Annotated in this window: 91 protein-coding genes and 1 tRNA gene (1 of these 92 running past the window's edge); 48 read left to right on the top strand and 44 right to left on the bottom strand. The window is 65.5% G+C overall.

Going from position 1 to position 91843, the window contains the following annotated elements; translation table 11 throughout:
• Together purE and gpmA are read right to left on the bottom strand one after the other, a co-directional pair.
• Nucleotides 1-469: 5-(carboxyamino)imidazole ribonucleotide mutase (gene purE, locus M529_RS34410; RefSeq protein ID WP_021317786.1), on the bottom strand; the 469-nt coding region annotated here is incomplete at its 3' end.
• A gap of 108 nt (nucleotides 470-577) precedes the next feature.
• Nucleotides 578-1264 (bottom strand): 2,3-diphosphoglycerate-dependent phosphoglycerate mutase, encoded by a 687-nt coding sequence (gene gpmA, locus M529_RS34405; protein WP_021317785.1) that lies wholly within the window; start codon nucleotides 1262-1264, stop codon nucleotides 578-580.
• 155 nt (nucleotides 1265-1419) lie between these two features.
• Here gpmA and sppA point away from each other — a divergent pair, with 155 nt between their 5' ends.
• Nucleotides 1420-3303, top strand: a complete 1884-nt coding sequence (sppA, locus tag M529_RS34400; protein WP_021317784.1) for a signal peptide peptidase SppA — start codon at nucleotides 1420-1422, stop codon at nucleotides 3301-3303.
• A 15-nt stretch (nucleotides 3304-3318) separates the two neighbouring features.
• Here the strand turns inward: sppA and M529_RS34395 are convergent, their stop codons facing one another.
• The 5 genes from M529_RS34395 to recR all read right to left on the bottom strand — a co-directional run bounded on the left by M529_RS34395 (nucleotide 3319) and on the right by recR (nucleotide 6803).
• The gene (locus M529_RS34395) at nucleotides 3319-4455 is read right to left on the bottom strand and encodes a TolB-like translocation protein (RefSeq protein WP_021317783.1); all 1137 of its coding nucleotides are present in this window, start codon (nucleotides 4453-4455) and stop codon (nucleotides 3319-3321) included.
• A gap of 61 nt (nucleotides 4456-4516) precedes the next feature.
• Entirely contained in the window at nucleotides 4517-5155 is a 639-nt protein-coding gene (locus M529_RS34390) for a trimeric intracellular cation channel family protein (RefSeq protein ID WP_021317782.1), read from the bottom strand.
• A gap of 81 nt (nucleotides 5156-5236) precedes the next feature.
• A complete protein-coding gene (locus M529_RS34385) occupies nucleotides 5237-5599 on the bottom strand; it encodes a DUF4214 domain-containing protein (RefSeq protein ID WP_021317781.1) in 363 nt (120 codons plus the stop codon).
• 45 nt (nucleotides 5600-5644) lie between these two features.
• Nucleotides 5645-6175 (bottom strand): peptide deformylase, encoded by a 531-nt coding sequence (def, locus tag M529_RS34380; protein WP_021317780.1) that lies wholly within the window; start codon nucleotides 6173-6175, stop codon nucleotides 5645-5647.
• Between the two features lie 31 nt (nucleotides 6176-6206).
• Nucleotides 6207-6803, bottom strand: coding sequence for a recombination mediator RecR (gene recR, locus M529_RS34375; protein WP_021317779.1), 597 nt, complete (start codon nucleotides 6801-6803; stop codon nucleotides 6207-6209).
• 54 nt (nucleotides 6804-6857) lie between these two features.
• Here recR and fmt point away from each other — a divergent pair, with 54 nt between their 5' ends.
• Both fmt and truA read left to right on the top strand, forming a co-directional pair.
• Nucleotides 6858-7775, top strand: a complete 918-nt coding sequence (gene fmt, locus M529_RS34370) for a methionyl-tRNA formyltransferase (RefSeq protein ID WP_021317778.1) — start codon at nucleotides 6858-6860, stop codon at nucleotides 7773-7775.
• Nucleotides 7772-8521 carry a tRNA pseudouridine(38-40) synthase TruA gene (gene truA / locus M529_RS34365; RefSeq protein ID WP_021317777.1) on the top strand — a complete coding sequence of 250 codons (750 nt, stop codon included), beginning with the start codon at nucleotides 7772-7774 and terminating at the stop codon, nucleotides 8519-8521. Before fmt ends, truA begins: the two co-directional genes overlap by 4 nt.
• Here truA and M529_RS34360 read toward each other — a convergent pair.
• Nucleotides 8516-9235: a queuosine precursor transporter gene (locus M529_RS34360; protein WP_021317776.1), complete on the bottom strand. Its 720-nt coding sequence runs from the start codon at nucleotides 9233-9235 to the stop codon at nucleotides 8516-8518. The genes truA and M529_RS34360 overlap by 6 nt on opposite strands.
• Nucleotides 9236-9320: 85 nt before the next feature.
• On the opposite strand from M529_RS34360, the gene M529_RS34355 reads away from it, so the two are divergent.
• Together M529_RS34355 and M529_RS50560 are read left to right on the top strand one after the other, a co-directional pair.
• Nucleotides 9321-9397: transfer RNA gene (locus M529_RS34355), tRNA-Arg, on the top strand.
• A gap of 84 nt (nucleotides 9398-9481) precedes the next feature.
• Nucleotides 9482-9613 (top strand): hypothetical protein, encoded by a 132-nt coding sequence (locus M529_RS50560; RefSeq protein ID WP_021317775.1) that lies wholly within the window; start codon nucleotides 9482-9484, stop codon nucleotides 9611-9613.
• A gap of 100 nt (nucleotides 9614-9713) precedes the next feature.
• On the opposite strand, the gene M529_RS34350 is transcribed toward M529_RS50560, so the two are convergent.
• Together M529_RS34350 and fsa are read right to left on the bottom strand one after the other, a co-directional pair.
• Nucleotides 9714-10055, bottom strand: a complete 342-nt coding sequence (locus tag M529_RS34350; protein ID WP_021317773.1) for an antibiotic biosynthesis monooxygenase family protein — start codon at nucleotides 10053-10055, stop codon at nucleotides 9714-9716.
• Between the two features lie 85 nt (nucleotides 10056-10140).
• The gene (gene fsa, locus M529_RS34345) at nucleotides 10141-10794 is read right to left on the bottom strand and encodes a fructose-6-phosphate aldolase (protein ID WP_021317772.1); all 654 of its coding nucleotides are present in this window, start codon (nucleotides 10792-10794) and stop codon (nucleotides 10141-10143) included.
• 71 nt (nucleotides 10795-10865) lie between these two features.
• Here fsa and M529_RS34340 point away from each other — a divergent pair, with 71 nt between their 5' ends.
• Nucleotides 10866-13034 carry a primosomal protein N' gene (locus M529_RS34340; RefSeq protein WP_021317771.1) on the top strand — a complete coding sequence of 723 codons (2169 nt, stop codon included), beginning with the start codon at nucleotides 10866-10868 and terminating at the stop codon, nucleotides 13032-13034.
• Complete coding sequence (locus tag M529_RS48355) at nucleotides 13034-13213, top strand: DUF1289 domain-containing protein (RefSeq protein WP_084491022.1); 180 nt, start codon at nucleotides 13034-13036, stop codon at nucleotides 13211-13213. Before M529_RS34340 ends, M529_RS48355 begins: the two co-directional genes overlap by 1 nt.
• Here M529_RS48355 and M529_RS34335 read toward each other — a convergent pair.
• Together M529_RS34335 and ada are read right to left on the bottom strand one after the other, a co-directional pair.
• On the bottom strand, nucleotides 13155-14636 hold the full coding sequence (locus tag M529_RS34335) for a type 1 periplasmic-binding domain-containing protein (RefSeq protein ID WP_040600660.1): 1482 nt from the start codon (nucleotides 14634-14636) through the stop codon (nucleotides 13155-13157). The two genes, M529_RS48355 and M529_RS34335, sit on opposite strands and share 59 nt — an antisense overlap.
• Nucleotides 14637-14707: 71 nt before the next feature.
• Nucleotides 14708-15763: a bifunctional DNA-binding transcriptional regulator/O6-methylguanine-DNA methyltransferase Ada gene (gene ada, locus M529_RS34330; protein WP_021317769.1), complete on the bottom strand. Its 1056-nt coding sequence runs from the start codon at nucleotides 15761-15763 to the stop codon at nucleotides 14708-14710.
• Nucleotides 15764-15906: 143 nt separating this feature from the next.
• Between ada and M529_RS34325 the strand changes: the two genes are divergently transcribed.
• The 8 genes from M529_RS34325 to M529_RS34290 all read left to right on the top strand — a co-directional run bounded on the left by M529_RS34325 (nucleotide 15907) and on the right by M529_RS34290 (nucleotide 24783).
• Nucleotides 15907-17457, top strand: coding sequence for a S1C family serine protease (locus tag M529_RS34325; RefSeq protein WP_031294914.1), 1551 nt, complete (start codon nucleotides 15907-15909; stop codon nucleotides 17455-17457).
• A gap of 199 nt (nucleotides 17458-17656) precedes the next feature.
• Nucleotides 17657-18211, top strand: coding sequence for a F0F1 ATP synthase subunit delta (locus tag M529_RS34320; protein WP_021317767.1), 555 nt, complete (start codon nucleotides 17657-17659; stop codon nucleotides 18209-18211).
• A gap of 40 nt (nucleotides 18212-18251) precedes the next feature.
• Nucleotides 18252-19781, top strand: coding sequence for a F0F1 ATP synthase subunit alpha (gene atpA, locus M529_RS34315; RefSeq protein WP_021317766.1), 1530 nt, complete (start codon nucleotides 18252-18254; stop codon nucleotides 19779-19781).
• A gap of 68 nt (nucleotides 19782-19849) precedes the next feature.
• Complete coding sequence (locus M529_RS34310; RefSeq protein WP_021317765.1) at nucleotides 19850-20476, top strand: LysE family translocator; 627 nt, start codon at nucleotides 19850-19852, stop codon at nucleotides 20474-20476.
• A gap of 3 nt (nucleotides 20477-20479) precedes the next feature.
• The gene (locus M529_RS34305) at nucleotides 20480-21364 is read left to right on the top strand and encodes a F0F1 ATP synthase subunit gamma (RefSeq protein ID WP_021317764.1); all 885 of its coding nucleotides are present in this window, start codon (nucleotides 20480-20482) and stop codon (nucleotides 21362-21364) included.
• A gap of 21 nt (nucleotides 21365-21385) precedes the next feature.
• Nucleotides 21386-22831, top strand: a complete 1446-nt coding sequence (gene atpD, locus M529_RS34300; RefSeq protein ID WP_021317763.1) for a F0F1 ATP synthase subunit beta — start codon at nucleotides 21386-21388, stop codon at nucleotides 22829-22831.
• A gap of 50 nt (nucleotides 22832-22881) precedes the next feature.
• Nucleotides 22882-23136, top strand: coding sequence for an ATP synthase F1 subunit epsilon (locus M529_RS34295; RefSeq protein ID WP_021317762.1), 255 nt, complete (start codon nucleotides 22882-22884; stop codon nucleotides 23134-23136).
• 105 nt (nucleotides 23137-23241) lie between these two features.
• Nucleotides 23242-24783: a hypothetical protein gene (locus tag M529_RS34290; protein ID WP_236617677.1), complete on the top strand. Its 1542-nt coding sequence runs from the start codon at nucleotides 23242-23244 to the stop codon at nucleotides 24781-24783.
• Here M529_RS34290 and M529_RS34285 read toward each other — a convergent pair.
• Complete coding sequence (locus M529_RS34285; RefSeq protein WP_021317760.1) at nucleotides 24780-25757, bottom strand: glycosyltransferase family 2 protein; 978 nt, start codon at nucleotides 25755-25757, stop codon at nucleotides 24780-24782. The genes M529_RS34290 and M529_RS34285 overlap by 4 nt on opposite strands.
• A 116-nt stretch (nucleotides 25758-25873) precedes the next feature.
• On the opposite strand from M529_RS34285, the gene M529_RS34280 reads away from it, so the two are divergent.
• From M529_RS34280 to M529_RS34265, 4 genes are all read left to right on the top strand, one after another.
• The gene (locus M529_RS34280; protein WP_021317759.1) at nucleotides 25874-27430 is read left to right on the top strand and encodes a glycosyltransferase family protein; all 1557 of its coding nucleotides are present in this window, start codon (nucleotides 25874-25876) and stop codon (nucleotides 27428-27430) included.
• Nucleotides 27427-28956, top strand: coding sequence for a CpaF family protein (locus tag M529_RS34275; RefSeq protein ID WP_021317758.1), 1530 nt, complete (start codon nucleotides 27427-27429; stop codon nucleotides 28954-28956). Before M529_RS34280 ends, M529_RS34275 begins: the two co-directional genes overlap by 4 nt.
• A gap of 115 nt (nucleotides 28957-29071) precedes the next feature.
• Nucleotides 29072-29881 (top strand): class I SAM-dependent methyltransferase, encoded by an 810-nt coding sequence (locus M529_RS34270; RefSeq protein ID WP_021317757.1) that lies wholly within the window; start codon nucleotides 29072-29074, stop codon nucleotides 29879-29881.
• Nucleotides 29882-30035: 154 nt separating this feature from the next.
• Complete coding sequence (locus M529_RS34265) at nucleotides 30036-30920, top strand: DMT family transporter (RefSeq protein ID WP_021317756.1); 885 nt, start codon at nucleotides 30036-30038, stop codon at nucleotides 30918-30920.
• Here M529_RS34265 and M529_RS34260 read toward each other — a convergent pair.
• Entirely contained in the window at nucleotides 30892-31323 is a 432-nt protein-coding gene (locus M529_RS34260; protein WP_021317755.1) for an OsmC family protein, read from the bottom strand. The genes M529_RS34265 and M529_RS34260 overlap by 29 nt on opposite strands.
• An 84-nt stretch (nucleotides 31324-31407) precedes the next feature.
• Here M529_RS34260 and M529_RS34255 point away from each other — a divergent pair, with 84 nt between their 5' ends.
• The 11 genes from M529_RS34255 to M529_RS34210 all read left to right on the top strand — a co-directional run bounded on the left by M529_RS34255 (nucleotide 31408) and on the right by M529_RS34210 (nucleotide 41857).
• A complete protein-coding gene (locus tag M529_RS34255) occupies nucleotides 31408-31785 on the top strand; it encodes a PRC-barrel domain-containing protein (protein ID WP_021317754.1) in 378 nt (125 codons plus the stop codon).
• A 166-nt stretch (nucleotides 31786-31951) separates the two neighbouring features.
• Nucleotides 31952-32620: an RBBP9/YdeN family alpha/beta hydrolase gene (locus M529_RS34250; protein WP_021317753.1), complete on the top strand. Its 669-nt coding sequence runs from the start codon at nucleotides 31952-31954 to the stop codon at nucleotides 32618-32620.
• Between the two features lie 97 nt (nucleotides 32621-32717).
• A complete protein-coding gene (locus tag M529_RS48350) occupies nucleotides 32718-32894 on the top strand; it encodes a YezD family protein (protein WP_021317752.1) in 177 nt (58 codons plus the stop codon).
• A gap of 122 nt (nucleotides 32895-33016) precedes the next feature.
• Nucleotides 33017-35473 carry a TonB-dependent receptor gene (locus tag M529_RS34245; protein ID WP_021317751.1) on the top strand — a complete coding sequence of 819 codons (2457 nt, stop codon included), beginning with the start codon at nucleotides 33017-33019 and terminating at the stop codon, nucleotides 35471-35473.
• Between the two features lie 124 nt (nucleotides 35474-35597).
• Nucleotides 35598-36470 carry a 3-methyl-2-oxobutanoate hydroxymethyltransferase gene (panB, locus tag M529_RS34240; RefSeq protein ID WP_021317750.1) on the top strand — a complete coding sequence of 291 codons (873 nt, stop codon included), beginning with the start codon at nucleotides 35598-35600 and terminating at the stop codon, nucleotides 36468-36470.
• A gap of 74 nt (nucleotides 36471-36544) precedes the next feature.
• Entirely contained in the window at nucleotides 36545-37243 is a 699-nt protein-coding gene (locus M529_RS34235; protein ID WP_021317749.1) for a tetratricopeptide repeat protein, read from the top strand.
• 10 nt (nucleotides 37244-37253) lie between these two features.
• Complete coding sequence (locus tag M529_RS34230; protein WP_031294910.1) at nucleotides 37254-38603, top strand: outer membrane protein assembly factor BamB family protein; 1350 nt, start codon at nucleotides 37254-37256, stop codon at nucleotides 38601-38603.
• 118 nt (nucleotides 38604-38721) lie between these two features.
• The gene (gene der, locus M529_RS34225) at nucleotides 38722-40086 is read left to right on the top strand and encodes a ribosome biogenesis GTPase Der (RefSeq protein WP_021317747.1); all 1365 of its coding nucleotides are present in this window, start codon (nucleotides 38722-38724) and stop codon (nucleotides 40084-40086) included.
• Nucleotides 40073-40297: a sulfurtransferase TusA family protein gene (locus M529_RS34220; RefSeq protein ID WP_031294908.1), complete on the top strand. Its 225-nt coding sequence runs from the start codon at nucleotides 40073-40075 to the stop codon at nucleotides 40295-40297. Before der ends, M529_RS34220 begins: the two co-directional genes overlap by 14 nt.
• A 62-nt stretch (nucleotides 40298-40359) precedes the next feature.
• Complete coding sequence (locus M529_RS34215) at nucleotides 40360-40800, top strand: Hpt domain-containing protein (RefSeq protein ID WP_031294906.1); 441 nt, start codon at nucleotides 40360-40362, stop codon at nucleotides 40798-40800.
• Between the two features lie 52 nt (nucleotides 40801-40852).
• A complete protein-coding gene (locus tag M529_RS34210; protein WP_021317744.1) occupies nucleotides 40853-41857 on the top strand; it encodes an LLM class flavin-dependent oxidoreductase in 1005 nt (334 codons plus the stop codon).
• On the opposite strand, the gene M529_RS34205 is transcribed toward M529_RS34210, so the two are convergent.
• Nucleotides 41838-42941 (bottom strand): acyltransferase family protein, encoded by a 1104-nt coding sequence (locus tag M529_RS34205; protein WP_021317743.1) that lies wholly within the window; start codon nucleotides 42939-42941, stop codon nucleotides 41838-41840. The two genes, M529_RS34210 and M529_RS34205, sit on opposite strands and share 20 nt — an antisense overlap.
• A gap of 200 nt (nucleotides 42942-43141) precedes the next feature.
• On the opposite strand from M529_RS34205, the gene M529_RS34200 reads away from it, so the two are divergent.
• Nucleotides 43142-44800 (top strand): ATP-binding protein, encoded by a 1659-nt coding sequence (locus M529_RS34200; protein ID WP_021317742.1) that lies wholly within the window; start codon nucleotides 43142-43144, stop codon nucleotides 44798-44800.
• Here the strand turns inward: M529_RS34200 and M529_RS34195 are convergent.
• The 13 genes from M529_RS34195 to M529_RS34135 all read right to left on the bottom strand — a co-directional run bounded on the left by M529_RS34195 (nucleotide 44797) and on the right by M529_RS34135 (nucleotide 63009).
• The gene (locus M529_RS34195; RefSeq protein WP_021317741.1) at nucleotides 44797-46248 is read right to left on the bottom strand and encodes an MATE family efflux transporter; all 1452 of its coding nucleotides are present in this window, start codon (nucleotides 46246-46248) and stop codon (nucleotides 44797-44799) included. The two genes, M529_RS34200 and M529_RS34195, sit on opposite strands and share 4 nt — an antisense overlap.
• 34 nt (nucleotides 46249-46282) lie before the next feature.
• Nucleotides 46283-49144: a valine--tRNA ligase gene (locus M529_RS34190; RefSeq protein WP_021317740.1), complete on the bottom strand. Its 2862-nt coding sequence runs from the start codon at nucleotides 49142-49144 to the stop codon at nucleotides 46283-46285.
• Between the two features lie 347 nt (nucleotides 49145-49491).
• Nucleotides 49492-51531 carry an alpha/beta hydrolase family protein gene (locus tag M529_RS34185; RefSeq protein WP_021317739.1) on the bottom strand — a complete coding sequence of 680 codons (2040 nt, stop codon included), beginning with the start codon at nucleotides 51529-51531 and terminating at the stop codon, nucleotides 49492-49494.
• A gap of 172 nt (nucleotides 51532-51703) precedes the next feature.
• Nucleotides 51704-52168, bottom strand: a complete 465-nt coding sequence (locus tag M529_RS34180) for a GNAT family N-acetyltransferase (protein ID WP_021317738.1) — start codon at nucleotides 52166-52168, stop codon at nucleotides 51704-51706.
• Between the two features lie 302 nt (nucleotides 52169-52470).
• A complete protein-coding gene (lpdA, locus tag M529_RS34175) occupies nucleotides 52471-53871 on the bottom strand; it encodes a dihydrolipoyl dehydrogenase (protein WP_021317737.1) in 1401 nt (466 codons plus the stop codon).
• 26 nt (nucleotides 53872-53897) lie between these two features.
• Nucleotides 53898-55172 (bottom strand): 2-oxoglutarate dehydrogenase complex dihydrolipoyllysine-residue succinyltransferase, encoded by a 1275-nt coding sequence (gene odhB, locus M529_RS34170; protein ID WP_021317736.1) that lies wholly within the window; start codon nucleotides 55170-55172, stop codon nucleotides 53898-53900.
• Nucleotides 55173-55180: 8 nt separating this feature from the next.
• A complete protein-coding gene (locus tag M529_RS34165; RefSeq protein WP_021317735.1) occupies nucleotides 55181-57976 on the bottom strand; it encodes a 2-oxoglutarate dehydrogenase E1 component in 2796 nt (931 codons plus the stop codon).
• An 89-nt stretch (nucleotides 57977-58065) separates the two neighbouring features.
• Complete coding sequence (sucD, locus tag M529_RS34160) at nucleotides 58066-58950, bottom strand: succinate--CoA ligase subunit alpha (RefSeq protein WP_021317734.1); 885 nt, start codon at nucleotides 58948-58950, stop codon at nucleotides 58066-58068.
• Nucleotides 58951-59010: 60 nt separating this feature from the next.
• Nucleotides 59011-59316, bottom strand: a complete 306-nt coding sequence (locus M529_RS34155; protein ID WP_021317733.1) for a GIY-YIG nuclease family protein — start codon at nucleotides 59314-59316, stop codon at nucleotides 59011-59013.
• Between the two features lie 40 nt (nucleotides 59317-59356).
• Nucleotides 59357-60322: a malate dehydrogenase gene (gene mdh, locus M529_RS34150; protein ID WP_021317732.1), complete on the bottom strand. Its 966-nt coding sequence runs from the start codon at nucleotides 60320-60322 to the stop codon at nucleotides 59357-59359.
• A gap of 325 nt (nucleotides 60323-60647) precedes the next feature.
• Nucleotides 60648-61751, bottom strand: coding sequence for a cell division protein ZapE (gene zapE / locus M529_RS34145; protein WP_408021276.1), 1104 nt, complete (start codon nucleotides 61749-61751; stop codon nucleotides 60648-60650).
• Nucleotides 61752-61756: 5 nt separating this feature from the next.
• The gene (locus M529_RS34140) at nucleotides 61757-62215 is read right to left on the bottom strand and encodes a PaaI family thioesterase (protein WP_236617676.1); all 459 of its coding nucleotides are present in this window, start codon (nucleotides 62213-62215) and stop codon (nucleotides 61757-61759) included.
• A 5-nt stretch (nucleotides 62216-62220) separates the two neighbouring features.
• Nucleotides 62221-63009 (bottom strand): succinate dehydrogenase iron-sulfur subunit, encoded by a 789-nt coding sequence (locus M529_RS34135; RefSeq protein ID WP_021317729.1) that lies wholly within the window; start codon nucleotides 63007-63009, stop codon nucleotides 62221-62223.
• 174 nt (nucleotides 63010-63183) lie between these two features.
• Between M529_RS34135 and M529_RS34130 the strand changes: the two genes are divergently transcribed.
• Both M529_RS34130 and M529_RS34125 read left to right on the top strand, forming a co-directional pair.
• Nucleotides 63184-64260: a hypothetical protein gene (locus tag M529_RS34130; RefSeq protein ID WP_021317728.1), complete on the top strand. Its 1077-nt coding sequence runs from the start codon at nucleotides 63184-63186 to the stop codon at nucleotides 64258-64260.
• A complete protein-coding gene (locus tag M529_RS34125; RefSeq protein WP_021317727.1) occupies nucleotides 64257-65354 on the top strand; it encodes a CDP-alcohol phosphatidyltransferase family protein in 1098 nt (365 codons plus the stop codon). Before M529_RS34130 ends, M529_RS34125 begins: the two co-directional genes overlap by 4 nt.
• Nucleotides 65355-65362: 8 nt before the next feature.
• Here M529_RS34125 and M529_RS34120 read toward each other — a convergent pair whose 3' ends face one another.
• Nucleotides 65363-65842 (bottom strand): DUF1465 family protein, encoded by a 480-nt coding sequence (locus M529_RS34120; RefSeq protein ID WP_021317726.1) that lies wholly within the window; start codon nucleotides 65840-65842, stop codon nucleotides 65363-65365.
• 91 nt (nucleotides 65843-65933) lie between these two features.
• Entirely contained in the window at nucleotides 65934-66113 is a 180-nt protein-coding gene (locus tag M529_RS34115) for a YdcH family protein (protein WP_021317725.1), read from the bottom strand.
• Between the two features lie 188 nt (nucleotides 66114-66301).
• Between M529_RS34115 and M529_RS48345 the strand changes: the two genes are divergently transcribed.
• Complete coding sequence (locus M529_RS48345; RefSeq protein WP_021317724.1) at nucleotides 66302-66460, top strand: YdcH family protein; 159 nt, start codon at nucleotides 66302-66304, stop codon at nucleotides 66458-66460.
• A 186-nt stretch (nucleotides 66461-66646) separates the two neighbouring features.
• On the opposite strand, the gene M529_RS34110 is transcribed toward M529_RS48345, so the two are convergent.
• The 5 genes from M529_RS34110 to M529_RS34090 form a co-directional block, all read right to left on the bottom strand.
• A complete protein-coding gene (locus M529_RS34110; protein WP_021317723.1) occupies nucleotides 66647-67012 on the bottom strand; it encodes a PilZ domain-containing protein in 366 nt (121 codons plus the stop codon).
• Between the two features lie 63 nt (nucleotides 67013-67075).
• Nucleotides 67076-67540, bottom strand: coding sequence for an RNA polymerase-binding protein DksA (dksA, locus tag M529_RS34105; protein ID WP_021317722.1), 465 nt, complete (start codon nucleotides 67538-67540; stop codon nucleotides 67076-67078).
• 581 nt (nucleotides 67541-68121) lie between these two features.
• Nucleotides 68122-68604 (bottom strand): hypothetical protein, encoded by a 483-nt coding sequence (locus M529_RS34100; protein WP_236617675.1) that lies wholly within the window; start codon nucleotides 68602-68604, stop codon nucleotides 68122-68124.
• Between the two features lie 15 nt (nucleotides 68605-68619).
• Nucleotides 68620-68934 carry a hypothetical protein gene (locus M529_RS34095; RefSeq protein ID WP_031294905.1) on the bottom strand — a complete coding sequence of 105 codons (315 nt, stop codon included), beginning with the start codon at nucleotides 68932-68934 and terminating at the stop codon, nucleotides 68620-68622.
• 87 nt (nucleotides 68935-69021) lie between these two features.
• Nucleotides 69022-69462, bottom strand: coding sequence for a host attachment family protein (locus tag M529_RS34090; protein WP_021317719.1), 441 nt, complete (start codon nucleotides 69460-69462; stop codon nucleotides 69022-69024).
• Nucleotides 69463-69549: 87 nt separating this feature from the next.
• Between M529_RS34090 and serS the strand changes: the two genes are divergently transcribed.
• The 7 genes from serS to rimO all read left to right on the top strand — a co-directional run bounded on the left by serS (nucleotide 69550) and on the right by rimO (nucleotide 78903).
• A complete protein-coding gene (gene serS / locus M529_RS34085; protein WP_021317718.1) occupies nucleotides 69550-70866 on the top strand; it encodes a serine--tRNA ligase in 1317 nt (438 codons plus the stop codon).
• Nucleotides 70866-71630: a 5'/3'-nucleotidase SurE gene (gene surE / locus M529_RS34080; RefSeq protein ID WP_021317717.1), complete on the top strand. Its 765-nt coding sequence runs from the start codon at nucleotides 70866-70868 to the stop codon at nucleotides 71628-71630. The genes serS and surE overlap by 1 nt, the downstream gene beginning before the upstream one ends.
• A 52-nt stretch (nucleotides 71631-71682) precedes the next feature.
• Nucleotides 71683-72732, top strand: coding sequence for a M23 family metallopeptidase (locus M529_RS34075; protein ID WP_021317716.1), 1050 nt, complete (start codon nucleotides 71683-71685; stop codon nucleotides 72730-72732).
• A complete protein-coding gene (locus M529_RS34070) occupies nucleotides 72729-73784 on the top strand; it encodes a potassium channel family protein (RefSeq protein WP_031294903.1) in 1056 nt (351 codons plus the stop codon). The genes M529_RS34075 and M529_RS34070 overlap by 4 nt, the downstream gene beginning before the upstream one ends.
• A gap of 190 nt (nucleotides 73785-73974) precedes the next feature.
• The gene (locus M529_RS34065; RefSeq protein ID WP_408021275.1) at nucleotides 73975-76749 is read left to right on the top strand and encodes a TonB-dependent receptor domain-containing protein; all 2775 of its coding nucleotides are present in this window, start codon (nucleotides 73975-73977) and stop codon (nucleotides 76747-76749) included.
• Between the two features lie 17 nt (nucleotides 76750-76766).
• Nucleotides 76767-77378, top strand: a complete 612-nt coding sequence (locus M529_RS49235) for a hypothetical protein (protein ID WP_161626339.1) — start codon at nucleotides 76767-76769, stop codon at nucleotides 77376-77378.
• 160 nt (nucleotides 77379-77538) lie between these two features.
• Entirely contained in the window at nucleotides 77539-78903 is a 1365-nt protein-coding gene (rimO, locus tag M529_RS34060) for a 30S ribosomal protein S12 methylthiotransferase RimO (RefSeq protein WP_031294902.1), read from the top strand.
• Nucleotides 78904-78906: 3 nt separating this feature from the next.
• Here rimO and M529_RS34055 read toward each other — a convergent pair whose 3' ends face one another.
• Entirely contained in the window at nucleotides 78907-79752 is an 846-nt protein-coding gene (locus tag M529_RS34055) for a DUF4163 domain-containing protein (RefSeq protein ID WP_021317712.1), read from the bottom strand.
• Nucleotides 79752-79952 (bottom strand): hypothetical protein, encoded by a 201-nt coding sequence (locus M529_RS34050; protein WP_021317711.1) that lies wholly within the window; start codon nucleotides 79950-79952, stop codon nucleotides 79752-79754. Before M529_RS34050 ends, M529_RS34055 begins: the two co-directional genes overlap by 1 nt.
• Before the next feature lie 142 nt (nucleotides 79953-80094).
• Between M529_RS34050 and M529_RS34045 the strand changes: the two genes are divergently transcribed.
• The 4 genes from M529_RS34045 (at nucleotide 80095) to argC (ending at nucleotide 83787) form a co-directional block, all read left to right on the top strand.
• On the top strand, nucleotides 80095-81504 hold the full coding sequence (locus M529_RS34045) for a leucyl aminopeptidase family protein (RefSeq protein WP_021317710.1): 1410 nt from the start codon (nucleotides 80095-80097) through the stop codon (nucleotides 81502-81504).
• A 66-nt stretch (nucleotides 81505-81570) separates the two neighbouring features.
• A complete protein-coding gene (locus tag M529_RS34040) occupies nucleotides 81571-81978 on the top strand; it encodes a MarR family transcriptional regulator (RefSeq protein WP_021317709.1) in 408 nt (135 codons plus the stop codon).
• Nucleotides 81938-82846, top strand: a complete 909-nt coding sequence (locus M529_RS34035) for a C40 family peptidase (RefSeq protein WP_021317708.1) — start codon at nucleotides 81938-81940, stop codon at nucleotides 82844-82846. The genes M529_RS34040 and M529_RS34035 overlap by 41 nt, the downstream gene beginning before the upstream one ends.
• Nucleotides 82843-83787, top strand: a complete 945-nt coding sequence (gene argC / locus M529_RS34030) for an N-acetyl-gamma-glutamyl-phosphate reductase (protein WP_021317707.1) — start codon at nucleotides 82843-82845, stop codon at nucleotides 83785-83787. The genes M529_RS34035 and argC overlap by 4 nt, the downstream gene beginning before the upstream one ends.
• Before the next feature lie 16 nt (nucleotides 83788-83803).
• Here the strand turns inward: argC and M529_RS34025 are convergent, their stop codons facing one another.
• Nucleotides 83804-84013 carry a hypothetical protein gene (locus M529_RS34025; RefSeq protein ID WP_021317706.1) on the bottom strand — a complete coding sequence of 70 codons (210 nt, stop codon included), beginning with the start codon at nucleotides 84011-84013 and terminating at the stop codon, nucleotides 83804-83806.
• A 235-nt stretch (nucleotides 84014-84248) separates the two neighbouring features.
• Between M529_RS34025 and M529_RS49990 the strand changes: the two genes are divergently transcribed.
• Nucleotides 84249-84419 (top strand): hypothetical protein, encoded by a 171-nt coding sequence (locus M529_RS49990; RefSeq protein ID WP_021317705.1) that lies wholly within the window; start codon nucleotides 84249-84251, stop codon nucleotides 84417-84419.
• A 48-nt stretch (nucleotides 84420-84467) separates the two neighbouring features.
• Complete coding sequence (locus tag M529_RS34020; protein ID WP_021317704.1) at nucleotides 84468-85796, top strand: PQQ-dependent sugar dehydrogenase; 1329 nt, start codon at nucleotides 84468-84470, stop codon at nucleotides 85794-85796.
• Here M529_RS34020 and M529_RS34015 read toward each other — a convergent pair.
• Nucleotides 85793-86608, bottom strand: a complete 816-nt coding sequence (locus tag M529_RS34015; protein ID WP_021317703.1) for an ATP-binding protein — start codon at nucleotides 86606-86608, stop codon at nucleotides 85793-85795. The genes M529_RS34020 and M529_RS34015 overlap by 4 nt on opposite strands.
• Before the next feature lie 111 nt (nucleotides 86609-86719).
• On the opposite strand from M529_RS34015, the gene M529_RS34010 reads away from it, so the two are divergent.
• Entirely contained in the window at nucleotides 86720-87676 is a 957-nt protein-coding gene (locus M529_RS34010) for an L-threonylcarbamoyladenylate synthase (protein ID WP_021317702.1), read from the top strand.
• 20 nt (nucleotides 87677-87696) lie between these two features.
• On the opposite strand, the gene M529_RS34005 is transcribed toward M529_RS34010, so the two are convergent.
• The 5 genes from M529_RS34005 to M529_RS33985 form a co-directional block, all read right to left on the bottom strand.
• A complete protein-coding gene (locus tag M529_RS34005; protein ID WP_021317701.1) occupies nucleotides 87697-87963 on the bottom strand; it encodes a hypothetical protein in 267 nt (88 codons plus the stop codon).
• A 93-nt stretch (nucleotides 87964-88056) separates the two neighbouring features.
• Nucleotides 88057-88590, bottom strand: a complete 534-nt coding sequence (gene msrA / locus M529_RS34000) for a peptide-methionine (S)-S-oxide reductase MsrA (RefSeq protein ID WP_021317700.1) — start codon at nucleotides 88588-88590, stop codon at nucleotides 88057-88059.
• Between the two features lie 42 nt (nucleotides 88591-88632).
• Complete coding sequence (locus tag M529_RS33995) at nucleotides 88633-90342, bottom strand: long-chain-fatty-acid--CoA ligase (RefSeq protein WP_031294901.1); 1710 nt, start codon at nucleotides 90340-90342, stop codon at nucleotides 88633-88635.
• Nucleotides 90343-90477: 135 nt separating this feature from the next.
• Nucleotides 90478-91152 (bottom strand): DUF1013 domain-containing protein, encoded by a 675-nt coding sequence (locus tag M529_RS33990; protein WP_021317698.1) that lies wholly within the window; start codon nucleotides 91150-91152, stop codon nucleotides 90478-90480.
• 190 nt (nucleotides 91153-91342) lie between these two features.
• Nucleotides 91343-91843, bottom strand: the 3' portion of a protein-coding gene (locus M529_RS33985) for a glycosyltransferase family 4 protein (protein WP_021317697.1). It continues 528 nt past the right edge of the window; 501 of the gene's 1029 nt are visible here — the last part of the coding sequence; the start codon falls outside the window, past its right edge — the gene reads right to left on this strand; it ends in the stop codon at nucleotides 91343-91345.

Genomic DNA, 91843 nt, shown 5'->3' with positions numbered 1-91843 from the left:
CCGCGTCGGTCTGGCGCGCGCGCCAGGCGTCGAGCCGGGCGGCCAGCGCATCGTCGGCGGTGGCGAGGATCGCGGCGGCGAGCAGCGCGGCGTTGATCGCGCCGGGCTTGCCGATCGCCAGCGTGCCGACGGGAATGCCGCCGGGCATCTGGACGATGGAGAGGAGCGAATCCATGCCCTTGAGCGATTTCGATTCCACGGGAACGCCCAGGACGGGCAGGCGAGTCATGGAGGCGGCCATGCCGGGCAGGTGCGCGGCGCCCCCTGCCCCGGCGACGATCACCTTGAGGCCGCGGCTGGCCGCGCCCGTCGCATAGTCATACAGCCGCTGGGGCGTGCGGTGGGCGGACACCACCTTGCATTCATGGGCGACGCCCAGCGCCTCGAGCGTTTCGGATGCGTGACGCATCGTCTCCCAGTCGGAGCGCGAGCCCATGATGATGCCGACCTGCGCGCCGTCCCCGCTCATCCTTCAGCTTCCCCTCGTGGAGCGGCGCCCGCCGCCCGGAAAGCACAGCCCCTTAGCGGGCGGGCAGCGGCGGAGCAAGAATGTGTCACGCAGAAAACCCAGGCGGGTTCAGCGCTCGGAGAGATAGTAGCGATCGGTCGCCGTGAGCGCGTCGTCCAGTTCGTAGACGATCGGCTGGCCGGTCGGGATCTCCAGGCTGGCGATCTCGGCGTCGGAAATGCCCGACAGGTGCTTGACCAGCGCGCGCAGCGAATTGCCATGGGCGGAGATGACGACCCGCTTGCCGGCCTTCAGCTCCGGCGCGATGCGGCTTTCCCAATAGGGAAGGACGCGGGCGATGGTGTCCTTCAGGGACTCGGTCGACGGGATCGCGATGCCGGCATAGCGGCGGTCCTTCGACAGGTCGAATGCGCTGCCCGGCTCCATCGGCGGCGGCGGAATGTCGAAGCTGCGGCGCCAGATCTTCACCTGATCGTCGCCATGCTTCGCCGCGGTCTCCGCCTTGTCGAGGCCCGTGAGGCCGCCATAATGGCGCTCGTTGAGGTGCCAGTCCTTCTCGACCGGCAGCCAGAGGCGGCCCATTTCCTCCAGCACCAGGTTCAGCGTCTTGATCGCGCGCGTCTGGAGCGAGGTGAAGCACAGGTCGAAGTCGAGGCCCTTTTCCGCCAGCAGGCGGCCTGCCGCCCGCGCTTCCTCCGCGCCCTTTTCCGTCACGTCCACGTCCCACCAGCCGGTGAAGCGGTTTTCCAGGTTCCAGGCCGACTGGCCGTGGCGGATGAGGACGAGGGTAGGCATGGGCACGCATCTCCTGCACAAGAGCGGACGGATGGGGCTTCCCATAACGACCAAAATCTCCCGCGCAAGCTTGCCGCGGCGCGCGTCGCACCCACATTGAGGTCCAGCGGGCGATCGGATAGCCCGATGGGACGATTTGTTGGGAGCTGAACCGCGTGGCATTTGTGAAGGGCGCCTGGCGCATACTGGTGGCGATCAAGGACGGGCTGGTCCTGTTGTTCCTGCTGCTGTTCTTCGGCCTGCTCTATGCCGCCCTGTCCTTCTCCCCGCGCCCGGTGCAGGGCGTGAGCAGCGGTGCGCTGCTGCTCGACCTGGACGGCACGATCGTCGAGCAGCCCGAGGAGGTCGGCACCATGGCGCTGCTGACCGGCTCGGGCGACCGGACGAAGGAATATCGCCTGGCCGACATCGTCGCCGCGCTGGAGGCGGCGAAGGGCGACGCGAAGGTGAAGGCGGTGGTCCTGAACCTCGACGGCTTCCTGGGTGGCGGACAGGTCGCGCTGTCGCGAGTCGGCCGCGCGCTGGACGAGGTTCGCGCCGCGAAGAAGCCCGTCCTTGCCTATGCGACGCTCTACAGCGACGACAGCTACCAGCTTGCCGCCCACGCGAGCGAAGCGTGGGTCGACCCGCTGGGCGGCGTCGCCATTATGGGCCGGGGCGGGTCCAACCTCTATTACAAGGGGCTGATCGACAAGCTGGGCGTCAACACCCATGTCTACCGGGTCGGCACCTACAAGAGCTTCGTCGAGCCCTTCATCCGCGCGGACCAGTCCCCCGCCGCCAAGGAAGCCAACCAGGCGCTGGCCGATGCGCTGTGGCAGGACTGGCAGCAGGACGTGGCCAAGGCCCGGCCCAAGGCGAAACTGGCCGCCTATGTGCAGGACCCGGTGGCGGCGGCGCGTTCGACCGGCGGCGACATGGCGAAGGCAGCGCTGGCAGCGGGCCTCGTCGACAAGCTGGGGGATGAAAGCGCCTTCGGCGACCATGTCGCAAAGATCGCGGGCAATCCGGCGGATGACCGCGCCGGCGGCTTCGCGGCGATCGAGCTCAACGGCTACATGCGGGCGCACCGCCCTGCCGACAACGGCCAGATCGGGGTGCTGACGGTCGCCGGCGACATCGTCGACGGCGAGGCCGGGCCGGGGACGGCCGCGGGCGACACCATATCCTCGCTGCTGCTCAAGGCATTGGCGGAGAAAGACCTCGAGGCGCTGGTCGTACGGGTCGATTCGCCGGGCGGATCGGTCATGGCAGCGGAAAAGATCCGCAGCGCCATCATGCAGGCCAAATCCGAAGGGCTGCCGGTCGTCGTTTCGATGGGCAATGTCGCGGCCAGCGGCGGTTATTGGGTATCCACCCCGGCCAGCGTGATCTTCGCGGAGCCCGACACGATCACCGGCTCCATCGGCGTGTTCGGCATCCTGCCGAGCTTCGAGGGAACGCTGGCGAAGATGGGCATCACCACCGACGGCGTGCGCACCACGCCGCTGTCGGGGCAGCCGGACCTGTTCGGCGGCACCACGCCCGCCTTCGACCAGGTGATGCAGATGGGGGTCGAGGACATCTACCGGCGCTTCGTCGGCGTCGTCGCGCAGTCGCGCCGCAAGAGTCCGCAGGCGATCGACGCGATCGCGCAGGGCCGCGTGTGGGACGGCGGAACCGCGCGGCAGATCGGCCTGGTCGACCGCTTCGGCGGGCTGGAAGACGCGATCGCCGAGGCGGCGAAGCTGGCGAAGATCGACCCCGCCAAGGCGCGACCCTATTGGATCGAGAAGGAGCCCGACCAATGGGCCGACTGGATCCAGGCGCTTACCGAGCGCGAATCCGACGATGCCGGCGCGCCCCGCGACATGCTGGCGCGGCAGGCGCTGTTGCAGCGGCGTTGGGCCTGGCAGGCCGTCGCCGACGCGCGGGCCATGGTGACGGGCGCCGGTGTACGGGCGGATTGCCTGGAATGCCGCGGCTTCGGCGCGCCACGAACAGTGGGCGCGTCGGAGCAACGGGGTGTCCTGGGGATGCTGGCAGCGCTGTTACGCTGATCCGCGCCGACTGGCTTAATCCAGCGAAATGAACGCGATCGTCTTGCCGTCCGGCGACCAGGCGCTGCGCGGCAAGGATGCGGCGTTACCCCACAGCTTGACCAGTTCGACGGCCTTGTCGGTTGCCGGCTTGCCATCCACGACGGGGGCCAACCGCAAAACGACGTCCTGCGCCATCGATGGGGTCTTGCCCGGCGTGCCAGTCAGATAGGCGATCGAGCGACCGTCGGGCGACACCTGCCGCGCGATGCCCAGCGCCACTGCCGGGGCCACGAGGCGCGCGGCTTGTTGCGGCGGCTGTGCCGTTTCGACCACGTCGCTGTCCCAAGCCTTGGCGCGGCGCGCCTTACCCTCGCTGCTGAAGTGCACCCACTCGCTGCTGGCCGACCAGCCGGTCATGCTGACTGGCCCGCTGCTGTGATGGATCACCGTCTGTTCGGGCGGGGTGCCGATGTTGATCGTCTGTAGCGTGGTGCCGCCGGGTTTGCGTGTTCCAGCAGGCGCGGCAGCGATCCTGACGTCGCTGAATGCCATCGTCTCGCGCGCTTTCGGGTCGTGGGGGCAGACGCCCAGGCCGATATAATAGGGTCCCGTGATGCGGATCTTGAACGATCCGCCCGCGTGATGCAGCTTGCCGTCCGCGCCGAGCACCGAGAGATAGGCATAGTCCCCGATCTTGGTCAGCCCGACCGTTCCCTGCCGGGGCGTGTTGATCCAGATGAGCCGCGTCTGGCCGCCCTTCACCTCCCGATACTGCAGCGACATCTGCTGATTGCCCATGCGCAGGACATCAACATAGGCGGAATCGGGATCCAGATCCTGCCGCAGCACGATCCCGCCCTTGCGGTGCAGATAGCCGCCGTCGCCGGGCCTGGGCGCTGGCGAAACGAAATCGAGCCGGGTGGTTGCCACCACGTCGCCGGACATGCGCTTCCAGGCGAAATGGAAATCATCGCGATCAGCCCACATATTCTGCCCTGCGGCCGTGATGCGGTAGCGCTGGCGCTGGGGATCATAGCTCGCCTCGCCTGGCGATGCGGGCTGACCTATGTCACGATGATCGATGAATTGGCCGATCGCATTGCCCTGCGCGGCGATGCCCGCTGCCGCGACCGGCAGCGTCGCCGCAATCGCCCACATCATCACCTTCATGCCACTTCCTCCCCATTATTTTGAGGAAGGCTATCACCCGGAGCGCAACCTGTCGTGCCTGTTATTCGTCGCGATATCCGGGCAAGCCCAAGCCCTGGCGGATTGCCACCGCGCGCAAGGCGAAGCCAAGGATCGCAGCGATGACGCCGGCGGTCGGCACGTCGAGGCTCGCCCAGCGCAGGACAACGAATAATCCGGAGGCGAAGGCGGCAGCCGTCACATAGAGTTCCGGCCGCAGCAGGATCGACGGTTCGCCTGCGAGCAGGTCCCGCATGATGCCGCCGACGCAACCGGTGACGACGCCCATCATCGCCGCGACGAAGGGCGGGACGCCGTAGCTCATCGCCTTGGCCGCACCGAACACCGCGAAGGCGGCGAGGCCCACGGCATCCAGCCAATCCAGCGCCCGCTCGCTCCAGAAGGCGCGCGGCGTAAACCATACCACCACCGCGCCGGCCATGCAGGCAATGGCAGGGACGGCGTCATGAACCCAGAAGACAGGCGCACCGATCAGCAGGTCACGCACCGTGCCCCCACCCACTCCGGTCAGCAGCGCGAAAAAGGCGAAAGTGACGAGCGTCTGCCCCAGTCGCGCGGCCGCCAGCGCGCCGGACGTAGCGAAGACGAAGGTGCCGACGATGCTGAGCGTCTCCAGCACCGGGCCGATACTCTGGACGAAGGCGGGAGACTGGGGAAGCATGGCCCGATCTAACGCCGTGTCGCCGTCCGTGTCGAGCGTGCACCTGCCGCACTGGCGCTGGCTGGCTTTTCGAGAGGACCTTCAGCGTGGCGGCGGGAGGCGCTTCACGCTGCCGTCCGCCAGCAACCAACGATAGACCGGCCCGATTACCGGAGCCCGCTTCATCATCGCCCGGCGGACTGCCGCCTGAAGGCCGGGCAGATGCCGCCGGTGCGCTCGCCCCTCTGGCGAACGGCTGATCTGCTTCAGCACGCTGACCTTGGTCTTTCCTGCTTCCATGCGCTGCAGGTAGAATGCGAGTCCTTGGGGATCGGCCTGCCGTTCAAGCAGGGTGATATAGGCCCAGCGCACGAATAGCGCCCCGTCCGCGCGCATCAACTCCTGCGCCGACCGTGCCGGACGCGCTGCCAGGAAAATGTCGAATTCCGAGTGCCGACTCGCCATGGGCTCCGCCCCCCTGCGCGAAGCCTATATCGTTGCACAACCGACTCAAGCGGCCTTGCGGGCCTTGCTCAGCTTCTTGAGCAGCATGTCGCGCTTCAGGCGCGAGAGATGGTCGATGAAGAGGATGCCCTCCAGATGGTCCATCTCATGCTGGAGGCAGGTCGCCAGCAGCCCATCGAGTTGCTCCTCGTGGATCCGGCCTTCGCGGTCCATCCAGCTCGCACGGATGCTCGCGGGGCGCTCGACCTCGGCGAACTGGTCCGGGACCGACAGGCAACCTTCGTTATACACCGAAAGTTCGGCGGAACCCTTGAGAATCTGGGGGTTGATGAAGACCATCGGCTTCTTCACCGGCGGTGCGCCCTCCTCGTCCGATTCCGGCTCCTGCAGGTCGATCACCAGCACCCGCTTGGGCACGCCGACCTGGATCGCGGCAAGGCCGATGCCCGGCGCGTCGTACATCGTGTCGAACATATCGTCGATCAGGCGCTGCAGATCGTCGTCGATCGCCTCCACGGGCGTCGAAATGGTGCGCAGGCGCGGGTCCGGCGCCTCTAGGATCGGAAGGATGGCCATGCGTCGAACATAGGCGGAACGCAGAGATTCTTCAACCCACCGGGCGCCGGGCGCGGAGGGCCTGGGCGAGCGTGCCTTCGTCGAGATAGTCCAGCTCTCCGCCGACGGGAACGCCGTGGGCGAGCTGGGTCAGGCGGACCGGGAATCGCTCCAGCCGCTCGGCGAGATAATGGGCGGTGGTCTGCCCTTCCAGCGTGGCGTTCATCGCCAGCACCACTTCATCGATGCCGCCCTGTTCGACCCGGGCGATCAGGGAGTCGATGCCCAGATCCTCCGGCCTTATGCCTTCCAGCGCCGAAAGCCGCCCGCCAAGCACATGAAAACGACCGGGAAAGAGGCGCGACTTGTCGAGCGCCCAGAGGTCGGCGACATCCTCCACCACGCACAGGGCGCGCGCATCGCGGCGCGGATCGACGCATATGCCGCAGGGATCGACCGTGTCGACATTGCCGCAGACGGCGCATGTCACCAGCCGATCGTTGACCGCCTCCAGCGCGCGCAGCAGCGGCTCCATCGCGCTCTCGCGCTTCTTCAGCAGGTGCAGCACCGCGCGCCGCGCCGAGCGCGGACCAAGCCCAGGCAGGCGGGACAGCGCCTGGGTGAGCGCATCGATCTCGGGAGAAGCCATGGAACCGAGATAAGGGCTTGCAAGTCGTGCATACAAGGGGTTTGAGAGGCCGCCATGCGCATCGTCTATATGGGAACCCCGGACTTCGCCGTCCCGGCGCTCGACGCCTTGGCCCGGGCGGGCCATGAGATCGTCGCGGTCTACAGCCAGCCGCCCCGTCCCGCCGGCCGGGGCAAGGTGCTGCGCCCATCCCCGGTGCACCAGCGGGCGGAAGCGATGGGGATCGCGGTGCGCACGCCGCTGACGCTGCGGGACGCGGAAGTGCAGGCGGCGTTCGCGGCACTGCACGCCGATGTCGCGGTGGTTGCGGCCTATGGGCTGATCCTGCCCGGCGCGATCCTGCAGGCGCCACGTTTAGGCTGCCTCAACATCCACGCGTCGCTGCTGCCGCGCTGGCGCGGAGCGGCGCCGATCCAGCGCGCCATCCTGGCGGGCGACAACCTGACCGGCGTCACCATCATGGACATGGAGGCCGGGCTCGACACAGGGCCGATGCGCGCCAAACATGTGACGCCGATCGAGGACAAGACCGCTGGCGCACTGACGCAGGAGCTGGCGCAGGCCGGCGCGAAGCTGATGGTCGAGGTGCTGGACGATCTGGCGCTTCATCCCCCCATGGCCCAGCCGGAGGACGGCGTCACCTACGCCGCGAAGATCGAGAAGGCCGAGGCGCGGATCGACTTTTCCCGCGACGCGCACCAGATCGAACGGCAGGTGCGGGCCTTCAACCCCTTTCCCGGCGCCTTCTTCGAATATCGGGGCGAGCGGTTCCGCGTCCTCGCCGCCCATGTCGAGGAGCATCAGGGGCCGGCCGGCGAACTGCTCGACCACAGCCTGCTCATCGGCTGCGGCCATGGCGCGATCCGCCCGACGCTGATCCAGCGGGCGGGCAAGGGGGCGATGTCGGCCGGCGAGCTGCTGCGAGGCTATGACATGCCGGCGGGCAGCCGGGTGGACGACGGAGCCGCATGACGCGCTTCGCCTTCACCGTCGAATTTGACGGGCGCCCCTTCATGGGCTGGCAGCGGCAGGCGCACGGGCCCAGCGTGCAGCAGGCGATCGAAGATGCGATCGCTTCCGTCACGAGCGAGGCGGTCGCGGTCCATGCCGCGGGGCGCACCGATGCCGGCGTGCACGGGATCGCGATGCGCGCCCATGCCGACATCGCCAAGGAGATCGCGCCGTTCCGCCTGATGGAGGCGCTCAACGCGCGGCTGCGGCCGGACCCCGTCGCGATCCTTGCCTGCGAGGCGGTGGCGGACGACTGGCATGCGCGCTTTTCCTGCACCGGCCGTTCCTATGTCTATCGCATCGTCAACCGGCGCGCGCCGCTGACCTGGGAGAACGGCCTTGCCTGGCGGGTGATCCAGCCGCTCGACGCGGCGGCGATGCACGGTGCGGCCCAAGTCCTTGTCGGATTGCACGACTTCACCACCTTCCGGTCGGTCCATTGCCAGTCGGCGAGCCCGGTCAAGACACTCGACCGACTCTCCGTCGAGCGGGAGGGGGACCGGGTGAGCATCCACGCCGCCGCGCGATCCTTCCTGCATCATCAGGTGCGCTCGATGGTGGGATGCCTTGCCATGGTCGGCATGGGGCGCTGGAGCGCGGACGACCTGCGCGCGGCGCTGGAGGCGCGGGATCGCGCCGCGCTGGCGCTCAACGCGCCGCCCGACGGCCTCTATTTCGTGCGGGCGACCTATCCCGGCGAATCATAGCCGGGTGCGGAACGGGGTGAAGTCGGTGCCGGCGTCGTAGACGTCGAGGCCCTCGCGGCGCTTGATCGTGTTCACGATCACATAGGTGACGGGGGTCAAGACGACTTCCCAGCCGACCTTCAGCATCCAGTTGGTGACCATCACGGTCAGCACCTGCGCGGTCGTCCAGTGGCCATAGAAGGCGAGCGGGTAGAAGATCAGGCTGTCGACCCCTTCCCCCACGATCGTCGAACCGATCGTGCGCGCCCACAGATGCCGGCCCCCGGTCATCAGCTTCATCTTCGCGAGCACGAAGCTGTTGGTGAACTCGCCCGCCCAGAAGGCGGTGACCGAGGCGAAGACAATCCGCCAGGTGCTGCCGAACACCGCCTCATAGGCGCCCTGGTCGGGCCAGCCCGCCGCGGGCGGCAGCGAGACGACCACCCAGCTCATCACCGCCATGAACAGCATCGCGGCGAATCCCGCCCAGACGCAGCGCCGCGCCCTGGCATAGCCGTAGACTTCCGTCAGCACATCCCCCAGCACATAGCCCAGCGGGAAGAAGAGGATGCCCGCGCCGAAGGTGAAGCCACCCAGCGTCGAAAGCTTCGCCGCGCCGATCAGGTTGGACAAAAGCAATATGGCGACGAAGGCCGCCATGAAGAAATCATAATAGCGCAACGGACGCGCACCCAGCGCAACCGCCTTGACCTTCTGGATGCCCGCCTCGCTCATGACCGCCATGCTTATCGGTGTGACCGGCGATTGCAACGCCGCGATGATTGCGCCCGGCGCCAAGCCCCGCTATCGGCCGGACGACGGCCCCGTAGCTCAGCCGGATAGAGCATTCGCCTTCTAAGCGAATGGTCGCAGGTTCGAATCCTGCCGGGGTCGCCATCTGGTGGAGTGAACGAAGCGGTTCATCAGTCAGAGCGGAAAATTGCGTGAGCGCTGGTCGCCTCCCCATGCCATATTCGCGGCATGAGAAAGATCGAGAAAGCCATCGCCGTGCCGATCGCGCACATGGTCCATCCCGCAGAACTCGCGCTGGGCGGCGCGATCGCTCTGGCGGGTGTCGCGCTGATGCTGGGGCAGATCGCCGCGTCGCTGTAAACTGCTCAGCCGCCCCAGTTGATCGCCATCATCACAAGGCCGATGATCATCACCATGAAGGCGAAGGGCAGGAAGCTGTAGTCCGGCTTGTTGGGATCGCTCATGCCTTGCCTTCCTCTTGTCCTGTTCGCCGCAGCAGGTCGTCTGTGACCGTCATGGTAAAGATCGGGTCCGCGTCCGACGGCACCTCGGCTATGGCGTCGACGAAGGCCGCGCGCGTTTCCGGATCGTCATAGACCATCTTCCGGTCGAACGCAGCGCGCCAGGTCATTTCGTCCGGCCATTCCGCATAGCCAACGAAGCGGCCGTCCGCGTCACGGTGAAGCCGCGACCCATAGCTGCCATAGCGCGCCCGGATCAGGTCCGTGCCCCGTCTCCAGGCCCGGCGGAACTGATCTTCCTTACCGGGATGGACCCGCCACCAGTAAACCGCGACGAACATCGGCTCGCTCCTTTCCCGGGGAAGAATGTCCCGGGGAAGAATGAGCCGGATCGGGCGCGGGTTCCAGTCCCGCGCCCTTTTACCATCACAGGATGGTCTGACCAGTCTTGGCCCAGTCGGCCGCGAAGGCTTCCAGCCCCTTGTCGGTCAGCACATGCTTGGAGAGCATGCGGATGACGGCCGGGGGCGCCGTGATGACATCGGCACCGATCTTCGCGCATTCCAGCACATGGATGGGATGGCGCAGCGAGGCGGCGAGGATTTCCGTGTCGAACTGATAATTGTCGTAGATCAGGCGGATGTCCTCGATCAGCTTGATGCCGTCGAAGCTGTTGTCGTCATGCCGCCCGACGAAGGGCGAGATGAAGGTCGCGCCAGCCTTCGCGGCGAGCAACGCCTGATTGGCGGAGAAGCACAGGGTGACGTTGACCATCACGCCCTCGCCCGTCAGCGCCTTGCAGGTCTTCAGGCCATCGATGGTGAGCGGCACCTTGATGCAGACATTGTCGGCGATCTTCCTGAGGATGGCCGCTTCCTTCATCATCGTCTCATGGTCGAGCGCCACGACCTCAGCCGAGACGGGACCATCGACGATGCCGCAAATCTCCTCGACCACTTCCAGGAACTGCCGGCCCGATTTGTGGATCAAGGTGGGATTGGTGGTGACGCCGTCGAGCAGGCCGGTCGCGGCCAGATCGCGGATGTCCGCGGTGTCCGCGGTGTCGACGAAGAATTTCATGACGATGCTGCCTCTGCTGATTCGTTGACGGCGCTATAGCGTCTCCGGCCAAGTCTGTCCTACAGGGACGCATGGCCCGTGCCCGTGTCCTCCTGCTGAACGCCCCCCTGGGTCCGCTCGACTATCGCGTACCGCACGGGATGAGCGCGCCGCCGGGCAGCATCGTCGTCGCGCCGCTGGGGCCGCGACAGCTGATCGGCGTCGTCTGGGAGGAGGATGCCTTTCCGGATGTGGAGAGCGTCTGCGACAATCGCCTGCGCAACCTGCTGGAGGTGGTCGATGCGCCGCCGCTGCCCGAGCCGCTGCGCCGGCTGATCGAATGGACGGCGGACTATTATCTGGCGCCGCCCGCGGCCGTGCTGCGCATGGCGCTGGCATCGATGTCGGCGCTGGAGGGCGCGCGCACGGTCATCGAATATCGCGCCACCGGCACCCTGCCCGACCGCATGACCGAGCAGCGCACGCAGGCGATGGAGCGGATCGGCGAACGGCAGGGGCTGATCCGCGAACTGGCGATGATCGGCGGGGTGAGCGATGCTGTGATCCGGGGTCTCGTCAAGGCGGGTGCCTTCGAGGCGGTCGAGGTGAGCATCGACACGCCCTTCCCCGAGCCGGATCCCGACCATGCCCCCCCAGCCTTGTCCACGGAGCAGCAGGCGGCGGCCTCGCGCTTCGTGACCGCAGTTCATGATCGCGACTTCGCGCCCTTCCTGCTCGACGGGGTGACGGGGTCGGGCAAGACGGAGGTCTATTTCGAGGCGATCGCGGCGGCGATCCGGGAAGGGCGGCAGGTTCTGGTGCTGTTGCCGGAGATCGCGCTGACCGAGCCTTTCCTCGAGCGATTCGAAAAGCGTTTCGGTACGGTGCCGGTCAACTGGCACAGCGGCCTGCGGCAAAGCGAGCGGCGCCGGGCCTGGCGCGCCATCGCGGCGGGTGAGGCCCGGGTCGTGGTCGGTGCCCGTTCCGCGCTGTTCCTGCCCTATCCCAATCTCGGCCTCATCATCGTGGACGAGGCGCATGAGGCGAGCTTCAAGCAGGAGGATGGGGTCCATTACCACGCACGCGACGTGGCGGTGATGCGCGGGCTGATCGAGAAATTCCCGGTCGTGCTGGCGTCCGCCACGCCCGCGATCGAGACCCGCCATCAGGTCGAACTGGGCCGCTATGAGGAGATCAGGCTGCCCGCGCGCTATGGCGGCGCCGAGATGCCGCGGATCGAAGGCATCAACCTGCTCACCGACCCGCCCGAACGGGGCCGCTGGATCGCGCCGCCGCTGGTGCGCGCGATCGACGAGACGCTGGAGGAGGGGGAGCAGAGCCTGCTCTTCCTCAACCGTCGCGGTTATGCGCCGCTGACGCTGTGCCGCCATTGCGGCTATCGCTTCCAGTGCCCCAACTGCACCGCATGGATGGTCGAGCATCGACTGACCCGGCGCCTCGCCTGCCATCATTGCGGTCATGTGATCCCCTCCCCCCGCTTCTGCCCGGAATGCAAGGAGGAGGATTCGCTGGTTGCCTGCGGCCCCGGCGTCGAGCGCATCGCCGACGAGGTCAAGGCGCTCTGGCCGCAGGCGCGCACGGCCATCGTCACGTCGGACACGCTCTGGTCGCCGGCCAAGGTCGCCGAGTTCGTGAAGTCGGTGGAGGCCGGCGCGGTCGATATCATCGTCGGCACGCAGCTCGTGACGAAGGGCTATCATTTCCCCAACCTCACGCTCGTCGGGGTGATCGACGCCGACCTCGGGCTGGAAGGCGGCGACCTGCGCGCGTCGGAGCGGACCTTCCAGCAGATCGTCCAGGTGGCGGGGCGCGCCGGGCGCGGGCAGAAACCGGGCCGCGTGTTCATCCAGACGCGCATGCCTGAAAGCGAGGTGATCCAGGCGCTGATCGCGGGGGATGCCGAGCGCTTCTATGCGGTGGAGACCGAAAATCGCCGTCGCGCCAACGCCCCGCCCTTCGGCCGCTTCGCCGCGATCATCGTGTCGAGCGAGGATGCCGACGAGGCCGCGCAGGTTGCCCGCCTGATCGGCAAGTCGGCGCCCACGATCGATGGCATGCGGGTCTATGGCCCTGCCCCCGCCCCGCTGGCGGTGCTGCGCGGGCGGCACCGGCACCGCCTGTTGGTCCACGCGACGCGGCAGGTCGACGTGCAGGGTGCGATCCGCGAATGGCTGTCCGACATCGTCTGGAAATCGGGCACGCGCGTCGCGGTGGACGTCGATCCCTATAGCTTTATGTGATGGAAAGCCCCTGCCGCAATCTGTGCAGCCTGAACGCGGAGCGGGTCTGCACCGGCTGCGGCCGGACCATCGACGAGATCGTTTATTGGCGGAGCATGACAGACGAGGAGCGCCGGGCCGTCATGGTGCGGCTGGCTTCGTTTTCGCCGCCTGTGCGTCGAGCTCCGCCTTCAGCTTAAGGGCGGCGTCTCGCATCTCCGACCCGTGCGGGGAATAGGCGATGGGATCGAGCAACTGCGAGGCCCGCGCATAATTGCCCCGCGCGGCCTCGGCATGGGCATAGGTGAAGCGATAGTCGGGATTCTGCGGCAGCAGCGTGAAGGCCTTGTAAAGCCCGTCATAGCCGATCGCCGGCATCGGTCCGCCCTTCATCACGTTGTAGCGATAGAAAAGCTCGAGCGGCACGGGGTCTTCGGTGTCGGCGCGGTTCGCCCTGACGATGGCGGACAGTGCCGCCTTCCAGTCTCCCGGCGTGTTACTGTCGTGCGCGCGGTCCAGCAGCGCCTCGGCCCGCACGGCATGGGCGCGCGAAAGGCCCGGGTTGAGCGCGACCGCGCGATCGGCATCAGCGAGCGCTCTAGCCTTGTCCTCCGCCTTCCATTCCGCTTCCGCAAGGAGGGCCGCGGCATAGGCGCTGTCCGGGAATTTGACCGCGATGGCGCGAATTGCGTTCACCAGCCCGGGCAGGTCCTCGGTCTTCGGATGGTTCATGAGCCGCAGCTCATCTTCGGTCAGCGCGCCCTGCGCCGGATCGACGGGGCTGACCGTGATCGTACCGATGGTCATGGTCTTGGTTTTGAGCGACGAGGCTGAAAGCCGGTGCCGCATGTATATTTTGAGATCCTTCTCCAGCCCCTCCAGGCCCCCGGCGAAATAGGCGTCGGGCTGAAGATCGGGAACGCCGTTGGCCAGGTCGGTGAGGTAGCGCTTCATCTCGGCGCGTCGCGTATTCTCATACTGAAAATAATGAGTCAGCAGCCAGGCGGTGCCGTAATAGCGATCGCCGTCCCGCAGGCTGAGGCCGTCAGTGTCCCGCGCGAAGAGATTCTTCACGGGATAGGGCGAGTTGAGGACCAGGCCGGGAACCCGGGCCATCGGTATATGGCCGAACTCGATCGAGCCGTCCTTCGGAAACTTCACCACGGAGAAGAATTCGGCGAAGCCCTCCACATACCAGGCGGGATAGGCGGCCGGGAAATGATGCAGCATGAAGTGATGCGTATATTCGTGGAAGAGGATTTCTTCCGCGCCGAAATCGAACTTGCTGGCCTTGCCACCGCGCGACAGCACCGCAAAGGCAGTGCGATCGGAGGTGGTGTAAAAACCTGCAATGTTCGGGTTGTGCGCAAGGGCCTGCACCTTGTCGTCCCTCGACAGCAGGTAGACCGTGACCGGACTGCCCTGCTCGGGATCCGCAATGCCTGTCACCGTGCGCAACAGATAGTCGAATTTCTCCAGCCGCTCGGCAAAGCCGCGCAACCTTTCGTCATTGCCCTCGCTATAGACGGTAAAGTGACGGCTTTGCGCCTTCCACCAGGCCGCCTGCGCGCTGCCAGGCGCCAGTGCCGCAAGACCCGCCAGCAGCAGCCATATCCGAATCATCCGCATGCCCCGCGGCTCTCCCACATCCCATTCCCTTGTTGGAACGCCGCAGCGAGGAAAGAAAGGCGGATTCAGCGTTCGCGTTCGAGCAGCGCTTTTTTCCTTGCTGTCCCATATGCATAGCCGCCGAGACTGCCATCGCCGCGCAGGACGCGATGGCAGGGGATGAGCACGGCGAGGTTGTTCCCGCCGCACGCGGTTCCGGCCGCGCGCACCGCGGCGGGATTGCCCGCCATTGCTGCGATCTCGCCATAGCTGCGCGTCTCGCCCGGCGGGATCGAGCGGAGCGCGGCCCAGACCGCCTGCTGGAAATGCGTGCCCTGCACATCCATCGGTAGATCGGCCGGCCTGCGTGGGTTGTCGACCAGCGCCCGCACCTGATCGGCGAGCGCCGTGAAGGCGGGATCGGGCGGCTGAAGGTCGGCGTGGGGGAAGCGGCTGCGCAGATCCTCCACGCCCTCGTCGAAGCTGATGCGGCAAAGCCCCTTTGCGGTCGCGGCGACAAGCATCGGCCCGAGGCTGGTGTCGAGCACGGCATGGCGGATCACCGCACCGCGCCCGCCGTCCCGCCAGGCACTGGGGCTCATGCCCAGATGACGATCGGCATCGGCATAGGCGCGGCTGGGGGCGTTGTAGCCGGCTTCGTAGATCGCGTCGGTCACGGTGCCCTCGCCCGCCAGCGCCGCCTTCAGACGGTCCGCGCGGATGGCCCGCGCATAGGCGGCGGGGGTCAGGCCGGTTTCGCGCTTGAACAGGCGATGGAAATGGTGCGGCGCATAGCCGACGTGCGACGCGATCTCGTCAAGGCGGGGCGGTTCCTCCGCCTGCGCCATCATCCGCATCGCCTTCTCCACCGCCAGCCGGTCGCGTCCCACCTCGTCGGGATGGCAGCGCAGGCAGGCGCGAAAGCCCGCCGCGCGCGCGGCCGCCGGGTCGGGATAGAAGGCCATGTTCTCACGCCGGGGGTGGCGCGCGGCGCAGCTTGGCTTGCAATAGATGCCGGTCGTCCGCACGGCGCCCACGAAGCGCCCGTCCTGCGCGCGGTCTCGGCGCAGGAAGGCATCCCAGCAGGCTTCGGGATCAAGGGCTGCGAAAGCCGGGGGGTCGATGGCGGTCATCTGGTTCATGCATATGGTATAGGCCGAGCGCCTTGGCCATGCTTCCCGTCTCTTGCTGTCAAAACCGGGCCTATGCCTTGCCGGGACCAGCCGCGACATAGGTTGTTTTCCCGGTTGCCTAACGCTGCCCTTAGCATATGTATGCGCGCGCCATGGTCGCCCTGTTCCGCCGTCTCAGCCTGCTCCTCCTCCTGCTCGCTCCGGCCGGCGCCGCACATGCGGAACAGCAGGATATCGCCGCCGCTGCGCGGGGCGTCGTCCGCGTCGTGCTGGTGGCGACCGATGGATCGGAGGCGTATTTCGTCGGCCACGGGAGCGGCTTCGCGGTCGCGCCGGACAAGGTGCTGACCAACGCCCATGTCGTGGAGCTGACCCGCGAGGAAAAGAATCTCGTCATCGGCGTCATCCCGTCGGAAGGCACCAAGACCTATGGCGGCCATGTGATCGCCTATTCGCCCGGCAACGACCTGGCCCTGATCCAGCTGGACGAAGGGCGCCTGCCGGTCAGCACCTTCTACGCCGGGGCGGTGAGCGACGGCCAGCACGTGACGGCGATCGGCTATCCGGGCACGGTGGACCGCGCGCAAGGCCTGGGGCTCAAGCAGCTGGTCGAGCCGATGGGGACGGTCAAGACCAGCGGCAACGTCTCTTCCGGTCGGTCGACGCAGAATTTCGACACCGTTCTCCACACCGCGCCGCTCGCGGCGGGCAACAGCGGCGGGCCGCTGGTCGACGATTGCGGCAGGGTTCTGGGCGTCAACAGCTTCGGCTCCGTGTCGGACGGCAATGATGCGGAGTTCGGGTTCGCGGTGTCCTGGCGCGAGGTCGCCTCCTTCCTGCGGCAGGCGGGAGTATCCTCGCTGCACACCATCGTGCCGTGCCGTTCCATGGCGGAGGCGGATGCCGCAGCCGCTGCTATCGATCAGCGTGAGGCGCAGGCCAACGAGGAATCGAGCCGGTCACGGGAGGAAAAGCGGGACGCGGAGATCGCCCAGGCGCGCGATGTCGCCGAGCATGAGGTTCTTTCCGCACGCGAGAATGCGATGGCGGGCGCTGCCGTCCTCCTCGCCTTTGCTGTCCTGGGACTGGGTGCGGGTGGCCTGTTCTACAGCCAGGGGCGGGAGAAACGGGCGACCTGGTTCCTGGCGGGCGGCGGCGTGCTGCTGTTCGGGGCGCTGGGCCTCTTCTTCCTGAAGCCCAGCTTCTCGTCCATCGACGAACGGATGAAGCTGCCCGACGACGGCACGGCCGTCACCAACGGCGCCTTCGCCTGGGCAGGAGACAATATCTGCCGGCTGGACCTGAGCCGCAGTCGCCTGACGGTATCTCCGCCCAATGACGCGCCTCTGAACTGGGCGGAAGGCGGCTGCGTCAACGGCGATACGCAATATATCGAGAGCGGCACGCGATGGGAGCGCGCCGTCGTCCCCGCGGAAGGCAATTTCGTCAGCCGATCAAGCTTCGACCCGGCGACCGGCACGTTGCGGGTCGAGCGCTGGCTGCCCGACATCGACACGATGGAGAAGGCCCGGGCGCTGCTGGCCGACGGTCCCGCCAAGGGGTGCAGCGCCAACCCGGAGCAGCGGGCCCGCATCGCGACGCTGCGCAACGACCTTTCCGCACTGTTGCCGGCGCAGCCGAACGAGCGGCTGGTCTACCATTGCCAGAAGGGTCGGCTGACGCCGTCCGACCCTGCCCCCTGACCCTTTGGGTTGCGCGACAAAACTCAGTCAAAATCGGTGCGTTTCCCGCCTGCGACGGAATCGTGTCACATGGCTTGCATAGTCATAATGGCGCTGCTAACCGGCCCGACGACAGGGGCTCGGGACGGGATCAGACCGCGCCCTCTTTTTGCATGACCGGCGTCACAGGCGCCGCAAGTCAACGGAGGACCATAAGCGCGTGGAGACTAGCGGCGGTATTCAGGCCAGCCTCAGCGGCCGCTATGCGGTGGCGCTGTTCGATCTGGCTCGCGACACACAGTCGCTCGACACCGTGGTGGAGAGCCTGCGCGCGCTGAAAGCCGCGCTGGCCGAATCGCCCGATTTCAAAGGCCTGATTAACAGCCCGGTGCTCAGCAGGGACGCAGCGGGCAAGACGATCGCCGCCGTCGCATCCGCCATGGGCATCGACGCGCTCACCACCAAATTCCTGGGTGTGCTGGCGCAGAACCGCCGCCTGTCCCAGCTGCCGGCGGTCGTCCGCGCCTATGAAACATTGCTGTCGAATCACAAGGGCGAGGCACGCGCCGAAGTGACCAGCGCCCACCCGCTCGACGATACGCAGGTCGCCGCCTTGGCCAAAAGTCTAAGGGCGCGTGTCGGCCGCGACGTGGCAGTCGATGCAAAGGTCGATCCCGCGATCCTCGGCGGACTGGTCGTGAAGATCGGCAGCCAGATGATCGACAGCTCCATTCGTACCCGACTGAACTCCCTCGCCCATGCTATGAAGGGCTGAAAGCCCCACAAGGCTTCATGAAAGGCTGAAAGCTAGACACATGGACATCAACGCCGCAGAAATTTCCAAGGTCATCAAGGACCAGATCGCCAATTTCGGCACCGAAGCGCAGGTGAGCGAAGTCGGCACCGTGCTGACCGTGGGTGACGGCATCGCCCGCGTCCATGGCCTCGACAATGTCCAGGCAGGCGAAATGGTCGAGTTCGCCAACGGCGTGCAAGGCATGGCCCTCAACCTCGAAGCCGATAATGTCGGCGTCGTCATCTTCGGCTCCGACGCCGAGATCAAGGAAGGCGACACCGTCAAGCGTACCGGCACGATCGTGGACGTTCCGGTCGGCAAGGGCCTGCTCGGCCGCGTGGTCGATGGCCTTGGCAACCCGATCGATGGCAAGGGCCCGATCGCCTACACCGAACGCAAGCGCGTTGAAGTCAAGGCGCCGGGCATCATCCCCCGCAAGTCGGTGCACGAACCCGTGCAGACCGGCCTCAAGGCGATCGACGCCCTCGTTCCCGTCGGCCGCGGCCAGCGCGAGCTGATCATCGGTGACCGCCAGACCGGCAAGACCGCCGTCGCGATCGACACCTTCATCAACCAGAAGGGCATCAACGCGGGCGACGACGAGAGCAAGAAGCTCTACTGCATTTACGTCGCGATCGGCCAGAAGCGCTCGACCGTTGCGCAGATCGTGAAGCAGCTCGAAGAAAATGGCGCGATGGAATATTCCATCGTCGTCGCCGCGACCGCTTCGGAGCCCGCGCCCCTCCAGTATCTGGCGCCCTATACCGGCGTCACCATGGGTGAGTTCTTCCGCGACAACGGCATGCATGCGGTGATCGTCTATGACGACCTGTCCAAGCAGGCCGTCGCCTATCGCCAGATGTCGCTGCTGCTGCGCCGCCCTCCGGGCCGCGAAGCCTATCCCGGCGACGTTTTCTACCTGCACAGCCGCCTGCTGGAGCGCGCTGCGAAGATGAACGACGCCAACGGTGCGGGGTCGCTGACGGCGCTGCCGATCATCGAGACGCAGGCGGGCGACGTGTCGGCCTACATCCCGACCAACGTGATCTCGATCACCGACGGCCAGATCTTCCTCGAAACCAACCTCTTCTACCAGGGCATCCGTCCGGCCATCAACGTCGGCCTGTCGGTGTCGCGCGTCGGCTCCGCCGCGCAGACCAAGGCGATGAAGAAGGTTTCGGGCTCGATCAAGCTGGAGCTGGCCCAGTATCGCGAAATGGCGGCCTTCGCCCAGTTCGGTTCGGACCTCGACGCCTCGACCCAGAAGCTGCTGAACCGCGGCGCGCGCCTGACGGAGCTGCTGAAGCAGGCCCAGTTCTCGCCCCTGCCTTTCGAGGAGCAGACCGCGTCGATCTTCGCGGGCACCAACGGCTATCTGGATGGCATCCCGGTCAAGGACGTGACGCGCTATGAAGAGCTGATGCTCGCCTATCTGCGCCACGACCATCCCGAGGTGCTCGCTGCCATCCGCGACAGCAAGGACCTGGGCGACGACGCCAAGGGCAAGCTGAAGGCCGCGCTCGACGCGTTCGGCAAGACCTTCGCCTAAGCACGCAACATCCGTCACCCCTGCGGAAGCCGGGGTGACGGCTAAAGGAAGAGACCCGCAAGGTCACGATGCTCACCGCTGAATCCCTCCTGGCCTGGACGATCATGTCGATCGGCCTGGTGCTGCTGCCGGGACCGGACACCCTGCTGGTGGCCGGCCACGCGGCGCGCCGTGGGCTGAGGGCGGGGATGGCGGCGATCGGCGGCATCCAGCTGGGCGGCCTGTTCTACATGGCGTTGTGCGGCTTCGGCTTCCTTTCGGTGTTGAACGCGGTGCCCGGTCTGTTCATGGCGGTGAAGATCGCCGGCGCGATCTACCTCGCCTGGCTCGGCCTGCAGATGATCCGGGGTGCGATCAAGCCCGCCCCCGCTTCGGAAGCGCCGAAGATGCGGCTGGGCGGATCGCCATTCGCCCAGGGTTTCGTCAGCACCGTGCTGAACCCGAAGGTCGCGATCTTCTTCCTCGCCGCGCTGCCGCAGTTCGTCGGCACCGGCCCGGATGCGCCCTGGCAGGGCATGCTGCTGATCGCGATCGTCTATGGCCTCGGCTTCCTGTGGTGCACCCTGCTCGCGCTGCTCGCCACCAAGGCGGGCCGCCGGGTCGGGCAAAGCAGCGCGATGCGCTGGTTCGAAGGCGCCATGGGCGTCGGTTTCTTTGGTCTCGCGGGCCGTCTGGCCCTTGCTCGGAACGTATAATCTATGCCTAGCCTCAAGGAACTGAAGCTCCGCATCGGGTCAGTCAAGTCGACCCAGAAGATCACCAAGGCGAAGCAGATGGTCGCCGCTGCAAAGCTGCGCAAGGCGCAGGCCGCTGCGGAAGCCGCCCGCCCCTATTCGAGCCGCCTGGAGGCGGTCGTCGCTTCGCTCGCATCAAAGATCGCGGGCGGATCGGGTGAAGGCGCCTCCCCGCTGCTGGCCGGCACGGGCAAGGATGACGTCCACCTGCTGGTCGTCGCCAACTCCGATCGCGGCCTTGCCGGCGCGTTCAACGCGAATATCGTCAAGGCTGCCATCGCCAAGGCGCGCGCGCTGGAGGATGACGGCAAGAAGGTGCGTTTCTATCTGATCGGCCGCAAGGGCCGGCCGGTCATCAACCGCACCTTCCCCGGCCAGATCGTCGGCAATTACGACACGGCGGGCGTCAAGGAACCGGGTTTCGCCCAGGCTCAGGCGATCGCGCAGGAGCTGAGCACCATGTTCCTGGGGGGCAAGTTCGACGTCGCGCACCTCTTCTACTCGCGTTTCAAGTCGGCGCTCGCGCAGATTCCGACCGAGCAGCAGATCATCCCGGTCAAGATCCCGGCGGACGCCGACCGCAACGCCCTCGGCGCGACGGTGGAATATGAGCCGAGCGAGGAAGCGATCCTGGACGACCTGCTGCCGCGCAACGTGACGGTGCAGATCTTCAAGGCATTGCTGGAGAATAACGCGTCCGAACAGGGCGCGTCGATGACCGCGATGGACAATGCGACCCGCAATGCGGGTGACCTCATCAACAAGCTGACCATCCAGTACAACCGCAGCCGCCAGGCCGCGATTACCACTGAACTCGTCGAAATCATCTCGGGCGCCGAAGCCCTTTAAGTGCAGGCAAGGACAACAGTCATGGCAACCACCAACAATGTAGGCCGCATTTCGCAGGTCATCGGCGCCGTCGTCGACGTGACCTTCCCCGATGCGCTCCCGGCGATCCTTTCGGCGCTGGAAACCAGCAACAACGGCCAGCGCCTGGTGCTGGAAGTCGCCCAGCATCTGGGCGAGAACACCGTCCGCACCATCGCGATGGACTCGACCGACGGTCTGACCCGCGGGCAGGAAGTGACCGACACCGGCGCGCAGATCAGCGTCCCCGTCGGCCCGGCGACTCTCGGCCGCATCCTCAATGTCGTCGGCGAGCCGATCGACGAGCGCGGCCCGGTCGCGACCGAGCTCAAGTCGCCGATCCACGCCAAAGCCCCTGAGTTCGTCGACCAGTCGACGGACGCCTCGATCCTCGTCACCGGCATCAAGGTCATCGACCTGCTCGCCCCTTATGCGAAGGGCGGCAAGATCGGCCTGTTCGGCGGCGCGGGCGTCGGCAAGACCGTGCTCATCCAGGAACTCATCAACAACATCGCGAAGGGCCATGGCGGCACCTCGGTCTTTGCGGGCGTGGGTGAGCGGACCCGCGAGGGCAACGACCTTTATCACGAATTTCTCGACGCGGGCGTCATCGCCAAGGACGCGGACGGCAACGCGATCAGCGAAGGATCGAAGGTCGCGCTGGTCTATGGCCAGATGAACGAGCCCCCCGGCGCCCGCGCCCGCGTCGCCCTGTCGGGCCTGACCATCGCCGAATATTTCCGCGACGTCGAAAATCAGGACGTGCTGTTCTTCGTCGACAACATCTTCCGCTTCACCCAGGCGGGCGCGGAAGTGTCGGCGCTGCTCGGCCGCATCCCTTCGGCCGTGGGCTATCAGCCGACCCTGTCGACCGACATGGGCGCGCTGCAGGAGCGCATCACCTCGACCAACAAGGGGTCGATCACCTCGGTGCAGGCCGTGTACGTCCCCGCGGACGACCTGACCGACCCGGCGCCGGCCACCAGCTTCGCGCACCTTGACGCCACGACCGTGCTTAACCGCGCGATTTCGGAACTGGGCATCTACCCGGCGGTCGATCCGCTCGACTCCACCAGCCGCGTGCTGGAGCCGCGCACCGTGGGCCAGGAGCACTACGACACGGCCCGCGCAGTCCAGTCGATCCTGCAGAAGTACAAGTCGCTTCAGGACATCATCGCCATTCTGGGCATGGACGAGCTGTCCGAAGAGGACAAGCTGACCGTCGCCCGCGCGCGCAAGATCCAGAAGTTCCTGTCGCAGCCCTTCCACGTCGCCGAAGTCTTCACGGGCATCAGCGGCAAGTTCGTCCAAATCGAAGACACCGTCCGCTCGTTCAAGGCAGTGGTCGAGGGCGAATATGACCATCTGCCCGAGAATGCCTTCTACATGGTCGGCGGCATCGACGAAGCCATCGAGAAGGCGAAGAAGCTGGCCGCTGAAGCCGCATAAGACGACACTCTCCCCTCCCCGCCCGAGCGGGGAGGGACAAGGAAGCGAACATGGCACTGCATTTCGAACTCGTGACCCCGGAAAAACTCGTCCGCTCGGAAGAGGTGTGGCAGGTCGTGGTGCCCGGCACCGACGGCGATTTCGGCGTGCTGGAAGGCCATGCGCCCTTCATGTCGACGGTGCGGGACGGCACGATCCAAATTTTTGCCAGCGCGGGTGCGTCGCCTGAATCCATCCCGGTACAGGGCGGCTTTGCCGAGGTGAACGAGAAGGGCCTGACGGTTCTCGCCGAAAAGGCGGGATAAGGCCGTGATGCCCGTCCGCGCGGCAACCGACGGCGGGGCACAAATTCTGATTACGATGGGGGGCGCTCCTTGCGCCCCCTTTTCATATCGGGCCATCCTCTCGTGATGCTGAGCCCCTCCCATACCCCAGCCGACACAGGCATGCTGCGTGGCGGCGAGCGTTCCCCGTCGGCCGGGCCGCTCTCGCTCACCATGCCGGCGGGCTGGCTCATAGCGGCTCTGGTTGCCTGGCTGAGCCTCGACCAGCTTTTGCTGTGGCGTTTCCTCGACGTCATGCCGCTTTGGGCCTATGCGCTGGGCGGCCTGGTGGTCGGGGGACTTTGCGCGGGTATCGTCCTGAGCATGCGGGGCGTGCAAGGCCCGTCGGCGGGTGCGCTGCTGCTGTGCCTTGGCCTGGCCCTGCTGCTGCTGGTGCTGGGGGGCGAGGGACGTTTCTTCTACGCCAATGTCGACTGGCAGGTGCGCTATGCCGTGATGCGCGACATCAGCGTGCAACCCTGGCCGTTCGTCTATACGGCGCGCGGCGCTCCCGACGTGTTGCGCGCGCCGATCGGCATGTTCCTGCTGCCTGGAGCCGCCGCAAAGGCCTGGGGCTTGCGGGCCGCGGATATCGCCCTGCTGCTCCAAAACAGCCTGATGCTTACGGCGCTGCTCGGCCTGGGCTCGACATTGTTCGAAACCCGCAGAGCGAAGCTCGTCGCGCTGGCCATCGTCATCGGCTTCAGCGGCTTGGATGCGCTGGGCCGCATCCTGTTTCGCGGAGGCCTCTCAGATCATATCGAGAACTGGGCCTATCTCCAGTATAGTTCCACCATCACCCTTGCCTTCTGGGTTCCGCAGCATGCCATGGCGGGGTGGATCGGCGCGCTCGGCTATCTGCTGTGGCGCAGCGGCAAGATGCCGATCGGGGCGTGGCTCGCGCTGCTACCGCTGACCGCGCTCTGGTCGCCCCTTGGCCTGATGGGCGCCATGCCGTTCGCCGCGCTCGCGGGCGTGCGGGTCATCGTCACGCGGGCGATGCGCCTGCCAGACATCGCCCTGCCCGCAGCCGCGACGCTGCTCTCCATTCCGGGATTGCTCTACCTCGGCGCGGCGCCGGAGGCGGTAGGCGCCCGCTTCAAGCCGCTGCTGCCGCTGCAATGGGGCGCATTCGAGTTGCTGGAAGTGCTGGTCTATGTCGTACCGGTGGCGTTCGTTGCGCGGCGGGGTCGCTTCGGCCGCGACACGCTTGCGCTGCTGACGACCTGGCTGTTGCTGATCCCCTTCGTGCAAGTGGGCTGGTCGACCGATTTCATGATGCGCGGATCAGTCACGGCCCTGACCATTCTGGCTGTCATGGTGGCGGACTCCGTACTTCGCGAGCAGCGCCTCCGCCTGTTCCTCTTCTCCGTCCTGTTGATCGGATCGGTCACGGGTATCCAGGAGGTACGTCGCGCCCTTTCCCATCCACCCGCGCCGCAGGTACAGTGCAGCTTCTTCAAGGCATGGGATCAGAGCTTCTGGTTCACGCCCAAGGGATCCTATCTGGCGCCATTGGCGGAGATGCCCGCGCTGGTGCGTCCCCAGAACCCCTATCGCGCCAACGCGAAGGAACCCGCCCGCTGCTGGGACGGGCATTGGTATCATCCCAACGAGATCGTGACCTAGGCGCGGAGCCGTTCCACCGCCGGTGCGGGTTCGGCTCCCGGCGTTTCGGCCACGATATAGAGCGGCCTCTGCCGCACCTCGCGCGCCACGCGGCCGAGATATTCGCCGATGATGCCGAGGCTGAGCAGGTTGAGGCCGCCGAGCATCAACACCGCGACCATGATCGAGGCATAGCCCGGCACATCGATTCCGGTGACCAGCGTGCGCACCACCAGAAATCCGGCATAGGCCATCGCAACAAGTGCGACCACGCCGCCGACATAGGACCAGATGCGCAGCGGCATGGTGGTCGATGCGGTGATGCCGTCGATCGCGAGCGACCAGAGCTTGCCCCAAGGCCATTTGCTCGCGCCCGCGCCGCGTGCAGCGCGGACATAGTCCACCGTAGCGACCCGGAAGCCGATCCACGAGAACAGCCCCTTGTTGAAGCGGGCCTGTTCCCCCAGTTGACGGAGCACATCGACGGCCTGCCGGTCGAGCAGGCGGAAGTCGCCGACATTCTCGGGAATCGGATAGTCCGAGAGGCGATTGAGGATGCGGTAGAAGCCGCGCGCGCTCCAGCGCTTGAACCAGCCATCGCTCGATCGGTCGGCGCGGCGGGCATTCACCACCTGCGCGCCGGCGAGCCAGTGCCGCACCATCTCCACGATCACCTCGGGCGGATCCTGAAGGTCGACGTCGATCGGGATCACGGCATCCCCGGCAGCATGGTCGATCCCGGCGGCGAGCGCCGCTTCCTTGCCGAAATTGCGCGACAGCCGGATATGGCGCACGTCGCCGTTGAGCCGCGACAGGATGCCGAGGATATCGGGCGTGCGGTCGCTGCTGCCGTCGTCGACGAACAGATATTCCACCGTGGCGCCATTTCCCATCAACGCAAGGGCGCGCGCCACGGCGGGACGGGCGGCTTCCAGGAACGGCGATATGCTGTCCTGCTCGTTATAGACGGGAATGACGATGGACAGTGTCCGCATGCGGCCCCGCATCCTTGCGATAAGTCTTTGTCCGCTATCGTCCGAAATGGTTAATGCCGGGTAAGCGCCCGTGCCTCGCTCATGCTTCATTTACCATCTTCGTGCATGCGGGGCGCATGGTCCGGCGCGCATTTCCCATCCTCATTCTGGTGCTGGTCGGCGTTGCTGCGCTGTTCCCAAGTTTCCTGTGGGGGCCGGGCGCAACGCATTCCCATCAGTACAACTATATGTGGACGGCGCATTTCGGCGAACAGATGGCAGCAGGGCATCTGTACGAGCGCTGGCTGCCACGCAGCTTCGAGGGGCTGGGAAGCCCGACATTCTATTTCTATCCGCCTCTCGCCTACTGGATCACCGGCGGGATCCATGCGCTAGGGGTCTCCATATTTCAGTCCATCAATCTTGGCGGATTGCTGCTGGTTCTGGGATCGGGGCTCAGCATGCACGCATGGCTCGCGGAACGCGGCACCCGCCCTTTGACGGGCGCCATCCTCTACATGCTCGCGCCCTATCACCTCTATGATTTCTATGTACGGGGGGCGCTCGCGGAAATGACCGCGTTCCTGTGGTTGCCGCTCATCGCTCTTGCCATTTCGTGGCTTCCACGGCGACGCGGGATGCTGCTGCTCGCCGCCAGCTACGCAGGACTGCTGATCGGGCATCTGCCGCTCGCGCTGCTGACCGGCCTGTTCCTCATGGCCCCGCTGGTCGTGGCCAAGATATGGAGAGATCGCTCCTCGCTGCCGCCCGCCATATTGGGGAGCGCGCTCGCTGTCCTCCTCGCCGCCTTCTACCTGCTGCCGGCAATGACGCTGCAGGACGAGGTATCGACCGCGATGCTCTGGGGAACGGATTATCGTGCGAGCGAGTGGTCGATCTGGACGAGCAGCTTCGAGCTGTTTCCCTGCCTCGCGCTCGCGCTGATCCTGCTGGCCTGGCCGGCCCAGTCAATCTGGACCGGAATTGCCGTCGTCACGGCGCTAGCGTCGGTAGGGCTCATCCCTTTCCTGTGGCACATATCTGTGCTGGACAAGGTGCAGTTTCCCTGGCGCGCCTTCTGCATCGTCGAGTTCGCGGCGGTGACGGCGCTGATGCAATACCGGCCTCGCCCGCTGATACTTGCAGCGACGGGCGTGCTTCTGCTCTTTCCCTATGCCTTCGGTGGGCTTCTCGGCGCCGCCTTTCTCCGCAAGCCCGTCGACTATGCGCTGATCGAACGGATCGAACCGGATGCTCCCGAATATCTGCCTGCAGGATTCGATCTATCGCGGATTCGCGAGAACGACCACTGGACTGACGTTTCGCGCTGGCGAGACCTGCCGCGTGGGGATCACGTTCGCGTCCAGCGGGACGGCCCGGTCGTGCTGGGCCGGTCGGCCTTTCCGATCTGGCGGGTTATGCGCGACGGCGAGCCCGTGCCTTCGGACGGCCCGCTGATGCATTTCGACGCGCGGCCGGGCGTATATCATATCGAGCGCGTCACGATCTGGCAGGAGCGCTGGGGCGCCGCGATCAGCCTGGCCGGCTTGATGTTCCTGATGCTGTCGCTCGTCCTTCCCCGCGCCATTAGCCTTTTGTCAAAGTTTCCAGCCTATTCACCTTTACCAGCCTTATCTGACCGGCCCTATTCGGGTGGGCTGGGCCGGTCGCGAGCTTCTGGCGGAGAGTTATGAGCGCATTTGGACGGAAGAATGGACCCGCTGGCATCAAGCCCGGTTTCGGGGTTGCCCGGCCGATGCATGGTGGCGGCACCCCGCGTGAGGAAGCGCGCGGCGGCGACCAGTTCCCTCCGCTCGACATCGCCGCCTTGCCGGGCGAGACGCCGTTCGACCCGCTTGCCGCGCCGACCGGCCAGATGCAGCGCAACGCCGACGCGATGCAGCGCCTGTCCGAGCGCGCCAACCAGGAACATCTTCCCGATGCCGGCCCGCAGGGCTTCGAAGCGTCGGTGCACAAGATCAAGGAGCAGGTGCTGCCCCGCCTGCTGGAGCGTGTCGATCCGGAAGCGGCTGCTACACTGACCAAGGATGAGTTGGCCGAGGAGTTCCGCCCTATCATCATGGAGGTGCTCGCCGAGCTCAAGCTGACGCTGAACCGCCGCGAACAGTTCGCGCTGGAGAAGGTGCTGGTAGACGAGTTGCTTGGTCTCGGGCCGCTCGAGGAACTGCTGTCGGACCCGGACGTCAGCGACATCATGGTGAACGGGCCGGAGCAGACCTATATCGAAAAGAAGGGCAAGCTCCAGATCGCGCCGATCAAGTTCCGTGACGAGGAGCATCTGTTCCAGATTGCACAGCGCATCGTGAACAAGGTCGGTCGCCGCGTCGACCAGACAACGCCGCTGGCCGACGCCCGCCTGCCCGACGGTTCCCGCGTCAACGTGATCGTGCCGCCGCTCTCGCTGCGCGGCACGGCCATCTCGATCCGTAAATTCTCCGCCAAGCCGATCACCATAGACATGCTGGCCCAGTGGGGGGCGATGTCGCCGAAGATGGCGACCGCGCTGAAAATCGCGGGCGCCTGCCGCTTCAATATCGTCATTTCGGGCGGCACCGGCTCGGGCAAGACGACGATGCTCAATGCTCTGTCCAAGATGATCGACCCTGGCGAGCGCGTACTGACGATCGAGGACGCGGCGGAACTTCGTTTGCAGCAGCCCCACTGGCTGCCGCTGGAAACCCGGCCGCCCAATCTGGAAGGCCAGGGCGCGATCACCATCGGCGATCTCGTCAAGAACGCCCTGCGTATGCGTCCCGACCGCATTATCCTGGGTGAAATTCGCGGCGCGGAGTGCTTTGACCTGCTCGCCGCGATGAACACAGGCCATGACGGGTCGATGTGCACGCTCCACAGCAACTCGCCCCGCGAGTGCCTGGGCCGTATGGAAAACATGATCCTGATGGGCGACATCAAGATCCCGAAGGAAGCGATTTCCAAGCAGATCGCCGATTCGGTCGATCTGATCGTCCAGGTGAAGCGCCTGCGCGATGGGTCCCGCCGCGTCACCAACATCACCGAGGTCATCGGCATGGAGGGCGAGGTCATCGTCACCCAGGAACTGTTCAAGTTCGAATATCACGACGAAGACGACAGCGGCAGGATCGTCGGCGAATACCGTTCCATGGGTTTGCGCCCGTATACGCTGGATAAGGCCCGCCAGTTCGGCTTCGACCAGCCTTTCCTGGAGGCTTGCCTCTAGGACGCCTCGAGCATTGTGACGAAATATTGCTGGCGGTTCCGCACCGCCAGCCCCCTTGCCTCACGCGCGCAGGAACGGCACATCTGGCATTCTCACAAAAGAGAGGATTCCCCCGATGAACCGCCTCGTCCTCCCCGCGCTCGCGCTTTCCGTCCTGGCCCTTCCCATCCTGCCGCTTGCCGCCCAGCATGCGGGCCATGCTGGGCATCAGGCAGGCGACCCCCTCGCCGCCGCGGTCGCCGCCCCGACGCGGACGCCGGCCAATGTCGCGCGGGACAAATATCGCCATCCTGTCGAGACGCTCAAATTCTTCGGCGTGGCGCCCGGCCAGACGGTGGTGGAATATAGCCCCGCCGGCGGCTGGTACACCGAGATCCTGGCGCCGCTGCTGAAGGGTAACGGCACTTTCTATGCCGCGCAGGCCCCCGGGCGGGGCTTCGACGGCCTGAAGGCAAAGCTGGACAGCGACCCGGCCACTTACGGCGACGTCAAGCTGGTGCCGTGGACCCTGCGCCTGACCTCGATCCCCGCCGGCAGCGTTGATACCCTCGTCACCTTCCGTAACGTCCACAATATGGTGATGGGCGGGACCGAGGCAGCGACCTTCAAGGCTTTCTTCGACGTGCTGAAGCCAGGCGGCACGCTGGGCGTGGTCGACCATCGCCTGCCGGAGGGCCGCGACAGCGCGCTTGAGAAGTCGAGTGGCTATCTGAAAGTCTCGACCATCCGCCGCATCGCCGAGACTGCCGGCTTCCAATATGTCGGCGCGTCGGAGGTGAATGCCAATCCCAAAGATACGGCAGACTGGGAAAAGGGCGTCTGGACGCTTCCGCCTACGCTGCGCAACGGCGAAGTGGACAAGGACAAGTATCTCGCCATTGGCGAGAGCGACCGCATGACGCTGAAGTTCCGCAAGCCGAACTGAGCGGACGCGCCGCGCAAAACGGGCCATTTTCGGCAATCCGGCCGGTTGCCAAGCGCGGCGCACCGGGTAAAGCGGGGGCGTGCAACCGCCCTCGCCCACCAGCCCGCCCGAGGACATACAGGCGCCTCCCGCCCAACGTGAGGAACGGCCGCTGATGGCCATTGGTCTGCGGCTGCTGACAATGCTGTTCCTGTCGACGATGTTCATGTTGGGCAAGGTCATGGCCGGGCGCGGCGTAACTCTGGTCGAAACCCTGTTCTATCGCCAGTTGCTGGCGCTGCCGCTGGTCATGCTCTGGGTCGGGCTGACCGATGGGCTCGGGTCGCTGCGCACGCGACGGATCGGCAAGCATGCCAGCCGGACCGCGATGGGTCTTACCGGCATGATGCTCAACTTCGGCTCCTACATCCTGCTGCCGTTGACGGAGGCGACGACCATCGGCTTTTCGATGCCGATCTTCGCAACCCTGTTGTCCGCCCTGCTGCTGCGGGAAGCCACGGGACCGCATCGCTGGGCCGCGATCCTGATCGGCTTCGTTGGCATTCTCATCATGGCGCGGCCGGACGCTACTCATTTCTCGCCGCTGGGCGTTGGGGTTGCCGTGGCCGCCGCCGTCATGACCGCATGCATCAGCCTGTTGCTGCGCGACCTCGGTCGTACCGAAAATGCCGGCGTCATCGTCTTCTGGTTTACCGCGCTGTCGATGCCGCCGCTCGCCATATTGATGCTGTTCTTCGGCAAGGCGCATGACCTGTTCACCTGGGGCCTGCTGATCCTGCTCGGCTTGACCGGCGGCGCGGCACAGCTCTGCATGACGGGTGCGCTGCGCTGGGCGCCGGTATCGATCGTGCTGCCGATGGATTACAGCGCCATCCTCTGGGCGACTATATTCGGCTTCCTGATCTGGAACGAATGGCCGCTCGCCAGCACCTGGGCGGGCGCCGCACTGATCATCGCCAGCGGGCTGTATATCGCCTGGCGCGAGCATGTCCGCGCCAGGCGAGCCCGGATCAGCCGATCAGTTCCGCTTCCAGGCTGATCTCTGCCTTCAGCAGCTTGGACACGGGACAATTGGCCTTGGCCTTTGCCGCCAGTTCCTGGAAGGCTGCTTCGTCGGCACCGGGAATGCTTGCCCTGAGGCTGAGCCTGCTGGCCGTGATCGCGAAGCCGCCTTCCTGCTGCTCCAGCGTGACCACGGCGTTGGTCTCCATCCTCTCGGCGGTCAAGCCCGCCTCGCCCAGTATCAGCGACAGCGCCATGGTGAAACAGGAAGCATGGGCGGCGGCGATCAGTTCTTCGGGATTGGATCCGGGCATGCCCTCGAACCGCGTAGCGAAGCCGTAAGGATAGGCATTGAGCGCTCCGCTCTGCGTCGAGATCGCACCCTTGCCGTTCTTGAGTCCGCCGCTCCACACTGCTGATCCGCTGCGATTGATCTTCATGGGACACCTCCTTGCCGGAACCGGGGAACCCCCACGGGCCCCCGCGGTTGCATAGCATGGGGCGCAATTCCTCGGGAGAGTGACATGGCTTATTCGGACAACGACACCACGTTCGAGAACCGCGGCGACCTCATCGCATCGGATCGTGTGGAAGGTACGACGGTCTACAACCGCCAGGGCGAGCGGCTGGGCCACATATCCAACTTCATGGTGGAAAAGCGCAGCGGCCAGGTACGCTATGCGGTGCTGTCCTTCGGCGGCTTCCTTGGCCTGGGACAGGATCACTATCCCCTGCCCTGGTCGGTGCTGACCTATGACACCGAAAAGGGCGGCTACGTGATCGACCTCGCCAAAGAGGTACTGGAAGCCGCGCCCCATTATGGCGTCGGTGAGCGCCCGTTCGAGGACGAAGCCTACGGCCAGAGCGTCTATCGCTATTATGGCGTGACTTATCCCTGGTAACTGCGGGAAATTGGCGAAAGCAGGGCGCGTGCTCCAAAGGGCTGCGCCCTGTGCGTTTTGACGCTCTCCGACCGCCCAGTTTTCGACACAGTTTATCGCTTGGCCATTCTCTACCAATTAAATAGATTATATCTGTTCCCTCGAAACATAGGACGAGGATCAGACCATGGACCGATTCGGATACAGGAGCGAGGCCCGCCAGCCGGTTGTGCTGACCATTCCCGGCCTCAACAACAGCGCCAAGGATCATTGGCAAACCATCTGGGAAGAGCGGCGCGGCGATTGCGAACGCGTTGATCTGGGTAGCTGGGCCAGTCCCAACCGAAACGCATGGGTTTCGCGGCTGGACCAGGCGATCCGCCGCGCCGACGGCCCGGTCGTGCTGGCCGCGCACAGCCTGGGCTGCCTGGCGGTCGCCTGGTGGGGCTCTCTTCAAAGCCAGGCCTATGGCTGGCCCGTCACTGGTGCGCTGCTTGTCGCACCACCCGACTGCGACAGGATGGAAACGCCCGAGGCGATCGGCGCCTTCGGCCCTACGCCCCACGCGCAATTGCCGTTCCCGTCAATCGTGGTGGGCAGCCGGGACGACCCCTATATTTTCTTCGAACGATGCCACAGCATTGCCAAGAACTGGGGTAGCGAATTCGTCGATGCCGGCCATGCGGGGCATATCAACGCCACATCCGGCCTGGGCGAGTGGCGGTTCGGCCAAGCCTTGCTGGATCGCCTGCTGGACGGCGCGACCGATCAAGCCGCAGCATTGCGGCAGCAGCGTCCTTCCCTCCTCCCGCGCACCGGGTTCCAGCGCGGACCACGCATGACCGCGAATCCCTGAATTATCCGTGGGCACGACAAGAGAAACTTGAGTGCCCCTTATTTTTGCTTTTTTGTCTATAAATTTAGTTGAGATAAATGACTCTCAAGAGGTGCCCATGACCGAACACAGACCCATCAACATTCCCCGAGCCCAGCGCGCCGATATCGTCGCCAGCATCGAAAAGCTGAGCGATATGCTGGAAACGCTCCGCTTCGGCTCCATCACGCTGACCATCCATGATGCCAAGGTCGTCCAGATCGACCTGACGGAAAAAACACGTCTTTCCAGCTGAAGATCGGCGAAGGGGCCTGCGGCCAAGGGGACCGCCGGCATTGCACTAGCCTCAACGGCCTTCACCGGACCACCGGCAAGGCTGCGTTGATCTACCGGACATCCGGAAAGAGGGGGACATCCATGATTGCGCGTACCTATCTGTTCGCCGGCGTTGCGGGCCTCAGCCTGCTGTCATCCATGGCTTTCGCACAGGACGCCGCGCCTCCGCCCGAAGCGGATCAGACCACGCAGCAACCCCGCGGCGACGTCATCATCGTCACGGCCCGCCGCCGCCAGGAAACGGCGCAGGAAGTGCCGCTCGCGATTTCCGTGATCCGCGGGGACAGTATCGAGGCGACGGGCAATTTCAACGTCGTCAAGTTGCAGCAGCTCGCGCCGACGCTCCAGGTATACACCTCCAACCCACGCAACACCTCGGTCAATATCCGCGGCCTGGGCGTGCCCTTTGGTCTGACCAGCGACGGTTTCGAGCAGGGCGTCGGCATCTATGTCGACGACGTCTATAATTCGCGCGTTGCCGCCGCGACATTCGACTTCCTCGACGTCGCTCAGGTGGAAGTGCTGCGCGGGCCGCAGGGCACGCTATATGGCAAGAACACCACCGCTGGAGCGATCAACATCACCACCAACCAGCCGACCTTCGATTTCGAAGGCCGGGCCGAGCTGAGCGTGGGCAACCTGGGCTACAAACAGGCGAAGGCCGCCATTTCGGGGCCGCTGTCCGATACCGTCGCTGCTCGGATAGCCGTCGCTGCAACGGGCCGCCGGGGCACGCTCTTCAACACGATCACCGACCGGTGGATCAACGAACAGGACAATCTCGGTCTCCGCGGCCAGCTGCTGTTCCGGCCGAATGACGATCTGAATATCACCCTGTCGGGTGACTACAGCCGGCAGAATCCGGAATGCTGTGGCACCGTGTTCGTGCGCGTGGGACGTACCCAGCGGGCGCTCAATCGCCAGTATGATGCTCTGGTCGCCGCCGTCAGCGCCGCCAATCCGGGCCGCAGTTACGCGGAGCCCAGCCGCAATCCCTATGACCGGCTGAGTGACCTCGACTCCAGCCTGAATGCGGGCAACAAGATCGGCGGGGCGTCGCTGCGGGTGAAGTGGGATCTCGGTTCCGGCACGCTGACCTCGGTCACCGCCTGGCGCTTTTGGGACTGGAGGCCAGAGAATGACCGCGACTTCACGGGCCTGTCGATCGTGTCGAGATCGCAGAACCCGTCGCAGCAGGACCAGTACAGCCAGGAATTCCGCTATAATTATGCAGGCGAGAAGATCGATTTCGTGCTCGGCCTGTTCGGCTTCAAGCAGCGAATCGACACCCAGGGCACCGAGCAGCAGGGCGCCGACGCCAGCCGCTGGAGCCTCTCCGGTGCCCAGGCTACCGATCCCTCCATCCTCAAAGGACTGACCGCCACCAACACCCAATGGCTCAAGAGCACCAGCGCCGCATTGTTCGGACAGCTGAGCTGGCACGTCAACGACGCGCTGACGATCCAGCCGGGCGCGCGCCTGAACTATGACAAGAAGTCGGGCTTTTATCAGCGCATCGTGACCAACGGCCAAGGCCAGCAGATCAGCTGCACCCCTGCACCCGCTGCGGGAAGCGTGTTGGCAGCGCAGTGCGGCGTGTATCAGCCACAGGTCAGTGCGCCGTCCGACAGCGCGTGGAACCTCACCTATGACTTCAACGTCAACTACAAGATCGCGCCCGACATCCTGGCCTATGCGACCTATGCGAAGAGCTTCAAGACGCTGGGGATCAACCAGAACGGCCTGCCGCTGAACGCGGACAACACGGTCAACTACGATGCCGGCACGGTGAAGCCGGAATCGGTCAACCATTTCGAGACGGGCCTGAAGACCCAGTTCTGGAACCGGCGGGCGACCTTCAACCTCAGCGCCTTCCGCACGGAGATCAAGGATTTCCAGGCGACGGTGAACGGTGGCCAGTTCGGCACGGTACGCGGCTATCTGGCCAATGCAGGGAAGGTCCGTTCCCAAGGCATAGAGGCGGACTTCAAGGTCGTCGCCAGCGATCGCTTCACCGCCTATGCCAATGGCGCCTATACCGACGCCAAATACAAGAAATTCGTCGATGCGCCCTGCCCGCCCGAGCTGTCTGGCGGCACGTTCCAGCCGGCCAACGCCACGCCCGACTATTCGCAGCCGGGTGTTCCGGGAGCGCTCAGCCCGCGCCAGTGCGACATTTCGGGCCAGCGCCTGCCCGGCGTTTCCAAATGGGCTTTCTCCTATGGCGCCGAGTACAACATACCGGTGACGCTGCTGGACAAGGACGGGCAAGTCTATCTCGGCGTGGACGGCAACTATCGCTCCCACTGGAACTCGAACGCCTCGCCTTCGATCTACACCGAAGTGAAGGGCTATGCGCTGACCAATTTCCGCGCTGGCTTCCGGGGAGAGGACTTCGACATCTTCGGCTGGATCCGCAACGCGTTCGACGTGAACTATATCGATCTGCTGCAGGTCGCGCCGGGCAATACCGGCCTGATCGCCGGCCAGCCCGGCGACCCGCAGACCTGGGGCGGGACGATCAAGTTCTCGTTCTGACCGGTCACCCCGGGGCGCGCCCTCCCCCCCTCTGCGCCCCACCATCGAGCGGGAGCTGTCCTTCGGGGCCGCTCCCGCTCCTCCGGCATTTGCTACCTGGCTTGCGCTGGGTTAGAGGCCATCCATGTCCACGACCTTCACGCTCGACACGTCGACCAGCCGTGCCAACCCCACTCCGGCGCCGATGAAGCGCCTGACCGTCCCCGCCATCCAGCGCCGCAAGTTCGAGGGAAAGACCGAGGAACCGCTGGTGATGCTGACCGCCTATACGGCGCGACAGGCGCAGATCCTGGACCCGCATTGCGACATGCTGCTGGTGGGCGATTCGCTGGGGCAGGTCATTTACGGACTTCCCTCCACCCTTGCTGTCACCTTGGACATGATGATCGCGCACGGCGCCGCAGTGGTGCGCGGCAGCTATCACAGCCTGGTTCTCGTCGACATGCCCTTCGGCAGCTACGAAGCCTCGCCCCAGGTCGCTTTCGCCAGCGCCAGCCGGGTGATGGCGGAAACCGGTTGCGCGGGCGTCAAGCTGGAGGGCGGACAGGCGATGGCGGAAACCATCGCCTTCCTCGCCGCCCGCGGTATTCCGGTCATGGCGCATGTCGGCCTGACGCCGCAGGCGGTGAATGCGCTGGGCGGCTATGGCGCGCGCGGCAAAAGCCAGCAGGAACATGCCAAGATCCTGGGCGATGCGCGTGCCGTCGCCGAAGCGGGCGCCTTCGCCCTCGTGCTGGAAGGCGTGATGGAGGAACTGGCCGTGGCGGTTACCGAAAGTGTCGACATACCGGTCATCGGCATCGGCGCCTCGGCCCGATGCGACGGACAGGTGCTCGTCACCGAAGATATGCTGGGCATGTTCGACCGCGTGCCCCGCTTCGTGAAGCGCTATGAAAATATTGCGGAAACCATCGATGGAGCGGCCGCCCGATACGCCGCCGAGGTGCGCGACCGCAGCTTTCCGACCGAAGATCAGGTCTACCGCCCCAAAAAGTGATTTGCGCGGACCAACAGCGCCGCTAATGATCGCGCCTTCCGCGTGCCGTTGCTGATGTATTTCTGGAGATTCCCGTGGCCCTGACGCCGCAAAACAGCGAAGCCTTCATGCGCGAGGTCGACGAGGCCGTCCGCCAGGACCGGATGCTGACCTTCTGGCAGCGCTATGGCCGCTGGCTGGTGGTCGCCGTGGTCCTCGGCCTGATCCTTTTTGCCGGCTGGCTTTACTGGCAGCAGCACAGCCGCACCCAGTCGGAAGCCGTGTCCGAACAGATGGACGCGCTGCTGTCGACCGCAACCCGAGGCGGCACGCCGGACGCCAAGCAGCTCGACGCGCTTACCCAGGCAAGCCAGCCCGGCTATCGCGCCGGCGCGCTGATGCTGAAGGCGGGCATCGCCGCGCGCAAGGGCGACAGCAAGGCCGCCATCGCCGCCTATCAGGCGATCGCGGCGGACAATTCGCTGGACCAGCCCTATCGCGACCTGGCGCTGATCCGCCAGACAGCGCTGGAGTTCGAAAGCCTGAAGCCCCAGCAGATCGTTGACCGGCTGAAGCCGCTGGCGGTGGAAGGGGCACCGTGGTTCGGCAGCGCCGGGGAGTTGGTGGCGATCGCCTATATGAAGATGGGCAAGCCCGATCTTGCGGGTCCGATGTTTGCCGCCATGGCCAAGGACAAGACCGTACCCGACTCGATCCGTTCACGCGCGCGACAGATGGCCGGGCTATTGGGGATCGACGCCGTCGAAACGCCGGCCGAGCCTGGACAGGGATGAAGTGAAGCGCATGGCATTGCACAGCATGAAGATGAGGATGCCGATCCGCCGTACCATGGCGGCCGTGGCGATGGTGGCTCTGCTGGCCGGCTGCGGCATTGTGGGCGGGAAGAAGGGTGGACCCAAGACGCCGGTTGTCGGCAAGCGCGTCTCGATCCTCTCGAACGAGCAGGGGATCGAAGTCGATCCAACCCTTGCCGACGTACCGGTCAGCTTGCCTGAGGCCTATGTGAACGACCAATGGTCGCAGCCGGGAGGAGATCCTTCCAAGGCGATGGGGCATCTGGCGTTCGGTGCGTCGCCCAAGACTGTTTGGACCAGCTCGATCGAAGGCAGCAAGCCGCAGGCCCGCCTCGCTTCGGCTCCCGTAATCGCGGGGGGCAAGCTGTACGTGATCGATGCCGGCGCCCATGTCATTGCGTTCGACGCCAATAGCGGGTCCAAGCTGTGGCAGACCTCCCTTCCGGCGGAGGGGAATGGCCGGGCGCTGTTCGGCGGCGGCGTCAGTATCCTGGACGGCAAGCTGTTCGCGAGCACCGGCATCGGCGACGTCGCCGCGATCGATGCGAGCAGCGGCAATATCCTGTGGAAGAAGCGCCCCGGCGGCCCGCTGCGTGGTGCGCCGACATTGGCGAACGGCCATGTTTACGTGATGGGCCAGGACAATCAGATCTTCGCGCTCAACCAGACGGATGGCGAAGTGCTCTGGACCGACAGCGGCACTTTGCAGACCACGGGCATTTTCGGCGTGGCGGCCCCCGCCGCCGCCCAGGGCACGGTGATCGCGGGCTACAGTTCGGGCGAGCTGACGGCTTATCGCTATGAGAATGGCCGTACCCTGTGGGGCGACGCGCTGTCGCGCACCAGCATCTCCACCGCCGTCGCCACGCTGACCGATATTGATGCCGATCCGGTGATCGACCGCGGCCGCGTCTTCGCGATCGGCCAGGGCGGCCGCATGGCATCCTATGAGCTGACCAGCGGCCAGCGCCTGTGGGAAATCAACATCGCCGGCATTTCCACCCCTTGGGTTGCGGGCGAATGGGTGTTCGCCGTCACCAGCGACGCCAAGCTGCTCTGCGTCGCCCGCGCCACCGGACGCATCCGCTGGATCAGTCAGCTGCGCCGCTGGGAGAAGGAAAAGAAGAAAACCAACGCCATCCGCTGGACCGGTCCAGTACTGGCGGGTGGACGCCTGATCCTGGTTTCGACCCATGGCGACCTCAATTATGTCGATCCGGGGACGGGGGCGATCCAGGCGCAGGTCGATATGGACAAGTCCATGTCGCTTTCCCCGGTGGTCGCGAACAATACGCTTTACATCCTGGCCGATGACGGCCGGTTGACCGCGCTGCGGTAAAAGCGGATCAAGCAAGCGGATGCTCCTGCGAAGGCGGGAGCCTGGTTCCGGCCGCCGGACTGGGCTCCCGCCTTCGCAGGAGCGCGCATTTCGTTTTTCAAGAAGGATATGGGCCACCATGCTGCCCACTGTTGCCATTGTCGGGCGGCCCAATGTCGGCAAGTCCACCCTCTTCAACCGCCTGGTCGGCAAGAAGCTGGCCCTCGTCGACGACCAACCAGGAGTCACGCGCGATCGGCGCGAGGGGGAGGCTCATTTGCTTGGGCTCGACTTCACGATCATCGATACGGCGGGCTATGAAGATGAGGATGCCCAGTCCCTCCCCGGCCGTATGCGGCTCCAGACCGAAGCGGCAGTGGATTCGGCCGATGTCGCTCTCTTCGTGATCGACTCCCGTGCCGGCATCACGCCGCTGGACGAGGAAATCGCCCGTTGGCTGCGCAGCGGCGACATTCCGGTTGTACTGCTAGCCAACAAGGCGGAAGGCAGGGCGGGCGACGACGGCGTCATGGAAGCGTTCAGCCTAGGCCTGGGAGAACCCGTCCCCTTCTCCGCGGAACATGGTCAAGGCCTTGCCGATCTGTTCCAGGCGCTCCTCCCCCATATCGACCGCGAGGAGGAAGAAGAGGAGCCCGAGACGGAGGAGGACAGCGAAAGCGCGCCGCTCAAGCTCGCCATCGTCGGCCGCCCCAATGCAGGCAAGTCGACCCTCATCAATCGCCTGCTGGGCGAGAACCGCCTGCTGACCGGACCGGAAGCCGGCATCACGCGGGACAGCATCGCGGTTGACTGGACCTGGACCGATCCCGACGGCAACGACCGTCCCGTCCGCCTGATCGACACCGCCGGCATGCGCAAGCGGGCCAAGGTGCAGGACAAGCTGGAAAAGCTGGCGGTTTCGGACGGCCTGAACGCCGTGAACTTTGCCGAGGTGGTCGTGCTGCTGCTCGATGCCACGCGCGGGCTGGAGGCGCAGGATCTGCGCATTGCCGACAAGGTGCTGGAGGAAGGTCGCGCGCTCGTCATCGGCCTCAACAAATGGGACACCGTGGAAAACGGCTCGGCGCTCTATCAGGGGATCAAGCAGGCGCTGTCGGACGGGCTGGCGCAGGTGCGCGGCGTGCCGATCATGACCGTCTCCGGCGCCACCGGGAAGGGTCTGGACGACCTGATCCGCGTCGCTTTCGAAACCCGGACCGCCTGGTCGCAGCGCGTTTCCACCGGTATCCTCAATCGCTGGTTCGAGCGCGCGTTGGAGGCCAATCCCCCCCCAGCGCCCGGTGGCAAGCGGATCAAGCTGCGCTATATCACCCAGAACAAGACCCGCCCGCCGACCTTCGTGCTGTTCGGTACCCGGCTGGACGAACTTCCTGAAAGCTATCGCCGCTATCTGGTGAACGGCATCCGCAGGGAACTGGGTTTCGGGGCCGTGCCTGTACGCCTCACCCTGCGCAGCGCCAAAAATCCCTATGCCAACAAATGAACCGGTTCATATCGATGCGCGCGGGATGAAATGCCCCTGGCCTGCGTTGCGTGCGGCGCGGACCATGCGTGAGGCGGCAGTAATGACCATAGAAGCCGACGACCCGATCGCAGGTCGCGAACTGCAGGCGCTTGCCCGGCAGCGAGGGTGGTCGTTCGAGGCGCTCGGCACACAACATTTCCAACTTCGCAGGCACGACTTGGCCGAGTAGGCATTTACGCTCTATTTACGCGCGGCGCTTATCCTGCTCGAGCAAGGCAGGGAGTGTCGCAGGTGTCTCATCAAGATACCGAACTGGTGAACTGGAATGATTTTGCTCGCACCCGCACCGAATTGGGCGCGTCGTTCCTGCGCATTCTGGGCTATTTTCGCGAGGATGGAGCCAAGGCCATCGCGGCGGTGGAGGACGCCTTTCGCGCCCGCAACGCCGTGGCGCTCGTCACGCCTGCGCATACGCTGAAGGGCGAGTCGGCTCAGTTCGGCGCCTATCGCCTGAGCGGGATGGCGGAAGAAATCGAGTTGGTTGCGCGCCGCTGCATCGAATTTCGGGAAAGCCCCGAGGAACTGATCGAGACCGTGGTCGCATTACGCCCCTGCTTTACTGAAACCATGGCAATGCTGGATCGCGACGCCAACCCGCTGGTGGCCCGCCGCCCCGGGACGTTCGGCAGGCGTACCGAAAGCCCGGCGGGCGATTTTGGCCGGGCAGTCTAAGCTGCGGCATTCCGTCTTGAAATAAAACCGATCATACCCCCATATGCGGGATATGGTTCAGCTCTCCGTCCTCGATCTCGTGCCCGTTGCCGAAGGCAGCGACGCACGCAAAGCCCTCGCCAATGCGGCCGATCTGGCTGCTCACGCGGAATCGCTCGGCTATCGCCGCTTCTGGGTTGCGGAGCATCATGGCATGCCCGGCATTGCATCGGCCGCCACGTCGGTCGTGCTGGCCCATATCGGCCATGCGACTTCCACCATTCGGATCGGCGCTGGCGGCATCATGCTGCCCAACCATGCCCCGCTCGCCATCGCTGAACAGTTTGGTACGCTCGCTGCGCTTTTCCCTGGCCGCGTCGACCTGGGGCTTGGCCGGGCGCCCGGTTCGGATCAGCGGGTCGCACAGGCGATGCGCCGGACACTGGATGGCGGCGTCGACCAGTTTCCCAGGGATATCATGGAGCTGCAGGCCTATTTTGCCGGCGACACACGCCTTGGCTTCGAAGCGACGCCCGCTGCCGGCGCTGATATCCCGCTCTGGATCCTGGGTTCCAGCCTTTATGGCGCGCAACTGGCGGCTGCGCTCGGCCTGCCCTATGCCTTCGCGTCCCATTTCGCGCCGGCTGCACTCGATGATGCGATTGCCGTCTATCGCCGAGACTTCCGTCCCTCTGCGCAACTGCGCGAACCCTATGTGATGGCCGGATATAACGTCTTTGCCGCCGATACGGCGGAGGAAGCTGCGCTCCTGGCCTCTTCGATGCAGCAAGCCTTCATCCGCCTGCGAACCGGGCAACCGGGCAAGCTGCAGCCACCCGTTCCCGGCTATCTCGACAGCCTGCCGCCTCAGGGGCGTACCATGCTGGCCGACGTCCTGAGTTGCTCCAGCATCGGCACCGAGGCGGATGTCGAGCGCGATCTTTCCGTCTTCCTCCGCCGTACCCAAGTGGACGAGATCATCGTCACCGGCCAGATCTACGACCCGGAAGCGCGCAAGCGCAGCTTTGCCATCGCCATTGCTGCCGCGCGCAATGTCCTCACGCCGGCAGCGGCTTGATCTTTGGGCTGGGGCTGAGACGCCCGCCGCTCAGCAACCGCGCCAACGGGGGCGCGGCTCGTCCGAGCCCCGTGCCGATCAGCACCACGGCAATCAGCACCAGCACCGGCTGTACGATCAGGTAGAGCGGATAAAGCGGCGATCCCAAGACCCCAAACATAGCGCCCAGCACTGGCCCGCCGAGCCAGATCAGGATGAGGTGCGCACAGAAGAGGAAGAAGGCGAAGGGCTCTATCCGCAGCAGCGTCCCTCGTGCCGGGCTATGCGCCAAGGCCCAAGATACACGCCAGAAGCACAGTGCGGCGGCGACGCGCACCGTCATGTCGAGCAGCCCCGCACCGGCGCTTGAGGGCGCGCCCGCGTGAAGCGACCAGGAAAGCTGGATCGGCATCAGCAGCGCGAAGGGAATCACGGCTACAGGGAATGGCAGCGCTGCCGTTCGCTCCGCCAGCCCGACCCGCCGCGCGAGGATGCCGAGAGTGAAGAAGAAGACGATCGATGCGCGCATGATCACCGGCGGCCCGATCCCCATGACCTGCGCGACCAGCGCCGCCGCCATGATCAGCAACAGCGTCCAGTTGGGCAAGCGCACCAGCAGCGGTGCGGCGACCATGCACAGGAACAGGTCGCGCAGAAACGGCATCTGCACGTTGATGTCGGGATTACGCGAGACGATGAACAGCTCTTGGAACAGCCATCCGAGCGACTGCGGTGTGGGCGCGGCGAGGTGGGCGAGCCGAGCGGCGCCGGAAACGAGCAGGATCGCAAGCGCATTCCACAGGATCATCGGCAGCAGGATTGTGCGCGCCTTGCGCGCGACATGACGGCCCCAATCAAGAGTGCGGGACGACTCGCTTACGAGCCATCCGGAGATGAGGCCCAGCAGCGGGACGGCGCTACGTCCGAAAATCTCCATCAGGACCCAGCGCAGGCTTTCCTGCGGCGTGCCGCGCAGGGTCTCGAGTTGCGCGCCGTTAATGCCTGTCCAGGCATGGACATAGACCACCCCAAGGATGCAGATGACGCGGGCGATGGCTATGGCGTCAGAGCGGCGGGCTCGGTCAGCCGGGATCAGGTTGGACAAGCAGGCATCCCTGGTCTGTGTGGGAGATGAATGCCTGAACTTGATCCATGTTCCTGCCAGCGTTTCGTTCCGACGGAATAAGTCAACAGTTCATGGACTTCCGAAGCCGACGAACCGGGTGACTAAGCCTATCTTTACGATTGGCACCTATCACCGGCTGGCATGCCGACTTGCGTTCGGCACAGGGGACGAAGAGGCTCATGACCCATATGCCGGGGGCGCATCAATTCTCGACCGGTGAGACGGTCCATGTCCTTCCGGCGTCCGCGGCCATCGGCATGGTGTTCCAGATCGCTGGTTCCAGTTCCAAGGTGATGATCGATGCCGCGCGCCTGCATGTGCTGGCGCAGGACAGCGACCCCTGCATCGCGATGGCAGGACAGGTCGGCAGCCAGGTCAAGATGCGCGTCGGTGGCAGCTGGCTGATCGCGTCGATCCGCGCCATGACAATGGATGCGCAGAACCCCGCGGGCATCATCGCCGACATCGATTTCCTGGGCGAAGGCGACGAGGAGAAGCTCACCGGTCGCATCTTCCGCTTTCGCCGCGGCGTTACCCGCTATCCGACTCCGGGCACGGAGATCCATCCGGTCTCCAGCCACGACATGAACCAGATTTACGCCGCCGACGATCGCGCACATGTGCAGATCGGCACGGTCTATCCCACCGCCGACACACGCGCTGCCCTCTATGTGGATTCGATGCTGGGCAAGCACTTCGCGCTGCTGGGATCGACCGGCACCGGCAAGTCCACCAGCGCCGCGCTGATCCTCCATCGCATCTGCGACCTGTCGCCGCAGGGCCACATCGTCATGATCGACCCGCATGGCGAATATGGCGCCGCCTTCGCCCAGAACGGTGCGGTCTATGACATCAACAATCTTGCCCTGCCCTACTGGTTGATGAACTTCGAGGAGCATTGCGAGGTCTTCGTGACATCCGAAGGATCGGAGCGCACGGTCGATTGCGACATCCTCGCCAAATGCCTGCTCGCCGCCCGTTCGAAGAACCGGCTCGCGGAAAGCATCGGGCGGCTGACGGTGGATTCGCCCATTCCCTATCTGCTGTCCGACCTCACCAACATCCTGCAGAACGAGATGGGGAAGCTCGACAAGGGCACCAACTCGCTGCCCTATATGCGCCTGAAGACCAAGATCGACGAGATCAAGGCGGACCCGCGCTATTCCTTCATGTTCTCCGGCATGCTGGTGGCGGATTCGATGCAGCAGTTCATCGCCAAGATCTTCCGCCTGCCCGCGGGTGGGAAGCCGATCTCGATCATCGACGTGTCGGCCATGCCTTCGGAAATCACCTCGACCGTGGTGTCGGTGCTGTCGCGGCTGGTGTTCGACTATGCGATCTGGGCACGGGACGAGCCGCAGCGGCCCATCTTGCTGGTCTGCGAGGAGGCGCATCGCTACATCCCCAGCACCACCAGCGGCGCGGGCCAGGCGGTGCGCAAGATCCTGGAACGGATCGCCAAGGAAGGCCGCAAATATGGCGTTTCGCTGGGCCTGATTACCCAGCGGCCGTCGGACCTGGCCGAAGGCGTGCTGTCGCAGTGCGGCACCATCATCTCGATGCGCCTCAACAACGACCGCGACCAGGCCTTCGTCAAGGCGGCGATGCCAGAGGGCGCGCGCGGGTTCCTGGATTCGATCCCGGCGCTGCGCAACCGGGAGGCGATCATCTGCGGCGAGGGCGTCGCGGTGCCGATCCGCGTTTCGCTCGACAATCTGGAGGAGAGCCGGCGCCCCGCATCCAGCGATCCGAGCTTCACCGAACTGTGGCGCCAGTCCGGCGGGGAGAACGACATCCTCGACCGCACCATCACCCGCTGGCGCAACCAGGGGCGCTAACCGGCAGGAGCAATGCGTCCGGCGGGCTCCGCCTCGCTGTTCACCGCCTCGCGGCATTCCTCCTCATGCACCGGCACCAGCAGCCGGGCCTTGCGCCAGCCGCCCTGCGCATAGACCAGCCACGCCAGCAATACGGCCGTCAGCGAACTCACCGGAAAGCTGAACCAGAGCGCATTGGCGCCCAGCGCCGGATAGGCGACGTAGTAGAAACCGATCCGCACGACGAAAAGGGTGAAGGTCAAAATGACGAGCGGCGGCACCACGACGCCGTTGGCGCGCATCACCCCGAAGAAGATCATGGTGCAGCCGAACATCAGGAAGCTCCAGCTGACGGTCAGCTGCATATGCCATGCCGCGTCGATCGCGGCCTGGTTGGCGCCCAGGAACAGCGACAGCAGGGGAGCATGGAACAGCAGGATGACGACGATCATCGATCCCGTGATCGCCAGCTGATAGCCCAGGCCATAGCGGGTGATCCGCCCGATCCGGTCCCAGCGCCCAGCGCCTACATTCTGCGCCGCCATGGCGCTGACCGCCGCGCCCATCGCCATCGCCGGCATCTGGAGATAGGTCCATATCTGCTGCGCCGCGCCATAGGCGGCCGTGACCAGCAGCCCTTCGCGATTGACCAGCCCGATCATCACCAGGCCGGAACCCGACATGACGATCATCTGCAGCCCCATCGGCAGTCCCTTGCCGAACAGCACGCGCATCTGGTCGGCCGCCGGCCACAGCCAGCGCAGCTCGGGGCCGCGAAGCCTGAGGGGTAGATCCTTGGCATAGGTGAAGGCGACCAGCCCGATCAGGCTGACGAAGCCCGCCATGGCGGTCGCCGCCGCGGATCCGGCGATGCCGAAGGCCGGGATCGGCCCCAGGCCGAGGATCAGCACCGGATTGAGCACCAAGTCGATGGTGACGCTGACGATCATGAAGATCAGCGGCGTGCGCGCGTCCCCCGCGCCGCGCAGCCCCATCATGATCATGACGGCGAGCAGGGTCGCCGGCATCGCCACGAAGATGACGCGCAGATAGACGAGGGCGAGGCCGAACGCCTCCGCCGGGGTTGCCAGCAGGCGGAGCAGCGCCGGGGCGCCGATCCAGCCCGCCACCGCCACGCCCAGCCCCATCATAGAACAGAAGCCGACCGCCGACCCGAAGGCCCGGCGCGCCGCCGTCACGTCGCGAGCCCCCATCGCCTGCCCGATCATCACCGTCGCCGCCATGCCGAAGCCGAAGACGACCGAGAACATCAGGAACATGATGATGTTGGCATTGGCGGTCGCCGCCAGCGCCTGCGGCCCCAGGAAGCGGCCGACCCAGATCGCGTTGATCGACCCGTTCAGCGACTGGAGCACGTTGGCGACCAGCGTCGGGATGGCGAACAGCAGGAGCGCCGATGCGATCGGCCCCTGTGTCAGGTCTCTTGTGCCCTTGCCTTCGCCGCTCATGCTTGCCCCTTCCCTCCGGCGCTGCGCCGGACGATTACCCCAGCCGGTCCAGCGCCGCCTTCAGCCTTTCCGCCTCCGCCGACTTCTCGGCATGATCCTCGCGGGCCTTCGCCACCGCCTCGGGCTTGGCCTTCTCGACGAAGCTGGGGTTCGACAGGCGGCCGCCCAGCGAATCCCGCTCCTTTTCCGCCGCGGCCAGCGCCCTGGCGAGGCGGACCTTCTCCGCCGCGATGTCGATCACGCCTTCCAGCGGCAGGATGAAGGTCGCTTCGTCGATGACGATCTGCGCCGCGCCGCCCGCCGGCACGTCGCCGAAGCTGAGGCTCTCCACCCGTCCCAGGCGCGCCAGCGCGGTGCCCTGCCGATCGAGCCGCCGGTGCGTTTCCTCCGTCGCGTCGCGGACGACCATCGGCAGGCGGGCACCCGGTGGCACGTTCAGTTCCGTGCGGGCGGTGCGGATCGCGCTCACCAGCCGGATCAGCCAGTCGATCTCCGCCTGCGCATCACTGTCCACCGCCGCCAGTGCCTGCGGCCAGCGAGCGACGATCAGCGCGCTTTCCCGCGTGCCGGTGAGGCTCCAGAGCTCCTCGGTGATGAAGGGCATGAAGGGATGGAGCATGACCAGGATCTGGTCGAACGCCCAGCCCGCAACGGCCCGCGTCTCATCGTCCATCGCGCCCTTCGTCAGCTCGATATACCAGTCGCAGAACTGGTCCCAGACGAAGTGGTAGATGGCGTTCGCCGCAGCGTCGAAGCGCAGGTCGGCCATCGCCAGGTCGATCGCCTGCACCGTCGCCACCGTTTCGGCGATGATCCAGCGGTTGACCGGCAGCTCCGCATGCGGTGCTTCATGGCTGGTCGACGCCGTGACGCCATTGGACTGGAGGAAGCGCGCCGCGTTCCACAGCTTGGTCGCGAAGTTGCGATAGCCCTCGACCCGCTTCTCGTCCATCTTGACGTCGCGGCCCTGGCTTTCCATCGCCGCCATGAAGAAGCGCAGCGCGTCCGCGCCGAACCGGTCGATGAGGCCGAGCGGATCGACGACATTGCCCTTCGACTTCGACATCTTCTGCCCGTCCGCGGCGCGGACCAGACCGTGCAGGTAGAGCTTGCGCCACGGGACATCCCCCATGAATTCAAGCCCCTGCATCGCCATCCTCGCATCCCAGAAGAACAGGATGTCGAAGCCGGAGATCAGCAGGTCGTTGGGGTAATGGCGCTGGAGCAGCTCGGTCTGCTCGGGCCAGCCCAGCGTGCCGAAGGGCCAGAGCGCTGAGGAGAACCAGGTGTCGAGGACGTCGGGGTCGCGCCAGATAGGCATCTTTCCCGCCAGCTTGGGTAATTCTTGAGTACCCTCTTTTGCTGGGAACAGCGAACCGACTATAGCGGCGTCACGGCTCTCAACGACCACGATCCTTTCGGGAGCAACATTATAGAGGTTTGCCGCAGCATTGATGGCCTCTTCTTCGTTCTCTTCAACAAATGTGTGGCCATAGAATTCACGAACCTTGCCATGGCCGCTTTCTTTGAAAAGAGGCTGGCCATTTCCGTTATGATCTGGCCCAAACCAAGCCGGAATCTGGTGTCCCCACCAGAGCTGGCGCGACACGCACCAGGGCTGGATATTCTCCATCCAGTTGAAGAAGGTCTTTTCCCAGCTCTTCGGGACGATCTCGATCCGCCCGTCGCGCACCGCCTGCATCGGCGCGACCGCCAGCTTTTCGGCGTCGACATACCATTGGTCGGTCAGCCACGGCTCGATCACCACGCCGGAGCGGTCGCCATAGGGCGTCTGGATGGTGCGGGGCTCGAAGTCGGCGGCGACCTCCTCGCCTTCCTTGGTCCTGGTGACGTGCGGCACGAGGAAGCCGAGCGCCTTCATATCCTCAACCACCGCCTTGCGGGCGTCGAAGCGGTCGAGGCCGAGATACTTGTCCGGCACCAGTCCGTCGGCGGTCTGGACGACCTTCGCGTCGGCGTCGAACATGTTGAGCATCTGCGAGGCGGCGATGCCCGCGCGCCGGCCGACGTCGAAATCGTTGAAGTCATGGCCCGGCGTGATCTTGACCGCGCCCGACCCCAGTTCCGGGTCGGCATGTTCGTCCGCTACGACCTTGAAACGGCGGCCGGTGATCGGCTGGAGAATGTCCTTGCCGATGACGTCGCGATAGCGCGGATCGTCGGGATGCACCGCGACCGCCATATCGGCGAGCATGGTTTCGGGCCGGGTGGTGGCGACGACGATATGGTCGCTGCCGTCGGCCAGCGTCACGCCGTCCGCCAGCGGATAGCGGAAGCGCCAGAAGCCGCCCTGCGTCTCCTTCGTCTCCACCTCCAGGTCGGAAATGGCCGAGCGGAAATGCGGGTCCCAGTTCACCAGCCGCTTGTCGCGATACAGGAGTCCGCGCTTGTGCAGTTCCACGAACACCTTGACCACGGCCTTCGAGAAGCCCTCGTCCATGGTGAAGCGCTCGTTCGCCCAGTCCATCGAGCAACCGAGGCGCCGCAACTGGCGGGTGATTGCGCCGCCGCTCTCCGCCTTCCATTCCCAGACCTTCGCGATGAAATCCTCGCGGCTGTAGTCGGTGCGCTTTTCTCCGCGCGCGTTCAGCTGCCGCTCGACCACCATCTGCGTCGCGATGCCGGCATGGTCGGTGCCGACGACCCACAGCGCATCCTTGCCGCGCAGGCGCTCGTAGCGGACGACGATGTCCTGCAGCGTGTTGTCCAGCGCATGGCCGATGTGGAGGCTGCCCGTCACATTGGGCGGCGGGTTGACGATGGTGAAGGGCTCCGCGTCGGGGCGGGCGGGCCGGAACAGGCCGTTCGCCTCCCAATGGGCGTACCAGCGGGATTCGATGTCGGCGGGATCGAAGGTCTTGGGCAGTTCGGTCATGGCTGGGGCTTTAGCCGCTTCCGGGCGGCGTGCAAGGCATCGCCAGCGCGACAGCGGCGAAGTTCACACCGTTGTCGGGCAAAAGAGCGCCCTTTGGGGGCAAAAGTCACGCCAAAGTCACAGCGACGCGACACTGACGCGACAGTCGGGTCACAGCGACGCCACAGTGACGCGACAGCGACGCGCCAGCGAGGCGACAGGTGCGGGATGGCGGTGCGGGGTTGGGCGGGACGCGTCCATCGTGAAGGATAGAACAGAGAAAATCCCATTTTGAAACGGCTCATCAAAAGGCAGCGGGACCCCGGCTCAAGGCCGGGGTGACGGTCGTGACGGTTCCCGACGAGCCCTCATTTCGCTGTCCATTTATCTATCCAAGCCAAGGCCTCGTCATACCATTGCAGCGAGTTGCGGGGTTTCAGCACCCAGTGATTCTCGTCGGGGAAGACCAGCAGCTTCGAGGGGATGCCGCGGCGCTGGAGGGCGGTGAAGGCGGCGATACCCTGGGTATAGGGGATGCGGAAATCGCGTTCGCTGGTGACGACCAGCATCGGCGTCTTCCAGGCGCTCACATGGGCGACGGGGTTCCATTTCTCATATTCGGCCGCCTGATCATAATAGGGGGCGCCATGTTCCCATTCGTCGAACCATAGCTCCTCGGTCTCATAGGCCATGGCGCGGGCGTCGAACACGCCGTCATGCTGGACCAGGCATTTGAAGCCGTCGGGCCACTGGCCCGCGATCCAGTTCATCATATAGCCGCCATAGCTGGCGCCGAGCGCGCAGGCGTTGCCGGCGTCGAGCTGCGCGTCCTTCGCCGCGGCGGCCGCGAGGCCGAGCTTCAGATCCTCCAGCGGCTTGCCGCCCCAGTCCCTGTTGATGCTGTCGACGAAGGCCTGGCCATAGCCGGTCGAGCCATGGAAATCGACGGTGACGGCGGCATAGCCATGGGCAGCGAAGGCCTTGGGATTCCAGCGATAGGACCAGCTGTCGTTGAAGCTGCCCTGCGGCCCGCCATGGACGAGATAGGCGACCGGCAGCTTGCCCGTGACGCCCTTGGGCTTGACGATCTGGCCCCAGACGGTGTCGCCGCCCGCGCCGCGGAAGCTGAAGCGCTGCACCGACACGTCATCCACGCCCGCCAGCTTGGCGGCATTGACGCTGGTGAGGCGGACGGGCTTTGCGGCCTTCCGCCCGGCGGCGGGCATCAGCCAGAGGTCGGCGGGCGACTGGATGCTGTCGAGCGCATAGACGAAGCCGCCATCGGGCAGCGGGATCACGCTGCCAACATGGCCGGCCTGGGTCAGCCGCGTCACCTTGCCGCTCGCCACGTCGACGCGGAAGGCGGGGTGGTCGAGCACGTCGTCGGCGGTGACGAGGATGCCCTTCCCGTCCGCATCCCAGGCGATCGAGCCGACCGAGCGGTCCCACCCCTCGGTCAGCGCGCGCGTTTCGCCCGTGGCGATGTTCCGCAGCATCAGCACCAGCCGGTCGCTCTCATAGCCGGGGCGCTTCATCGCCGCATAGGCGAGCCAGCGGCCGTCGGGCGACACGGCGGGCATGGTGTCAGTGGCGTCATTGGCGTCGGTGAGGTTGACGGGCCTGCCGCTGCCGTCGGCGGGCGCGGCGAAGATGTCGAGATTGGTCGAGAGCGGCTCGATCCGGCCTGCTTCGCGCAGGGCGAAGAACAGCGTCCGGCCATCGGCGCTCCAGGCGATTTCCTCCGCGCCGCCGAAGGGCCTGGAGGGGCTGTCGCCGACGAGGCCGCCCATGACGGAGACGGCAGGGCCGCCCTCCACCGGCATGACGAAGATCTGCGAGCGCTGCCCATCTGCCCATGTGTCCCAATGGCGCACGAAGAGCTGGTCGTAGACGCGGCCGGTCCCGGCGCTCGGCGGATCGGCGGGTTTGACCGCATCGAGCGTCTTCGCGCCCACCGGACGGTCGGCCCAGAGCGCGACTCTGTCGCCCTTCGGGCTCAGCAGGAAGCCGGAGATGCCGCCGGGCGCGCGGCTGATCTGCACCGGCTGGCCGCCTGCGAGCGGCACGCGCCAGAGCTGGTCGTCGCCGCTGGCGTTGGAGAGGAAGTAAAGGGCGCTTCCATCGGGCGAGAAGGCCGGAGCGCTTTCGTTCCTGTCGGGCGTGGAGGCGATGAGGCGCGGCGGCTGGCCGGGCTTGTCGATCGGCAGCAGGTAGATGTCGGTGCGGCCGCGATTGCCGGCCAGGTCGGTGGTGCGCAGCTGATAGGCCAGCCACTTGCCGTCGGGCGAAGCCACCGGCGCGGAGATGCGGTCGAGGCCGACCATGTCGCTAGGCGTGAAGGGGCGCGCCAATGCGGGTGCCTGCGAGAGGGCGAATGCGCCGAGGCCGGCGAGCAGGAGATGTTTCATGGTCGAACCTCTGGATCGGATGCCGCCCGGAAACGCGAGGACCGCGCCGCGGACGGAGGTCTATGCAGCGGGTGTATGCCGGTGGACGGGCGGCAACAAGGGGTGGTGGTGGCGGATCGGCAGCGTGTCGGCCTCTCTGCCGACCACCGAGGCCCCTCCCCCTTCGAGTGTTCTAAAGGTGGAGACCCAGGAAAGAGGCGCCGGGGACCGGATTGAACGAAACCGGCTCCGCCGCGACGAACCCAAGCGCCTCGTACAACTTGATCGCGGGGACGAACTTCGCCTGCACGTCCAGCCTCATTTCGCGGTAGCCCACCCGGCGCGCTTCCTCGATGAGGCGCTCCGCCAGGGCACGACCGAGATGCCGCCCCTGGGCGTGGGGGCGAACATAGAGTCGCTTCATCTCGCAGATTTCCGGCGTGACCCGGCGCATCGCCACGCAGCCCTGGATATCGCCCTCCCGATCCGCGAGCAGCACGCAGCCGGCAGGCGACGCATATTTGCCCGGCAGGCTGGCGAACTCCGCTTCATTGTTCTGATAGTCGAGATTGACCGGGGAACTGGCGATGAATTCGCGCCAGATGCCAAGCACCGCCGCGGTATCATCGGGAAAGATGGCAGGCCGTATGATCGTCATGGCACGCACATTTCTTCACGATCATGGCCGCAATGGGACGGCGTTTCGGCGCATTGTGGCGATGGGGGCGTTGCAGGCGTCCTTGGGGTGCATGTCAGCGCATTGAGTGCAGTGGTTTGCAAAGAGAGGGTCGCTCTTTCTTCTCGATCACCATCAAAGGGGAGCGGGACCCTGGCTCAAGGCCGGAATACGTCTGATCTTGTGACCGCAAACGGCCGGATACAGCGATCGCAAATCACCCAACCGCCAAAGAAAAAGGCTCCCGCGCGGGGAGCCTCTTCCTTCTGTTCTGTGCGGGCCGGTCAGATGTGGATCGGCTTGCCGGTCACGGCCATGGCCGCTTCCTTGATCGCCTCGCTGTGCGTCGGGTGCGCGTGGCAGGTATAGGCGATGTCCTCGCTCGACGCGCCGAATTCCATCGCCTGCGCAGCCTGGGCGATCATCGTGCCGGCGACGGTGGCGATGATCCACACGCCGAGCACCTTGTCGGTCTCCGCGTCGGCGATGACCTTCACGAAACCCTCGGGCTCGTGATTGGTCTTGGCGCGGCTGTTGGCGAGCATCGGGAACTTGCCGACCTTGACCGCGCCCTTTTCCTTGGCAGCTTCCTCGGTCAGGCCCACGCCCGCGATCTCGGGCCGGGTGTAGACCACGCTCGGGATGACGTCATGGTTCACGATGCCGGTGAGGCCCGCGATATTCTCCGCGACGGCAATGCCTTCGTCCTCGGCCTTGTGGGCCAGCATCGGGCCGGGGATCACGTCGCCGATCGCCCAAACGCCGGGAACCTTGGTCGCGAAATCGTGATCGGTCTCGATCTGGCCGCGCGCGTTGAGTTCCAGCCCGATCTTGTCGAGGCCCAGACCCTCCGTGTTCGGGCGACGGCCGATCGACACCAGCACGACATCGGCCTCGATCGTCTCGGCCTCGCCGCCGGCGGCGGGCTCCAGCGTCAGCGTAACGCCGCTCTCCGTCGCCCGCGCGCCGGTCACCTTGGTGCCGAGCCTGTATTCGAAGCCCTGCTTCTTGAAGATCTTGTTGGCTTCCTTGCGAACTTCGCCGTCCATGCCGGGCAGGATTTGGTCGAGATATTCGACGACCGTTACCTTGGAACCCAGGCGGCGCCAGACGCTGCCCAGTTCCAGGCCGATCACGCCGCCGCCGATGACGACCAGATGGCCAGGCACCTTGTCCAGCTCCAGCGCGCCGGTCGAATCGACGATCTTTCCGCCGGCATTGTCCACCGCCACGCCGGGTAGCTGCGCGACCGAGGAGCCGGTGGCGATGACGATGTTCTTCGCCGTCACACTCTTGCCCGCAACCTCGACCGTGTTGGCGCCGGTGAAGGAGGCCATGCCCTTCAGCCAGTCGATCTTGTTCTTCTTGAACAGGAATTCGATGCCGCCGGTCAGGCCCTTCACCGCGTCGATGCGCTGGCCCTGCATAGTAGGCAGGTCCAGGCTCATGGCATCGATCTTGACGCCCAGCTTGGCGAGGGCGCCGTTCGCGGCTTCCTCATAGAGTTCCGACGCGTGCAGCAGCGCCTTGGACGGAATGCAGCCCACATTGAGGCAGGTACCGCCCAGCGTCTCGCGGCTTTCGGCGCAGGCGGTCCTGAACCCCAGCTGCGCCGCCCGGATCGCCGCGACATAACCGCCGGGGCCGGCACCGATCACAAGGACGTCATAGTCGAATTCAGCCATGGTATATCTTCCTCTGGCTCTTGAACTTACAGGTCGATCAACAGCCGGGTCGGATCCTCGATCGCGTTCTTGACCGCGACCAGGAAGGTCACGGCTTCGCGGCCGTCGATCAGGCGGTGGTCGTAGCTGAGCGCCAGATACATCATCGGGCGCACGACGACCTGGCCGTTGCGGACGACCGGGCGGTCCTCGATGCGGTGGAGGCCCAGCACCGCCGACTGGGGCGGGTTGATGATCGGGGTCGACATGAGCGAGCCGAACACGCCGCCGTTGGAGATGGTGAAGGTGCCGCCCTTCATGTCCTCCATGGTGAGCGTGCCTTCCTTGGCGCGCTTGCCGAAGTCGCCGATGGTCTTCTCGATCTGTGCGACGCTCATGCTCTCCGCATTGCGGATGACCGGAACGACCAGGCCGTTCGGGGCCGAGACGGCGACCGAGATGTCGGCGAAGTCGTTATAGACGATCTCGTCGCCCTCGATCTGGCCGTTGACGCCGGGGATGTCCTTCAGCGCCATGCACACGGCCTTGGTGAAGAAGCCCATGAAGCCGAGGCGGACGCCGTGCTTCTTCTCGAACAGGTCCTTGTACTTCGCGCGCGCTTCGATGACGGCGGACATGTCGACATCATTGAAGGTGGTGAGCAGCGCGGCGTTGTTCTGCGCTTCCTTGAGCCGCTTGGCGACCGTCTGGCGCAGGCGGGTCATCTTGACCCGCTCCTGCTTGCGGCTGGGGCCGGCGGCGGGCGCGTCGGATGCGGGCGCGGCGGCAGCGACGGGCGCCGCAGCGGCAGCCTTCGCAGTGCCCGCGGCAACGGCGGCCAGCACGTCGTCCTTGGTCAGGCGACCGTCCTTGCCGGTGCCCTTGATCTTGCTCGGGTCAAGCCCATGCTCCAGCACCAGCCGACGGACGGCGGGCGACAGCGTCAGGCCGCCGGCATCGCCTTCCTCTTCGACGGGGGCGGGGGCGGCAGCGGCGGGCGCAGGCGTGGCGGCCTCCGCCTTGGCGGCAGGAGCAGGAGCAGGAGCGGGCGCGGCCGCAGGAGCGGGCGAAGCGCCGGCCGAGGCGCCTTCGTTCACATAGGCCAGCAGCGCGCCGACCTCGACCGTGTCGCCTTCCTTGGCGACGATGTCGCCCAGCGTGCCGGCGACGGGCGCGGGCACGTCCACCGCGACCTTGTCGGTTTCCAGGGACACGATCGGCTCATCGGCCTTCACCGCCTCGCCGGGCTTCTTGAGCCACTGACCGACGGTTGCTTCGGTAACGGATTCGCCCAGCGTGGGGACTTTGACTTCGGTGGCCATGAGCTTTCTCAGCCTTTCTTCTGGCGGCGGATTTCTTCACGGACGCTGTGACCCAGCGCATCGGCGACGAGCGCGCCCTGTTCGGCGACGTGGCGCTTGGCGAGGCCGGTGGCCGGCGAGGCCGACGCCTTGCGGCCCGCGTAACGGGCACGCATCGGCGCCTTGCCGGCAAGGCCCAGCGCTTCCTCGATATAGGGCTCGACGAAGAACCAGCCGCCATTGTTGCGGGGCTCTTCCTGGCACCAGATCACTTCCTCCAGATTCGGCATCTTCTTCAGCCGTTCGGCCAGCGCCTCGGTGGGGAAGGGATAGAGCTGCTCGATCCGGACGATCTGGGTGTTCTTGTCCCCGGCGGCGTCGCGCGCCTCGATCAGGTCGTAGGCGACCTTGCCCGAGCAGAGCACCAGCCGCTTCGTTTCCGCGTCGGGTGCCGGGTTGGTGTCCGACAGGATGCGGTGGAACTGGCTGCTGCCCAGGAAGTCCTCGGTCCGGCTGACCGCCAACTTGTGCCGCAGCAGCGACTTGGGCGTCATGATGATCAGCGGCTTGCGGAACGAACGCAGCATCTGCCGGCGCAGCACGTGGAAGTAATTGGCCGGCGTCGTGATGTTGGCGACCTGGATGTTCCCTTCCGCACAAAGCTGAAGGAAGCGTTCCAGGCGGGCGGAGCTATGCTCCGGCCCCTGCCCTTCATAGCCGTGCGGCAGCAGGCAGACGAGGCCGTTGGAGCGCAGCCACTTCGTTTCCGAAGAAGCGATATACTGGTCGAAGATGATCTGCGCGCCGTTGGCGAAATCGCCGAACTGCGCTTCCCACAGCACCAGCGACTTGGGATCGGCCAGCGCAAAGCCATATTCGAAACCAAGCACGCCATATTCGGAGAGCGGGCTGTCCAGCACCTCGAACCGGCCATGCGGCACGGTCGACAGCGGAATATATTTCTTCTCCGTATCTTGGTCGACCCAGACCGAGTGACGCTGGCTGAAGGTGCCGCGACCCGAATCCTGGCCCGACAGGCGCACGCCATAGCCTTCCGACAGCAGCGATCCGAAGGCCAGCGCCTCGCCGGTCGCCCAGTCGAAATTCTCGCCGGACCGGAACATCTCCGCCTTGGCATCGAGCACGCGCTTCAGCGTCTTGTGGACGTTCACGCCCTCGGGCACCGTCGTCAGCGTCTTGCCCAGGCTGTCGAACAGCTTCTGGCTGATCGCGCTCTCGACATTCTGGCGGGTGGTCTCCGCATCGGCGGGCCGATGCAGGCCCGACCAGCGGCCGGCGAACCAGTCGGCGGTGTTGGCCTTGTAGCTCTTCGCCGCCTCGAACTCTTCCTCCAGATGGTTGACGAAATCGCCCGTGACCTGACTGACGAAATCGTCATCGACCACGCCCTCCGCCTTCAGCCGCGCCGAATAGACGTCGCTGACCGGCGGATGCTGACGGATCTTCGCGTACATCAGCGGCTGGGTAAAGCTGGGCTCGTCGCCTTCATTGTGGCCGAAGCGGCGATAGCACCACATGTCGATCACGATGTCGCGGTGGAAGGTCTGGCGATATTCGATCGCCAGCTTGCACGCGAAGGTCACGGCCTCCGGATCGTCGCCGTTGACGTGCAGGATCGGCGCCTGGACGCCCTTCGCCACGTCGCTGGGATAGGGCGAGGAGCGCGCGAACTGCGGCGAGGTGGTGAAGCCCACCTGGTTGTTGACGACGAAGTGGATGCAGCCGCCGGTATTGTAGCCGCGAATGCCCGAGAAACCGAAGCATTCCCAGACGATGCCCTGGCCGGCGAAGGCCGCATCGCCGTGGATCAGCACGGGAAGCACGGCTTCGTGCTTTTCCAGGTCGCCGCGGAAGGTCTGCTGCGCGCGGACCTTCCCCAGCACGACCGGATCGACCGTTTCCAGGTGCGACGGGTTGGGCACGAGCGACATGTGCACCTTGATCCCGTCGAACTCACGGTCGGTCGAGGTGCCGAGATGGTATTTGACGTCGCCCGATCCGCCCACATCCTCCGGATTGGCGGTGCCGCCCGAGAATTCGTGGAAGATGACGCGATAGCCCTTGGCCATGACGTTGGCGAGCACGTTCAGGCGGCCGCGATGCGCCATGCCGTACACGATCTCGCGCACGCCCAGCGCGCCGCCATATTTGATGACCGCTTCCAGAGCCGGGATCATCGATTCGCCGCCGTCCAGGCCGAAGCGCTTGGTGCCGACATATTTGCGGCCCAGGAACTTCTCATATTGCTCGGCCTGGATGACCTTGGACAGGATCGCCTTCTTGCCCTCGGGCGTGAAGTGGATCTCCTTGTCCTTGCCTTCCATGCGGTCCTGCAGGAAGCGGCGCTCCTCCACATCGGCGATGTGCATATATTCCAGGCCGACATTGCCGCAGTAGTTCGCCCGCAGGATCGCGACGATCTCTTCCACGGTGGCGTAGTCGAGGCCCAGCGTACCGCCCAGGAAGACCTTCTTCTTGAGGTCGGTCAGGCCGTGATATTCGGGGGTCAGGTCGGCCGGCAGCTTGCGTTCCGACAGGCCGAGCGGGTCGAGATTGGCGGCAAGGTGCCCGCGCACGCGATAGGTGCGGATCAGCATCTGTGCGCGGATCGCATCCTCCGCGGCCTGCGCGATGTCGGCGTCCGACACCTGCTTGCCCGCGGATTTGGCGGCGGCCTTCACCGCCACCTGCATCTGCGTGGGATCCAATGCGCCGGTCAGATCATCCGTATCCGACAGCGGCCAGTTGTCGCGCGCCCAGCTCGGCCCGCGCTCGATCTCGAAATCCTGATTCTCGTAACCCATTGCCTGGTCCCATCCCAGCCGCGTGCAGTCGCGGAAAGGGGAATAGCGGCCGGGGTGCAGCCCGACCGCTTATATATGTAGGAGTTATCTTACCCCTTCAAGACCTCAACCAGCGTCGAGCCAAGCTCCGACGGGCTGGACGCGACCTTGATGCCGGCCGCTTCCATCGCCGCGATCTTGCTTTCCGCGTCGCCCTTGCCGCCCGACACGATCGCGCCGGCATGGCCCATGCGGCGACCCGGAGGCGCGGTGCGGCCCGCGATGAAGCCGGCCATCGGCTTCTTGCGGCCCTTCTTCGCCTCGTCGATCAGGAACTGGGCGGCCTGCTCTTCCGCATCGCCGCCGATCTCGCCGATCATGATGATGGACTCGGTCGCGTCGTCGGCCAGGAACAGCTCCAGCACGTCGATGAAGTTGGTGCCGTTGACCGGATCGCCGCCGATGCCGACCGCGGTGGTCTGGCCGAGACCCGCGTTCGAGGTCTGGAACACCGCCTCATAGGTCAGCGTGCCCGAGCGCGAGACGACGCCGACGCTGCCCTTCTTGAAGATGGAGCCGGGCATGATGCCGATCTTGCACTCGTCGGGGGTCAGCACGCCGGGGCAGTTGGGGCCGATCAGGCGCGACTTGCTGCCCGACAGCGCCCGCTTCACCTTGACCATGTCGAGCACCGGGATGCCTTCGGTGATGCAGACGATCAGGGGAATTTCGGCGTCGATCGCCTCCAGGATGGAGTCGGCGGCGAACGGTGGCGGGACGTAGATCACCGAAGCATCCGCACCGGTCTTGCTCTTGGCTTCGGCGACGGTGTCGAACATCGGCAGGCCGATATGGGTCGTGCCGCCCTTGCCGGGGGTGACGCCGGCGACCATCTGCGTGCCATAGGCCAGCGCCTGTTCGGTGTGGAAAGTGCCGGTGGCGCCGGTCATACCCTGGGTGATGACCTTGGTGTTCTTGTTAACGAGGATGCTCATTGACCGCCTCTATCCTTCTAGTTCCACCCCGGCGAAAGCCGGGGTCCAGTGTCCCATCGCTCAAGGTCGCGCGATCCGATCGTAAAGGTCCGCCCATTCCGGGTCTGCCTCTTCAATTTCCCGCAACTTCCAGGCGCGCTTCCATTCCTTCATCTGCCGCTCCCGAAGACGGGCGGCTTCCCAGCCGTCGCGCACCTCGTACCAGACGAGCAGCCGGCAGCCATAACGCTTCGTGAACCCAGGAACGACGCTGTTGCGATGCTCCCACGCCCGCTTGGGAAGATCGACGGTGGAACCGATATAAATCGTTCCATTCCGTCGACAGGCCATGATGTAGACGAAGGCAAACCTTCCATCACAGGCCATCCCGGCTGGACCCCGGCCTTCGCCGGGGTGGTTCAATTCCTCAGGCCAGGCTCTCGTCGATGCCCTTGCAGGCGACCAGCAGTTCCTTGACCGCGTCGACCGAGACCTGGAGATTGGCCTTCGCCTCGTCGTCCAGCTTGATCTCGACGATCTGCTCGACGCCGTCCTTGCCGATGATGACCGGCACGCCGACATAAAGCCCTTCGTCCAGGCCGTACTTGCCCTCGACGAACGCCGCGCAGGGCAACAGGCGCTTCTGGTCGTAGAGATAGGCTTCGGCCATCGCGATGCCGCTGGTGGCGGGCGCGTAATAGGCGGAGCCGGTCTTGAGCAAGCCGACGATCTCGCCGCCGCCCGAACGGGTGCGCTGCACGATGGCGTCGATCCGCTCCTTGGTCGAGCGGCCCTGCTCGATCAGGTCGGGAACGGGAATGCCCGAGACGGTCGAATACTGGACCACCGGAACCATCGTGTCGCCATGGCCGCCCAGCACGAAGGTGTTCACATCCTTCACCGAGACGTCGAATTCCTCGGCGATGAAGTGGCTGAAGCGCGCCGAGTCCAGCACGCCGGCCATGCCGACGACCTTGTTGTGGGGGAGGCCGGAAAATTCGCGCAGCGCCCACACCATCGCGTCGAGCGGGTTGGTGATGCAGATGACGAAGGCGTCGGGGGCGTTCGCCTTGATGCCCTCACCCACGGCCTTCATGACCTTGAGATTGATGCCCAGCAGGTCGTCGCGGCTCATGCCCGGCTTGCGGGCGACGCCGGCGGTGACGATGATGACGTCCGCGCCCGCAATGTCGGCATAGTCGTTGGAGCCGGTGATCTTCGCGTCGAAGCCCTCGACCGGGCCGCACTGCGACAGATCCAGCGCCTTGCCCTGGGGAACGCCCTCGACCACGTCGAAGAGGACGATGTCGCCCAGACCCTTCAGCGCGGCGAGATGCGCGAGCGTGCCGCCGATGTTGCCAGCGCCGATGAGCGCGATCTTCTTACGGGCCATATGCGTGTCATCCTCCAAGTCGTGACTATTGGAATTGCGCTGAGCGCTTAGGCCCATATGGAACGGGATTCAACCGGCGAAACCGCCTTGGGTCGATTTATCTTTGCAATTCGTTCGCAATTGCATTAGTGAGGGTCTGGCCCTGTTGCGATGCGCTCCTACCCTGGCGCAACGCCTCCCGTCCCACAGCGGCTTCCTGCCGGACGCCTTCCCGAGGGAAGGCGTCCGGATCCTTTTCGTTGCGATGCAGAAACGATCGGCCCGCAAGGGCGATCCCCTGGCCTGTGGAGCAGCTGAAGCAGGAACGGCGGCGGTCCCCGACGCGCTATTTCGACCCGTGGCCCAGCGCCAGATAATCGTCCGACTGCATTTCCATCAGGCGGGACACGGTCCGCTCGAACTCGAACGATCCGTCGCCTGTCGGATAGAGGCGGGCGGGTGACGCATCGGCGGCGGCCAGTAGCTTCACCTTATATTCGTAGAGCGAGTCGATCAGTGTGACGAAGCGCGCCGCCTCGTTGCGTTTCTCCGGCCCCAGCACGGGAATGCCGACGATGATGACCGTGTGATATTTCCGCGCGATCGCCAGATAGTCGGGCGCGCCACGCGCCTCCTCGCACAGCCGCCTAAAGGAGAAGACCGAGACGCCCTTGAGGCTCTTAGGCACATGGAGCGTCCGCCCGCCCTGAACGGGGATGTCCTCCGCCGGCACCTTGGCGCGATCCTCCACCGAAAAATCGGTAAGGCGGAAGAAGGCGTCGGACAGCGCCTTCGTCGCTTCGGGTCCATTGGGACAATGCCATAGAGTCGCGTCGCCGAGCCGGTCGCGCCGATAATCCGTCGGCCCATTGAGGCTTAGCACATCGAGCTTCATCTTGATGAGGTCTATGAAGGGCAGGAACAGCTGCCGGTTGAGCCCGTCCTTGTAGAGGTCATCGGGCGGCCGGTTGGAGGTGGTGACGATCGTCACCCGCTTTTCCAGCAGTCCGGTGAACAGCCGCGACATGATCGCCGCATCGGCCATGTTGTTGACGACCATCTCGTCAAAGCAGAGCAGCCGCCCCTCTTCCGCAAGCGATTCCACGACCGGGGGGATGGGGTCGCCACTTTCGGACTGGCGCGCCTCTGCCAGGCGGGAGTGCACATCCAGCATGAATTCGTGGAAATGGACCCGCTTCTTGCGCTGGACCTTCACCGTGTCGAAGAACAGGTCCATCAGCATCGACTTGCCGCGCCCTACCCCGCCCCACATGTAGAGCCCGCGCGGCGGCTCCGGCGGCTTGCGCAGCAGCCGCCACAGCGTCGACCCGCGTGGAGGAGCGGACTCCAGTTCCTCCTGAAGGCGATCGAGTCGCGCGGCCGCGGCATCCTGATCGGAATCGGGCCGCAATTCGCCGGCCGCCACCAGGGCGTGATAGCGATCCAGAATGCGGGTCACCGTTCCTCCGGCGCCTTCCGCAGGGTCGCGGTGGATGCGGCGACAGGCTGGCCGTGCTGGCTGAGCACCAGCCGCAGGAACAGGAGTCGCCCGGTCTCGCCCAGCAGGTCGACCTCGGCCCGAAGGGGTGCATCGGCGCTGCCGGCCGCCAGATATTGCATCGACAGGTCGACGGTCACCGCGCCCGCCTGGGCAGGGCGGCCCATCGCTACCATGGCGGAAAAATAGGCGTGGTCGGCGAAAGCGGCGAGCAGGCCGCCATGCAGCGACCCCAGCCGGTTGCGATGTTCGGGGCGCGGTTCCAGCTCGACGATCGCGCGCCTGTCACCCTCGCGCCGGGAATAGAGCGGGCCGAGAATGGTGAGAAAGGTTCCTTCCGCCGGCTCCACCCATTCGAGCCAGCCGGCGCGCGGCCCATCCGCGATCGGCCGCGCCATCCCCTGCCGTACGGTCACGCCGGTCAGAGCTGCCGTTCCACCAGCATCTTCTTGGTCTCCGCGATCGCCTTGGCGGGCGAAAGGCCCTTGGGGCAGACATTGGCGCAGTTCATGATGGTGTGGCAGCGGTAGAGGCGGAAGGGATCCTCCAGCTCGTCCAGGCGCTCGCCGGTATATTCGTCGCGGCTGTCGGCCAGCCAGCGATAGGCCTGGAGCAGGATGGCCGGTCCCAGGAACTTGTCCGAGTTCCACCAGTAGCTGGGGCAGCTGGTCGAGCAGCAGGCGCACAGGATGCACTCGTAGAGGCCGTCCAGCTTCTCACGATCGGCCGGCGACTGCAGCCGTTCCTTGCCGCTCGGCGCCGGGCTGACGGTTTGCAGCCAGGGCTTGATGCTGTTGTACTGCGCGTAGAAGTGGGTGAAGTCCGGCACCAGATCCTTGATCACGTCCATGTGCGGCAGCGGGGTGATGCGCACTTCCTTGCCGGCGCACTCGTCGATCGCGGTGGTGCAGGCGAGGCCGTTCTTGCCGTTCATGTTCATCGAGCAGGAACCGCAGATGCCTTCGCGGCAGGAGCGGCGGAAGGTCAGCGTCGGATCATATTCGTTCTTGATCTTGAGCAAGGCGTCGAGGACCATCGGCCCGCACTGGTCGAGGTCGATCTCGAACGTGTCATAGCGCGGGTTCGCGCCCGAATCGGGATCGTAGCGATAGACCTTGAAGCTTCTGACATTGGTCGCCCCATCGGGCGCCGGGTGGGTCACGCCCTTGCCACTGATCTTGCTGTTCTTGGGCAACGCAAATTCGGCCATCGCTCTTCGAGCCTCTTTGGAAAATGTCTCGCAGTGGGGCCCGCATAACAAATAATCTGCAAAGGTCCAGCATCTAGCGCGCCCATCTCCGCCCTCTTCGGTCCCAGGGGAAGGGAGCGCGCGCCCTCTTGCATCGCTGGGCGCAATCGTTACGGCAGGCGTCCGGGGATCATCGTGCCGACAGAAATAGCATTCCTAGCCATAGCCGAAGCCCAGCAAATCTATCACTGGCTTCCGGCTGCGCTGGAGCTCGCGCGACGGCCCGACGTCTCCGTCACGATCCTGTCTCCTTCCCCCGTGCTGCTTGACCTGGTCGCGCATTACGATCCGACGGGGACGCTGAAGATGGAACATCTGCGTCGCCCCTTCTTCGGTGCCGACACATTGTTCCGCCAGCCGTCGCGGCTTGCCACCCTGTTGCTCAACGCGCAGCGGCTGTCGCATTTCCCCTTGCTGGTGACGACCGAGATATCGAGTGCCGCGCTGCGCTTCGTCCCCGGTTTCCGGTCGCGACTGATCCTCATCAAGCATGGCGCAGGCGACCGGGAGGGCGGTTACAAGGCCCGCCATTCCGCATTCGACCTGACCCTGGTGGCCGGCGAGAAGGACCGCCGGCGGATGATCGAGCGCGGCCTGTGCCCACCCGAGGCCGTCGCGGTCGGCGGCTATGCCAAGTTCGAGCTGAGCGCGCCGCCGCAGCGTTTCTTCTCCGACGACCGGCCAGTGCTGCTCTACAATCCCCATTTCGACCCGCGGCTTTCCTCCTGGGTGCGGCACGGCCCGGCGGTAATGCGCGCCCTTGAAACGCTGCAAGGCTGGAACGTCATCGTCGCACCTCACACCAAGCTCGCCGGCCGCGTGGCTCCGATCGAGACGACAGCCCCGCATATACGTGTCGACATGGGCAGCCGCCATTCGATCGACATGAGCTATACGATGAGTGCCGACGCCTATCTGGGCGACGTGTCCAGCCAGGTGTACGAGTTCCTGCTGCAGCCCCGCCCCTGCCTGTTCCTGAACCTGGATCGGCGGGACTGGCGAAACGATGAAGCCTTTGCCCATTGGCGGCTGGGACAGGTGCTGGAGCGGGTCGAGGACCTTCCTGAAGCGTTGACACGCGCGCCGGACTTGCAACCGGGCTTCGTTGCTGCGCAGAAGGCGGCCATGCACGATTCCATCGACCAATGCGCCATCCCGGCCTCGGTGCGGCAGGCCGATCTGATCCTCGCCTTCATGCAGGGGAAGGCATGAGCGCGCTGATCGAGACCGCCGCAGGACCGGTCCGCCTGCTGGGTGAAAATGCCACCCGCATATGGGGCATGTCCAATGCCGAGCGCTGCCGCCGCATGGCGGAAAGCGCCGGGAAGGGAGGCAAGCGGCTGGCGGAAGGCCATGAGCTGCTGTTCAACCTGGCCTACGCCTTCGACCCGCTGCTCCTTACCCTGGCGCTGGCGCAGCCGGGCACGCTCTTCGCCTGGGACGGCGTGCCGATCGTCGGGCAGGTGCCGGCCGGCAGCGATCCGATGCGGGCGCCATCGGTGATAGACCTGTCCGACGGACGCAAGCTGTACAACCACCAGCTCCGCAAGCTGGAGCAGCCCTTCGTCCGCGAGCTGACGCCGCAGACCCGAAGCGCGATCGAGCGGCGGAGCTATTTCGGCGCCTACAAGGGCGTGACCGACGTCCTCACCAAATATCTCTGGCCCGAGCTGGCGCTGGTGCTGACCCGCGTCGCGGCGCAGTTGCGCATGACGCCCAATATGGTGTCGATGATCGGCATCACGCTGTGCATCGTCGCCACCTTCCTCTTCGCCAGGGGCATGTACTGGACCGGGTTCCTTGCGGGCTTCATCTTCATGGTGCTCGACACCGTCGATGGAAAGCTCGCCCGCTGCACCATCACCTCCTCCAAATGGGGCAATGTGATCGACCATGGCGTGGACCTGGTCCACCCGCCCTTCTGGTGGTATTTCTGGGGGACGGGCCTGGCCACTTGGGGCCTGGCGCTGTCGGGCGGCACCTTCACCTTCATCATGACGGCGGTGATCGCCGGTTATGTGCTCCAGCGCCTGATCGAAGGGATGTTCCTCAAGGACTTCAAGATGGACATCCATGTCTGGCGCCCGTTCGACAGCCGGTTCCGCCTCATCACCGCACGGCGCAACCCGAACATGGTTATCCTGTTCTTCGCGTTACTCGCGGGGCGGCCCGACATCGGCCTGATCGCCCTTGCGTGGTGGACACTGATATCGCTGGTCGTCCACGCTGTCCGGCTGGCGCAGGCCTATCGGGTGAAAGCATCGGGCCGGCCGATCGTCAGCTGGCTGGAGGAAGCGCAGGCGTAGCGCCGCCCTTAGAAAGCGCTGCTCAGCCGGTTCATCAGCGCATGGGCGGGATTGTCTTCGCCCGGGGCCGGAAGCCGCATCATCCGGTCCAGCCGATCCTGCAGCCGGGCCACGCGGTCGTAGAGCTCCTGGCTCCCCTCGACCAGGGCACGGATCGAGAAGGGGAAGCCCTCCGAAACCGCCGCGTCCGTCGGCGCCGCATGGCCCAGGCGATGCTTCTCATCCGCCAGTTCCGCATCCGCGATCTCCCCGCGCTGCCACGCCCGCTGGCTGAGCAGCCACGCGATGACGTGCATCAGCCGCGTCGTGACCTTCAGCGATTCGCAGGCGAAGGCGACGCGGCGCAACGGATCGTCGGCACCGAAATCCTGGGTTTCGGGCGCGTCGAAATAGGAGCGCGCCTCATCGGCCATGACCATGGCCTCGATATAGAGACCATCCACGAGCCGCCGGTGAAGGCTGCGATCAAGAGAAACTGACGACTTCATGCGCCACTTAGCTGACATATTATCGCGGTCTTGTCAGGCCTGCAGAAAGGCGATTCGCCGCACTGTCCCAATCAGGGCCGGTTAGCGCAGCTCAGGCGATGATGTCCGGCACCAGCGCATCTTCCAGCAGCGTGATTTCGTCGCGCAGCCGCAGCTTGCGCTTCTTGAGCCGGGCGACCTGCATCTGGTCGCCCGAGCCGGTGTCGATCAGAGCGGCGATGGCGCCGTCCAGATCCCGATGTTCGACGCGCAGCAATTCCAGCCGCCTCATGATGTCTTCCCGGCTCACGGCGCACCCGCCCCATTGCGAACTCTACCCAGCCCATCTGATAGCCGGGCCGGAGGGCGCGGACCATCGCAAATTTACGGTCCGCCCGCCGCAAAGGCCCAATAGCAGCGAGACTCGGCGGCCGATTCGTGATCTACTTCGTCTTCCATCACCCTCGTAAGGAGAATGTCATGGAAAACAGCCACATTTCAGCTCTTTCAGCCAAGCATGCCGGGCTTGAGGCACGAATCAAGGCAGAGACGAGTCGGCCGATGCCCGACGCGATCCTGGTTGCCTCGCTCAAGAAGCAGAAGCTGCGTTTGAAGGAAGAAATGTCCGGCCGCCACTGACCGGCTCTGCGTGCCGGGGCGCCTGCCCCGCGCCGCGGCTGGCCAGCCTTGTTTCGGCAGACAAAACCCCGGCGCCCTCAGGGCCCGGGGTTTTTGTTTGGCCGGGGATGGAGAGCCCTTTCCCGCTGGCGGAAAAAGCGGACGGGCGCCGTCCCCGGATTTGGCACGAGGGAGTGGAGCCGCCGATCAGCGGCGGGGGGCCGGCTGCATGCGCAGATAGTCGGGCAAGTTGGGGCGGGTGCCGGACGAAACCGGGCGGCGCGCCAGCTGCGGGTCGATGGGTTCGTCGAACGCCACGCCAATCCGGTCCTCCTTGGACCATGCAACGATCCCGCTGACGGTGCCGACGCCGCGCAGTTCCAGCATCACCTTGACGCCAGCGGGGACCGCCCGTTCACAATCGGCCATCAGGCCAGTGGCAGAGAGGTTCCGTACCCGCGCCTTGCCGAGCGGAGCGCCCTCCGGGGTCACGAGGCTGGTGAGGAGAAACAGGCTGTCGCGCGGCGCCGAACGCGCCGGTCCACGACCCTGATTGTCCTGCTCTTTGTCCATCGATCGATCCGTGCCAAATCACCTCTATGGGCAGCACCATGGCATGGGGTGATGGAGAAAGCGTTAATCGTCCCGCGAAACCTTTTCCTGCCGCTCGTGGCGTTCCTGCGCCTCGACGGTCATGGTGGCGATCGGGCGGGCTTCCAGCCGGCCGAGCGAGATCGGCTCACCGGTGACCTCGCAATAGCCATATTCGCCCTCGTCGATGCGGCGGAGCGCGGCATCGATCTTCGAAATGAGCTTGCGCTGGCGATCGCGGGTCCGCAACTCGATCGACCAGTCCGTCTCGCTGGATGCACGGTCGTTGAGGTCGGGTTCGCGAAGCGGCTCGTTCTGAAGGACGGCGAGCGTGCCTTCCGCTTCGGCCAGGATCTGCTTCTTCCAATCCCAGAGGCGCTGCCGGAAATATTCGAGCTGCAGCGGATTCATGAACTCCTCGTCGGACGAGGGCCGGTAATCGGGGGGGAGTATAACGGCCGATTTGGGCGGCTTCTCGCCGTTTTTATCGGAATTCAGGACCGATGCCATCTGGCTCTCCGACTCGAAGAGGCTCCCGGCGCTGAAAGTCCCGGGTGCCCGTGACGTTGTTTGAGCGCGCCTAATAGCCATGGGCGGGGGGCTGCACAAGCGCGCAATAATGATGCGGAACGATAGAGATAGAGACTGGCTCCGGCCGATGGCCCGCCGTGCGGCCTGCATGGGGAAGCGCCGTTGGCCGAACGGGCCCGAACGGGTGCCCCTATTCATCACAGGGGCGCGGGCCGTTCCATAGTGGGACGTTAACCATATCGCTTCATCAGCGCGCCGGATTTCCCTCGACTTGGGTCCGAGATTCAGGGTTAACGGCGTTGCAGTTAACGCTTTCTTTTGTGTTTCTGCCTCTAGGGAAAGCTGTTCGTCCGTCACTGGAAAATCCGGTTTCGGGTCGGCGCTGACAGGACAAGAGTGGATACTATGTCGGTACGGATGGCGTTGGCGAAACTATGTGCCTGCACTTGCGGCGGGGCGATCATCGGCGGCGGCGCCGTGCATGTCGCCGAGAACGCCCGGCCGGCGCATGTGCAGAGCACGAAGAGCACCAAGATGGTGAAGGCCGCGCCGCGCAAGCGCTATGCCGTCCGCACCGTCAAGCGCCGCGTCGTGAAGACGGTAAAGACCGTCACGCCGCAGACCGTGACCGTGGTGACGCAAGCGGCCCCCGTTCCCCTTCCCGCACCCCTGCCAGCGCCAGAGATGCCGGTGATGTCCGGCGGCGGCGGCGCAGTGCCGGTGGTGATGGGCGGCGGCGGCGGATTCGGCGGCGGCGGCTTCTTCGGGGGCTTTTTCGGCGGCGGCGGCGGTGGCGGCGGCGGGACGGTCGTCATCTCGTCGACCAGCAGTTCCACCGGCGGCATCAGCAGCTCGACCAGCTCCACGACAGGTGGCGTGAGCACCTCCACCGGGGGCGTGAGCACCTCCACCGGGGGCGTCAGCACGTCGACCGGAGGTGTGTCGACGTCCAGCGGCGTTTCGAGCAGCTCAAGCTCCAGTTCGTCCTCGTCATCCTCCTCTTCGTCGTCGAGCTCGTCGTCCAGCAGTTCGAGCGGCGGCAAGCCGGGCAAGCCCGGTCATGGCCATGGATCGAGCGGGAGCAGCGGCTCCAGCGGAAGCAGCGGGTCGTCGAGCTCTTCGTCGTCCAGTTCCTCCTCGTCGAGCAGCTCTTCCTCCTCGGGCGGGTCGTCGAGCTTCGGCAGCACGACCAGCGGGTCGAGCGGCAGCTCGTCGTCCTCGTCGAGCAGTTCCTCCTCCAGTTCCTCTTCGTCGAGCAGCTCGGGCGGCAGCACCAGCACCGGCGGTACGGATGTCCCGGCTCCGCCTATGGTGCTGCTGTTCGGCGCCGCGGCCGTGGCCCTCGTCGCCCGCCGGCGCTTTGCAGAACGCAAGGCGCTGGCCTGATCGTTTTTTGCCGGGGGGCAAAAGGAAAGGCGGACCCGGATCGGGCCCGCCTTTTTCATGTCGAGTGAAGGCTCTCAGGCGCCGGCGATGATCTTCTCGATCTCCAGCACCGGATGGTTGGCCAGGTCCTTGGCGAGCTCTCCGACCAGACGGTCCTGCACCTCCTTGTGATAATGTTTGCGCAGCTCGCCCAGCGTGCTCGGCGGTGCGACGATGATCAGCTTCTCATACTCGTTGGCGAGCGCGCGGCGCTTCAGGATGTCGGCCGCCTCCGCCGCGAAGCGCTGTTCCTCCAGGTCGTGGAAATCCACCTGCTCCATGGCGCTGCGGTGTGATCCGACCGAATTAAACGCGCGGCCCGGCGCGTCGGTCGCCTGATCGCGATCCGGCGGATTGTCCTGCTGCCTTACCGTCTCCGCCTCCAGCTGCGGATAGACCCCGTCTCCCTTGTTGCGGAAGAAGAGGAGCTTGCGGCCGTCGGCCACCAGCACCATCGCGTCATGATCGATCTGCATCATTTTCTCCTGTCATTGCCGGCTTATTCAACGGTCGATGGAACGCAGGGTTGCACCGCGTTTCGCGCAGCGGCATAGGGCTGGCCCATGCACGACATCCGTTCCATCCGTGAAAATCCGGAGGCGTTCGACGCCGCCCTGGCGCGCCGGGGCCTGGCGCCGCTTTCGGCCGATATCCTGGCGCTCGACGAGAAGAGCCGCGCGCTCAAGACCGCGCTGCAGCAGGGGCAGGCACGCCGCAACGAGGCAAGCAAGGCGATCGGACAGGCGATGGCCGCCAAGGACATGGCGACGGCCGAAGCGCTGAAGGCCGAGGTCGCGGCGCTCAAGGAAGGCGTGCCGGCACTGGAGGCGGAGGATCGCGAGGTGAGCGACGCCCTGACCGCGATGCTGGCGGCCATCCCCAACCTGCCCGCCGACGACGTGCCGCAGGGCGCGGACGAAACCGACAATGTGGAACTGAGCCGCTGGGGCACGCCGCGCGATTTCGACTTCGTGGCCCAGGACCATGCCGATTTCGGCCCGGCGCTGGGGCTGGACTTCGAAGGCGGGGCAGCGCTGTCCGGCGCGCGTTTCACGGCATTGCGTGGGCAGATGGCGCGGCTGCACCGGGCCTTGGCGCAGTTCATGCTCGACACCCAGACCGCCGTGAATGGCTATGAGGAGACGATCGTCCCGCTGCTGGTGCGCGACGAGGCGTTGTTCGGCACGGGGCAGCTTCCTAAATTCGCCGAGGACCTGTTCCGGACGACCGACGGCCGCTGGCTGATCCCCACCGCCGAGGTCTCGCTGACCAACCTGGTGCGGGAAAAACTACTGCATGAATCCGACCTACAAGTGCCAATCCGGCTGACAGCGCTCACGCCCTGTTTTCGTTCGGAAGCAGGATCGGCTGGACGAGACACGCGCGGTTTCATTCGCCAACACCAGTTCGAGAAGGTTGAACTGGTCGCGATCTGCCGGCCCGAGGATTCCGAGGCCGAGCATGAACGCATGTGCGCTGCGGCGGAGAGCATATTGCGGGCATTGAAACTACCGTATCGCAAGGTGCTGCTCTGCACCGGCGACATGGGCTTCTCAGCGCGAAAAACATATGATCTGGAGGTCTGGCTGCCAAGCCAGCAGACCTATCGAGAGATTAGCTCCGTCTCCAATTGTGGCGATTTCCAAGCGCGGCGGATGAACGCGCGCTATAAACCGGAGGGCGGTAAAAACACGCGCTTCCTCCACACGTTGAATGGGTCGGGCCTGGCAGTCGGGCGTACGCTGGTTGCAGTGCTTGAGAACTATCAGCAGCAGGACGGCAGCGTTGCAGTTCCGGAGGCGCTTGTTCCATTGATGAGTGGTCAAAGGGAGTTGAGCATTCCCTATGAGAACATGCTGGGAACTTGGTCGAGATATTGATGCGCATCCTGCTGACCAATGACGACGGCGTCCATGCCCCGGGCCTCAAGGTGCTGGAGGAGATCGCGCGCACCCTGTCGGAGGACATCTGGATCGTCGCGCCGCATGAGGAGCAGTCGGGCGCGGGCCACAGCCTGACGCTCACCCGCCCGCTGCGCATCCGCAAGCATGGCGAGCGGCATTACAGCGTCACCGGCACGCCGACCGACGCGGTGATGATGGCGGTCGGCCATCTGATGAAGGATTGCCCGCCGGACCTCGTCCTTTCCGGCGTCAACCGGGGCGCCAACCTGGCCGAGGACGTGACCTATTCCGGCACCGTCTCCGCCGCGATGGAAGGCGCCATCTCCGGCATCAAGTCGATCGCGCTGAGCCAGGTCTATGCGCGCGAGGGGCTGGGCGACAATGTGCCCTTCGCCGCGGCACGGGCCTGGGGCGAAAAGGTGCTGCGCCCGCTGATCGCGCTTCCCGCCAGCCCGCGCATGCTGTTCAACGTCAACTTCCCCGCGATCGATCCCGAAACGGTCAAGGGCATCCGCGTCGTGCGGCAGGGCTTCCACGACGTGGATCGCACCCGCATCGTGGAAGGGACGGATCCGCGCGGCTATCGCTATTACTGGTTCGGCCTGGGCAGCAGCGATGCGGTGCCGGAGGGCAGCGACCTCGCCGCGATCGCGGAAGGCTATGTCACGGTGACGCCGCTGCACTACGACCTGACCCAGGACAGCGCGCTGGCGGCGACGGCGGCGGCCTTCGCCGACTGATCCCCTTCGCGGCTTCTGTTGCAAGCGGGACGCAATGGGCTAGACACGGCGGATGCCGCGCACGCCGCCGATCCTAGCCCTGCTCCTGCTGCTGCCGCTCGCCGCCTGCATTCCCAACCATTCCGGCGAGCCCGATACCCCGGCCCCGCCGCCGCCCCGGCTCGATATGGACACGTCCTCCGTCAGCGCGATCGAGAGCGAGCCGGTGTGGACGGCGCAGCAGGTGGTGGCGCGAGCACAGACGGTGGCCCCATCCACCTATGTGGTGCAGCCGGGCGATACGCTGCGCGGCATCGGCAACCGCACCGGCGCGGGGGCCGAGGCCATCGCGCGCGCCAACGGCCTGGCGCCGCCCTATGGGATCCGGGCCGGACAGAGGCTGTCGATACCGGGCGGCCGCTATCACCCGGTGTCGGAGGGCGAGACGGGCATCGCCATCGCGGCGGCCTATGGCGTGCCATGGCGGCACATCGTGGAGGTCAACGGCCTGACCGAGCCCTTCGTGCTGCGGCGGGGCCAGCGGCTGCTGCTGCCCGGCGACACCCCGCGCCGGCCGCCCAGCATGGAGGAGCGTGCCGCCGCGTTCCGCATCGACATCGACGACGTGCTGACCGGCGGCCAGCCCGCCGCCGCCGATGATGCGCCGCCGGTCGCGGCGCCGACGCGGCCACGCCCCCTGCCCTCCAACGTCCCGATCGCGACGCCCGGCGCCTTCGTCGGCGGCTTCGCCTGGCCGGTGCAAGGAGCGATCCTTTCGCGCTTCGGCCCTGGTGAGAGCGGCGCGAAGAACAACGGCATCGACATCGCCGTCCCGGTCGGCACGCCCATCCGCGCCAGTGCCGACGGCGTCGTCGCCTATGCGGGGGACAAGGTGGCCGTGTTCGGCGGCCTGATCCTGGTGACGCACGGCAGCGGCTGGGTCAGCGCCTATGGCCATGCCTCCCGCGTCGACGTGGTGCGCGGACAGAAGGTGAAGCAGGGGCAGGTCATCGGCCTGTCCGGCGACAGCGGCTATGCCAGCCAGCCCAAGCTGCATTTCGAGCTGCGCAAGGACCGCGTGCCGGTCAACCCGGTCGGCCAGCTGCCGGCGGCGGGCCGATGAGGATCGCTCCCTCCTCCGCTTCCCCCACGGCCGGCTTCCTCCGCCGCCGCTCGTCGATGCCAGTCTGGCTGGACCTTGCCTGGCGGGTCGGGCTGGTCCTGGGCCTGATCGGGCTGGTGCTGCTGCTCCACTGGGTCGGCCGTGACGGGCTGAGGGACAATCTCGACAACCACATCAGCTTCATCGACGTGCTCTACTTCACGACGGTCACGGTGACCACGGTGGGCTATGGCGACATCGTGCCCGTCAGCCCGGAGGCGAGGCTGTTCGAGGCGCTGCTGGTGACTCCGATCCGCCTGTTCGTCTGGCTGATCTTCCTCGGCACGGCCTATAACCTCTTTTTCCGCAACATCGTCTACAGGTGGCGCATGGCACGTATTCAGGCCGATCTGCACAACCATATCGTCGTCACGGGTTTCGGCACGAGCGGGAACGAGGCGGTGCTGGAGTTGATCGCCCGCGGCACCGACCCGCGAGAGATCGTGGTGATAGACCCCAGCGAGAAAGCACTGGGCGACGCGGAGGCGCTGGGTTGCAACGTGCTGTGCGGCGATTCGACGCGCGATCGGACGCTGAAGGATGTCGCCATCCACCGTGCCCGAACGCTGATCGTATCGGCGGGGCGCGACGACACCTCCATCCTCATCACGCTGACCGCCCGTCACCTTGCCCCGCGGCTGCCGATCAGCATCGTCGTGCGCAACGAGGACAATGAACTGCCCGCGCGGCAGGCGGGGGCTACGACGGTCATCAACCCGGTGAGCTTCGCCGGCCTGTTGCTGGCGGGCAGCACCAGCGGGCGGCACCTGGCCGACTATATGGCCGACCTGGCGGCATCAAGCGGGCAGGTGCGGCTCAACCAGCGGCCAGTGATGCCCCAGGAGATCGGCGGGCCGCTGTCGGGGATCACGACAGGGCTGGGCGTGCGCATCTATCGCGGCGAACGGCCGATCGGCTTCTGGGAAGCGGAGTCGCGCTCGCTCCAGACCGGCGACGTCATCATCGAGATCGTGGAGCAGGCGCCGCCCCCGTCGACCAACGACCCTATTTGAACGACGAACTGCAAAGATTTGTTGCGACGCAGCAACATATCCGAAAATTCGTGTCAACGCCGCCGCGATGATGCAAATCTCATTTGTGCTGACCGCGCAGACACGGAACATTTGCCCCACAACAATATCAAAGGGGTAAGCCATGCGCTTCAGAAGTGCCTTGCTGTGCGGCGTCGTGCTGTGCGGATCGATGCTGACCGATACCGCCTTCGCTCAGGCCGATGCCGCTGCGGACGAGGGAACTGCGATCATCGTCACCGGATCGCGCATCCGCCGCGACCCGCTGGACCAGGACAAGCCGATCGTCACCGTCGATAGCGAAGCCATAGCCAAGACCGGCCTCACCTCCATCGCCGACGTGCTGCAACGCCTTCCGAGCGCAGCCGGCGGCCTGAACACCAAGACCAACAATGCCGGCAATATCGGCGGCCCGCCGGACGGCACCGGCGTCAGCTCCGGCTCGGCGGAGATCGACCTGCGCTATCTGGGTGCCAAGCGCACCCTCGTGCTGGTCGACGGCATGCGCTACGTAAACGGTTCGGCGGCGGGCGGCATCCCCGCCTCGGTCGATCTCAACACCATTCCGCAGAGCATGATCGAACGGGTCGAGGTGCTCCAGTCCGGCGCCTCCCCGCTCTACGGGTCAGACGCGGTCGCGGGCGTGGTCAACATCATCACCAAGCAGTCGCAGAAGGGCCTCAATGCCTCGGCCCAGTTCGGCACCTACCGCCAAGGCGACGGCCACACCTATGACATCAACGCCAGTTACGGCATTCAGGCCGACCGGGTGTCGATCGTCTTCGGCGGCAACTATGTGAAGCAGGAGGGGGTTCGCACCTCCGACCGCAGGATTTCGCAGTGGCCGGCGGCGGGCGGATCGAGCTGCGCCGACGGCGGCTGCTCCAGCGCCACCCCCAACGGACGCTATGACGTGCTGGGCCAGAGCCTGACGCTGGGCAGCCCGGTGATCGGCCGCGCGCCGGTGCGGTCCGATTATCGCAACTATAATTCCTCGACCGACTCCTTCAATTTCGCGCCATACAACTATCTGCTGACGCCTTCGGAGCGTTATGGCGCCTTCCTGAATGCGAAGTTCGAGTTCTCCGACGCGGTCTCGATGCGCACGCGCCTCGTCTACCAGCACCGCAACTCCACGACCCAGGCGGCCTTCCTGCCGCTGTTCATCGGTCCGGACGCGGGCAACGGCAACCTGCTGGACACGATCTCGGTCGACGCCACCAATCCATACAATCCCTTCGGCGTGACGCTTTCCTCCGGCGCGGACGGCAGCGCCGCCAATTATTCGACGATCCGCCGCCGCTTCGTCGAAGGCGGACCACGCATCTTCTCGCAGAGCGTCGATACGCTCAGCCTGGAAAGCACGCTGGAAGGCTCGTTCGACGTCGGCGACCACAAATGGTATTGGGACGTCAACGGCACCTACGGCACCAACAATGCCCATCAGGTGTTCACCGGCAACCTCAACGCCGCGAAGCTGGCGCAGGCGCTGGGACCGGTCAGCCAGTGCACCGGCGCGTGTGTTCCGTTCAACATCTTTGGCGGCGCCGGGTCGATCACCCAGGCAATGCTCGACTTCGTGACCTTCGACGAGCGCGACCGCAGCGAGCAGGAGCTTTGGGACGCCACGGCAAACCTGTCGGGCGACCTGTTCGATCTTCCGGCTGGCCCGGTCGGTTTCGCGATCGGTTACGAGCATCGCAACCAGGAAGCGTCCTATACGCCCGACCCGATCATCACCGCAGGCCTGGGCGCGGACGTGCCGACCAGCCCGGCGCGCGGCGGCTTCAACGTGGATGAATTCTACGGCGAGCTGCGTATCCCGATCCTGTCGGATACGCCCTTCTTCCAGAAGCTGGAACTGGACGGCGCGGCCCGCCATTCCAACTATTCCAGCTTCGGCAGCAACACGACCTACACCGTGTCGGGGCTGTGGAAGCCGGTCAACGACCTGCTGCTGCGCGGCGGCTATGCGGAAAGCCTGCGGGCGCCCAGCATCGGCGAGCTCTACGCCGGCCGCTCGCGCACCGACGCGACGATCGACGACCCCTGCACCAGCGCGCCGGGCGGCTTCTTCCAGACCAATGCCACCGTCCGCGCGAACTGCATCGCCAACGGCGTGCCGGCGAGCGGCAGCTATGCCGAACCCGTGGGTGGCCAGCTCGGCGTCTTCTCGCAGGGCTATACTGGCCTGAAGCCGGAAACGTCGAAGACCTGGACCGCGGGCATGGTCTACAGCCCGGCCTGGGCGCGCGAGAGCTTCGGCAGCGCCTTCAGCGTGGAAGTCAATTACTACAATATCCGCCTGAAGAACGCGATCGACTCGGTCCCGGCGACACTGACCCTGCGCCGCTGCGCCTTCGACGGCGATCCGATCAGCTGCGCCGCGATCAGCCGCACCGGCAGCGGCGCCGTGGCGGGCATCGACGGCGTTCTGCAGAACCTCAACGCCATCAACACCGACGGCATCGACGGCACCCTGCTCTACCGTTCGAAGCCGATCGGCACGGGGACGGTCGGCCTGACGGTGAATGCCGCCTATCTGCTGAAATATGACATCAAACCGCCGGCAGACCTGAACGCTCCCACCATCGAGTGCGCTGGCACCGAGCGCTGCGGCGCGAGCGACCAGGCCTATCCGCGCTTCAAGGCAACCGCGACGCTCGACTGGTCGACCGAGAATTGGGGCGTGTCGCTGACCGGCCGCTACATCGACAAGGTCACCGAAAGCGACGGCCACAGGATGGGCACCACCATCTATGGCGACATCCAGGCCTATTTCTCCCCGGCCTGGCTGGACCACCGCACCCGCTTCACGATCGGCGTCAACAACCTGTTCGACAAGGACCCGCCGCTCTGTAACACCTGCGATGGCGCGAATTTCGACACGACGACCTACGATGTGCCGGGCCAGTTCGGTTATCTGCGCTTGTCCTACCGGATGTAAGCGAAGGCCGGTTTGTGATGGAGGAAGGGCGCGCCGCGAGGCGCGCCTTTTCTTATTCGAAGCGGTGTTTCGAAGGGCGGGTTTGGGTGGGAAGCGGACAGGCAGCTTTTGGAGGGATGACCGGCAATAGCGGACGCTGTGCGGCGAAAGAATCATTCGGCAACACTCGCCCAATTGTGAACATGGAGAATTGCTGCCAGCCTCCCTCTATGATCAAGCACATTACACTCGGCCTATGCCTAATTGTAGTACCCACAGCTTCGCCCGCTGCCGGTCAAGATTCCGATGGCACCGAAAGTTTGCAGACTGTTCGTGGATATTTGGATGCGCATTGGGAATATCCAAACTTCGTTCCTGACAAAAACTCAGGTCTGAAAGTCATGGATTTTCAGATAAGAGATGAAAAATGGCTGAAAATATACTTTTCACCTGTGAGCCAGGCAATGATGTTCCGTCCTGATGAAACGGTTTGCTTTCGAGTTATTGGACAGGGATTTCTTGCGCCCCGGCGGCCGTCATTCATGCAGCCATGGGAAGGAAGCCAGTTCATTTTTGTGAAGATCAAGAAACTGAAACGCCTCAAATCTAACGAAAAATGTGCTGCTCCACAGAAGGCGAACCTGCGCTAAGGCCAGATTTGCTTGTCCAGCCTTCCACTTTCCGCCTGAATGAGTGTCCGGTCTCAGGGGTGTTGATGGCATTGCTCCAACGACTAAAATTGGTCGAAACCCGCCATTTCCCGTCCCCCCGTGACATTTGCTGCGTAAATCCCTATGTGGCGCGGCAATCATGGCAACGAAAATACCCCCCGCGCCGAAGGTCGGCATGGTTTCGCTCGGCTGTCCCAAGGCCCTGGTTGACAGCGAGCGCATCCTTACCAAGCTGCGTTCCGACGGCTATCAGATGTCGCCCGACTATGCCGGCGCCGACGTCGTGCTGGTCAACACCTGCGGCTTCCTCGATTCCGCCAAGGAGGAATCCCTGGAGGCGATCGGCGAAGCGATCGCGGAGAACGGCCGCGTCATCGTCACCGGCTGCATGGGCAATGAGGCGGACCTGATCCGCGCGAAATTCCCGCAAGTGCTGGCCGTGACCGGCGCCCACCAATATGAAGCGGTCGTCAGCGCGGTGCACGAGGCATCCCCGCCGGTGCCCAACGCCTTTGTCGACCTGGTGCCCGAAGGCGGCCTGAAACTGACGCCGCGGCACTATAGCTATCTGAAGATCAGCGAAGGGTGCAACCATCGCTGTTCCTTCTGCATCATCCCGTCGCTGCGGGGCGACCTGGCGTCGCGCCGTATCGACGCGGTGCTCCGCGAGGCGGAGAAGCTGGTGGCGGCCGGGACGAAGGAACTGCTGATCATCAGCCAGGACACGTCCGCCTATGGCGTGGACACCCGGCACGAACCGCGCCTGTGGAAGGGCCGCGAGGTGCGCGCGCACATGACCGACCTTGCCCGCGAGCTCGGCCAGCTCCGCACGGCCGAAGGCGCACCGCCCTGGGTGCGGCTGCACTATGTCTATCCCTATCCGCATGTCGACCAGGTCATCCCGCTGATGGCCGAGGGGCTGCTGACGCCCTATCTGGACATCCCATTCCAGCATGCGTCCCCCAGCGTGCTCAAGGCGATGAAGCGGCCCGCCAACGAAGCCAAGGTGCTGGACCGTATCCGCAACTGGCGCGCGATCTGCCCAGACATCGCGATCCGATCGAGCTTCGTGGTCGGCTTCCCGGGCGAGACGGAGGCGGATTTCCAGTATCTGCTCGACTGGCTGGACGAGGCGCAGCTGGACCGGGTCGGCGCCTTCCGCTTCGAGCCGGTGGAAGGCGCGGCCGCCAACGCCCTGCCCGGCGCCGTCCCCAACGAGGTGAAGGAGGAGCGTTACCAGCGGATCATGGAACGCACCGCTGCAATCAGCGCGGCCAAGCTGGCGGCCAAGGTCGGCCGTACTCTTCCCGTCATCCTGGACGAGCTGGGCGAACCCGACGAGGACGGATCCGTCGGCGCGACCGCGCGCAGCCAAGCCGACGCGCCGGAGATCGACGGCAGCGTCTTCCTGCGCGACGTGGGAGAAGGCCGGAAGCCGGGCGATATCCTCAACGCGCTGATCGAGGATGCCGACGAGCACGACCTGTACGGAGTGCCGGCATAGGCTTCATCCGCCCGCAAATCCGTCCTGATATTCGGTCTTTATGGCCTTGCGCATCGCGGCATCGACCGGAAGCACGACCTCATAGCTCCCCTCCGCATAGGGGCCGGCGCTGTAGGGCGCGATGACCACGGTCACCGCGTCCACCAGCTTGCCGTCGCTGGACGTCGGCACCAGCACCTCCTTCATCGGGTCGATGCACTGGGAGAAATCGTCGCTGCCACGCTGCACCGGCGCGCCGCGCTTCTTCGCCCGCTCCTTGTCGAGCGCGTCGCAGAAGCGGTCGTGGATCGCCGCGGCGAAGGCGGCAGCGGAGGTCATCGTCGCTTCGAAGCTGGTCTCGCGCTTGCGTGCCTTGTCCCACAGGATCGCCTCATAGCCCGTCATCCCGTGTGCGCCGCCGGTATAGACATAGCTTTCCGAGCGCAGCGACAGAAACCGTGGCGTGTCGGCAGCGACCGTCCAGCGCGTCTCCAGGCTGTGCGGGCGGAACGGATAGCCGGCGTTCTTGGCGGCCCGGCTGTCGTCCCGCGCCATCTTCAGCGCATCCACTTTCGATGTCTCCATCTCCTTGGCCAGCTTGCTCGCCAGCGCCGGAACCGCCGCTGCCTGGGCCGGATAGGCATAGGCGAATTCGAGGAAGCCGGTCTTCTCGCTCACCGCAAAAGGCTTGGCAGCGGGCGGCGGGGGTTGCTCGTGCCCGGCCATGCGGTTGGCAAAATCGGTCGCGGCAGCTCCGTTCATCGCCGCGGCATGGTCGTTACCCGCCTCCTCCGAAGGCGCGCAGCCCGACAGCAGCAGGGCCGCCGACACCAGCGGCCCCGCCCAGGCTCCCCACACGGATCGACGCATCAATGCGCCTTCGCGGCGGCTTGGCATTTCTCGCTGATCGCCTTGCGCGCGTAGTCGCTTTGCAGCGCCGCACCGGCCTGGGGCCAGCCTTCGGCGATCAGTGCCTGCTCGACGGCACGGGCGTTGGAAAACCGGCCGCTTTCCGCAAGCGCATAGGCCCGGGCGCGAACGGCTTGAAGACCGCTATTATCAGGTGTCATCCTTACTCTCCTTGGCTGTTATGGTCCGAAGCTAGGCCGGTTCGGCGAGAAAGCAAAGGCGGAGAAAGACCGTCCGGGGCCGGGACGGGACGGGCGAAAATCTCCCTTTTCTCCGACGCAGCCTTTCCCGTACATCATGCGCATGACCGACCTTTCCAACCTGCTCAGGCCCGACAACGGCCAATCCGCCCGTTCGATCCACCTGGTTGATGCCGCCGGTTTCGAGGGCTGGCTTACCGCCCAGCCCGAGTCCGTGCGGCTGCTGGTTGCCGCTCAGAAATTCCGGGGCAAGCCCCATGAGCATGCGGTGTTGCCCGAGGACGGCGGGCAGAATCGGGCGGCGCAGGACTGGTCGATCGTTGCCGGCGTCGCCAGCGTCTCCCAACTGGGACCGTGGTGCCTAGCCCGTCTGGCGGAGCAGTTACCGGAAGGAAGCTATCGGCTGGCCGAGGGCGATCCTGGCGAGGCTGCGCTGGGCTGGGTGACGGCGCACTATCGTTTCGACCGCTATCGCAAGGACGAGGCCACGCCGGGCCCGCGCGTGCTGCTGAGCCGCGAGGTCGCGCGAATCGAGCCGACCGTCCGACTGGCCGAGGCGACCGCGCTGGTGCGCGACATGGTGAACACCCCAGCGGCCGACATGGGGCCGCCGGACCTGGAGGCAGCCGCGCAGGCCGTGGCGCAGGCGTTCGGCGCGACCGTCACCGTGACGCGCGGCGATGCGCTGGAACAGGGATATCCGATGGTCCACGCCGTCGGCAAGGCCGCCCACCGGACCTTCGCGCCGCGCCTGATCGAGCTGGAATGGGGCGACCCACGCCACCCGCGCGTGGCGATCATCGGCAAGGGCGTCTGCTTCGACAGTGGCGGGCTCGACATCAAGCCTTCGGCGGGCATGCGGCTGATGAAGAAGGACATGGGCGGCGCGGCGCATGCGCTTGGGCTTGCCCGCCTGATCATGGGCGCGAACCTGCCGGTGCGGTTGCACATGCTGATCCCGGCGGTGGAGAATGCGATATCGGGCAATGCCTTCCGCCCCGGCGACATCCTTGCCAGCCGAAAGGGGCTGACGGTGGAGATCGGCAATACCGATGCCGAAGGCCGGCTGATCCTGGGTGACGCGCTGACCCGCGCGGGGGAGGAACGGCCGGAGCTGATCGTCGATTTCGCGACGCTCACCGGGGCGGCGCGAGTCGCGGTGGGGCCGGACCTGCCCGCCCTCTTCGCCAACGACGATGCGTTGGCGCAGGCGGTCGAGGCTGCGGGAACGGCGGTCGACGATCCGGTGTGGCGCCTCCCTTTGTGGGACAGCTATTCCGATATGCTGAAGTCCGATGTCGCCGACATCAACAATGCCGGCGAGGGCGGCTTTGCGGGTGCGATCACCGCCGCCCTGTTCCTGCGCCGGTTCGTACCCGACGGCGTGCCATGGGTTCATCTCGATACCTTCGCCTGGCGTCCGTCGGCCCGCCCAGGCCGGCCCAAGGGCGGCGATGCCCTAGGCATGCGAGCGGTGTTCGACATGCTCCAGAAGCGTTACGGCAAGCGCTGAGATCAAAAGAGAAAAGTGCGCCTGGCCGTTACGCAACCGGATTGGCAGTCATGCGTTTGGCCCGACATGAACGCCTTGACAGGAACCGAACAGGCCATCGAAATCGAACGACCGGGCGTCCGACCGCTCAGTCAGTGGATGCGAACGCTGGTCGATTATGTTCGTTCGGGCCGGCCGGACCTCACCAATCGCCAGATGGCGCTGATGATGACCGTCTATATCGGTTCGGGCCCCCACACTGTCCGTGGTCTGGCCGAGGCGCTGAACGTGTCCAAGCCGGTTATCACCCGCGCGCTGAACAAGCTGTCGGCCCTCGGTTACCTGCGGCGCGAGCGGGATGCGACCGACCGGCGCAATATTTTCATCACCCGCACCCCGAAAGGGGCGGAATTTCTTGACGCCTTTCACCATTTCATCGCAGGAACCGGCCGCGATGAAAGGCCTGACCACCACCGTGCGGAGCGCACCGTCTGACCGGATCCATTTCAAGCTGGAGGGCCGTTCCGTCGCACTCGACCGACGGGTCCATGCCGCGCGCGGCGACCTGGCCGACCTGTCGCTGGCGGGCACCCTCTTTTCCGCCCATTATGCGCGCGCGGTCGAGCTGACCTGCGTCGCGTCGGGCGTTCCGGTTCTGGCGCAGCCTTCGACCAGCGCACAGGCGATCAGCGAACTGTTGCGCGGTGAACATTTCCATGCGCTCGACGTGACGACGGACTGGGCCTGGGGCTTTTGCGGTCATGACGGCTATGTCGGCTATGTCCGTCGCGAGGCCTTGGACGTGCTGGAGACGGCGACCCACCGGATCGTGGCGGCTGCGGCGCCCCTGTTCAGCCAACCCGACATCAAATCGCCGATCATCGACTATTGGCCGCGCGGCGCCCTGTTCGGCGCCACCGAGCAGGAAGATTTCCTGGCGGCGGGCGACGGTTTCGTCCACGTCCGCCATGCTGCCGCCGTCGACGCGCTGGAGCAGGACTGGGTGGAGGTTGCGTTGCGCTATCTGGGCCAGCCCTATGTCTGGGGCGGCCGCGGCCATCGCGGCGTCGACTGCTCCGGCCTGGTTCAGGTGGCGCTCGGCCAGTGCGGCATCGCCGTCCCGCGCGACACCGACCTGCAATGCGAGGGGATCGGCTCCCCCGTTCCCGCCGTCGAGCCGCTGCGGCGCGGCGACCTTGTCTTCTTCCCCGGCCATGTGGGGTTCATGGCCGACAGCGAGACATTGCTGCACGCCAATGCGCACTGGATGGCGGTGGTGACCGAGCCGCTTGCCGATGTGGTCGCGCGGCTGGCGGCGTCTCATCCAGAACCCATCATCGCGCGGCGGAGGATCGGCGCATGAATACCAAGGTCTTCATCGACGGTGGCGTCGGGACCACCGGCATCGAGATCGGCGAGCGGCTGGCGAACCGCCCCGAGCTCGAGCTGCTGACGCTGGACGAGGCGAACCGGAAGAACACGGAAGCCCGGCGCGACGCGCTGAACGCCGCGGACGTGGTGATCCTCTGCCTGCCCGACGATGCCGCGCGGGAAGCGGTGACGCTGATCGACAATCCGCACACCCGCGTGATCGACGCTTCGACGGCGCATCGTGTCGCCGACGGTTGGACCTATGGTTTCCCCGAGCTGGAGCCGGGCCATCGCGAGAAGCTGGCCGGTGCGCGCTACGTCGCCAATCCGGGCTGCTGGCCGACCGGCTTTCTGGCACTGGTCCGGCCGCTGGTGCTGGCGGGCCTTCTGCCGACGGACTGGCCCGTGACCGTGTCGGGCGCGTCGGGCTATTCGGGCGGCGGCAAGGCAATGATCGCGCAGTTCGAGGCGGACGGGGGGGCGCCTACCGCCTTCCACAGCTACGGCCTGTCGCTGACGCACAAGCATATACCGGAAATGACGCGCTATGCGGGCCTCGCCTATGCGCCGATCTTCGCCCCGGCGGTTGCGAACGTCTATCGCGGCATGCTGGTGGAAGTGCCGCTGCATTTACGCGCCATGCCCGGACAGCCCCGTGCGCCGGACCTGCATGCGGCGCTGTCCGCAGCCTATGAAGGCTCGTCGATCGTCAACGTGGTGCCGATGGCAGAGAGCGCCAGCCTGTCGCAGGTGCGGATCGAGAATGTCGGCGCGACCGACCGCCTCACCCTGTTCGTGTTCGGCAGCCCGGCTGGCGATCAGGCGCGGCTGGTGGCGACGCTCGACAATCTGGGCAAGGGTGCGGCCGGCGCGGCGGTACAGAACCTCAATATCCTGGCCGGCCTGCCCGAAACAGCAGGCCTCCGCCTGTAGGACAGCGAACTGCCGATCAGTGGACGGTGCCGAGCGCCTGGTCGTAGGAAAGCAGCACGATCAGCCGCTCGATCTGGCGCCAGCGGCAGAAATGGATGTGGTTTCCAAGATCGCGGCTGCGGTCGGCGCGGGCTGCCGCCTCATAGCCTGCATTGTCCCCGAAGCGCATCATGAGATCGGCCGCGTCCTCATAAGAGGCGCGATCCGACAGATAGGGCAGCAACATTTTTTCCCCGCTTTTTTGGCGACCTTTTGCCCGTAGCATTCAATCGCCATGCCAGTTCGGCGGGAGCCAGCTTCCAGGCGGCTGACGAAGGTGAACGGACCATTTGCCAAGTCCCGTTGCGGGATGACTGTCCCGAAGCGGGATAGAGCCAACAGCGCCTAGACCCGTTTCGGCACATCTTCGCGAGCAGGCCAAGCCGCTGGCAATCCCCACCGCACCATGGCAAGGGAACGGCATGAAGGACAGGAAGAATCCCACCGGCGCGGGCGCGATCATCGCCCTCCTCATCCTGGGCGGCGCGATCGTGGGCGGCACGATGGGACAACCAAGCGCCGGCCTGCTGATCGGCACTGGGCTGGGCGCCGTCATCGCGTTGCTGCTATGGCTGCGCGAACGCAAGGCCTGATCTTAAGCCGCCTTGCCGCCGACGCATCCGCGACATAAGTGTGGCGCCATGAAAAAGCATCTTTTCGCCCTGACGCTCCTGGCGCTCGTCATCCTGGCAGGCGCCCTGTTCTATTTCACGCGGGGCGACACGGCGCAGCTGCCGGTCGGCGCCGATGTCGGCCGAGAGCCGGTCTTCACCACGCCGCGCAGCGAGATGGTGCCCACCGTCAACGTCGCCGACGTGCGCGTCTGGACCGCCAACGAACAGCCGGTTGCGGCCAAGGGCCTGCGCGTCGCCCGTTTCGCCGAGGGGCTGTCGCATCCGCGCTCGCTGCTGCGGCTTCCGAACGGCGACGTCCTGGTCGCGGAGACCAACAGTCCGCCCCGTCCCACCGGCGGCATCGTCAACCGGGTGATGAACTATCTCATGGATCGCGCGGGCGCCGGGGTCCCCTCCCCCGACCGCATCACCATCCTGCGCGATGCGGACGGTGACGGTCGGGCCGAGACCAAGGCGCCTTTCCTCACCGGCCTGCATTCGCCCTATGGCATGGCGCTGATCGGCGACACACTCTATGTCGCCAACACCGACGCGCTGATGGCTTTCCCGTACAAGGACGGCGACCTGCGCATTTCGGCGAAGGGCCGCAAGATCCTGAACCTGCCTGCGCAGGCGCCCAACATGCACTGGACCCGCAGCCTGGTGGCCGGTCCCAACGGGCTGCTTTATGTCGGCGTCGGTTCCAACAGCAATATCGGCGAGAATGGCCTGGAGAGCGAAGCCAACCGCGCCAATGTGCTGGAGGTCGATCCGAAGACCGGCGAATATCGCATCTTCGCGTCGGGCATGCGCAATCCGGTTGGCCTGGCGTTCGAGCCGAGCAGCGGCGCGCTGTGGGGCGTGGTGAACGAGCGCGACATGCTGGGCAGCGACCTGGTGCCCGACTATCTGACCCGGGTGGAGTTCGGCGGCTTTTACGGCTGGCCCTGGAATTACTGGGGCGGTTATGAGGACCGCCGCGTCCAGCCCCAGCGGCCCGAGGTCCGCGAATATACCAAGCGGCCCGATTATGCGCTGGGCAACCATGTCGCGCCGCTGGGTCTCAGCTTTGCCCAGGACGTGAAGCTGGGCGCCCCCTTCGTCAACGGTGCCTTCGTCGGGCTGCACGGCAGCTGGAACCGCAAGCCGGCCGCTGGCTACAAGGTCGTGTTCGTGCCCTTTGCCGATGATGGCGAGGCGGGCAAGGCGAAGCCGATCGATGTCCTTACCGGCTTCCTGGACAAGGAAGGAGAAGCGCGCGGGCGGCCGGTCGATGTGACCGCCGACGCCAAGGGTGCGCTGCTGGTGAGCGACGATGTGGGCGGCGTCATCTGGCGGGTGACGCCGGGTCGCTAAACCGCGATCCCGTTTCGCCCGGCGAGTTCCACCACATATTGCCACGCCACGCGGCCCGAGCGGCTGCCGCGCTGGGTCGCCCACTGGATCGCCTCCTGCGGGTCGAAGGAGAGGCCGAGCTTGGCTGCATAGCCGGCGACGATGTCCACATAGGCCTGTTGGTCGATCGCATGGAAGCCGAGGCTGAGGCCGAAGCGATCGGACAGCGCCATCTTGTCGTCCACCACGTCGCGCGGGTTCACCGGGTCGTCCTGCTCCGACAGGTGGCGCGGTACGATATGCCGCCGGTTGGAGGTCACGTAGAGCCGGACATTGGAGGGGCGGGCTGCCGTGCCGCCCTGAAGCAGCGAGCGCAACTGGCGCGCATCGCCCACGCCCTCATCAAAGCCAAGGTCATCGAGGAACAGGACGAAAGGCCGGCGCGTGCGACGTAGCAGCGTGAAGAGACTGGGGAGGCTGGCCAGTTCGTCGATCGCGCATTGCAGCAAGGCGATGTCCTGCCCATCTGCCTGCAACCGGCCCACCACGGCCGCTACCGTTGCGGACTTGCCCGTGCCCCTCGCGCCCCACAGCAGCACGTCATGCGCGGCATGGCCGGCGGCAAGACGCCGCGTATTGTCCAGCAGCGCGCTCTTCTGCGCGTCGATCCCCGTCAGTAGGTCGTAATCGACCGGCTCGAACCGCTCGACGACGCGGATCACCCGCCCGTCCCAGACATAGGCCGGCGCGGCGCCAAGATCGGCGGAGGAGGCAGCTGGCGGCGCGAGCCGTTCCAGCGCTTCGGCGATGCGGGTGAGGAGGGCGTCGTTCATGCGCTGCGATTACCGGCCGCGCGCCGTCCCGGCAAGTCTGAGGCAGTGCTGTCATCGCATTGTAGCAATGGCCTTTTACTCACGGCCGTCGGGGATTATAGACCGGGGGCCGTGACTATCGCAAATCCTGTCCTGTCCACCAAGATCTGCCGCTACAGCGCCGAGGCGCTCCGGGAAGCGGTTTTGCTGATCCGGGCCGGAGAGCCAATCGCCGTCCCTACCGAGACCGTCTATGGCCTGGCTGCCGACGCGACGGATTCCCATGCGGTTGCCGCGATCTATGCCGCCAAGGGACGGCCCAGCTTCAATCCGCTGATCGTCCATGTCTCCGATATCGAGATGGCGCGGCGTCTGGCCCAATTCTCGCCCGCGGCGGAGCGGCTGGCGTCCCGCTTCTGGCCAGGCCCGCTGACCCTGGTGCTGCCTGTCAGGCCCGACAGCGGCCTGTCACCGCTCATCATGGCCGGCCTGCCTACCGTCGCGCTGCGGCTGCCCGCCCATCCCGCCATGCGCGCGCTGATCCGGGAGAGCGGCCGTCCGCTTGCTGCTCCTTCCGCCAATCGCAGCGGCGGGATCAGCCCCACGCGCGCCGAACATGTTCTCTCCAGCCTGAACGGCAAGATCCGCATGATCCTGGACGAAGGGCCAACCAGCGAGGGGCTGGAATCGACCATCGTCGCCCCGGAGGCTGACCGGGTCCGACTGCTGCGTCCCGGCCCCGTCACGCCCTCGATGCTGGCGCAGGCGAGTGGGCTGCCCATCGATCTGGCGCAGGACGCCGCGCGGATCGAGGCTCCGGGGCAGATGGAAAGCCATTATGCGCCGTCCAAGCCGGTGCGGCTCAACGCGCTGAAGGCGGAGAAGGAGGAATTCCTGATCGGCTTCGGGCTGATGCCCTGCAACATCAATCTCAGCGTGGATGCCGACGTGCGCGAGGCGGCGGCCAATCTTTTCGCGGCGCTTCACCAGGCGGACGCCAGCGCTGCCGCGGGGATCGCCGTGGCGCCGATCCCCGCCGAAGGCATCGGCGCCGCGATCAACGACCGACTGCGGCGCGCGGCGGCCTGAAGTCGCTCAGGTCGGTCTGCTCAATCGCAATTGTCGTAGCCCGCGCGGCGGCATTCCTTGCGGCGCTGTTCCTCCGCCTTCTTGCGTTCCCGCCCCTCGCGCGCTTCCTGCTTGCGCATCTTGCGGCCATAATTGCGGTCGGCCTCGTCCTGGCTGGTCGTGGCCCAGTCCGCCGCCTGCGCCCCAGCCCGCACCGGCATGGTGACGATGTTCGCGGCCGTCCGCGCGATACAGCCGGACAGCAGCAGCATCGCGACCGGCGCGCCCAGCAGCAGTTTCGTCTTCATTCGATCACCCCTCGACCAGCACGGGCCGTTCATACCAGGCCCTTTCTTAACCATAGCCGAAGGACGGCGCCAGCGTCCGGGCGCCGTATGCGATCAGGCCTCGATCCGATCGGCGAAGCCCTTGCGCAGCTTGGCGAGCTTGGGCGGGATCACCGCCATGCAATAGGGATTGCGATCACCCACCCGGTCCCAATATTTCTGGTGATAGTCTTCGGCCGGATACCAAGGGGCCTCCGGCTCGATCGCGGTGACGATCGGATCGGACAGGCTGGGCTGCGCACGCGCGATCGCGGCCCGCGCCTCCGCCTCCTGCTCGGCGGAATGGGGGAAGATCGCCGACCGGTACTGCGTACCAATGTCGTTGCCCTGTCGATTCAAGGTCGTCGGATCGTGCGTGGCGAAGAAGATGTCGAGAAGGTCGCCATAGCTGATTACATCCGGATCGAAGGTGATGCGAATTGCCTCCGCGTGACCTGTTGCGCCGGAGCAGACCTGCTCATAGCTGGGATTCGGCACCCTGCCACCGATATAGCCGCTTTCGACCGCACCGACGCCTTTGAGGCTCTGATAGACCGCCTCGGTGCACCAGAAGCACCCGCCTGCCAGGGTTGCAATATCTTGGGCCATGCTGATTTTCCTTATCCTGCGTTGGCGCACAGATAGGAAGGATCAGGCCGCCGTTCCAGCCTTGGCCACCGCGGCCTGCGCCTTTGCGCGCTCCTCGGCCACCAGTTCCTTGCGGGACAATTTGCCCACCAGCGTCTTGGGGAGGTTGAGTCTCACTTCAACCGATCCCACCCGCTCATGCTTGCCCAGTTGCGGATTGAGCCAGGCCTTCAGCGCCTCCCCGTCAATGGTGGCCCCTTCCTGCAGGGAGACGAATGCCTTGGGACATTCCCCATGGTAACTGTCGGGCACGCCGATCACGAGCGCTTCCTTGACCGCGGGATGGTGATAGAGCACCGCCTCAATCTGGCTGGGGAAGACCTTGAACCCGCCGACCGCGATCATATCCTTCAGGCGATCGACGATCTTCACATAGCCGTCCTCGTCCACATAGCCGACGTCGCCGGTGCGCAGCCATTCGCCGACAAATACCTCCCTGTCGGCGTCTGGCCGCTGCCAATAACCCTTCATGATCTGCGGTCCGGCGAAGGTGAGTTCGCCCGGGACGCCATCAGGGGCTTCCTTGGTGGGATCCTCCCGATCGACCACGCGCACGCGGGTGCCCGGCACGGGCTGGCCCACGGTGCCGGTCTTGTTCAATCCTTCATAGGGGTTGGAGCAGACGACCGGACTGCTTTCGGTCAGGCCATAGCCTTCCACCAGCTTCGCGCCGGTCAGCGCCTCAAACTTCTCCTTGACCTCCAGCGGGAGCGGCGCGCCACCCGAAATGCAGAGGCGCAGCGAGGAGAAATCGACCTTGCGCGTCTCGGGATTGTCGAGCAGCGCCTGGTACATGGTCGGCACACCTGGCAGCGCGGTTACCTTGGTCCGCTGCATGGCTGCCAGGACCTGGGCGGCGTCGAAACGGGGCAGCATCACGATCTCTCCGCCGTTCAGAACCGTGCGGTTCAATGCGCAGGTATTGGCGAAGACGTGGAAGAAGGGCAGCACGCCGATGATCCGGTCCTCCGTGCCGGGCTTTGGATCCATCATCTGCACCTGCCGGGCGTTGGCGGTCAGGTTCTGATGCGAGAGCATCGCGCCCTTGGGCTGGCCGGTGGTGCCGCCGGTATACTGCAGCAGCGCGATGTCCTTGTCCGGGTCGATCTGCGGCATCGGGCAATCGCCCTTGTTGGCGATCAGTTTTGAAAAGGGAATGATGCGCGGGTCGTCAGCCGGACGCGGGGCCGTCTCCGCGCTCTTGAACATGCGGAACAGGAGGGATTTGACCGGCGGCAAGGCTCCCGCAATCGAGCCCACTACCAGCGTCTGGAGGCTGCTGTTCTCCAGCACTTCCAACGCCGTCGGCAGTAGCGCTTTCGCGGTCAGCGTGAAGAGGATGGTGGTCCCGCTGTCTTCGACCTGATGCTCCAGTTCGGTAGCCGTATAGAGTGGGGAGAAGTTGACGACCGTCGCGCCCGCCATCATCGCACCATAGTAGGCGGCGACATAATGGGGAACATTGGGCAGGAACAGGCCGACACGGTCGCCCTTGCGCACACCCAGCACTGTCAAGCCGCAGGCGACCCTGCGCACGCCGTCACGCACCTGCGCATAGGAATAGTGGCGACCGTAGAAGTCGATCAGCGGCGCCTCGGGATGGGCGGTCGCACTGCGCTCGAACATCTCCACCAGAGACATGGGCGGGAATGTCTGCTCCCACGGGGTCGGGTGGGTGTAGCGCTCTCTCCAGATCTTTTCATTCTTATCCATTGACAAGAGTGTAAGTGGAGAGGCCGGTTTACGCAAGCGTAAAGCACAGCAAAAAGGCCGCCCCGGAACCCCGGAGCGGCCCATATTTCCCTTGTTTTGCGCGTCCTTTGCCACCCGGCAAATGACGCTACGGCATCATTCCTTGCCGCCGAACGGATCGAGGATCTTCGCGGTTTCGGAGATCAGATTGGCCTCGCTGCGCGCGACTTCCTCGGCGCGCCGGGTGGCGTTCTCACGCTCGCGGCGCAGCTCCTCGATCAGCGCCTCGCGGTCGCCATCCAGGCGCGAGTCGGTCGGCGCCTCGATGCCGGCCTTCTTGGCCGCCTTCGCCACCAGCGCGTCCAGCTCGCGTTGCGAGCAGAGGCCCAGCGTCACTGGATCCTTCGGCACGATGTTGGAGATGTTCCAGTGCGTCCGGTCGCGGATGGCCGCGATCGTGGTGCGGGTGGTGCCGATCAGCTTGCCGATCGCACCGTCCGAGATTTCGGGATGGTTGCGCAGGATCCAGGCGATCCCGTCCGGCTTGTCCTGCCGCTTGCTGACCGGGGTGTAGCGCGGCCCCTTGGTGCGGCGGACGGGTTCCGGCCCTTTCAGCATCTTCAGGCGGTAGTCGGGATTGGCCTCGCCCTTGTGGATCTCCTCCATAGTGATCTCATGCGCACGCACGGGATCCCGGCCGGTATATTTGGTGCCGGCGGTATCGTCGGCAATGGCCTGCACTTCCAGGATGTGGAGCCCGCAGAACTCGGCGATCTGATCGAAGCTGAGCGCCGTATTGTCGACCAGCCAGCTTGCGGTCGCATGGGGCATAAGGGGTTGAGACACGAAACTCTCTCCGGCACTGAACGGCGTTAAAAACAACAAGGGCCGCCCAAGCAGGGCGGCCGCGACGAAGGGGAGATACTGCATGCCGCCGCATCCGGCAAGGAAAAGCGTCAGAGGGCGCTATGTCGATCGGGATGCTGGTTATGGCTGCTGGCCGCTCCAAGCCGCGTTCCGCTCAGGCGACGCTGTCCAGCACCTCGGGGTCGATATTGTAAAGGCCGTTCACGAATTCCTGCGCGCTGCGTTCCCAGCTGAAGCTCCGGCCGTAATCTGCGCAGGCTGCACGGTCGCAACGGAGCGCCGCGGCGATCGCCTCCTCCAGCCGGTCGGACAGCGCGCCCGTATCCGGCGTCACGATGTCCACCGGCCCCGTCACCGGATAGGCCGCCACCGGCGTACCGCATGCCAGCGCCTCGATCATGACCAGGCCAAAGGTATCGGTGCGGCTCGGAAACACGAAGACGTCAGCGCCGGCATAGGCACCCGCCAGCTCCGTCCCGAACAGAGCGCCCAAGAAGCGCGCCTGCGGATAGGCGCGTTCCAGGGCCAGTCGCGCTGGCCCGTCCCCAACCACGACCTTCGTGCCGGGATGCTCAGCGACAAGGAAAGCCTCGAGATTCTTTTCCACCGCTACCCGGCCGACATAGAGCTGGATCGGCCGGGGCAGTTCCGCAAA

Origin of the sequence: Sphingobium ummariense RL-3, assembly GCF_000447205.1 — a bacterium.
Taxonomy (GTDB): Bacteria; Pseudomonadota; Alphaproteobacteria; order Sphingomonadales; family Sphingomonadaceae; genus Sphingobium; species Sphingobium ummariense.
This window is presented reverse-complemented; position numbering and strand designations above follow the sequence as displayed.

What these genes read in the sequence shown, in the direction of transcription:
- gpmA (WP_021317785.1), bottom strand. Translation starts at nt 1,264, where the DNA reads ATGCCTACCCTCGTCCTCATCCGCCACGGCCAGTCGGCCTGGAACCTG.
- M529_RS34395 (WP_021317783.1), bottom strand. Translation starts at nt 4,455, where the DNA reads ATGAAGGTGATGATGTGGGCGATTGCGGCGACGCTGCCGGTCGCGGCA.
- M529_RS34390 (WP_021317782.1), bottom strand. Translation starts at nt 5,155, where the DNA reads ATGCTTCCCCAGTCTCCCGCCTTCGTCCAGAGTATCGGCCCGGTGCTG.
- M529_RS34385 (WP_021317781.1), bottom strand. Translation starts at nt 5,599, where the DNA reads ATGGCGAGTCGGCACTCGGAATTCGACATTTTCCTGGCAGCGCGTCCG.
- def (WP_021317780.1), bottom strand. Translation starts at nt 6,175, where the DNA reads ATGGCCATCCTTCCGATCCTAGAGGCGCCGGACCCGCGCCTGCGCACC.
- recR (WP_021317779.1), bottom strand. Translation starts at nt 6,803, where the DNA reads ATGGCTTCTCCCGAGATCGATGCGCTCACCCAGGCGCTGTCCCGCCTG.
- fmt (WP_021317778.1), top strand. Translation starts at nt 6,858, where the DNA reads ATGCGCATCGTCTATATGGGAACCCCGGACTTCGCCGTCCCGGCGCTC.
- truA (WP_021317777.1), top strand. Translation starts at nt 7,772, where the DNA reads ATGACGCGCTTCGCCTTCACCGTCGAATTTGACGGGCGCCCCTTCATG.
- M529_RS34360 (WP_021317776.1), bottom strand. Translation starts at nt 9,235, where the DNA reads ATGAGCGAGGCGGGCATCCAGAAGGTCAAGGCGGTTGCGCTGGGTGCG.
- M529_RS50560 (WP_021317775.1), top strand. Translation starts at nt 9,482, where the DNA reads ATGAGAAAGATCGAGAAAGCCATCGCCGTGCCGATCGCGCACATGGTC.
- M529_RS34350 (WP_021317773.1), bottom strand. Translation starts at nt 10,055, where the DNA reads ATGTTCGTCGCGGTTTACTGGTGGCGGGTCCATCCCGGTAAGGAAGAT.
- fsa (WP_021317772.1), bottom strand. Translation starts at nt 10,794, where the DNA reads ATGAAATTCTTCGTCGACACCGCGGACACCGCGGACATCCGCGATCTG.
- M529_RS34340 (WP_021317771.1), top strand. Translation starts at nt 10,866, where the DNA reads ATGGCCCGTGCCCGTGTCCTCCTGCTGAACGCCCCCCTGGGTCCGCTC.
- M529_RS48355 (WP_084491022.1), top strand. Translation starts at nt 13,034, where the DNA reads ATGGAAAGCCCCTGCCGCAATCTGTGCAGCCTGAACGCGGAGCGGGTC.
- M529_RS34335 (WP_040600660.1), bottom strand. Translation starts at nt 14,636, where the DNA reads ATGATTCGGATATGGCTGCTGCTGGCGGGTCTTGCGGCACTGGCGCCT.
- ada (WP_021317769.1), bottom strand. Translation starts at nt 15,763, where the DNA reads ATGAACCAGATGACCGCCATCGACCCCCCGGCTTTCGCAGCCCTTGAT.
- M529_RS34325 (WP_031294914.1), top strand. Translation starts at nt 15,907, where the DNA reads ATGGTCGCCCTGTTCCGCCGTCTCAGCCTGCTCCTCCTCCTGCTCGCT.
- atpA (WP_021317766.1), top strand. Translation starts at nt 18,252, where the DNA reads ATGGACATCAACGCCGCAGAAATTTCCAAGGTCATCAAGGACCAGATC.
- M529_RS34310 (WP_021317765.1), top strand. Translation starts at nt 19,850, where the DNA reads ATGCTCACCGCTGAATCCCTCCTGGCCTGGACGATCATGTCGATCGGC.
- M529_RS34305 (WP_021317764.1), top strand. Translation starts at nt 20,480, where the DNA reads ATGCCTAGCCTCAAGGAACTGAAGCTCCGCATCGGGTCAGTCAAGTCG.
- atpD (WP_021317763.1), top strand. Translation starts at nt 21,386, where the DNA reads ATGGCAACCACCAACAATGTAGGCCGCATTTCGCAGGTCATCGGCGCC.
- M529_RS34295 (WP_021317762.1), top strand. Translation starts at nt 22,882, where the DNA reads ATGGCACTGCATTTCGAACTCGTGACCCCGGAAAAACTCGTCCGCTCG.
- M529_RS34290 (WP_236617677.1), top strand. Translation starts at nt 23,242, where the DNA reads ATGCTGAGCCCCTCCCATACCCCAGCCGACACAGGCATGCTGCGTGGC.
- M529_RS34285 (WP_021317760.1), bottom strand. Translation starts at nt 25,757, where the DNA reads ATGCGGACACTGTCCATCGTCATTCCCGTCTATAACGAGCAGGACAGC.
- M529_RS34280 (WP_021317759.1), top strand. Translation starts at nt 25,874, where the DNA reads ATGGTCCGGCGCGCATTTCCCATCCTCATTCTGGTGCTGGTCGGCGTT.
- M529_RS34275 (WP_021317758.1), top strand. Translation starts at nt 27,427, where the DNA reads ATGAGCGCATTTGGACGGAAGAATGGACCCGCTGGCATCAAGCCCGGT.
- M529_RS34270 (WP_021317757.1), top strand. Translation starts at nt 29,072, where the DNA reads ATGAACCGCCTCGTCCTCCCCGCGCTCGCGCTTTCCGTCCTGGCCCTT.
- M529_RS34265 (WP_021317756.1), top strand. Translation starts at nt 30,036, where the DNA reads ATGGCCATTGGTCTGCGGCTGCTGACAATGCTGTTCCTGTCGACGATG.
- M529_RS34260 (WP_021317755.1), bottom strand. Translation starts at nt 31,323, where the DNA reads ATGAAGATCAATCGCAGCGGATCAGCAGTGTGGAGCGGCGGACTCAAG.
- M529_RS34255 (WP_021317754.1), top strand. Translation starts at nt 31,408, where the DNA reads ATGGCTTATTCGGACAACGACACCACGTTCGAGAACCGCGGCGACCTC.
- M529_RS34250 (WP_021317753.1), top strand. Translation starts at nt 31,952, where the DNA reads ATGGACCGATTCGGATACAGGAGCGAGGCCCGCCAGCCGGTTGTGCTG.
- M529_RS48350 (WP_021317752.1), top strand. Translation starts at nt 32,718, where the DNA reads ATGACCGAACACAGACCCATCAACATTCCCCGAGCCCAGCGCGCCGAT.
- M529_RS34245 (WP_021317751.1), top strand. Translation starts at nt 33,017, where the DNA reads ATGATTGCGCGTACCTATCTGTTCGCCGGCGTTGCGGGCCTCAGCCTG.
- panB (WP_021317750.1), top strand. Translation starts at nt 35,598, where the DNA reads ATGTCCACGACCTTCACGCTCGACACGTCGACCAGCCGTGCCAACCCC.
- M529_RS34230 (WP_031294910.1), top strand. Translation starts at nt 37,254, where the DNA reads ATGGCATTGCACAGCATGAAGATGAGGATGCCGATCCGCCGTACCATG.
- der (WP_021317747.1), top strand. Translation starts at nt 38,722, where the DNA reads ATGCTGCCCACTGTTGCCATTGTCGGGCGGCCCAATGTCGGCAAGTCC.
- M529_RS34220 (WP_031294908.1), top strand. Translation starts at nt 40,073, where the DNA reads ATGCCAACAAATGAACCGGTTCATATCGATGCGCGCGGGATGAAATGC.
- M529_RS34210 (WP_021317744.1), top strand. Translation starts at nt 40,853, where the DNA reads ATGGTTCAGCTCTCCGTCCTCGATCTCGTGCCCGTTGCCGAAGGCAGC.
- M529_RS34200 (WP_021317742.1), top strand. Translation starts at nt 43,142, where the DNA reads ATGACCCATATGCCGGGGGCGCATCAATTCTCGACCGGTGAGACGGTC.
- M529_RS34195 (WP_021317741.1), bottom strand. Translation starts at nt 46,248, where the DNA reads ATGAGCGGCGAAGGCAAGGGCACAAGAGACCTGACACAGGGGCCGATC.
- M529_RS34190 (WP_021317740.1), bottom strand. Translation starts at nt 49,144, where the DNA reads ATGACCGAACTGCCCAAGACCTTCGATCCCGCCGACATCGAATCCCGC.
- M529_RS34185 (WP_021317739.1), bottom strand. Translation starts at nt 51,531, where the DNA reads ATGAAACATCTCCTGCTCGCCGGCCTCGGCGCATTCGCCCTCTCGCAG.
- M529_RS34180 (WP_021317738.1), bottom strand. Translation starts at nt 52,168, where the DNA reads ATGACGATCATACGGCCTGCCATCTTTCCCGATGATACCGCGGCGGTG.
- lpdA (WP_021317737.1), bottom strand. Translation starts at nt 53,871, where the DNA reads ATGGCTGAATTCGACTATGACGTCCTTGTGATCGGTGCCGGCCCCGGC.
- odhB (WP_021317736.1), bottom strand. Translation starts at nt 55,172, where the DNA reads ATGGCCACCGAAGTCAAAGTCCCCACGCTGGGCGAATCCGTTACCGAA.
- M529_RS34165 (WP_021317735.1), bottom strand. Translation starts at nt 57,976, where the DNA reads ATGGGTTACGAGAATCAGGATTTCGAGATCGAGCGCGGGCCGAGCTGG.
- sucD (WP_021317734.1), bottom strand. Translation starts at nt 58,950, where the DNA reads ATGAGCATCCTCGTTAACAAGAACACCAAGGTCATCACCCAGGGTATG.
- M529_RS34155 (WP_021317733.1), bottom strand. Translation starts at nt 59,316, where the DNA reads ATGGCCTGTGATGGAAGGTTTGCCTTCGTCTACATCATGGCCTGTCGA.
- mdh (WP_021317732.1), bottom strand. Translation starts at nt 60,322, where the DNA reads ATGGCCCGTAAGAAGATCGCGCTCATCGGCGCTGGCAACATCGGCGGC.
- M529_RS34135 (WP_021317729.1), bottom strand. Translation starts at nt 63,009, where the DNA reads ATGGCCGAATTTGCGTTGCCCAAGAACAGCAAGATCAGTGGCAAGGGC.
- M529_RS34125 (WP_021317727.1), top strand. Translation starts at nt 64,257, where the DNA reads ATGAGCGCGCTGATCGAGACCGCCGCAGGACCGGTCCGCCTGCTGGGT.
- M529_RS34120 (WP_021317726.1), bottom strand. Translation starts at nt 65,842, where the DNA reads ATGAAGTCGTCAGTTTCTCTTGATCGCAGCCTTCACCGGCGGCTCGTG.
- M529_RS34115 (WP_021317725.1), bottom strand. Translation starts at nt 66,113, where the DNA reads ATGAGGCGGCTGGAATTGCTGCGCGTCGAACATCGGGATCTGGACGGC.
- M529_RS48345 (WP_021317724.1), top strand. Translation starts at nt 66,302, where the DNA reads ATGGAAAACAGCCACATTTCAGCTCTTTCAGCCAAGCATGCCGGGCTT.
- M529_RS34110 (WP_021317723.1), bottom strand. Translation starts at nt 67,012, where the DNA reads ATGGACAAAGAGCAGGACAATCAGGGTCGTGGACCGGCGCGTTCGGCG.
- dksA (WP_021317722.1), bottom strand. Translation starts at nt 67,540, where the DNA reads ATGGCATCGGTCCTGAATTCCGATAAAAACGGCGAGAAGCCGCCCAAA.
- M529_RS34090 (WP_021317719.1), bottom strand. Translation starts at nt 69,462, where the DNA reads ATGCAGATCGATCATGACGCGATGGTGCTGGTGGCCGACGGCCGCAAG.
- serS (WP_021317718.1), top strand. Translation starts at nt 69,550, where the DNA reads ATGCACGACATCCGTTCCATCCGTGAAAATCCGGAGGCGTTCGACGCC.
- surE (WP_021317717.1), top strand. Translation starts at nt 70,866, where the DNA reads ATGCGCATCCTGCTGACCAATGACGACGGCGTCCATGCCCCGGGCCTC.
- M529_RS34075 (WP_021317716.1), top strand. Translation starts at nt 71,683, where the DNA reads ATGCCGCGCACGCCGCCGATCCTAGCCCTGCTCCTGCTGCTGCCGCTC.
- M529_RS34070 (WP_031294903.1), top strand. Translation starts at nt 72,729, where the DNA reads ATGAGGATCGCTCCCTCCTCCGCTTCCCCCACGGCCGGCTTCCTCCGC.
- M529_RS34065 (WP_408021275.1), top strand. Translation starts at nt 73,975, where the DNA reads ATGCTGACCGATACCGCCTTCGCTCAGGCCGATGCCGCTGCGGACGAG.
- M529_RS49235 (WP_161626339.1), top strand. Translation starts at nt 76,767, where the DNA reads ATGGAGGAAGGGCGCGCCGCGAGGCGCGCCTTTTCTTATTCGAAGCGG.
- rimO (WP_031294902.1), top strand. Translation starts at nt 77,539, where the DNA reads ATGGCAACGAAAATACCCCCCGCGCCGAAGGTCGGCATGGTTTCGCTC.
- M529_RS34055 (WP_021317712.1), bottom strand. Translation starts at nt 79,752, where the DNA reads ATGCGTCGATCCGTGTGGGGAGCCTGGGCGGGGCCGCTGGTGTCGGCG.
- M529_RS34050 (WP_021317711.1), bottom strand. Translation starts at nt 79,952, where the DNA reads ATGACACCTGATAATAGCGGTCTTCAAGCCGTTCGCGCCCGGGCCTAT.
- M529_RS34045 (WP_021317710.1), top strand. Translation starts at nt 80,095, where the DNA reads ATGACCGACCTTTCCAACCTGCTCAGGCCCGACAACGGCCAATCCGCC.
- M529_RS34040 (WP_021317709.1), top strand. Translation starts at nt 81,571, where the DNA reads ATGAACGCCTTGACAGGAACCGAACAGGCCATCGAAATCGAACGACCG.
- M529_RS34035 (WP_021317708.1), top strand. Translation starts at nt 81,938, where the DNA reads ATGAAAGGCCTGACCACCACCGTGCGGAGCGCACCGTCTGACCGGATC.
- argC (WP_021317707.1), top strand. Translation starts at nt 82,843, where the DNA reads ATGAATACCAAGGTCTTCATCGACGGTGGCGTCGGGACCACCGGCATC.
- M529_RS34025 (WP_021317706.1), bottom strand. Translation starts at nt 84,013, where the DNA reads ATGTTGCTGCCCTATCTGTCGGATCGCGCCTCTTATGAGGACGCGGCC.
- M529_RS49990 (WP_021317705.1), top strand. Translation starts at nt 84,249, where the DNA reads ATGAAGGACAGGAAGAATCCCACCGGCGCGGGCGCGATCATCGCCCTC.
- M529_RS34020 (WP_021317704.1), top strand. Translation starts at nt 84,468, where the DNA reads ATGAAAAAGCATCTTTTCGCCCTGACGCTCCTGGCGCTCGTCATCCTG.
- M529_RS34015 (WP_021317703.1), bottom strand. Translation starts at nt 86,608, where the DNA reads ATGAACGACGCCCTCCTCACCCGCATCGCCGAAGCGCTGGAACGGCTC.
- M529_RS34005 (WP_021317701.1), bottom strand. Translation starts at nt 87,963, where the DNA reads ATGAAGACGAAACTGCTGCTGGGCGCGCCGGTCGCGATGCTGCTGCTG.
- msrA (WP_021317700.1), bottom strand. Translation starts at nt 88,590, where the DNA reads ATGGCCCAAGATATTGCAACCCTGGCAGGCGGGTGCTTCTGGTGCACC.
- M529_RS33995 (WP_031294901.1), bottom strand. Translation starts at nt 90,342, where the DNA reads ATGGATAAGAATGAAAAGATCTGGAGAGAGCGCTACACCCACCCGACC.
- M529_RS33990 (WP_021317698.1), bottom strand. Translation starts at nt 91,152, where the DNA reads ATGCCCCATGCGACCGCAAGCTGGCTGGTCGACAATACGGCGCTCAGC.